The organism is Geodermatophilus sp. CPCC 205761 (genome assembly GCF_051383655.1).
GTDB lineage: Bacteria > Actinomycetota > Actinomycetes > Mycobacteriales > Geodermatophilaceae > Geodermatophilus.
On sequence record NZ_JALPKQ010000019.1, the window covers coordinates 1 to 90,310 of the forward strand.

Sequence of the window (90,310 nt, forward strand, 5' to 3'; positions counted from 1 at the left end):
GTCGACGCCGAGCTGGCCGCGGCCCGCGCGCTCGCCGACCGGCACGCCCGCCGCGACCGCGCCCGCCAGGACCTCGACCGGCTCACCGCGCAGGAGGCCCAGCTCGTCCCGCTGCGCGCCCGCGCCGACGCCGGCCGTCGCGCCGAGGTGCTGCGCGACGTCCTGGAGACCGCGGGGCGCACGGCGCTGGCCGCCGAGCAGGCGGCCGCCGCGCTGGCCGACGCTCGTGCCGCCTGGGCCGAGGTCGGCGAGCACGCCGACGCCGACACGGTGCGGGCCCGGGAGCTCCGTGACTCGGCCGCCGCCGCCCGCGCCCTCGTGCCCGAGGCCGACCGGGCGGGCACGCTGGCCCGTGACCTGGCCGCACTCCAGGGGGACGTCGAGGCGCTCACCACCCGGTGTGCCCAGGGCGCCCGGGCCGCGGAGGGGTGGCCGGAACGGGTCGCCACCGCGCAGGCCCGCCTGGACGCGGCGCTGGCCGCCGCGGCGACGGTGCCGGGTCTCACCGCCGCCGAGGAGGGCGCCCGCGCGGCCCTGGACGCCGCCACGCGCGCCGAGCAGGTGGCCGCGCGGGTCGCGTCAGCGCGGACGGCCGCCGAACAGGCCCGCCTCGGGTGGCTCGAGGCCCGCGAGCAGCTGGTCGAGCTGCGTGCTGCCCGGCTCGACGGGATGGCCGCCGAGCTCGCCGCCGGGCTGGCCGACGGGACCGACTGCCCGGTCTGCGGCTCAGCCGCGCACCCGCGGCCCGCCGTCCCCACCGGCCGGGCCGTCTCCGCCGACGACGAGGAGCGCGCCCGGGCGGCGGCCGACGCCGCCGAGGCCCGCGCCTCCTCCGCCCGGCAGGCCGTGGACGAGCGGGAGCGCGAGCTCGCCGTCCTCCGTGCCCGCGCCGGTGACCTGCCGCCGGAGCAGCTGGCCGCCCGGGCCGCCGGGACGCGGGCCGAGCTGACCGCGGCGACGCGGCTGGCCGGCTCGGCCGCCGCCGCCCGCCGCGAGCTGGCCGGGGTCGAGACCGGCCGGGATGCGGCGCTGGCCGCGCTGGCGTCAGACCGCGAGCAGCTGCAGCGGCGCACCGCGGAACGGGCGGCGCGGGAGGAGGCGCTGCGCGAGCTCGCCGCGCGGCTCGACGCCGCCCGCGGCGCGGACGCCGACCTGCCCGCGCGGGTCCGGCGGCTGACCACCGCCGCGGAGCGCTGCGAGGCGGTCGTCGCGACGGAGGCCGAGGAGCTGCGGGCCCGTGCCGCCGCCGACACCGCCCGCGTCGCCGCCGAGCGGCGGGCCGCCGCCGCGGCGTTCGACGACGTGCTGGACGCGGCCGGGGCCCTGCTGGAGCCGGGGCAGCTCGCCGCGGTGGAACGCCGGCTGGCCGAGCACGACTCCGCCCGGTCGGTCGTCGTCGCCACCCTCGCCGCCCCCGAGCTCACCGACCTGCCCGACCGGCCGGACGTCGCGGTGCTGGAGCGGCGCTGCGCCGAGCTCACCGCCCGCCGCGAGGAGGCGGTGACCGCGCTCGACCAGGCCCGTCGGTGCGGCCGCGCGCTGGACGGCCTGGCCGGCGACGTGGTCGCCGCGGAGGTGGAGCTGTCCGAGCGGCGGGCCCGGGCCGAGCAGGTCGCCGGCCTCGCCGACCTGGTCAACGGGCGCGGGGCCAACACGCTGCGGATGCGGCTGCAGTCCTTCGTGCTGGCCGCCCGGCTCGAGCAGGTCGCCGAGGTGGCCAGCCGGCGGCTGCAGGAGATGTCGGGCAGCCGCTACACGTTCCTGCACAGCGACGCCCAGGGCCGGCACGGCGCCCGGGGCGGGCTCGGGCTGGACGTCTTCGACGAGTACACCGGCGCCCGCCGGCCCACCAAGACGCTGTCGGGCGGCGAGAGCTTCATGGCCTCGCTCGCCCTCGCCCTCGGGTTGGCCGACGTGGTCACGTCCGAGGCCGGTGGCGTGCAGATGGACACGCTGTTCGTCGACGAGGGGTTCGGCACCCTCGACGCGCAGGCCCTGGACGCGGTGATGAACGTGCTCGACGAGCTGCGCCGGGGCGGGCGGACGGTCGGGGTGATCAGCCACCTCGAGGAGCTGCGCACCCGCATCCCCACCCGGCTGGAGGTCGTCGCCGGGCGGCAGGGGTCACGCCTGGCCGGCTGACCCGCAACAAAGTGACGGAACCGTCACACCGCGTGTCGGGCCGGTTCCGCAAGTGCGCTTGGCTAGCCTGCACTCACTGAGCGTCACCCTTCTGGTGCGGCACGGCTGCCGCGGGCCCAGCGGGGCGCACCCGGGCGCGTCAGCGCTCAGTACGTCCACGAGTCGAGGTCACACAGATGAAGCAGCGGTCCCGCCGCGTCCTGATCGGCCTGGTTGTCCTGGTGGCCGTCGCTGGCGCCGCGTTCGTCGTCTCCCGTAGCGGGCAGGACGTCGACGTCGAGACCACGGCCGTCCTGCCGACCATCCCCGCGGAAACCGGGGCGGACGGGTCCACGACCGGCGCGTCGCCGGCCACCGCCACGGCAGCCGGCGAGGAGGACGAGGAGCCCGATCCAGCCGCTGAGTCGCCGGCGCTCGACACCGAGCGCCCGACCGAGGCCGACCTCGTCGTCACCTACAGCGGGTTCGACGTCGCCACCGGTGCGGTGCTGGTCGGCGCGTACGTCGCCGGTCTCCTCGAGGACGGCGGTGAGTGCGGCCTGACGCTCTCCGACGGGACGACCGAGCGGACGGCGACGGTCGAGGCCGTGCCCGACGCGCGGACGACCAGCTGCGGCGAGCTCACGCTTCCCGAGATGAGGCCGGGCTCCTGGAGCGGTGAGGTGACGTACACCGCGGCCGACGGCGACACGCTGTCCCGCGACGTCGAGGTCGAGGTCCCCTGATGCGGACCACCAGGGCGGTCCGGCTGCTGGCGGCGGTGGTCTGTGTCCTGGCGACCGCCGCGACCCTCGTCGTCCAGACCTCCAGCACCCCGGCTCAGGCGGCCGACCTGAGCGCCTTCCGGGCGGGCAACATCGTCTCCGACGCGGTGTACTTCAACCCCTCGACGATGACGCCGGACCAGATCCAGGCCTTCCTGGTGCAGAAGGGGGCCAACTGCACCGCCGGCGACCTCTGCATGAAGAACTACCGCGTGTCGACCTTCACGCGGACCGGTACCAACTGCGCGACGTATCCGGGAGGGGAGAACGAGCGCGCGGCCGATGTCATCTGGAAGGTCGCCCAGGTCTGCGGCATCAACCCGCAGGTCCTGCTCGTCACCCTGCAGAAGGAGCAGGGTCTGGTCACCGCGACCAGCCCGACGGCGAGCAAGTACCGGATCGCCATGGGCTACGGCTGCCCCGACACGGCGGCCTGCGACGCGCAGTACTACGGGTTCTTCAACCAGGTCTACATGGCCGCCTGGCAGTTCCGGCGCTACTCCACCCTGCCGCGCAACTACGGCTACAAGGCGGGGATGAACAACACCATCCTCTGGCACCCGAACAGCGCCTGCGGCTCCACGCAGGTGTACATCGAGAACCAGGCGACGGCGAACCTCTACAACTACACGCCCTACCAGCCGAACGCTGCCGCGCTGGCGGCCGGCTACGGCTTGGGCAACAGCTGCTCCTCGTACGGCAACCGGAACTTCTTCAGCTACTTCAGCGACTGGTTCGGGTCCACCCAGTTCATCGTGACCGGGACGATCCGCGACTGGTACTGGTCCAACGACGGGCCGGCTGTCCTCGGTGCTCCTGTGGTCAACGAGCTGACGATCAACGGCGGCTGGGTTCAGCACTTCCAGCGCGGGTCGATCTGGGCCAGCGGCGCCGGCACCTTCGCGACGGTCAACGGCATCAACTCGGAGTACTGGGAGAACGGCGCCCGCGACGGCGTCCTCGGGTTCCCGGTCGGCCCGGAGCGGGCGATCAACGGCGGCTGGTCGCAGCAGTTCGAGCGCGGCGTCGTCTACGTCAGTGCGGCCGGTTCGTTCGCGACGGTCAACGGAATCAACACCCGCTACCAGGAGCTCGGAGGCCGGGACGGCGTCCTCGGCTTCCCGGTCGGCCCGGAGCTGACCCTGGCAGGCGGCTGGTCGCAGCGGTTCGAGCGCGGTGTCATCTACGTCAGTGCGGCCGGTTCGTTCGCGACCGTCAACGGCATCAACGGCGCGTACCAGCAGCTCGGTGGGCCGGGCGGCGCGCTGGGCTACCCGACGAGCCCCGAGATGACCTTCCCCGGTGGGTGGGGGCAGAACTTCGAGCGTGGGGCGGTGTACGTGACCGCCGACGGCTCCTTCGTCACGCTCAACGCGATCAACGCCACCTACCAGCGAATCGGGGGACCGACGGTCCTCGGCTTCCCGAAGGGCGCCGAGCGGGGCGTTGCCGGCGGGTGGACGCAGCAGTTCGGCGTCGGCTCCATCTACGTCAGCGCGGCGGGGTCGTTCGCCACCGTCAACGCGATCGACGCCAGGTACCAGCAGCTGGGTGGCGCGAACAGTGCGCTGGGCTTCCCGGCATCCGGGGAGCGCTCCTACCCGGGCGGCTGGGGACAGGGGTTCGAGCGCGGTTCGCTGTTCCTCAGCGCCGAGGGGACCTTCCCGACGTACAACGCGATCAACGCGCGGTACGTGGAGCTGGGTGGGCCGAGGAGTGCCCTCGGGTTCCCGGTCGGCGTGGAGCGGACTGTCGCCGGGGGCTGGTCGCAGCAGTTCCAGCAGGGCGTCCTCTACGTCAGCGCGGCGGGTGCCTGGCCCACGATCAACGGGATCCACGCCGCCTACCAGGACCTCGGGGGTCCCGCGGGGCTCCTCGGTTTCCCCGCCGGTCCCGAGATGGCCGTGGCCGGTGGCTGGGCCCAGCAGTTCCAGAACGGGACGCTGTTCATCAGTGCCGCCGGCGCCTACCCGACCGTCAACGGGATGGACGCGAAGTACCGTTCGATGGGCGGGGCCACGAGCCCGCTCGGGTTCCCGACGGGGCTCGAGCGCTCCCTGCCCGGCGGCTGGTCCCAGGCGTTCCAGAAGGGCAGCATCTACATCAGCACGGCTGGGTCCTTCGCCGTCCTCACGGCGGCCGACGAGGCCTACCGCGGGCTCGGGGGACCCCGGAGCGAGCTGGGCTTCCCGACCGGCGAGGCAACTACCGTGGCCGAGGGCAGCCGGACGACGTTCCAGCACGGGACGATCACCTGCCCGACGACCGGCAGCGGCAGCTGCACCGTGACGAGGAACTGACAGGCACGGGACCGTCCGACCGGACGCCCCGGACACCGGCCGGCACGCACCGCGTGCCGGCCGGTGGGCTGCGGGGAACGCGCCTCGAGTGGGAGACATGCAGAAGGTCATCGCGAACAAGTGGCTGGTGAGCGCCGGCGTCACCGTGGCGTGGTGCCTGCTCGTCCTCCCGTTCACCGAGTCCGTCGCCTTCGAGCTCGGCGCGGTCGACGACGTGACCGCCGTTCCGGCATGGGTGTTGAAGGGCGTCTTCGCGGTTGCGCTGTTCGCCCTCGTCGCGCTGGTCGTCGACCTCCTGGCCCGGCTGCGGGCGGGCGACGACCGGACGCGCGCGGGGCTGGTGATGGGCGGGGCCTACCTCGTCGTCCTGGTGGTGGTCGCGGCGCTCGTCTACCCAGGGCACTGGACGTTCGACGAGTTCCACGTGCTCCACGCCGCGCAGACCTTCGCCCCGTACTACTGGCAGCACTACCTCACGGTCGTGTTCCACACGCTCTGCCTGTACCTCGTGCCGACCGGTGTGGGGATCGTTCTGGTGCAGATGCTGCTGGCCGCTGCCGTCGTGGGCTATCTCGCCTCGGGCATCCGGACGGTGCTGGACAACCGGCGCCTGGCCTGGCTCGTCGTCGTCCCGTTCCTCTTCCTGCCGGTCCTGTTCGAGGTGTACCACCCGCTGCGGATGACCGCGTACAGCCTCGTGGCGCTGCTGGCTCTCGGGAAGGTGCTGCTCCTGGCGCTGGCGCCGGACCTGCGCGGCGACCGGTACCGCGAGTTCGTCGGCTACAGCGTGCTGGTCACCCTCATGGCGTTCTGGCGCACCGAGGGCATCTTCTACCTGGTCCTCCTCCCCGTCGTCGCCGCGAGGCTGGGCCTGCTGCGCGAGCTCTGGCGGAGGAACGGTCGGGCCGTGGTGGCCACCCTGGCCGGGCTGGCGGTCGTGGCCTGCGGGTTCGTCCTGACCCAGGCCACGTCCCGGCCGGAGTACCAGCTCACCGCGCTGTACAACCCGCTGTCGGTGATGGTGGCCGACGGGGACCTCACCGGTGGGGACGTCGACGCAGACCTCGCCCTGATCGACACCGTCATGGACGTCGATCACCTGCGGCAGTACTCCGACTACTCGGACATCCCTGGCTACTGGGCACCCGGGGCGCTGCGCCCGGACTACGCCGACCACCTCGACGACTTCTACCGCGGTGTGGTCAGCCTCGTGCTGCACAACCCGGAGGACTTCCTCGAGGCCCGGTGGAAGACGTTCGTCGCGACGAACAACGTCGACCCGGCGCGGCCCTACGTCCCGACGGGGCTGCTGTTCACCGACGCGCCGGGGAACGAGATGCTCACCACCTTCGAGCGGGAGAACATCGGCGCGCAGCCGTGGGACGACGAGGTGCGGCACACCACGATGCGCGCCCTCCTGGTCATGCAGTCCGACGGCACCGGAACGGCCCTGCGGCCCTGGGTGTGGACGGTGATCCCCACGCTCGTCGGACTGGTCGCCATGACCGTCGTCGGCCTGGCCCGGCGGCGCTGGACGTGGGGTCTGCTGTCGCTCGCCCTCCTGGTGCACGCCGGCATCGTGTTCGGGTCCGCTCCGGCCTACTACTTCATGTACTACCTGCCGGTGTACGTCGTGGGGAACTTCCTCCTCGCCGTCGCGCTGGTGCGCTGGCTGGACCGCCGGCTGTCCGCCCGCCGGGCGCCGGTCGCCGCGGACTCCGCCGCCGCATGAGTCCTCGGGTGTCCGGCAGGCCCGGTGATCGAGGTCTGCGTGGGTGCTGTGACCGGTGGTGCGCGAGCGGGTGTGAACTCAGCCCGAGGACGCAACGGAGCCGTATCTCCCTGTAACGTTGGACGCACGCACTGCAAGGGCCGCCGAGGATCCGTGGCCCAGGCCGCCGTCTGGGACGGCAGGGCAACTCACACTCGACGGAAGTGACGTTCATGGTGCTCATCGACAGCCGGGCTCCCGGCCGCAGCGTCGTCCCGCCGGTGCCCTCCACGGGGCCTCGTGCGGACGTCGCGCGGAGTGGAACCGAGGCCGCGACGCCGTCCCGTGGCCTGCCGCGGGTGATCCCGCAGCTGACCGGTATCCGGGCGTTCGCGGCGCTGTGGGTGGCGTGCTTCCACTTCCGCCCGTACCTGCTCGAGAGCTTCCCGCAGAGCTGGCCACTGACTCCGCTGTTCAACGTCGGCCACCTCGGCGTCGACCTGTTCTTCATCCTCAGCGGCTTCATCCTCACCTTCACGCACCTGGACCGGATGGCCTCGGGCTGGCAGCCGCGCAAGGTGCTGGGTTTCCTGTGGCTGCGGCTGTCGCGGGTGTGGCCGGTCACCGTGGCCATGCTGTTCGTGTACGGCGCCTACCGGATCGCCCAGACGTGGGTCACGGGGGACGGTGCCTATGCGGCGTCCCTGGACGTGCGCCGGCTGCTCATGCACGTGCTCCTCATCCAGTCGTGGGGGAGCGAGCACCACGACTGGAACCCCATCGACTGGTCGATCAGCGCCGAGTGGATGGCTTACCTGGTCTTCGGCGTGCTGGTCCTCTTCCTCGCCAAGGCGCAGTCGACGCTGCGCACCCGGGCCCTCGTCCTCCTCGCCGGTGCCGCGCTCGTGCCGATGGTGATCGTGGGCCTGTCGCTGGAGGACGGCTCGGACCTCGCCTGGAACGGCGATCAGATGATCCCGGGCATCGTGGCGCTGCGGGTGCTCAGCGAGTTCTTCGCCGGTGCGTTGGTGGCCCTCGTCGTCCAGCGGCTGGCCCGCAGTGGTCGCCAGGTCCCCCTGCTGCTCCGACCGGCCGTCCTGGTGGCCGGGATCGTGGCCGTCATCTACCTGCTCCAGAAGTTCGACCCCGTGTGGCGGCCGCGCTTCGGGCAGGAGTGGGGTCACAACGGGCACTCGCTCTGGGGGTCGACCGAGTCCGTCGTCGTGATCCCGCTGTTCGCCTTGCTGATCGGCTCGCTGGCCCTCAGCTCGGGCGGTGTCTCGAAGCTGCTGTCGAGCCGGGCGCTGGTGTGGGGAGGGCAGATCTCCTTCGCCTTCTACCTCGTCCACTGGTTCTTCCTGGACCTGATGCTCTTCGTCATCGGGCAGACCGACGTGGCCGACGACGTCAGCTCCCTCGCCCGGCGCGGGCTCGTCGCGGCGGCTCTCCTGCTGTCGGTGCTCGGCGGCTGGGCGCTGTTCCGCTTCGTCGAGGAGCCCATGCGCAAGGGCATGCGCCGGATGCTGCCCCGCTCCCTCGAGGTCTGAGGCCGGCTCAGTCCCGCGCGGCGGCGTCCCGCGGCACGGCCGGGGCGGCGCCGGCGGTGGGCAGGGCACCCGCGGAGGTGTCGACGGCCGGGAACACCCACCAGCGGTAGGACGTGAACCGGATCACCGTCCCGACGGCGATCGACCCCACGTTGGCCGCCTGCAGAACCAGGCTGCTCTCCTGGCCGAGCGGGTACCGGACGACGGCGATGACGGCGAGCCCCAGACCCAGCGTGAGGGCGTTGACCAGGCCGAAGCGCAGGTACTCCCGACCCAGTCCCGTCCGGGCCCGATGGCTGAACGACCAGAAGCGGTGCCCGAGGAACGCGACGGTCAGGGCGACCAGCGTCGACACGAGCTTGGCGGTGACGGGGGCGACGCCGCCGGTGTAGAGGACCTGGAACAGGCCGACGTCGATGCCGAAGCACAGCAGCCCCACGGTGCCGAAGGCGCTCAGCTCCCGGAGGAGGAGCCGCCACGGGCCCTGCAGTCGGCCGCGGAGGGGCGCGTCGGCGGGCACGAGGCGAGTCTATGAGGGGCGCCGGTGGCCCGGGTCCGTCGGCGCGGGGACACTGGAACGGTGCACCACCCGCGCCGAACCGCTCCGTTCGGGGCCGTTCTGGTGGCGGTCGTGGTGGCGGTCCCGCTGTCCGCCGGCTGCCAGGCCCCGGACGGACGGGCCGACGCGAGCCGGGCGTCGGTCTCGACGGCCGCAGCCGGCGCCCCCGCACCGTCATCCCGGGCCGAGCTCCGCAGTTTCGTGGCGGTGGGGGACTCGATCACCGCCGGCGGGGTGCCCATCCTCGGTCCGGGGACGGGTGGCGACCTGTCGTGGATCAGCGCGGCTCGCGGGCCGCTGCTGGAGTTCCGCGGCGGCTGGGCGATCGGCGGAGCCACCACGGCCGACATGCGGGCGGCTGCCACGCCCATGGACGCCGACGTCCTCGTGCTGATGGGGGGCACGAACGACGTGCTCCTCGGCCGCCGCTGGGAGCAGGTCCAGGGCGACCTGCGCGCCGTGGCCGCCATCGTGGGCGCTCGGGCCGTACTGCTCTCCGCCGTCCCGCCGAGCGACGCCCTGCCCGAGGCGACGACCGGGTTCAACGACCGGCTGCGGACGCTGGCCGCCGAGCGGGGGTGGCAGTTCGTCGACCCGTGGACCGGGGTCACTCAGGAGGGCGCCTACCGACCCGGAGCCAGTCTGGACGGCGTCCACCCCACACAACGCGCCGCTGACGAGGCGGGGGCGGTCATCCGGGAGGTGCTGCTGGACGGCGGCGTCGGGTGAGAGGGCGCCACCGGCTAACCTCGCGTCCCGATGGACACCCCACTCGACCCGCGCACCGGGCTCCCCGTCGTCGCCATGGTCGGTGGCGGGCAGTTGGCCCGGATGACCCACCAGGCCGCGATCGCCCTCGGCCAGTCGCTCCGGGTGCTGTCCACCGGCCCGGACGAGTCCGCGGCGCTCGTGGCCGCCGACGTCCGGCTCGGCGACCACCGCGACCTCGACGCGCTGCTCGCCGTCGCCGACGGCGCCACCGTCGTCACCTTCGACCACGAGCACGTCCCCATCGAGCACCTGCACGCGCTGGAGGCCGCCGGCCACCGGGTCGCGCCCGGCCCCGAGGCCCTCGTCCACGCGCAGGACAAGCTGGTGCTGCGGCGGGCGCTCGCCGCCAGTGGCGAGCCGCAGCCGGCCTGGGCCGAGGTGGCCAGCACCGCCGACGTCGAGCGGTTCGCCGCCGCGCACGGCTGGCCGGTGGTCCTCAAGACCCCCCGCGGCGGGTACGACGGCAAGGGCGTCTTCCTGGTGGACGACGCCGCCGAGGCCGCCGCCCTGGTGGACCGGCACGGCACGCTGCTGGCCGAGGAGCGGGTGCCGCTGGTCCGGGAGCTGGCCGCGGTCGTCGCGCGCTCGCCGTTCGGGCAGGTGGCCGTCTGGCCGGTCGTCGAGACCGTGCAGCGGGACGGCGTCTGCCACGAGGTGCTCGCCCCGGCGCCCGGGCTGGACGGGGAGACCGCGACCGCCGCGCAGGAGCTCGCCGTCCGGATCGCCGCCCAGGTCGGCGTGGTCGGGGTGCTCGCCGTCGAGCTGTTCCAGACCGCTGACGCCGTCCTGGTCAACGAGCTGGCCATGCGCCCGCACAACTCCGGCCACTGGACCATCGAGGGCGCGCGCACCAGCCAGTTCGAGCAGCACCTGCGCGCCGTCCTCGACTATCCGCTGGGTGCCACGGCGATGACCGCGCCGGTCGTGGTGATGGCCAACGTCCTCGGCGGGCGGGCCGCCGAGGAGGGCTGGAGCGGCCCCGGGCTCGACGAGCGGGTGCACCACCTCATGGCGCACTGGCCCGACGTGAAGCTGCACTGGTACGGCAAGGGCCAGCGCCCGGGCCGCAAGCTCGGCCACGTGACGGCGCTGGGCGACGACCTCGACCGGGTCCGCGCCCGGGCGGTGGCGGCGGCCCGCTACCTGGCCGACGGCGAGACCGACCCGGCGTTCGCCTTCGCGACCGAGCACTGAGGAGCCCCGTGGACAACCCGCTGGTCGGCATCGTCATGGGCAGCGACTCCGACTGGCCGATGATGGAGCCCGCGGCCCAGGCGCTGGCCGGGTTCGGCGTCCCCCACGAGGTGAACGTCGTCTCCGCGCACCGCACGCCGCGCCGGATGCTCGACTACGCCGAGTCCGCTGCCGGCCGCGGCCTGCGGGTGGTCATCGCCGGCGCCGGGGGAGCGGCCCACCTGCCGGGGATGGTCGCGGCGGCGACCCCGCTGCCGGTGATCGGCGTCCCCCGCCCGCTGGACCGGCTCGACGGGCTGGACAGCCTGCTGTCGATCGTGCAGATGCCGGCCGGGGTGCCGGTGGCGACGGTGTCCATCGGCGGCGGCCGCAACGCCGGGCTGCTCGCCGTCCGCATCCTCGCCGCGGCCGACCCCGCGCTGCGGGCCGCGGTCGAGCGCTTCCAGGCCGAGCTGGCCGAGTCGGTGGTCGCGCGGGACGCCGCCCTGCAGGAGCGACTCGCCTCCTCCTGAGGAGCCGGGAGCATCGTCATCCGGGGCGCGCCGTCCTATTCTCTACCCGTGGGTAACAATGCTGGGCTGTACGCCCTGACCGAGGAGCACGACGCGATCCGGGCCGCGGTCCGGGAGATCGCCGAGCGGGAGATCGCCCCGTTCGCCGCCGAGGTGGACGCCGAGTCCCGGTACCCGGTGGAGGCGCACAAGGCGCTGACCGCGGCCGGGTTCCACGCCACCCACATCCCCGAGGCCTACGGCGGCGAGGGCGCGGACCCGATCGCGACGTGCATCGTGATCGAGGAGGTCGCCCGCGTCGACGCGTCGGCCTCGCTGATCCCGGCGGTGAACAAGCTGGGCTCGATGCCGATCATCCTCTCGGCGTCGGAGGACCTGAAGCACCGGGTGCTGCCCTCGATCGCCGCCGGCGAGGCGATGATCAGCTACGGGCTCTCCGAGCGGGAGGCCGGCTCCGACGCCGCCGCGATGCGCACCCGCGCCCGCCGCGACGGCGACAGCTGGGTGCTCAACGGCACCAAGGCCTGGATCACCAACTCCGGTGTCTCGACCTGGTACACGGTCATGGCCGTCACCGACCCGGAGCAGGGCGCCAACGGGATCTCCGCGTTCGTGGTGCACGCCGAGGACCCGGGCTTCGCCGTCGGCCCCAAGGAACGCAAGATGGGCATCAAGGGCTCGCCGACCTGCGAGCTGTACCTCACCGACTGCACCATCCCGGCCGACCGGATCATCGGGGAGCCCGGCACCGGCTTCAAGACCGCGCTGACGACGCTGGACTTCACCCGCCCGACCATCGGCGCGCAGGCCGTCGGCATCGCCCAGGGCGCGCTGGACGCGGCCGTGGAGTACACCCGCGAGCGCCGGCAGTTCGGCCGGGCGGTCAGCGACTTCCAGGGCGTGCAGTTCATGCTCGCCGACATGGCCATGCAGATCGAGGCCGCCCGCCACCTGGTCTACGTCGCCGCCGCCCGCGGCGAGAACGGCGGTCCGGACCTGGGCCGGCTGTGCGCCGCGGCCAAGGCCTTCGCCTCCGACGTCGCCATGAAGGTCACCACCGACGCCGTCCAGCTCTTCGGCGGCGCCGGCTACACCTCCGACTTCCCGGTCGAGCGGATGATGCGCGACGCCAAGATCACCCAGATCTACGAGGGCACCAACCAGATCCAGCGGATGGTGATCGCACGGAGTCTCCTACGGTAGGAGGCCGAGCCGCGTTTTCGCAGGTCGGAGCACCTGGGTGCTGCGACTCGACCCGCGAGAACGGCTACCCGCGAGGGGCAGTGGGTTGCGATGCTGCTCGTCCCGAGCCCTCGGGCGCGGGCGGCGGCCTCGGTCGGCGCGCTGCAGATGGTGCGCAGCAGCGCGGCGACCTTCTTGCGGTCGTTGTCGTTGACCCAGCGCACCGAGGCCCGGACCAGATGCACGATGCAGGTCTGCACCACCGTCTCGACGCGGGCCCGTGGTGCCGGTGACCGAGGACATCGCCCTCAGCAACGGCGCAGTCAACGTCAGCGCGACCTACCTCTACGCCGACCCGGCCGGGTCCTCGAAGCTGGCACAGATGGCCGACCCAGGCGTCGTGGGGAAGGTGATCCGCACTTGTCTGAACGCCGCCACGCGGTGACGTCGGTCGGGCGCTACAGAGCAGGACGTCAGTGGCCGCGACTGGCGTACGGGGCTCCGGCGAGTTGGGCCAGCACGTCATCGACGAGCACCCAGGGGTCGGCTTCGCTCGCCGCAGCCCGGATCGCCGGCGCCCGGTCGCCGAGGCGCTGCAAGGTGGCGTCCACCGCGGCGTCGTGCAGGTCCCGGGTCACCGGGCGGGCGGGCAGCCCGACCCGCTCACGAAGCGCATCCGCGGCGGCCGCCGCCCGGGCCGCGGTCTCCCAGCGCTGCTGCTGCGACGCCAGCGCCGCCGTGGTGTCCAGGGCGGTGGCCAGCCCCTCCAGGTTCCGCGCCCGACGCAGATGCTCGATCTGCGAGCGCAACCGGGACAGGGACTCCTCCAGGTCGCCGGCGAGCAGGTCGAGGGTGGCCAGGTGCCCGACGGCCTGGGCGAGCAGGACGTCGTGCCCCATCTCCGTGGCCACCCCGGCGGCCTCCTCGAGGTCCGCGCGCGCCCCGGCGGTGTTGCCGGTGAGCGCCCGCCACACGCCGCGGTGCAGGGTGGCGTGGCCCAGCAGCCAGGCGTTGTCCTCCCGGCGAGCGGTGTCCAGCGCGCTGTCCAGATCGTCGGCGACGCCGGCGGTCTCCCCGAGGGACAGGCGCAGCGCCCCGCGCAGCAGCCGCACGGCGGCCGCGAGCAGGGCGGTCTCCCGGTCCACGGTGTCGGCGGCCAGGGTCAGGGCCCGCTCCGCGGAGGCGAGCGCGGCGGCGTGGTCACCGGTCTGCGTCTGCGCGTAGCACAGGGCCAGGTGGTGCAGGAACGCCTGCTCCCGCGCGCCGGGATCTTCCTCTCTGGAGTCCGCGGCAGCGTCGACGGCGGCCGGCACCACGTCGCGCAGTTCGCCGACCCGGCCGGTGTAGATCAGCCACGGCCACAGCCGGCGGGCCAGGGCGGCCAGCACGCCGATGTCGCCGCGGGTCGCGACCCAGCGCGCGGCCGCGAGCAGGTTGTCGGCCTCCCGGGTCAGCAGCGGCCAGGACCCAGGCGCGTCGTTGTGAGCGATGATGTCGGCAGGCTCGATGAGGTCGGCGTAGAAGAGCGCGTGGCGGTCACTGAGGCGCTCGGCCTCGTTGCGTTCGTTGAGCAGGTCGGTGGCGTAGGCGCGGACGACGTGCAGCATGCCCACCCGCGGTTCGTCGGCGGCGTCGGCGAACAGCAGGTTCTTCTCCAGCAGCGAGGAGACGCCGTCGAGCACGTCCGAGACGGTGTCGTCGCCGCAGACGGCGTCGACCGCCCCCAGGGTCGCGCCGCCGGCGAACACGCTCAGCCGCGCGAACAGCGCCTGCTCGGCCGGGGTGAGCAGCTGGCAGCTCCAGTCCAGGGTCGCTCGCAGGGTGCGCTGCCGGGCGGGCAGGTCGCCCGCGGCGCCGCCGGCGAGCACGTCGAGCCGCTGGGCAAGCCGGCCGGCCAGCGCGGTCGGCGGGAACAGCCGCGAGCGGGCCGCGGCCAGCTCGATGGCCAGCGGCAGGCCGTCGAGCAGCCGCACGATCGCCGTGACCGCAGCGCGGTTGTCCTCGGTGAGCGCGAACCCGGGCCGGACGTCGGCCGCCCGCTGCACGAACAAGCTCACTGCCGGCACGTCGTCGACCGCCCCGTCGCCGGTCACCTGGTCGTCGTTCGGCACGGGCAGCGGCGGCAGGGGGTACTCGTGGTCGCCGCGCAGCCGCAGCGTCTGCCGGCTGGTCACCAGCAGCGCGAGCCTCGGGCAGCGGCCGAGCAGGCCTGTCAGGTCCGGGCCCGCGGCGCGCAGGTGCTCCATGTTGTCGGCGACCACCAGCAGCTGTCGGCCGGTCAGCTCGTCGACGAGGCGGTCCAGCAGCGGGCGGGTGCCGGCCTCGGGCAGGCGCAGGGCGGCCGCGAGGGCCGGCAACACGAGCTCGGGGCCGGGGACGTCCTCGAGCGGCACGAACGCGACCCCGTCGGCGAAGCGTCCGGCCACCGCGCGGGCCACCTCCAGCGCCAGGCGGGTCTTGCCGACCCCGCCCGGCCCGGTGACCGTCACGAGCCTCACGTCCTGGCCGAGCAGCTCGGCGACGGCGGCGATGTCGGCGTCGCGGCCGACTGTCGCGGTCAGGGGCACCGGCGCGGGGACCGGCCGGGCCAGCTCACGGCTGGAGAAGGTGGCGGCGCCCGGGGACTGGGCCATGAACCGCTCGCTGAGCAGCGCGGCGAGGTCGTCCTCGACGAGCGCGGCGAGCTCGGTGGAATCGGTGAACTGCCGGTAGGAGGCGCTGCCCTGCGCGCTGACCGCGTCGAGCATGGCTTGCAGCCGCGGCTCGATCGCCGCGGCCGGGCGCTTGAGGTAGAGCAGCCGGGGCATGCCCTCACTGAGCCGGAACTCGTCCTCCAGCCCGGAGATCGCCTCGCCGGGCGCGACCCAGCCGTAGCGCTGGTGGTAGATGCCGAGGAAGACGTGGGACTGCCGCAGGTAGGCGCGGTACAGCTCGCGCGGCGGGTGCGGGCGGGCGCCGAGCTCGAACATCACCGGCGCCAGGTGCAGCCGTTCGATCGCCGCCCGCACGACGCGGCGCTCCTCAGCGAGCTCGCCGAGTGTGGAGCTGACGAAGACCCGGATCCGCTGGTCCGGCGTCCGGATGGTCTCCGCCGGCTGCGTCCCGGTCGTGGTCATCGCCGGGCTCCGGTCAGCGCCGCGCGGGCACGCGGTCGGCGTCGTCGAGGACGGCGTCGGGCCGTGCCGTGCCCGCCGCGAAGGCAAGGTCGAACGCGGCGTCGCCGACCACGGTGCGGGCCAGGTGCTCGGCGCGTTCAGCGTCGGCGCACTCCAGCCGGGACGCCGGCCGGTGCCGGCGCTGCCGCCACGACACGGCCGCGCCGAGCAACCGGGCCGCGGCCTCGGCATCGCCGCGCGCGGCGGCCACGCAGGCCAGCCCCTCCAGCGCGGCGGCGTGCCCGGGCGCGGTCTGCCACGCCCTGCGGTGGAAGAACTCGGCGCTGTCGAGGTCACCGTCGGCCTCGGCGACGTGGCCGAGGCCGACCAGGGCGGCGGCGGTCCACTCCGGCTCGGTCAGCCCGGCCAGCAGCTGCTGCGCGACGGTGAGGCGCTCCCGGGCCGCGGCCGGGTCGCCGCGCTCGCGGGCCAGCAGTGCCTCGCCGACCGCGGCCCGCGGGTTGCCGTCGGCGCCGAGCTGGTGAGCGACCGCGTGTGACTCGGCGAACAGCTGCTCGGCCCGGTCGGCGTCGCCGAGCAGCAGCGTGACGTGCCCGGCGCCGGCCAGGGCGTACTGGACGGTGTTCGCCGGACCAACGTCGCGGACGCTGGCGAGTGCCCCCTCGTACATCTCCAGGGCCTCCTCGAGCCGGCCGGCGCGGTGCAGGGCCATGCCGAGGTGGAACTGGATGGCCGACACCCCCCATTGGTCCCCGAGCGTGCGGAAGGCGAGCAGTGCCCGGTGCCCGACGGCGGTGGCCGCGGTGAGATCGCCGCTGCCGGCGTGCAGCTCCAGTCGGACGAAGTCGGCCAGCGCGGTGCACCAGGCGTCGTCGGCCTCCGCGAACCGGCGCTCCGCCTGCGCCAGCAGCGCGAAGGCCTCGGCCGGCTCGTCACCGCCGATTGCCTCGACGGCGAGCAGGGTGTCCGACAGCGCGGCGCGGAACCCGTCCCCGAGCTCGGCGAACAGCGCCCGGCTCTGCGTCGCCGCGGCGGCACAGTCCGCATTCGGGTGCACGATGCACGCCCCGGGTCGGGCCGCGACGGCCAGCGCCTGCAGCGCCCGAGCTCGCGCCGCCGGGGAGCCGCCGGGTGCGGCTTCGAGCATGGCGGCGACGCGCCGGCCGCCGTCGGGGTGGGTCGCGAAGTACCAGTACCAGCCGAGGGAGCCGACCAGCTGCAACCCGGCGTCCGGCTCGGTGTCCGCGTGCGCGGTGCACCAGGCCAGCGCGGCGTCGACGTCGTCGCGCTCGGCGGCCAGCCGCGGCAGCCAGCGGGCCTGCCCGTCACCACGCAGCTCGGCCTCGGCCCGCTCGGCCAGGTCGGTGAGGTGGCCGACGTGCGCCCGGCATACCGCGTCGGCCTCGCCGGACTCGGCCAGCCGCTCGGCGGCGTACTCGCGGACGGTCTCCAGTAGGTGGTAGCGGGGCCCGGCGTCCCGGAGGGAGGTGGCGCGGTCGACCACCACCAAAGACCGGTCGACCAGCCGGCCGAGCAGGTCCACCGCCACCGCCGGTCCCAGCGGCTCGCCGCCGGCGACGGCCTGCACCGCCTCGAGGGTCCAGCCGCCGCGGAAGACCGACAGCCGCCGCAACAGCACCCGCTCGGGGTCGCTGAGCAGCTGGTGGCTCCAGTCGACGGTGGCCCGCAGGGTGCGCTGGCGTGCCTCCGCGGTGCGCGCGCCGGTGGTGAGCAGGGTGAAGCGGTCGCCCATGCGCCGGGCCAGTTCCTCGACGGGGAGGGCGGCCACCCGGGCGGCGGCCAGCTCCAGCGCCAGCGGGATGCCGTCGAGGTGCCGGCAGACCTCGGTGACAGCCGCCGCGTTGTCCTCGGAGAGGGCGAGGTCCGGCAGCGCGGCGCGCGCCCGGTCGAGGAAGAGCTGCACTGCGGCGCTGGCCGCCACATCCCCGAGCTCCAACTCACCGCCGGGCACCGGCAGTGGGTCGACGGCGCACTGGACCTCACCGCGGGCCGCCAGCGGCTCGCGGCTGGTGGCCAGCAGCCGGACGTCGGGACAGGACTCCAGCAGCCGCTCGGCCAGCACCGCGCAGGCGTCGGCGAGGTGCTCGCAGTTGTCCAGCACCAGCAGCACAGCGCGGTCGCGGAGGTGACCGAGCAGCTGGTCGTCCGCGGTCGCGGTGGCCACGTCCCGGATGTCCAGCGCCGCGAGGGCGGCCGCGGGCACCTGCCCGGGGTCGGTGACCCCGGCCAGCCGGACGAACGCGACGCCGTCGGCGAAGCGCTCCGCGGCAGCGCGGGCGGCCTCCAGCGCGAGGCTGGTCTTGCCGACCCCGCCGGGACCGGTGACGGTGACCAGCCGCGCCGCCCGCAGCAGCTCACCCACCCGCTCCAGGTCCCCCTCGCGGCCCAGGAACGACGTCAGCCGCGTCGGCAACCGGTCCCGGGGCGGTGCCGGCGCCTGCGGTGGTGGGGGAGCGGGCACCGCAGGGGGCGGGGTGACCGGTGACCGCGCGGGAGCCCGCAGGTCGGGACGCTGCTGCAGGATCGCCTCCTGCAGCTCGCGCAGCTCCGCGCCGGGCTCCAGGCCGAGTTCGGCGTCGAGGACGGCGCGGGCCCGCCCGTAGGCCGCGAGCGCGTCGGCCTGCCGGCCGGCGCGGTAGAGCGCGAGCATCAGCCGGGCGTGCAGCCGCTCGCGCAGCGGGTGCGCGGCGGTGAGCTCCGCAAGCTCGCCGAGCACGTCGGTGTGCCGGCCCGCGGCGAGCTGCAGGTCGACCAGCTCCTCGCGGGCGGCCAGGTGGAGCTCGGTCAGACGGGCCGCCTCGCCGCAGGCCCAGGCGGCGTCGGGGAACTCGGCCAGCGCCGGGCCGCGCCATGCCGCCAGGGCTGTCCGGTACCGGTGGGCGGCCGCGGCGGGATCGGTGGCGGCCTCGGCGCGGGCGGCGGTCGCCTGGTCGCTGAAGCGCAGCGCGTCGACCCGGTCCCGGTCGAGGTCGAGCAGGTAGCCCGCTGGGCGTGTCACGACGACCGCGCTCGGCGCCCCGGCGGCGGCCAGCGCGCGGCGCAGCTTGGATACGCGCACCTGAAGCGCATTGCCCGGGTTGGCCGGCAGCGCCTCGCCCCACAGCGCATCGACCAGGACCGGGACGGGGACCACCCGCCCGGCCGACAGCGCCAGCAGCGCCAGCAGCTCCCGCTCACCACCACCGGGCAGCGATCGAGCTTGCCCGTCGACGACCACCTCGACCGAGCCCAGGACGCGGATCTCCATGCGCCGCCCCTCCCGGAACGAGTCCGTCTGGCCGAGGCGCCGATTCTCGCCCTCGTACCGAAGCCGAGACAACGAGCCGGCGGACGCGGCGCGGTCAGCGGACCGACAGCAGATGGACAGCGCACGCCGCCAGGGTGAAGCCATCCCACCCGCCGAGGGAGACGCCATGTTCACCGTCCACGTGCCGGCGATGACCGCACGCCAGGACGTCCGAGCGATCAGCGCCTCGATCAGCGACGTCCCCGGTGTGCAGACCCTCCAGGCCGACCTGGCCACCCGCACCGTTCAGGTGACCGGCCCGGTCGATCCCACCGCTGTCACCGCGGCCGTCATCGCCGCCGGCTTCGCCATCGCCGCGGCCACCGACGGCTCCCCGCCTCCAGGCATCCCCAGAACAGGAGGACGTCCCGTGGACACCTTCTTCTCCACCGACACCACCGGCCTGCCCGAGGCCACCCGTCAGCAGAGCCTGGACATCGCCGACGGGGATGAGCTGCAGCTCCGGCTCGGCCCGGTCGCCAAGCAGCTGGCAGGGACGACGGTGCGGATGCTCGCCTACAACGGCTCGATCCCCGGCCCGACGCTGCGCGTGCGTCAGGGCTCGCAGATCGTCGTGCACGTCACCAACGACACCGACCTGGAGACCACCGTGCACTGGCACGGCCTGCGCCTGGAGAACCGGTACGACGGCGTGCCGGGGCAGACTCAGACGCCGATCCCGCCCGGCGGCGACTTCTCCTACCGCCTGCCCTTCGTCGACCCGGGGCTGTTCTGGTACCACCCGCACGTCCGCGAGGACTACACGCAGGAGATGGGCCTCTACGGCACAGTCCTGGTCGATCCTGCCGAGCCCGACTACTGGCCGCCCGCGCACCGCGACGTCGTCCTCACCCTCGACGACGTGCTGCTCGAGGACGGCGTGATCGCCCCGTTCAGCCGAACGGAGACCGACTACGCGGCGATGGGCCGCTACGGCAACCTGCTGCTCGTCGCCGGCGAGACCGACCTGACGCTGACCGCGCGCACCGGCGAGGTGCTGCGGCTGTGGCTGGTCAACACCGCCAACAGCCGCGTCTTCCGGGTCGCCCTGCCCGGCGCGCGGATGAAGCTGATCGGTGGCGACAACGGCCGGGTCGAGCAGGAGCAGTTCGTCGACTACGTGACCCTCGCCCCGTCCGAGCGGGCCGTGGTCGACGTGCTCGTGGACCGCGCCGGTCGGTACGCCCTCGAGCACCGCACGCCCGACCGCATCTACCGCCTCGCCTCGATCAGCGTGACCGAGGAGGCCGCCGCGCCGCCACTGGCCGAGGTGTTCGGGCGGCTGCGCTCAGCCCCGGAGCTCACCGCCGAACGTCGGCAGCTCGACCGGTGGCTGGCGGCACCGCCGGACAAGGTCATCGCCGTCGTCGCCGAGATGGACATGGGCGACATGGGCATGGGCGACATGGACATGGGGGGCATGGGCGAGATGGACATGGGCGGCATGGACATGGGCCATGACGGGGACATGGGCCACGAGATGCCGAAGGGCCACGACATGCCAGGCGTGCCGGACGACGCCGGCGACGGCATCGAGTGGGAAGACCACATGGTCGAGATGAACCGCGCCATGACCTCGGCCAACATGCACTGGAGGCTGCTGGACCGCACCGCCGGCCGTGACGCGCCGCCGGACGACTGGCGGTTCACCGTCGGCGACCGGGTCAAGCTGCGGGTGGTCAACGAGGCGGACTCCGACCACCCGATGCACCACCCGTTCCACATCCACGGAGCTGGGCGCTTCCTCGTCCTCGCGCGCGACGGGACGCCGGAGCCCAACCTGGTGTGGAAGGACACCGTGCTCATCCCCACCGGGCAGACCGTCGACCTGCTCTTCGACGTCACCCACCCGGGGCGCTGGATGGCGCACTGCCACATCGCCGAGCACATGCACAGCGGGATGATGTTCACCTTCACCGTCACGCCGGCGGCGACGTCATGACCACCCGGACCCGGCGGCGGGAGAAGCAGATGCTGGCATTCGCCGTGTACCCGGGCCTGACGCCGTTGGACCTGATCGGCCCGCTGACCGTGCTGCGCAACCTGACCGGCACGAGGTACCGCACCGTCGTCGTCGCCGAGCGCACCGACCGGCTGGCCACCGACACCGCGCTACGGGTCGTCCCGGCCGCCTCGTTCACCGAGGTGCCCGCGCCGTTCGCGGTCATCGTGCCCGGCGGCGGGCCGGCGACGGTCGCGGCGATGGCCGACGAGGCGCTCGTCGGCTACGTCCGCACCGCGGCGGCGACCGCGCAGCTGGTCGGCGCCACCGGCAACGGGGCACTCATCCTCGGGGCCGCCGGCCTGCTCACCGGACGGCGGGCGGCGGCCCACTGGGCCTACGCCGAGCACCTCGAGCGCTCCGGCGCCACCTGGGCGCGGGAACCCTGGGTGGAGGACGGCCGGCTCCTCACGGCCGCCGGCGGCGCAGCCGGCATCGACGCGATGCTGGCCCTGCTCGCCCGGCTGAAGAGCCGCTCGTCCGCGCAGCTGGCGCAGCTGTTCATGGAGTACGACCCCGAGCCGCCGCTCGGGCCGCTCGGCCGGGACCGCGGTGATCCCGACCTGGCCGTGCGGCTGCGCACTCCGCGGCCTCGCGCCGCCCGCGCCGAAGACCACGCAGAGCCGAGGTGAGCGACATGACCGCCGCCGACACCGATACCAAGACCATCGCCGTCGTGCTCTACCCGGGGCTCACCGCCCTGGACCTGGTCGGCCCGCTGCAGGTGCTCACCGAGCTCGAGCGGTTCGCGCCGCGGTACCGCACCGTGGTCGTCGGCGCCCACACCGACCCGATGGCGACCGACCTCCCGCTCCAGCTGGCCGCCGACCGCAGCTTCGCCGAGGTTCCGCACCCCGACGTGCTCGTCGTGCCCGGCGGCCGGAACGGCACCCTCCGCGCGATGAGCGATCCCGGCGTGCGGACCTACGTGCGCACCGCTGCCGCCTCGGCCGACGTCGTCGGGTCGGTGTGCACCGGCTCGCTCGTCCTCGGCGCCGTCGGCCTGCTCCGGGGCCGCCAGGCAACCACCAACTGGTTCTTCGCCGGAGTGCTCAAGCCGCTGGGCGCCACCTACCACCGGCAGCGGTGGATCGAGGACGGCAACGTGACCATGTCCGCCGGGGTGTCGGCCGGCATCGACTGGGCGTTGCACCTCGTCGCCCGGCTCACCGACGAGGCCACCGCCCGCCGCGTCCAGCTGGCCCTGGACTACGACCCGCAGCCGCCGTTCGGCGGCATCGACTGGGCTCACATCCCACCGCTGCCGCGCACCATGCGCGCCGCGATCGGCCTGCTCGCGCCGGTGATCGCCGCGAAGCCGAAGCGCCTGGCCCGGACCGGCGCCTGACCCGGCCGCAACCTCCCGGCCCGCGGGTCACCGACGGCGCAAGCAGACGGACAGTGAGGCGACAGCCGGTCGGGCGAGCCTGGGGACGTTGCACCACCGCCAGGCCCGCCCGGCCGGAGAGAAGCCAGCGATGAGCCCCACCGACACCGCGCCCCGCACCGGGACGACGCCGTCCAACGGCGCTCCTCTCGCGGCAACTCCACCCACCGGCCTTCCCCCTGCGCTCGGCGGCACCCGCGGCCTCATCGACGGTGGCCTGCCCCCGCTGGTCTTCGTCGCTGTCAACGCCGTCGCCGGCGCGCAGACCACGCGGCCGATGGCCCTGACCGCGGCGATCGGCGCGGCGGCCGCCACCGGCCTGGGCATCGTTGCGCTGCGGCTGTTGCGCAGGGAGCCGCTGCGCCAGGCTCTCGGCGGGCTGGCCGGCCTCACCGTCGCGGTGCTGTTCGCCGCCACCTCGGGTGAGGCGCGCGGGTTCTTCCTGCCCGGCATCCTCGTCGACGCCGCCTACGGGGCCGTCTTCGCCGGCTCCGCACTGATCGGCTATCCGCTGGTCGGCACCCTCTACGGCCTGCTGTACCGGCGTCACGACTGGCGCGACGATCCGCGCCTGCGCCGGCTGTTCGTGCTGGCCACCTTCGGCTGGTCCGCAGTGTTCGCGGTCCGCGCCGGCGTGCAGGCGTTCCTGTACCGGGAGGACCTCCCCGGGCTGCTCGCCGTCGGCAAGCTGCTGCTCGGCTGGCCGCTGACCCTCGCCGCCGTGGCGCTCACCCTCGCAGCCGTCCGTCGCGCCACCCGTCGCGCCGCGGCCGCAGCACATGAACGGCCGTAGCCGCGACGGCGGCACGGGCTGTCCCGCGGCGTCGTCGACGGGCCCACGGTCCCGAGGGTGCCGGGTCGGTCCGACCGAGGAGGACTCCAGGAGGTGAGCGGGAGTTGCCCGCCTGGCCGCCATCGTCGGCGGCCCCGTGAGGGCCTGATCAGCACGGGAGCCACCCGAGCCGAGGTGCGCACCGGCGCATGCACGCGCGGGCTCGGCGGACTTCGTCAGCCCGGCCGGACGAACGGCGCGGCTCGCTGGACGGATCCGTCCACCGCTTGCGGAATGTACCCACCGGGGGTACGACTGGTACCAAATACCACTAGGGGGTATGTGACCGCGAGAGGAGAGGTGCCGTGACGAGCACCGAGTACACAGTCCGAGGAATGACCTGTGGGCACTGCGCCAGCGCGGTCACCGAGGAGGTCGCCAAGATCCCCGGCGTCACCGACGTCGACGTCGACGTGGCCGGCGGCCGCGTCACCGTCCGCAGCACCGGACCCGTGCCCGACGCGGTGGCTGCCGCCGTCGACGAGGCGGGCTACGAGGTCGTCACCGGCTGACCGGCATCCCCGGCGGGGCGCCGGCCGCCCGGTGCCCCGCCTCCCGATCCGTCCCACCTCACGAGGAGACCGACAGACATGGCCGGCTACAGCCACGACAAGGACGAGCACCTCAAGCGGCTGCGCCGTATCGAGGGCCAGATCCGCGGCCTGCAGCGCATGGTCGAGGACGACAAGTACTGCATCGACATCCTGACCCAGGTGTCGGCGGCGACGCGCGCCCTGCAGTCGTTCTCCCTCGGCCTGCTCGACGAGCACCTGGCCGGCTGCGTGGTCGACGCCGCGCAGAAGGGCGGCCCGGCGGCCGACGCGAAGGTCCGCGAGGCCTCCGAGGCGATCGCCCGCCTCGTCCGCTCCTGACCACGGAGGACCTCCTGTGAACACCCTCGCCAAGCTCGGCGCCTACACGCTCGGGCTGGTCGCCGTCTTCGGCGCGGCCGCCGGCCTCGGTTCGGTGGTCGGCCCCGTCGACGCGGCCGCCGCAGACACCGCCAGCCACGACACCGCTCCCCACGGCGAGACGCCTGCGGAGTCCCCGATGGACACCGGCGCACAGGCATCCGCCGCCGGCACCCACCTGCCCGGTGGCCTGCAGGTCTCCGAGAACGGCTACACCTTCGACGCCGCCGGCTCGCTGCCGGCCGGCGCGGCCACCCTGGTGTCCTTCCAGATCCTCGGCCCCGACGGGCAGCCGGTGACCGCCTACGACACCGCGCACGACGAAGACCTGCACCTGATCGCGGTCCGCCGGGACCTCACCGGCTACCAGCACGTCCACCCCGAGCTGGCGCCCGACGGCACCTGGTCGATCCCGCTGGACCTGACCGCCGGTGAGTGGCGGCTGTTCGCCGACTTCGACCCCGCCGGCCCTGCCGAGCCGCTCGTCCTGGGCACCGACGTCGCCGTCGCCGGCGACTACACCCCGCAGCCGCTGCCCGAGCCCGCGCCCACGGCCGAGGTCGACGGGTACACCGTCACCCTCGACGGCGAGCTGGCCCCCGGTCAGGAGTCCCAGCTGACCCTGTCGGTCAGCCGCGATGGGCAGCCGGTCACCGACCTGCAGCCCTACCTGGCTGCCTACGGGCACCTCGTCGCCCTGCGCGACGGCGACATCGCCTACCTGCACGTGCACCCGGCCGGCGAGCCTGGCGACGGCACCACCGCGCCCGGCCCGGACATCACCTTCTACGCCACCGCCCCCTCGGCAGGGGAGTACCGGCTGTTCCTGGACTTCCAGCACGGCGACGTGGTGCGCACCGCCGAGTTCACCGTCCGCGCCGGCGACACCGTCGCGCCCGCCACCGGCACCGGCGGCCACGTCGACGACGGCCACGGCCACGGCTGAACCGACGCACTCCGCCGATCCCGCCCGAGCGGTTCAAGAGGAAGAAGACCATGAGTTCCGCCACTGAGCGCACGCGCCCGCCGGCAACGGCCGGGGAGAACCACGTCGAGCTGGCGATCGGCGGGATGACCTGCGCCTCGTGCGCGGCGCGCATCGAGAAGAAGCTCAACCGGCTCGATGGCGTCTCGGCCACGGTCAACTACGCCACCGAGCAGGCGAAGGTCAGCTTCACCGGCGACGTCACGCCCGCCGACCTCATTTCGACGGTGGAGAAGACCGGCTACACCGCCGCCCTGCCGGAGCCGCCGCGGCTCCGTCCCGAGGACGGGCGGCCTGCGACGTCGGAGGCCGACGACCACGTTCGCAGCCTGCGGCAGCGGCTGATCGTCTCCGCGGTCCTGACCGTCCCGGTCATCGCGATGGCGATGGTCCCGGCGCTGCAGTTCACCTCCTGGCAGTGGCTGTCGCTCACCCTGGCCGCTCCCGTGGTGGTCTGGGGTGCGTGGCCGTTCCACCGGGCGGCGTGGACCAACCTGCGCCACGGCACGTCCACGATGGACACGCTCGTCTCGATGGGCACCCTCGCCGCGCTGGCCTGGTCGCTGTACGCGCTGTTCTGGGGGACCGCCGGTGAGCCGGGCATGACGCACCCGTTCGAGCTGACCATCGCCCGCACCGACGGGTCGGGGAACATCTACCTCGAGGCCGCCGCCGGGGTGACCACGTTCATCCTGGCCGGGCGCTACTTCGAGGCCCGCTCCAAGCGCCGCGCCGGCGCGGCGCTGCGCGCGCTGCTCGAGCTGGGCGCGAAGGAGGTATCGGTGCTGCGCGGCGGGCGCGAGCAGCGGATCCCCGTCGACCAGCTGGCCGTCGGCGACCTGTTCGTGGTCCGCCCCGGCGAGAAGATCGCCACCGACGGCGTCATCACCGAGGGCTCCTCGGCCGTGGACGCCTCGATGCTCACCGGCGAATCCGTGCCGGTCGAGGGCGGACCGGGCGACGCCGTCGTCGGGGCCACCGTCAACGCCGGCGGCCGGCTCGTCGTCCGCGCCACCCGCGTCGGCGCCGACACCCAGCTCGCACAGATGGCCCGGCTGGTCGAGGACGCCCAGAACGGCAAGGCCGAGGTGCAGCGCCTCGCCGACCGCGTCTCGGGCATCTTCGTCCCGATCGTCATCGCGCTGGCCGTCGGCACCCTCGGCTTCTGGCTGGGCACCGGCGGAGGACTGGCCGCCGCCTTCACCGCCGCGGTCGCCGTCCTGATCATCGCCTGCCCCTGCGCGCTGGGCCTGGCCACGCCGACCGCGCTGATGGTCGGCACCGGCCGCGGCGCTCAGCTCGGCATCCTGATCAAGGGCCCGGAGGTGCTGGAGAGCACCCGCCGCGTGGACACCGTCGTCCTGGACAAGACCGGCACCGTCACCACCGGCCGGATGACTCTGCTCGACGTCGTCGTCGCCCCCGGCGAGGACCCCGAGCAGCTGCTGCGACTGGCCGGCGCGCTGGAGCACGCCTCCGAGCACCCGATCGCCCGCGCTGTCGCGACCGGCGCCACCGAGCGGGTCGGCGCCCTGCCGCCCGTCGAGGGCTTCACCAACGTCGAGGGCCTCGGCGTGCAGGGCGTCGTCGACGGGCACGCGGTGCTCGTCGGCCGCACCCAGCTCCTCGAGGAGTGGTCGCTCCGCCTGACGCCGGAGCTCGAGCAGGCGAAGTCCGCTGCCGAGGGTGAGGGCCGGACCGCCGTTGCCGTCGGCTGGGACGGCGCCGCGCGCGGCGTCCTGGTGGTCGCCGACGCGGTCAAGGGCACCTCCGCCGAGGCCGTCCGCGAGCTTCGGGACCTGGGCCTGACCCGGTGCTGCTGACCGGCGACAACGCCACCGTCGCCCGCTCGGTCGCCACCGCCGTCGGCATCGACGAGGTCATCGCCGAGGTGCTGCCCGCCGACAAGGTCGACGTCGTCCGCCGCCTGCAGGACCAGGGCAAGGTCGTGGCGATGGTCGGCGACGGCGTCAACGACGCCGCCGCCCTCGTCCAGGCCGACCTGGGCCTGGCGATGGGCACCGGCACCGACGTCGCGATCGAGGCGTCCGACCTCACCCTGGTCCGTGGCGACCTGCGGGCCGCCGCCGACGCCATCCGGCTGTCCCGCAAGACGCTGGCCACCATCAAGGGCAACCTCTTCTGGGCCTTCGCCTACAACGTCGCCGCGCTGCCGCTGGCCGCCGCCGGGCTGCTCAACCCCATGCTCGCCGGGGCGGCGATGGCGTTCTCCTCGGTGTTCGTCGTCTCCAACAGCCTGCGACTCCGGCGCTTCCGCAGCGCCAACGGCCCGGCGCCTGCCACCGAAGGGCCCGGCGGCGCCAATGCCGTCAGTTCACCTCCGGCGACCGCCGTCGCGCACTGACCGCCTGCATCGACACAGCTGTCCCACACACCGAAAGGCCGAATCGACCACCCAGGCCGGAGGAGGAGAGGGTCATGGCAACGCAGCAGACGACCGCCGTGCTGGAGGTCGCCGGTGTGCACTGGGCGTCGGAGAAGGCGACCGTGGAACGCATGCTCGGCCGCCGCCCCGGCGTGCTGGGCGTCGAGGCCAACCCCGTGGCCGCGACTGCGACGGTCACCTACGACCCCACGCGGACCTCGGTGGCCGACCTCGCCGGGTGGATCCGCGACTGCGGCTACCACTGCGCCGGGCAGTCGGTACCGCAACACGTATGCGACCCAGCGGTCGAGCCGCAACCGCGCGGCTTCGCCGCGCACAACGACGGCCACCAGCCGGACGTGGACGCCGGGGGAGCGACCCGCGAGCACGGCGGTCACGAGGCGAGCCACGGCGGTCACGCCGGCATGACCCCGCAAGAGGCGATGGGTCACGGCGGGCACCACGCCGGCATGTCGATGGACGACATGACCCGCGACATGCGCAACCGGTTCCTGGTCGCGGCGCTGCTGTCGATCCCGATCCTGCTGTGGTCGCCGATCGGCCGGGAGGTCCTCGGCTTCACTGCTGCCGCACCCTTCGGCCTGCGCGACGACGTCTTCTCGCTGATCCTCTCGCTGCCGGTGGTCTTCTACTCGGCCTGGATCTTCTTCGACGGCGCCTGGCGGGCGCTGCGTGCCAGGACGCTGGACATGATGGTGCTCGTCGCCGTCGCGGTGGGCGCCGGCTGGCTGTACAGCCTGGTCATCACCCTCACCGGGGGCGGCGAGGTCTTCTACGAGGCCGCCACCGTCCTCACCGCCTTCGTCCTGCTCGGCCACTGGTTCGAGATGCGCGCCCGCGGCGGCGCCAACGACGCCATCCGCACGCTGCTCGAGCTCGCGCCGCCGCGCGCGGTGGTGCTGCGCGACGGGCAGCCGATCGAGGTGCCCACCGCCGAGGTCGTCGTCGGCAACCTGATCCTGGTCCGCCCCGGCGCCAAGATCCCCGTCGACGGGACGGTGGAGGACGGGGAGTCCGAGGTCGACGAGTCGATGGTCACCGGCGAGAGCCTGCCGGTGCACAAGGCGCCCGGCGATCAGGTCATCGGCGCCTCGGTGAACACCACCGGCACGCTGCGGGTGCGCGCGACGAAGGTCGGCGCCGACACCGCGCTGGCTCAGATCGTGCAGATGGTGCAGGAGGCGCAGAACTCGAAGGCGCCCGGCCAGCGGCTGGCCGACCGTGCCGCGTTCTGGCTGGTGCTCGTCGCCCTCCTCGGCGGCGGCCTGACCCTGGGGGTGTGGCTACTGGCCGGCGCCTCCTTCGCCACGGCCATGCTGTTCGCGATCACCGTCGTGGTCATCACCTGCCCCGACGCGCTCGGCCTGGCCACGCCGACGGCGATCATGGTCGGAACCGGCCTGGGCGCCCGACGCGGCGTGCTGTTCAAGAACGCCACCGCACTGGAGACCGCCGCGCGGATCGACACGGTGGTGATGGACAAGACCGGCACCCTGACGAAGGGCGAGCCGGAGGTCACCGACGTCGTCGTCGACGGCATGGAGCCAGACGACGTCCTGGCGCTGGTCGCCGCCGTGGAACGCGAGTCCGAGCACCCCCTGGCCGCCGCCGTGGCCCGGCACGCCGACGACCTCGGTGCACCGGCGCTGGTCGCCACCGGGTTCCGCAACGTCCCCGGCCACGGCGCCTCCGCAGAGGTCGGCGGCCGCCCGGTGCTGGTCGGCAACGCCAAGCTGATGGCCGACGAGGGCGTCGACCTCGGCACGCTCAGCGTGCGCCGCGAGGAGCTGGCCGGCAGCGGCCGCACCGCGGTCCTCGTCGCCGTCGACGGCCGGGCCACCGGGGTGATCGCGCTGGCCGACGCCCCGCGGGCGACCTCGGCTGCGGCGGTGGCCGCACTGCACGAGGCCGGCGTGGAGGTGGTCATGCTCAGCGGCGACAACGAGGCCACCGCCCGACGCATCGCCGGCCAGCTGGGCATCGACACCGTGATCGCCGACGTCCTGCCCGGCGACAAGGCCGCGAAGATCACCGAGCTACAGCGGGCCGGCAAGCGGGTCGCGATGGTGGGCGACGGCGTGAACGACGCACCCGCACTCGCGTCCGCCGACCTTGGCATCGCAATCGGCGCGGGCACCGACGTCGCCATCGAGACCGCCGACGTCGTGCTCATGCGATCCGACCCGCTGGACGTGCCCGCCGCGCTGACCATCGGCCGCGGCACGCTGCGCAAGATGCGGCAGAACCTCGGCTGGGCGATCGGCTACAACGCCATCGCGCTGCCGATCGCGGCCGGGGTGTTCGAGCCGGCGTTCGGCCTGGTGCTGCGGCCCGAGATCGCCGCGCTGTCGATGTCCGGGTCGTCGTTCCTCGTCGCGGTCAACGCGCTGCTGCTCAAGCGGCTGCGGCTACCCGCCGCGGCCGAGACGCCCGCGGCCGAGACGGCCACGGTCCCGGCGCCGGAGCCGGTGTCCCGCTGACGGTGCGACAGCGGCCACGAAGCTCCGCGACGGACGCTGCGGAGGCATCGTGCCGCTGTGCCTCGTCTCGCTGCTCACCGGCATCGTCCAGTCGGTGGGCACCCCGTGGGGCCTGCTCCGCCACTGGTGGGTCCTGGTCGAGCTGGGGCTCACTGTGGTGGCCACCGCGCTGCTCCTCCTGCACACCCAGCCGATCGGGCACCTCGGTGCCGTCGCCGCCGCCGGTGGTGGGTTCGGTGCCGACCTGAACGGGATGCGGCAAGCCGAGGGGCCGGCTGCTCACGCAGCCGACCCCCTCCTGCGGTGTGGGCTACTCGCCCGTCCGCGAACCGGGGAGGCGGCGGGTCGCCCTCGCGGATGTGCGAGTCGTCCCCCCGGGGCTTGTGGACGTACGTGTCCGTGGTCGTGCTCAGCTTCGCGTGTCCGAGCCACGCCTGGACGCGGGTGGGGTTGATCCCGTAGCCGCCGTCCGACTCCGGTGCGAGCGACCAGGACGCCCACCCGTGCCGGAGCCAGTGGCAGCCCCTCCACTGCCACCCGCACCGCTCGCGGGCCGGCGCCTGGTCAGCTTCCGCTTCCTGGACAGGCCCCGGCCCTTCCGCTTCGGGCCGGTCGGGCCGGTCGGGCCAGTGGGGCCGGCTGGCGGCCGGGACGCCCCGCCGTCCGCGACCCAGCGCCGGATGACGTCGGGGCTCCAGCGCGGCTTGCTGCCGACCATCCGCGGCGGCGGGAACGTCTCGTCCTCGCGCCGGATGTCGCGGACGTGCCGCTCGCTGACGTCGAGGTAGTGGGCGATGTGCATGCGTCCCCAGGACGTGTCGTCCGGGGGTCTCGTGGTGTTGTGTGACACGGCGTGACGGCCTGGTGAGAACGGGCAGGTCAGCGGGGGAGTGGGGGGCTGAGGTCCTGGACCACCCCAGATCTACGAGGGCACCAACCAGATCCAGCGGATGGTGATCGCCCGGAGCCTGCTGAGGTAGGGCGCCGACCGGCGGCCCGGCTCCCCGAGCGCCGGAGACCGGGGCCCGTCAGGTGAGCCAGCCACTGGGGCCGGGCGTGCGACGACGCCACACGTGCTTGAGCTCGCGGTACTCCGCCAGCCCCGTGGGCCCCAGCTCCCTGCCCACCCGGACTGCCCGCGGCCGCCCCACTCCGCTCCGGGGACGTACGGGTGGTAGTCGTTGATCCACACCGTGCCGCAGCGCAGCGCGGCGGCGACCCGCTCGGCGAACCTCCTCGCGAACGACGGCCATGTCCCGCCGGCACCCGGTGAGCACCGTGGGCCGGTAGAAGAAGCCGTTCCGCAGCGCCGGCTCGTCGGGACGGCGCCCGCCGGCGGCCAGGACGGCGCCCTCGGCCAGCGCCCCGGCGACCATCCGCTCGGTCCGCGCGCGCTGCGCCGCCGAGATCAGCGGGCCCGACTGCGTGCGGTCGTCCCGCCCGTCGCCGAGCCGGATGGCCGCTGCGCCGGCGACCAGCCCCGCGACCACCGCGTCGTGCACGTCGGCGTGCACGACCAGCCGGGAGCCCGCCGAACAGACCTGGCCGGCGTGCAGGAACGCGCCGTGCAGGGCGTTGTCGACCACCACGTCCACGTCCACGTCGGGGAAGACGACGTTTGGGTTCTTGCCGCCCAGCTCGCAGTGCACCCGCGTGACGGTGTCCGCGGCCGCGCGCAGGACCCCGCGGCCGGTGGCGGTGCCGTCGGTGAAGCTGACCAGGTCGACGTCGGGGTGCGCGACCAGCGCGGCCCCGGCCGCCCCGTCCCCGAGCATCAGGCCGACGACGCCCGAGGGCAGCCCGGCCTCGGCGAGCAGCGCCACCAGGTGGGCGGTGGTCAACGGGGTGAGCTCGCTCAGCTTGACCACGGCGGTGCAGCCGGCGGCGAGCGCGCGCCAGCTTCCAGGAGATCGCCAGCAGCGGGTAGTTCCACGGCCGTGATCAGCGCGCAGACCCCCGCGCGCTCGGCCTCGGAGCGGTGGTCGTGCGGGCGGTGACGCAGCTCGACGTCGCCTCGGGCGTCGAGGGTGGCCTCGCCGTCGTCCTGCTCGCGATCTTCCTCGACCGGCTCACGGCCGCGTTCGGTCACCGGACGGCGCTGTCGCGGGTGCTGCGGGCACGGAGGGGCCGGACCCCTCCTCGCGCCGAGACCGGGTCGTCGGCTCCGCGGTCCGAGGCGCGGGAACCGGCCGTCGTGCACGCGTCCCCCTGACGACGGGCCACCGCCCGGGTCACGCATGGCACCATGCGCCCGGAGGCCACCGGTGCCGCCGGCGACGGGTGCCTGCCGACGGCACGTGAGACCGGGTCGTCAGGGGAGGTGGTCATGGCCGGCCCGCTGATCGAGACCAAGCTGCACGTCCCGCGGCGGCGGCGCCGCGCGGTGGCGCGTCCGCGGCTGGTCGAGCGGCTCGACCGTGCGGAGGAGGCGTCGCTCACCCTGGTGTCGGCGCCGGCGGGGTTCGGGAAGACGACGGTGCTCACGGAGTGGCTGGCCGCCCTCCCCCCGGGGGAGCGGTCGGTCGCCTGGCTCTCGCTGGACCAGCGCGACAACGACCCGGCCCTCTTCTGGAGCTACCTGATCGCCGCGCTGCGGGCCGCGGCGGACGACGTCGGCGCCGCGGCGCTGGCGCTCCTGCAGTCGCCGCAGCCGTCCCTGGAGGCGGTCCTCGCGACGCTGGTGAACGACCTGTCCGCCCTCGCCCGGGACGTCGTGCTGGTGCTCGACGACTACCACGTCATCGAGGCGCGCGAGGTGCACGACGGGATGGCGTTCCTCGTGGAGCACCTCCCGCCGCAGGTCCACCTGGTGATCGCCGGCCGCGCCGACCCTGCGCTGCCGCTGGCGCGGTGGCGCGGGCGCGGTGAGCTCCTCGAGGTCCGCGCCGCCGACCTGCGCTTCACGGCGGAGGAGGCCGCGGCCTACCTCGGCGCCGCGATGGGACTGGCGCTGACCGCGGACGACGTCGCTGCGCTGGAGGACCGCACCGAGGGGTGGATCGCCGCGCTGCAGCTGGCGGCGCTGTCGATGCAGGGCCGCGACGACGTTCCGGCGTTCATCGCGGGCTTCGCCGGTGACGACCGCTACGTCGTCGACTACCTGGTCGAGGAGGTCCTGGAGCGCCAGCCCGAGCAGGTGCGCGGCTTCCTGCTGCAGACCTCCGTGCTGGGCCGGCTGACCGGCCCACTGTGCGACGCGGTCACCGGCCGGGACGGCGGCCAGGCGATGCTGGAGGCTCTCGACCGGGACAACCTGTTCCTCGTCCCGCTCGACGACCGGCGCCGGTGGTACCGCTACCACCACCTGTTCGCCGACGTCCTGCAGGTGCACCTGCACGCCGAGCAGCCCGACGCCGTGCCGGACCTGCACCGGCGGGCCTGCGACTGGTACGAGCGCACCGGCGACCTGGCCGAGGCGGTCCACCACGCGCTGGCCGGCCGGGACGTCGCCCGAGCGGCGGACCTGGTCGAGCTGGGGCTGCCCGCGCTGCAGCAGGGCCGGCAGGAGGCCACGATGCGCCGCTGGCTGGAGGCCCTCCCGGACGAGGTGATCCGGGCCCGCCCCGTGCTCAGCGTCGCGTACGCCGGGGCACTGATGGTGCGGGGCGAGGTCGAGGGCGTCGAGGCACGCCTGCGCGACGCCGAGCGCCGGCTCGACCCGACCGGGGCGCCGGCCGCGGACATGGTGGTGGTGGACGCCGACGCCTTCGGCCGGCTGCCCACGGCGATCGCCATGTACCGCGCCGGGCTGGCCCTGCTGGCCGGCGACCTGGCCGGCACCGTCACGCACGCCCGGCGGGCGATCGACCTCGCCGGTGCCGACGACCATCTGGGCCGCGGCGGGGCGGCCGGCCTGCTGGGCCTGGCCCACTGGGCCGGCGGGGACCTGGACGCCGGGCACCGGTCGTACGCCGCGGCCGCGGCGGACCTCGAGCTGGCCGGGCACCGGTCCGACGGGACCGGCTGCGCCATCGCGCTGGCCGACATCCGGATCACCCAGGGCCGGCTCCGCGACGCGATGAGCACCTACGAGCGGGCGCTGCGGCTGGTGACCCCCGGCACCGGCCCGGTCCTCCGCGGAGCCGCGGACATGCACGTGGGCATCGCGGGGGTGCTCCTGGAGCGCGGGGACCTCGAGGCCGCCGGCCGGCACCTGGCCACGAGCAGGGACCTGGGCGAGCAGGCCGGCCTGCCGCAGAACCCCTACCGCTGGCGGGTCGTCTCGGCCCGCCTGCGCGAGGCCGAGGGCGACCCCGACGGCGCGCTCGCGCTCCTCGACGAGGCGCAGCGCCGGTACGTCGGTGACTACTTCCCCGACGTGCGGCCGATCGCCGCGCTCCGGGCGCGCGTGCACGCACGGCAGGGCAGGTGGGCCGACGCGCTGGCCTGGGCGGAGGAGCGCGGGGTGTCGACCGATGACGACCTGCACTACCTGCGGGAGTTCGAGCACACCACCCTGGCCCGGGTGCTGGTGGCCGGGTACGCGGCCGGGGAGGGTTCGATCTCCGGGGCCCTGCAGCTGCTGGAGCGCCTCCTCTCCGCGAGCGAGCAGGGCGGGCGAACCGGCACCGTCATCGACGTGCTGGTGGTGCAGGCGCTCGCGGAGCAGGCCCGGGGGCACCTGCCGGCCGCGCTCGCCGCGCTGCGCCGCGCGCTGACCCTGGCCGAACCGGAGGGTCACGTCCGGCTGCTGCTGGACGAGGGCGCAGCCCTGGCGCCCCTGCTGCGGGCGGTCGCCGTGGAGGGCGGCGCCGCCGCGGGCTCCGCCCGGCGGCTGCTGGCGGCACTGGGGACGGGAGGGGAGGGCGCGCCGGCGCCGGTGGGCCTGGTCGAGCCGCTGAGCGCTCGTGAGCTCGAGGTGCTCCGGCTGCTCGGCACCGACCTCGATGGCCCCGACATCGCCCGCCGGCTGTTCGTGTCCGTGAACACCGTCCGGACCCACACCAAGAACATCTACGCCAAGCTGGGCGTGAACAACCGCCGCGCGGCGGTCCGCCGGGGCGAGGAACTGGACCTGCTGGCCCGGCCGCACCGCCGGCCCGCGCGCGCCGACCAGTAGCACGTCGGCCTCCCGGTCGCGGATCACCCTCCCGGATCACCAGACGTGGTGATCCGCTCTCACCACCCTCCTCCCTACGTTTCGTCCCGCACCGACGAACGCCGGGACGCCGGTGCGAGGACGACACCGGACAGGGGGACTCGATGACGACGCAGACCACCGGCGGCCCCTCCGACCCGAGCCGCTACGAGATCCGTCTCGGGGGCCACCTCGAGGCCCGCTGGGCCGTCTGGTTCGACGGGATGAGCCTCAGCCGCGCCGGTGACGGCAGCACCGTCCTCACCGGTCCGGTGGTCGACCAGGCGGCACTGCACGGCCTGCTGCGCAGGGTCCGCGACCTGGGCCTGCCGCTGCTCGCCGTCACCCGACTCGGCCCGGACCAGCCGTCCACCTCCACTCCCGCACGACCCGGAAGGACCGCGACATGACCACCACCGCCCACACCCCCGGAGCGACCCGCCCGTCGCCCGACTCGCTGCGCCGGACCTCCCGAGCCGCCGGCATCCTGTACCTGCTCACGTTCGTGTCGATGCCCACCCTGATGGTGTTCCAGCCGGTGCGGGACGGCGCCGGCTTCGTGCTGGGCGCCGGCAGCGACACCGGCGTGCTGTGGGGCGCCTTCTCCGAGGTGGTCGTCGCCCTCGCCGGCATCGGTACGGCCGTCGTCTTCTTCCCGGTGGCGAGGCGGGTCAGCCAGACGGCCGCCATCGGGTTCGTCACCGCCCGCGTGGTGGAGGGCGCGCTCATCATCGTCGGCGTCGTCAGCGTGCTCACGCTCGTCACCCTGCGCAACGACGTCGCCGGCGGCGCCGACGCGGATCCCGCGTCCCTGGCCACCGTCGGCTCCACCCTGACCGCGACCTACGACTGGACGTTCCTGCTCAGCCAGAGCCTCATGCCGGTCTTCAACGCGCTGTGCCTGGGCTACGTCCTGTACCGGTCCGGCCTCGTGCCACGCATCCTGCCCACCCTGGGGCTGATCGGCGCCCCGCTGCTGCTCGCCGCCGACATCGCGATCTTCTTCGGCGTCGCCGACCGGCTGGGCCCGATCGCCGTCGCCGCGCTCCCGATCGCGATCTGGGAGTTCTCGCTGGGCGTCTACCTCACCGTCAAGGGCTTCCGGCCCGCCGCCGTCGCCGCCCTCCCGTCCGAGCAGGCCGTGCGATGAGGGCCGCGGTCTACTCCCGGTTCGGTGGCCCGGAGAACGTCCGGGTCGAGCAGCTGCCGCGCCCGCCGGTGCGCCCGGACGACGTGCTCGTCCGGGTGTGCGCGAGCACCGTCAGCGCTGCGGACCACCGGGCCCGCAGCCGCGAGGTGCCGCGCGGGCTGGGGCTGCTCGCGGCGGCCGGCATCGGGGCCTTCCGGCCAAAGCGCCGCGTGCTGGGCATGGACCTCGCCGGCGTCGTCGAGGCGGTCGGCGCCGGCGTCACCCGGTTCCGGCCCGGCGACGAGGTCGTCGCGATGCCCGGCGCGGAGTTCGGCGGCCACGCCGAGTTCGCCCGGGTGCGGCAGGACGGCGCCATCGCCCTCAAGCCCCGGACCATGACGTTCGAGGACGCCGTGGCGCTGGTCTTCGGCGGTCTCACCGCCCGCGGCTTCCTGGACCAGGTCGACCTCGCGCCGGGTGCGAGGGTGCTGGTCAACGGGGCGTCGGGCGCGGTCGGGACGGCGGCGGTGCAGCTCGCGACGCACGCCGGGGCACACGTCACCGGCGTCTGCAGCGGCGGCAACCGCGACCTGGTGACCTCGCTGGGCGCCGACCGGGTGATCGACCACACGACCGACGACTTCGCCGCCGGGCCGGCCCGCTACGACGTGATCGTCGACTGCGTCGGCAACGCGCCGTTCGAGCGGGTCGGGCACCTGCTCGACCCGGGCGGCGCGCTGCTGCTCGTCATCGCCGATCTGCCGGGGATCCTGCGGGCACCGTGGCGCAGCCGTACGACGGGGAAGCGCGTCATCGCCACCGTCGGGAAGCCCACCGCCGAGGACCTGGCGTTCCTGGTCGACCTCGCCGAGGCCGGCTCCTACCGGGCGGTCCGCGACCGCACCTACGACCTGGCCGACATCGCCGAGGCGCACCGCTACGTCGACACGGGTCGCAAGCGGGGCAACGTCGTCGTCCGCATCGCCGCCGGCGGGCCCGCGAGGAGCACGCCGGCTCAGGGCAGCCCGGCGGCCTCGCCGAACACGGACTCGTAGGCGTCGAGGACCGTCGAGAACGCGTACCGCTCCCGGGCGCGGGCCGAACCGCGGGCCCGGTCCGGGGGCGCCGCGGCCAGCTGCGCCAGCGCGGCGGTCAGCGCCGCGACGTCCCGCGGGGGGACGACGACCCCGAAACCGGTCTCCTGCACCGGCGTCCGGACCCCCGGCAGGTCGCTGGCCAGCACCGGCACCCCGCTCATCATCGCCTCCACCTGCACGATGCCGAACGCCTCGAACGCGTTCACCGACGGCAGCGCGAAGACGTCCAGCGAGGCGTAGAGGTCGGGGATCTGCTCCTCGGGGAGGAAGCCGAGCAGCCGGATCCGCGGGTCCTCGCCGGCCAGCCGGCGCACCTCGTCCACCACCGAGCCGCCGACCACCCCGGCGAAGTCGCCGCCGACGAGCAGCCGGAGGGTGGGGTCGGGCAGCGCGCGCACGGCGCGGACCAGGTACTGCAGGCCCTTCTCCTCGACGATCCGGCCGAGGAACCCGATGTGCGGGCCGTCGCCGTCCCGGAACCGGGGGACCCCGCCCGTGCGCGGCCGGCACGGCGGGGGGATGACGGCGGTGCGGTCGGACATCGCCGGCCACAGCCGGCTGTGCCGGGCGTAGTCGTCGCTGGACACCACCACCCGGTGCGACCGCCGCAGGGCGCGCCGGCTGGCGGCGTCGACGCCGGCGGTCTGCACCCGGTTGACCAGCCCCGGCGGCAGGCTCACGTCGCAGTGGTAGGTGGTCACCAGCGGGGTGCGGACGCCGGTGAGCAGGCCGGCCTCCGGCATGGGCAGGTGCAGGTTGACCACCGAGGCCGATGCGGCCGCGGCCCGCGTCCGCCGGACCAGGGCCGGGGAGATCACCCCCTTGCCCACCCGGGCCAGGACCGGGGCCCGCTCGACCTCCACGCCGTCGAGCACCTCGTGCTCGGGCAGCGACGGGTCGTGCCGGCTGGTCACCACGCGCACCCGGTGGCCGCGGGCGGCGAGCCCGACCGCCACGTCTCGGGCCACGTTGGTCAGGCCGCTGACGTAGGGCGCGTAGTAGTCGAGCGACACCAGGACGTCGAGCCGGGTCACGGGGTCCCTCCTCCGGTTCGGGCGGCCGCCGGCGCCGGCTGCGGCCGGTGGTGGAACAGGGCGACGGTGCACCAGGCCAGCGCCGCCGCCGTCCCGACGGCGAACGCCCACGCCCCGCGCGCCGAGGCGCCGGGGACGAGCGCGGCGACCCCGGCGGCCACCACCAGCCCGCTGGCCCAGGCGAGGGCGCTGTCGCGGTGCCGCCCGGCGGCCACCACGGCCTGGCTGCAGACCAGCAGGCCCAGGTGCAGCACGCTGCCGACCGCGAGGACGGCGACGACGTCGGCCGCCACCGCGTAGCGCTCGCCGAACACGAGGGCGACCGCGGGCGGTCCGGCCAGCGCGCCGACCACTCCGGCGACCGCGGCCAGCGCGGCCGTCCCGGCGAGCAACCCGCCCAGCATCCGCCGCCGTGGGCCCGGCTCGGGGCGGGCGGCGACGTCGGTGAGCGTCGGCAGGAGCGCGCTCTGCAGCGGCACGGCGACGAACAGCGGCAGCCGCACCAGGGTGAAGGCGGCCACGAACGCGGCGGCCGCGGCCGCCTCCCCGGGCCCGGCGGTGCCGGTGACCAGCACCGGCGCGGCGTTGAGCAGCGCCTGGGCGCAGAGGGTGCCGATCGCGAGGTGGCCGACGGCGGGCAGCCCGAGGCGCTCGGCGCGGGCCCCGGGAGGCGGCGCGGGTCGGGGCCGGAGGGCCAGCCAGCCGAGCAGCGGCAGGTGTGCCAGGACGAGCGCGGCGACCAGGGTCCAGCCGAACGCCGTCGCGTCGGCCGGTCCCACCAGTGCCGCGACGGCGGCCGCGCCGGCCACCCGCGCGGCCGCGTCGGTGAGCAGGACGGTGCCGTGGGTGCCGTACCGCCCGTTGCCCAGCAGCAGCCCGCGCAGCAGGAACTGCCCGGCGGAGACGACGCAGACCGCACCGAGGGCCAGCAGGAGACCGCGGTGCCCGCCCAGCGCCGGCAGCAGCAGCGGGCCGGCGAGCAGGACCGCTGCCAGGCTGGCCCCGGTGAGCACGGCGCAGGCCGTGCCCGCCCCGGCCGGGAGTCCGCCCCCGCCCGCACGGTGCACCAGCCGGGTCACCTCGAGCTCGAGCGGGAGGAAGACGCCGAAGCCGACGACCAGCGCCAGCGACCAGTAGGCGCCGAACCACCCGTACTCGTCGGCGGGCAGGCTGCGCGCGACGAGCGCGAGGTAGCCGTAGGTGAGCACACCGGAGACGACGACGCTGAGCGCGACCCAGCTCAGCGCGGGCGCCAGCCTCCGGCGCTCGGTGGCGCTCAGTGCGCGGCTCCCGGCGAGGGCTCGCCGGGAGCGGTCCGCAGTCGCACGCAGGGACCGTATCGGGCGACGGCCGCGTGACGGGTTCCGCCCCGACCGTGTTGACTGACGCCCGGCCAGGACGGTCGGCGGTGGAGGGGGACTGGGTTGGACGTCGTCGACCGGGTGCCCGCCGGTCCCGACGTCACCGACCGCCCGTCGGCGTCCCGTGGCGGCCGGGTGCGGCGGGTCCTCCCGCTGCTGCTGGCGCTGGTCGCCATCGCCTGCTCGGTGGCGCTGCCGCTCGCGCCGGTCGAGATGAGCGTGCCCACGGTCAGCTGGCCGCAGGACCCGGCGCGGCCGGCGTCCACGATGCTCGAGCTGACCAACCAGCAGCCGCTGGCCGTCGACGTCTCCTTCAGCTGCGCGGCGGTGCGGGCGGCCGCGGCGACCCCCGACGGGGTCCTCGTCTCCACGCTGGAGCCCGGGCACCCGGCGGCCCGCACCGACGGCCTGCTCGTCACCGCCCGCGACGGCCGGCTGGCCGTCCTCGACCGCGGCCAGGAGCTCCTCGACGAGCCGGTCGCCGCCGGCGACTGCGCGTACCGGGTCACCGGGGACGCCGGCGGCCTGGTCCTCGAGCGCGACGGCCGTGAGGTCGCCGCCGCGGCGGGCGGGGCGGACGCGCTGCCCGACGTCGACGTCCTCGCCACGAGCCTGACCGCGCTGCCCTCGGACGGCGACCTGCGCGTCGAGCTGACCGTCGACAACCAGTTCAACACCACGCCGACGCGGCTCAAGCAGGTGCTGGTTGCGCTCGCGCTGCTCGCCGCCGCCGGTTCGCTGGTCGCGCTGTGGCGGGCCGACCGCCGGCGCGCGCCCGTGCGCCCGGACACCTCCCGGTCCGGCGGCGGGAAGCCGGCGCCGGCGGCCCGCGTGCTGTCCGCGGCGGTCGACGTCGTCGTCGTCGCGACGGCGGTGCTCTGGCTCTTCCTCGCGCCGCTGTCGGACGACGACGGCTACTACGCCGCGATGGCCCGCAACGCCGAGCAGGAGGGGTTCGTCGGCAACTACTACCAGCTGCTCAACCAGTCCTTCACGCCGTTCACCTGGTTCTACCGGTTCCTCGGCTGGTGGCAGGAACTCGGCGACAGCCCGGCGCTGCTGCGGGTGCCCGCGCTGGTCTGCGGCCTGGCCACCTGGGTGCTGCTGCGCCGGCTCACGACCCGCCCGGGCGCGCTGCCCGCCGCGGTCGCCGGCGCGCGGTGGGGCGGCGCGGTGACCGTCGTCGTCCTCGCCACGGTCTTCCTGGCCTGGTGGCTGCCCTACGGCATGGGGGTCCGGCCCGAGGCGGTCGTCGGCGTGCTCGCCCTCGCTGTCCTGGCCGGGATCCTCGCCGGCCTGCGGCGCCGGCGGCTGCTGCCGGTCGCGCTCGCCGTCGGGGCCGCGGGCCTGGCGGTGGCCGGCCACCCGACGGGCTTCGTCGCGCTGGCCCCGCTGGTGGCCGCCCTGCCGCGGCTGGCGCGGCTGGTGCGGGAGGACGCCGCCGGCTCGGGGGTGGCGGCGCGGGTGGCGCTGCTGCTGGCACCCGGGGCGTTCGCGGCGGTGGCCGCCTTCGCCGACGGGTCGCTGTACGACTTCCGGCGCGGTCAGGAGATCTTCCTGTCCATCCAGGAGCAGAACTCCTGGTACGACGAGTGGCAGCGCTACGGCTTCCTGCTCAACGAGATCCCGATGGGGTCCTACGCCCGCCGCGCGGCGGTGCTGGCCGGGATCGCGGCGCTGCTGTGGTTCCTCGTCCTGTCGGTCGCCGCCCGGGCCTCCGGGCTGCGGATCCCGGCGACGCTGCTGCTGGCCGGGCAGTCGCTGGCCGCGGCGCTGCTGCTGCTCTGGCTCACCCCGAGCAAGTGGACCCACCACTTCGGCGCCCTGTCCGGCCTGGGACCGCTCTTCCTCGCCCTCTTCCTCGTGTCGGCCCCGGTGCTGGTCCGCCGCCTGCTCCGGGAGACGGCGGCCTCCCCGGTGACGCCGGTGCTCGCGGTGGGCTCCGCGGTCGTGGTGGCCGCACTGGCCCTGCACGGGCCCAACAGCTGGCCCTACACGTGGCTGCCCGGGATGCCGCACCCCGGGGAACCGCCGTTCGTCGGGCCGGTCGTCCTGGGCAGCCTGGCCACCTGGACGGCGGTCGCCGTCGTCGTGCTGCTGGCCGTCCGGCTGGTGGGGCGGAGACGGCGCACCGGGTGGGGGTGGCCGGTCGCGGTGCCGGTGCTCGTCCTGGTGTTCCTGGCCGTCTCGGTCGGGCACCTGCTCGGCAGCTTCGCCGTGGCCACCCTGCGGACGCTCGACGGCCTGCCCTGGTCGCCCTGGGCGGACTCGCTGACCGACCCGTCGGCCGAGGGTTGCGGCGCCGCCGGCGGGATCGACGTCCTCGACGTGTCCGCTGCCCGGCCGCTGGAGCCGGACGCGGCGGCACCGGAGGCGCCCGGGCCCGGGGACTTCGTCCCGGGCGGCGGCTGGTTCGCGCCCGGCCCGCCGCCGGCCGCGCCGGGGACCGGGGTGGCCCGGTACGCGTGGGGCAGCCTGCCGGACGGCGGGGGAGAGGACGCGACCGGCGAGCAGGTGACGCCGTGGTTCGCCGTCCCGGCCACGGGCGACGACGAGGCGCTGGCCGTGCTCGCCGCCGGGCGGCTGACCGTGGGCAACGAGCTGCGCGTGGAGTACGCCCGCGCGGACGGCGAGGTCGTGGCCACCCAGGAGCTCACCGACCGCCAGGACGCGCCGCGCTGGCGCACCTTCGTGCTCGACGCCGGGCCGGCGGGCGACGCCGCGCTCCTCCGCCTGGTGGCCGAGGACCGCAGCGGCGGGACCGGCGGGTGGCTGGCGTTCACCGGGCCCTCGGTGCTGCCACGGGTGCCGCTGTCGGCGTACCTCCCCGAGGACGCCGCGGTCGCCGTCGCCTGGCAGTTCGCCTTCGCCTTCCCGTGCCAGCGCCAGCCGGTGGTCCGGTACGGGATCACCGAGCCCGCGGAGTACGGGGTGCTCTGGCGCTTCGGGGCCGACGGCGACGGTCTGGCCGACAACACCTGGGCGGTCGCCCGCGGCGGGCTGTTCGCGCCCGTGCAGCGCACCTCGTCGGTCACCGAGCTCGACACCGTCATCCGCGGCCACCCGGAGATCCGCGACGTGCAGGTCTACCGGTTCGGCGTGCCCCACCCCGAGCGCGGCTACGACCTGTCACCCACCCGTGTGGTCGTGCCCGGCTGGACGGGTGCCCCGGCTCCCTGATCGCAGGGGTTGTCTCCCGGGGCCGGTTACCGTGGACTACACATCAGTTCGGCCGGCCGGCCGGAGGAGCCGGGGGCCACCCCTGCGTGCGGCATGAGCCCGGAGGAGGTGGGATGGACGTCGAGGACGAACGGCGCAACGCCACGGTGCGGGCGGTGTTCGCCGACAACGTCGTGGCCGACCTGCCCACGGTGACCGCCGCGGAGCCCGCGGAGCCGGGCACCGTCCCGCCCGCCGTGGAGCCTGCGGAGCCGGGGACCGCCGCGCCGGCCGCCGGTGCGCGGCGGGGCGGCGCCGGCGCCGTGGCCCTCGGCGTCCTGCGCACCATGCGACCGCGGCAGTGGACGAAGAACGTGCTGGTCCTCGCCGTCCCCCTGGCCGCCGGCACGCTGTTCCAGCCGTCGGTGCTGCGCGCCACCGCGCTCGCGTTCGTGGTGTTCTGCCTGGCCGCCAGCGGCATCTACCTGCTCAACGACGTCCGTGACGTCGAGCAGGACCGCCGGCACCCGCGCAAGCGGTTCCGCCCGGTGGCCTCCGGGGCGGTGCCGGTCCCGGTGGCGGTGGTCGCCGGGGTGGTGCTGCTCGTCGTCGCCCTGACCGGCGCGGCCCTTCTCACCCGCTGGCAGCTGGCCGGGGTGCTGGCCTGCTACGTCGCCATCTCGGTGGCCTACAGCTTCTGGCTCAAGGACCAGCCGGTCGTCGACCTGGCCGCCGTGGCGTCGGGCTTCGTGCTGCGCGGCGTGGCCGGCGGCGCGGCCGCGGGGATCGCGGTCTCGCAGTGGTTCATCCTCGTGTCCGCCTTCGGCGCGCTGTTCATGGTGGCGGGGAAGCGCTACGCGGAGCTGGTGGCCCTGGGGGAGCAGGGGGAGACCCGGCGGGCGCTGCGCGAGTACTCGGCGAGCTACCTGCGCTTCGTCTGGAGTCTCTCGGCCGGCGTGGCGTGCACGACCTACAGCTTCTGGGCCTTCGAGATGCGGGCCGACGACGGCATCGCCTGGACCACCATCTCGATCGCCCCCTTCGTGCTCGCCCTGCTGCGCTACGCGGTCGACGTCGACCGGGGCGACGCCGGGGCACCCGAGGACATCGTGCTGCGCGACAAGGTGCTGCTCGTCCTCGGCCTGGTCTGGGGCCTGTGCGTGGGCGCCAGCGTGCTCAGCACCTGACGTCCGGGCCGGCGCCGTCGAGCAGCCGGGACACCGCCGCCAGCCGGGCGTCGCCGGCCATCGCCGCCAGCCACGCCGACCAGCCCGGCCGGGACCGCATCGCCTCCAGCGCGGCCCGGGCGGCCGCCCGGTCGCCGCGTGCCGGGGCGGCGGGGGCGGCGTAGAGGTCGCGGGCACCCTCCGGCGCGAACAGGGCGAGGTGCTCGTAGTCCCGCTCGTCGTAGGCGCGCTGCAGGTTGCGCAGCATCCGGAGCTGGGCGACCGGGTCGGCGGAGTCGTCCACCCGCAGGTCCACCCGGACCCCGTCGTCCTCCTCGGTGGCCGGCGTCCCGCCGACCACCAGGAGCGCGGCGGACTGCCGGCCGCGCAGGTCGCCGCCGGCGTCCTGCCCGGCGGCGAGCGCGGCGAGCAACCGGTCGGCGAGGTCCCCGGTCGTGGCGTCCCAGGCCCGCACCATGGCCGGCAGCACGTCGGTGGAGGCCAGCATGTTGCCCTGGACGCTCATCCCGTCGCCGACGAGGTGCCCGCTCACCGGGAACGAGCCGCGCCCGGTGTCGGCGGCCACGGCGCCGCCGGTGTCCAGGACGGCGATCTGCCGGTCCACGTCCTCGGCGGCGTGCGCGGCGGCCCGGACCAGCTCGGCCGGGGTCGCCCCCTCCTCGAGTCCCTGGAGCAGGGAGGGCCCCAGCCCGCGCCGGCTGCGCGCCTGGACGGCGACCACGCCCACGCCCGGCCGCGCGGTTGGCACGGCACGGCCCACGGCCAGGATGCAGGAGGAGACCGCGATGCCGAGGTGCCCCGTGGCCGGGTCGCGGGCGAGAACCGAGAAGGTCACGGGAGCTCCTCGCCGGCGCGCGATGGGTCGTGGCCGGCCGGGCGGCCACGTCTCAGGAGGGACGGCCCAGCTCGCGGACGCCGTCGATCGTGCGTCCGAGCGTAGCCGTGACCCGCTCGGCGGACGCCCGGCCCGGCAGCCGGCCCGGGTCGGCGGAGCGGACCAGCACGATCGAGGCGCCGGCGGCCAGCGGGGCCAGGAGCCACGCCACCGGGCCGGCCTCGGCGGCGACGACGTCGTCGACCAGCACCCGGTCGCCTTCGGCGATCCCCAGCCGGTCGGCCAGCTCCGCCGCGGTGCCGGCCAGCCCGCCGAGGGTCAGCTCCAGCCCGCCCACCAGGAGGCCGGGCGCGCCCGGGTCGGGCGGCTGCCAGGCGGTGAAGACGTCGCCGTGCGCCCGGACCTCCAGGGCGAAGTCCCGCGCCGGGCCGGCGTAGCCGGCCATGCCCATCCCCAGCGGGTGCAGGGAGAGGCCCAGCAGCTCGGGGAGGTCCTGCTCCTCCAGCGGCGCCAGCCGGTCCTGGGCGGCGAGGACGACGTCGACGCCGTCGAGCCGGCCGTCGTCCTCCGCCGCGGTGTCGAGGACGGTCGCGCCGCAGCTCCACACCGCCAGCAGCACCGCGGCGGTCTGCCAGTGCACCGGGAGCGCCACTGCGACCGTGCTGCCCGCCGTGACGTCGAACTCGTCCTGGAGCAGGTTGGCGGTCTTGGCGACCCAGTTGGCCAGCGTGGTGGCCGAGAGCTCCACCCGGTCGCCGGTCCCGTCGTCGTAGAAGGTGACCAGCGGCGCTGCGGCATCCCGCCGCAGCGTGGCCGCGAGCAGGTCCCCGGGGGTGGCGGGTCGGTTGTGGTCCATGGGGAGAGGGTGGCACCGGATCGTCCGGACCCCCCGTCGGCACCACGGTTCTGCGGTTACAGTCGATGACCGAAGCCCACCCATGCGTGCCGCCGCGCGCGACCATGCCCGACGACGACCCGAGGCGGTCGTCGCGTGCGGACGCCGAGCGCCGCCCGCATCGGAGAAGAGACCGCAGACCTGTGACCAGCCACCTCCACGAGCCGGTACTCGCCGACTCCCCGCCGTTCCCCGGCGCCGCCCAGGTGCAGCCGACCGGCCGGCGGGTGCTGCGGTGAGCCCGCGAACGCGGTCGACGCTGCACCAGCTCGTCCGGTTCCTCCTGGGCTCGTGCCTGGGCCTGCTCGTCGACCTGACGCTGTTCCAGACGTCGGTGTGGCTGGGCGCTGCCCCGTGGCTGGCCAACATCGTCAGTGCCGGGTGCGCCGTCGTCGTCGTGTACCTCTTCGTCACCAAGTACGCGTTCCGCACCGGCCGCACGCGTTCGTCCTTCCTGCTGTTCGTCGGCTGGTACGTCACCTCGATCCTGCTCTTCTCCGTGCTCATCGAGGTGCTCCACGGCGGCACCGGCTGGTCGCCGTTCCTCTGCAAGCTGCTCTCGTTGCCGGCCTCCTTCGGGGCGAACTTCCTCGCCAGCAAGCTGCTGTTCCGGGGCTCGAAGGGCGCGTCCGCGACCTCCGTGGACGCCGCGCCCGTGCGGGACCGCGCCGATGTCTGAACAACCGACCACTGGGGGGCCTGGAGCCATGGCACCGACCGCCGGGACCGTTCGCGCACTGCTGTTCGACCTCGACGGCACCCTCGTCGACACGCGTGAGGCCAACTACGAGGCCTACCGCGCCGCCTTCGCCGCCTCCGGGCACGACCTGACGCCGGAGCAGTTCGCCACCACGTGGGGCCGTGACTCCCGGGACTTCATCCCCGACCTGCTGCCGGGCGTCGACCGCACGGCCGTGGACACCATCCGCGCGGCCAAGAGCACGCTCTACGCGGATCTGCTCGACCGCACCACCGCCAACGCAGCGCTGATCGCCTTCCTCCGGCTGGCCGCCCCGACCCACCGCACCGCGCTGGTGAGCACGGCCAAGTCCGCCAACGGTGAGCAGATCCTGCGGGCTCACGGCCTGCGGGAGCTGTTCGACGTGGTGGTCTGGGGCGACGACGTGTCGCGCAGCAAGCCCGACCCCGAGGGCTACCTCAAGGCGCTGTCACTGCTCGGCGTCGAGGCGGCGGAGGGGCTGGCTTTCGAAGACTCCGCGACCGGCCGCGACGCGGCGCTGGCCGCCGGGCTCGCGGTGCTCGAGGTGCCGCACTTCTGATGGTCCATCGCTACTCCCGGGGCCGTCTCGTCCTCATCGGGCTCGCCCTCGCGTCCCTGGCCGTGTTCGTGGCCTCCACGTGGCCCTCGCTCGTGGCGGGCGCCGCCCGCCTGGCCGACGGACTCTCCGGCGGCGACTGGGCGGTGCTCGGCGTCGCCTGCGTCGTCCAGCTGGGTGGGCACGTGCTGCGCGCGGCCCGCACGAAGGTCCCGATCGACAACGTCCGCCGCGGCAGCCTGGCCGGCCAGTTCCGGCACCTGTCGATCGGCTACCTGTTCAGCCTCGTGTGGCCGCTGCGGCTCGGCGAGGTCGTCCGCGCCTTCCTCATCGCCAGGACGCTGCGGATCAGCTTCCTGTACACCCTCCTGGCCGTCGTCCTCGAGCGGCTGCTGGACGTCGTCCTGGTCGCCGGCGCTCTGCTCGTCGTGGCGGCGCTCGCCGACATCCCGCTGGGCGGGGTGCTCTCGGTGGCCCTGGTCGCGCTGCTGGTCTCCGCGGCCGCGATCACCGCGTTCGCGCTGCTGGTCCGCGAGAACGCGCTGCTGATGCGGCTGGCGTGGCGCGGCACCGCCCTGCTCAACACCAAGCTGGAGAACCGCGCCCGGTTCAAGCTGTGGTCGGTCATCTTCGGGTTCCAGCGCTTCTTCCGGCAGCGCCGCCAGCTGGTCCGGTACGTCGGCCTCGCGCTCGCCTCGTGGGTCTGCTACGCCGGCGCGGCCCTGCTGGTCGCCCTCGCCGTCTTCCCGTCGCTGGGCTGGCGGGACGGGGCCGCGGCGACCGCCGCTCCGTCGGCCGTCAGCAGCCCGGCTCTCGGCAACGGCGCCCCGGGCGCGTACACCGAGGGCGTGGCCGGCTTCCTCGGGGACGGGCGCGGCCTGGACGGCGAAGCGGTGCTCCTCTTCGCCACGGCCACCTGGGCGGTGGTCACCGTCCCCGTCCTGGTCGTCGCCGTCGTCGCCCTGTTCGTGAACTGGGCCCGGCGCACCAGCGCCCCGCTGACCGGTGCCGAGCTGAGCCCGGCCGACCGGTACGTCAACAAGCTCGGCCGCGACCAGGACATCTCCGGCGCGATGACCCACTTCCTGGACGCGTACTTCCAGGGCCAGCACCTCAGCCAGGTGCTGCACCGGCTCGAGGTGAACGGAAACGTCAGCCTGGTCCGCTTCTTCAAGGGCGGCTCGAACGCCGTCACCATCCTCGCCACCTCCGGCGGGGAGACCTTCGTGAAGAAGATGGTGCCGCCGGAGTACGCGCACCGGCTGAAGAACCAGCACGACTGGCTGGCCGAGCGCGCAGACCACGCCCGGCTGGTCACGGTGCTGCGCGAGCAGCACGCCGAGGACCACTACGCCATCGACCTCGAGTACCGGCCGAACTCGGTCCCGTTGTTCGACTACGTGCACGGCAACCCCTTCTCCCAGGGGGCGGCGATGCTGGCCGAGGTGTGGCAGTACATGTACGACGAGGTGTACGCGCTCGGGCCGCTGGAGGAGCACACCGAACTGCTCGAGGACTACGTCGCCGAGCGGCTGGTGCTGCGCGTCCGGGCGGCCGCCGACTCCGACCCCGACCTGGCGGAGGCCATGAAGGCCGACCGCATCTTCGTGAACGGTCGTGAGGTCGACAACTTCGACCGGGTGATCGACCGCATCCGTGCCCACGAGGAGGCCTGGCGCGACCTGGCCACCTACCGGACCTCCACCAACATCCACGGCGACCTGACCGTGGACAACGTGCTGGTCGATCTGGACACCCGGCGGGTCCTCGTGATCGATCCGTCGGACGACAACCAGGTCCGGGGTCCGGTCATCGACTTCGCTCGGCACATGCAGTCCCTGCTGTACGGCTACGAGTTCCTCAACGAGGACGAGGCGCCGGTCCGGCTCGGCAACCGCGACGGGATGCCCGAGATCGTGTACCGGGACCACCGCTCGGCCCGCTACGCCGAGCTCGCCGACTACATCAGCGCCCAGGTGATGACGCGGCACCTCACACCCGCCGAGCAACGGGCGGTGCTCTTCCACATCGGGCTCTTCTACGGCCGGATGCTCACGCACCGGATCGTCATCAACCCGGCGACCGCCCTGAAGTACTACGGGGTGTGCGTCCTGGCGCTCAACCGGTTCCTCGACCAGTACGAGCTGCCCGTCCGGGACGAGCAGCCCGACATCTTCAGCAGCGAGCCCCTCGAGTCCGAGGTGCCCGCCGAGCCCGCGATGAGAGGCCAGGTACTGACCCCGTGGACGCCGTGATCGCCATCCCGGCCTACAACTGCGCACCGCAGATCGGCCGGGTGCTCGACGAGATCAGCCCCGAGGTGGCCCACCGGCTCCGTGAGATCTGGGTGATCGACAACCGCAGCACCGACGACACGCTCGAGCGGGCGCTGGAGTACAAGCGCAGTGGCCGGCTGCCGAACCTCCGGGTGTTCCTCAACCGGCAGAACAACAGCCTCGGCGGCACGCACAAGGTCGCCTTCGAGCACGCCCGTGCGGCGGGGCACACCCACGTCGTGATCCTGCACGGCGACAACCAGGCCAAGAGCGACGAGGTCGCGCTGCTGCTGGACCACGCCGAGGCGCACCCGGAGACGCAGACCGTCCTCGGCTCGCGGTTCAGCCGCCGCTCGCGGCTGCACGGCTACGACGCCAAGCGGGTCTGGGGAAACCGGGTGCTCAACGCCGTGTACAGCGCGGTGGCCCTGCGCCCCCTGCAGGATCTCGGCTCCGGCCTGAACCTCTTCGCACTGCGCGACCTCGACCCGGCGACCTACCTCGGCTTCGCCGACAAGCTGACGTTCAACTACGAGCTGATCCTCGACCTGGTGCGGCGGAAGGTGCGTTTCACCTTCGTCCCGATCACCTGGCGCGAGGAGGACCAGGTGTCCAACGCGCGCAACTGGAACATCTTCCGGACGGCGCTGCGCAACCTGGCGCTGTGGCGGCTGGGCCGGCGAACGTCCGAGCCGCCGGCCGAGCCGCGGGACTACGAGTGGGACGAGGTGCAGTGATGACCACCCTGCAGGTGCTCATGCCGATGGGCGGACTCGGGACACGGTTCCGCAAGGTCGGCGTCACCACTCCCAAGCCCCTCATCGAGGTGCAGGGCGTGCCGATGTTCCAGCGCGCGCTGCGCTCCTTCGAGCCGTGGGCGGGGGAGAAGAGCGTCACCGTCGTGGTCCGGGAGGACGACGACCGCGAGTTCGGCTTGGCCCAGCGGGTCCTGGCGGTCGAGTCCTCGGCGTCCATCGTCCTGCTCGACCACGACACCCGCGGCGCGGTCGAGACGTGCCTGGAGGCACGCAGCCGGCTCGACCCCGATCAGCCGCTGGTCATCATGGACTGCGACATCGCCTTCGACAGCCCCGGTTACTTCCGTGCTCTCCAGACGGCGGTCGAGGGGCAGGACGTCGACGGCCTCCTCCTCTCCTTCGCCTCCACCGAGCCGCGGTACAGCTTCGCCGAGGTCGGGCCCGACGGTCTCGTCGTCCGGACCGCGGAGAAGCAGGCCATCTCCTCCGACGCGCTGATGGGCGTCTACTCCTTCCCCCGCGCCCAGGTCTTCCTCGACGCGGCGGACCGCCTCATGGACAAGCAGATCGGGGCGGCGATGCCCGAGTACTACGTGTCGCTGGTCTTCAACGAGCTCATCGCGTCGGGGCACCGGGTGGGCCTCGTGCGGGGGGACTTCTACTGTTTCGGGACGCCGGAGGAGCTGGCCGCCTTCGAGGCAACCGGCGCCCCCGTGTGAGGCCACCGGTCACGCACTCCTGAGATCCGCCGAGGGTCAGTAGATGCAGGTCGTGTCGGCCGCGGTGCGGGCGTCCTCGCCCTCCACCGGCTCGGACGGTGCCGGCGGCGTGACGGCCTGGCCGACGCCGTTGAAGTCCGTACCCAGGACCAGCTGCACGGTGCCCGAGGTGGCGTCCTCGCTGGCCTCGGCGACGGCGCCGGGGATCGCACCGGCGAGCGTGGTGGCCAGCGCCTCGTCGCCCGCGGCGTACCGGACGATGGTCTGCTCGTAGTCCGAGGAGTCGGCGTTGCCGGTGCTCGCGACGACGAACCCGCCGGCCTCCAGGTCGGTGGCCGCGTCGGCGGCCAGCCCGGAGATCCCGGAGCCGTTGAGGACGTCGACGGAGACCTCGGCCGGCGCGACCGTCGCGGGCGCCTCGGGGGTCTGCTCCGCCGGGGCCTCGGGCTCGGCCGAGAGCTGGGCGAAGAAGTCGTGCAGGACGTCCTCGTCCTCCAGCCGGATGATCGACCGGTCCTGCTCGTCACGGTCGGTGCCGACGTAGGGGATGGTCTGGAACTCGATGCTGCCGGCGGTCACCGACTGCATCTGCTCGGCCAGCTGGAACAGGTCCAGGCCCTGGTCGACGGTGAGCGACTGGGAGGCGGCCTGGACCAGCTCGCGCTGCTTGCCCAGGTCGAGCAGGACCTCGTCGGAGAGCATCTTGCGCAGCACGCCGGCGATGAAGACCTGCTGCCGGACGATGCGGTCGAAGTCGCCGCGGGGCAGACCGTGGCGCTGGCGGACGAACTTGAGCGCGTCCGCGCCGCTGATCGTCTGCTGGCCGGCCGGGAACACCGCACCGGACCAGCGCGAGTCGTCGACGGGCTCGCACAGGTTGACCTCGACGCCGCCGACGACGGAGCTGAGGTTGAAGAAGCCGAGCAGGTCCACCTCGGCGTAGTGGTCGATCTGCAGGCCGGTCAGCTGGCTGATCGTCTGCACGAGCAGCTGCGCCCCGCCGGCCTGCCGCTGGTCGACCGGCGCCTCCTCGGAGGTGTCGGCGTACCCGTAGGCGTAGGCGGCGTTGAGCTTTTCCCAGCCGTGGCCGGGGATCTCCACGTAGGAGTCGCGCGGGAAGGAGACGAACGACGCGCGGGACCCGTCGGCCGGGATGTGCACCAGGATCATCGTGTCGGTGTTGATGCCGGAGTCCTCACCGGCCTGCAGCTCGGCGAGCTGCTCGGGGGTGAGGTCGGCCCGGCTGTCGTTGCCGACGAGGAGCAGGTTCATGGCCTCGGGCGCCGCGCCGGTCTCGTCGTTGCCCGAGGCCGGGATGGCGTCGGTGCGGTTGACGGTGGCCTCGGCGACCTGGCCCAGGTACCAGCCCCAGCCGGACCCGGCGAGCAGGACGGCGGAGAGCAGGCCGGCCACCGTCCGCGCGACGATCGCCCCGCGGCGTCCGCGGCGTCCGCGGCGCCCCGGCGTCGCCTCGCGGGCCGCGTCACCGCGCTCGGCCGGGCGCTCCTCGGCGCGGCCGGCGGAGGAGCGGGCACGGGACGGACGCCCGGCGCGCGGGTCGAGCCGCGGCGGGAGCGGGCGACCAGCAGGGCCCTGCTCGGAGCGGTCTCGGCTCACGGGTGTCCTCACTTCGGGGAGCGGCGGCGCCGGCGGACTCTGGGAGCGGCTCCAGCTGTAGGACCGGTCCGGCTGGTGCCGGCGGGAGTGTGGCCGGAGGGCGCCGACGCAGGTCGGCGACAGCCAGGGTAGCCACGCGGACGGTCGCCCGACCGGGTCCGACACGGGACCGTCCCGTCTCACCGGGAACGACCGTCGCCCCTCTTCCCACCGTGCGCAGACGTCACACCTCGTGAGGATGACCTGGACACCCGGTCACGGCAGGATCGGGGCCATGCGCGTCTTTGTCACCGGTGGAGCGGGCTTCATCGGGTCCCACTACGTCCGGACCCTGCTCGGCGGTGGCTACCCGGGCTACGAGGACGCGGAGGTGACCGTCTTCGACAAGCTCACCTACGCCGGCAACCTCGCGAACCTGGCCCCGGTGGCCGACAGCTCCCGGTACCGCTTCGTCCGGGGTGACATCTGCAGCGCCGCCGACCTCGACGCCGCGCTCCCGGGACACGACGTGGTGGTCAACTTCGCCGCCGAGTCGCACGTCGACCGCTCCATCTCCGGCGCGTCGGAGTTCGTGCTCACCAACGTGCTCGGCGCCCAGCAGGTCTTCGAGGCCGCGCTGCGGCACGGCGTCCGCCGGGTCGTGCACGTCTCCACCGACGAGGTGTACGGCTCGATCGACGAGGGGTCCTGGACCGAGGACCACTTCCTCGAGCCGAACTCGCCCTACTCGGCGGCCAAGGCCGGCGGCGACCTCGTCGCCCGCGCGTATGCGCGGACGTACGGCCTCGACATCTCGATCACCCGGTGCAGCAACAACTACGGGCCGTACCACTTCCCGGAGAAGGTCATCCCGCTGTTCGTCACCAACCTGCTCGACGGGGAGCGGGTGCCGCTGTACGGCCAGGGCACCAACGTCCGCGACTGGCTGTACGTCGACGACCACTGCCGCGGGATCCAGCTGGTGCTCGAGAAGGGCCGGCCGGGCGAGTTCTACAACATCGGTGGCGGCCGGGAGCTGTCCAACCGGGAGCTCACCGAGAAGCTGCTCGAGGCCACCGGCCGCGACTGGAGCTACGTGGAGCACATCGTCGACCCCCGCGGCGGCGGCCACGACCTGCGCTACTCCGTCGACTACTCGAAGACCGCGGCCCTGGGCTACGCGCCGCGGATGACCTTCGAGGAGGGCCTCGCGCTCACCGTGCAGTGGTACCGGGACAACCGGGCCTGGTGGGAGCCGCTGAAGGCGGCGGCCGCCACCGCCCGGGCATGACCGGCACCGCCTGGCTGGTCACCGGCGCCCGCGGGCAGCTCGGCGGGGACCTGCTCGCGGTCCTGGCCGGGCGCCCGGGGGATGCCGTCACCGCGCTCGGCCGCGCCGACGTCGACCTGACCGACGAGGCGGGGGTGCGTGCCGTGCTGCGCGACTGGCTGGCCGGCGCCCGCGGCCGGGGGCTGCGGCCGGTCGTCCTCAACGCGGCCGCCCACACCGCCGTCGACGCCGCCGAGACCGACGAGGAGACGGCGCTGCTGGTCAACGGCCGGGCGCCGGGCTGGCTGGCCGAGGAGCTGGCGGGCGCCGGGCGGCTGGTGCACGTCTCCACCGACTACGTCTTCGACGGCACCGCGCGCGAGCCCTACCCCGTGGACGCGCCCACCGCGCCGCGGTCGGCGTACGGGCGCACCAAGGTCGCGGGGGAGCGGGCGGTCGCGGCGGCCGGCGGGGACGCCGTCGTCGTCCGCACCTCGTGGGTCTACGGCGCGCACGGCGGCAACTTCGTCCGCACGATGGCCGGGCGCGCCGCCGCCGGCGCGCCGGTGTCGGTCGTCGACGACCAGGTCGGCTCACCCACCTGGTCCGCCGGGCTGGCGGCCGGGCTGGTCGACCTCGGCGCCCGCCCGGACGCGGTGCCGCCGGTCCTCCACCGCACCGACGCCGGCGCGGTCAGCTGGTTCGGGCTTGCCCGCGCCGTCTACGAGGAGCTCGGCGCCGACCCCCGCCTGGTCAGCCCGACCACGACGGCGGCCTTCCCGCGCCCGGCGCCCCGCCCGGCGTACTCCGTCCTCGACGGCAGTGCCTGGCTCGCCGCGGGGCTGCCCGCCCCGCTGCCGTGGCGGACGGCGCTGCGGGCGGCGCTGGCCGACCCGGCCCTGCGGTCCGGTCCGGCCGGCTGATCGGCCCTCTGGAGCCCCTCCGGGGGTGCTGCTCGTGGGGCGGACCGGGCCCGTGGGACTGGTTGGTCACACGTGAGACGGACCCGTCCCGCGTGCCCCGCTCCTGCGCCGCCGCGAGACCGGCGGCGGGTACCGTCCCCCGCGTGCGTTCGGCCCGTACCACCCCCACGTCCATGGCGAAGACCCTCTCGGATCTCCAGATCGGATGGCGTCACCGCGAGCTCTGGGGCCACCTGGGCTGGCAGGACATCCGGCAGCGCTACCGCCGCTCCCTGCTCGGCCCGATCTGGATCACCCTCAGCATGGCGGTCACCGCGGTCGCCCTGGGCATCCTCTACGCGGGGCTGTTCAACAACCCGCTGGAGGAGCAGCTCCCGTACATCCTCGTGGGCTTCATCGTCTGGGGCTTCATCGCCGGGTGCATCAACGAGGGCTCGGAGGTGTTCATCGCCAACGAGGGCCTGATCAAGCACCTGCCCTCGCCGATCAGCGTGCACGTCTACCGGCTGGTGTGGCGGCAGGTGCTGTTCTTCCTGCACAACCTGATCGTCTACGCCGTCATGCTCGTGATCTTCCCGCAGCCGCTGAAGTGGACCGCCCTCGCCGCGATCCCGGCGTTCGTGCTGCTCGTGGTCAACGGCGCGTGGGTGGCCCTGCTGGCGGGCATCGTCAGCACGCGGTTCCGCGACCTGACGCCGATCACGCAGAGCATCGTCCAGCTGATGTTCTTCCTCACGCCGATCGTGTGGATCTACGACGACTTCCTCAACAGCCCGAACCCCGCCGTCGCCGAGCGGGCGCGGTTGGCCGAGTTCAACCCCTTCCTCCACTTCATCGAGATCATCCGGGCGCCCTTGCTCGGGGCCGACCAGCAGGTGCGACACTGGGTGGTCGTCCTGGTGATCACCGTCGTCGGCTGGACCCTGGCCCTCGTCGTCATGCGCCGCTACCGGGCACGCGTGGCCTACTGGGTCTGACGCCCCGCCCGAGCAGCCGACAGAAAGGCACGGTTCGTGGTCAGCATCACGACGCGGGATGCGTCGGTCGACTTCCCCATCTTCGACGCCAAGAGCAGGTCCCTGAAGAAGACCGTGCTCGGCCTCGTCGGCGGCAACATCTCCAGCGACACCAAGGTGCCGATCATCCAGGCCCTGCGCGACATCACGGTGGATCTCGACCACGGCGCCCGCGTGGGCCTGGTCGGGCACAACGGCGCCGGCAAGTCCACCCTGCTGCGGCTGCTGGCCGGCATCTACGAGCCGACCCGCGGGTCCGCCGAGGTGCAGGGCAAGGTGGCGCCGGTGTTCGACCTCGGTGTGGGCATGGACCCGGAGATCTCCGGCTACGAGAACATCCTCATCCGGGGCCTCTTCCTCGGCATGACCCGCAAGCAGATGGAGGAGCGGGTCGACGACATCGCCGAGTTCACCGAACTCGGGGACTTCCTCTCCATGCCGTTGCGCACGTACTCGACCGGCATGCGCGTGCGCCTGGCCCTGGGCGTCGTGACGAGCATCGACCCGGAGATCCTGCTGCTGGACGAGGGCATCGGCGCGGTGGACGCCGCCTTCCTGGAGAAGGCACGCGACCGGCTCAGCGACCTGGTCGACCGTGCCGGCCTCCTCGTCTTCGCCTCCCACTCCGATGAGTTCCTGCGGCAGCTGTGCACCAGTGCGATCTGGATGGAGCACGGCCGGGTGAAGCAGCAGGGCTCGCTGAAGGAGATCCTGCTCGCCTACAAGGGTCCCGACGCGTGGGTGGACGAGGGGCACGGCGCGGCGTGACCGCCGCTCGCCCCACCGGCGGCGACCTGGTCGTCGCCGTCATCGTCACGCGGCACCGGACCGAGCTGCTGCGGCAGAGTCTGCAGGCCGTCGTCGGACAGACCCGCGCCGTCGGTGCGATCGTCGTGGTCGACAACGGGGCCGACCACGCCACCGAGGCGGTCGTCCGCGACTGCCCCCTCCGAACGGTCTACGTGCCGTCGGAGACCAACCTGGGCGGCGCCGGCGGGTTCGCGCTGGGCCTGCTGACCGCGTTGTCGCTCGGCGCGGACTGGGTGTGGTGCGCCGACGACGACGGCCGTCCGGGTGGCCCCGACGTGCTGGCCACGCTCGTGGAGGAGGCCCTGCGCCGGGGCCTCGCCGAGATCTCACCGGCCGTCGTCGACGAGGCCGATCCCCGGCGGCTGGCCTTCCCGCTCCGTCGTGGCCTGCGCTGGAGGGGCTCCGTCGACGACTTCGGGACCGACGAGTTCCTGCCCTCGTACGCGTCGCTGTTCAACGGGGCACTCTTCCGCGCAGAGGCGTTCCGCGCGGTCGGCGTCCCCGATCTGCGGCTGTTCATCCGTGGTGACGAGACGGAGATCCACCGGCGGCTGCGCCGGTCCGGCCTGCGGTTCGGCACCACCCTGCGGGCGACCTACGTGCACCCGCAGGGGGGCGACGAGTTCCTCCCCATCCTCGGCGGGCGCCTGTCCGCCCAGTACCCCAGCGACGAGGCCAAGCGCTACTTCACCTACCGCAACCGCGGGTACCTCATGGCACAGCCCGGCATGCGCTGGCTGTTCCCTTTGGAGCTCGTCCGCTTCGGCTGGTTCTTCCTCAGCCGGCGGGACCTCCGGGGGCTGCGGGACTGGCTGGCACTCACCCGGGACGGCCGGCGCGAGCGTTTCGCGATGCCCGGGGACCGCAGATGACCCACGAGAGGGGACCCATGATCGAGCGGGCCAAGGTCGCCGTGCGCGGCAAGCTGATCAACGCCGTCCGCGAGGCCGCCCGGGACGCGGTCGGCGAGTCGCGGCCGGAGGAGACCCGGGCGCTCGTCCAGTCGGTGCTCGACGCGGCCGAAGCCGGTCGTCGGGACGCGGAGAAGCGGGCCGAGGAGGTCACGCGGCAGCTGGAGGAGCTGAAGGCGGAAGTGCTGCGGCTGCAGGCCGCGGTCGCCGGCTTCGAGCACCGCCACCGCCGCGACATCGGCTTCGCCGGTGACGTCCTGGCGTTGCAGGAGACGACGCGCTTCATCCTCGACGAGATGCCCGAACTGCCGCGGTACCCGGCCCCCCACGACACGCTGCGGCACGGCCTGGACCTGGTGGGGGAGACCCCGGGCATGGCCCTCGAGTTCGGGGTCGGCCAGGGCACGACCCTGCGGATCATCGCCGAACGGTGCACCGGCCGGAAGGTCGTCGGCTTCGACGTCTTCAGCGGCCTGCCGGAGACGTGGCGCAGCGACTTCCCGGCCGGGACGTTCAAGCAGGAGTCCCTGCCCGAGGTGCCCGGCGCCGAGCTCGTGGTCGGTCTCTTCGAGGACACCCTGCCGAGCTTCGTCGAGGAGAACGACGGGCCGGTGGCCTTCCTCCACCTGGACGCCGACCTGTACTCCTCGACGCGCACCGTGCTCGACGCGCTGGGCCGCCGGCTGCGGCCGGGGTCGGTCGTCGTGTTCGACGAGTACTTCAACTACCCGGGCTGGCAGGGCCACGAGCACAAGGCCTGGATGGAGTTCGTCGAGCAGACCGGCGTCACCTACCGCTGGGAGGCCTACAGCCTCGACCACGAGCAGCTGGTGGCCACGGTGCTGACCACGCCCTGGGACAGCTGACGGTATACCCCGAGACGACGAGAGCCGCCGGCCCCCCAGGGGCCGGCGGCTCTCGTCGTCTCGGAGATCGTCAGAGGACGGTGCGGGGGAAGGCCGGCTTCGGGTCGAAGCGGACGCCCTCGATGAACTTGCGCGCCAGTCGGCGGCGCAGCCGCCACGGCACCTTCCCGCCCTTGAGCCCGGTGTACAGGCGCTGGGCGAAGCGAAGGGCCGCGAACGGGTCCTCGTGGTGCCAGCGGAAGGACGCCTCGTTGCGGACGCCGTACTCGAACTTCCACATGTTGCCCTCGCTGACGTCACCGAAGTTCACGCCCCGGTTCACGCCGAGATCGTGGGTGACCGTGCTGCGGAGCACCTGGACGCCGGGGCCGGCGGCGGTGAGCCGCCGGGTGTACTCCTGGTCGTCGAACCAGATGAAGTACTCCGCGAGCGGCAGGCCGAACTGGGTGATCGCCCACCGCGGGAACATGACGGAGACGAACGAGCAGGAGTTGACCAGGACGGTGTTCTCGCCCCGGACCAGCAGCTTGCCCCAGTCCCACGTGGGCTCGGGGTTGTTCATCTCGCAGATGTCGCCGTTGGTCCACCGGACGACGGAGCAGGCGAACGGCAGGCGCATGCCCATGTTCGCCTCGGCGGAGGCGTGGCCGTCGAGGAGCACGCGCAGCGCGTCGGTGTCGGCGTAGCAGTCGTCGTCCATGATCCAGACGAAGTCGGCGCCGCGCTCGTAGGCCACCGACATGCCGTGGGCGAACCCGCCTGCGCCACCGGTGTTGGTGGTCAGCCGCTCGATGCGCACGGTGGGCCGGTCCTCGTAGGCGGCGAGCACCTCCGCCGTGGAGTCCGTGGAGGCGTTGTCCACGATGATGACCTGCTCGGCCGGGCGGTCCTGGGCGAGGACCTGCTCGATCACCTTGCCCAGCTTGTCGGCGCGGTTGTAGGTCACGATGACCGCGGCCACGTTCGTCGTGGTCAAGAGGCCCACCTTTCATAGAGCTCCCGGGTCCAGTCCCGGGCGCGGGGAAGAGCTGCGAACGCGTCGACCCGGGCCCGCTGCTCGGCCAGCAATCGGGTCGTGAAGGCGTCGTCCTCGCAGATGGAGACCAGCGTGCGCTCGGCGGCACGCAGGAAGGGCACGGTCGCGCGGGGGAGGAGCAGCTCGGGGTGCACGACGGAGGCCTGGGAGCCGACGTCGCTGCTCACCACGAGGACGTCGTGCGCGTCGGCCTCGAAGGAGGTCAGCGTCACGCCCTCGTTGTCCGAGCTGATGACGAGGACGTCGGCCTCGTCCAGCGTGTCGGAGACCGCCCGGTCGGCTCCACGCAGCTCGAGCGTCCCGGCCAGCCCGAAACGAGCTCGATCGGACCCGACGTCGGCGGCGAGCTCGCCGTCCCCGTGCATGACGAACCGCACGCGGTCCCCGAGACGGTCCCGGAGCCGGGCGGCCAGGCGCAGGAACAGGTAGGGGCGCTTCTGCTGGGTGAACCGGCCGACGAAGGCGACGGTCATGGGATCGCCGGGCTTTCGGCTGGGCGCGGGTGCTGCCCGCCCAGCCGAGGGGTCGACGGTGAGGTCGGCGAGGGTCGCCAGGCTGATCTTCTCGCGGGGCAGACCCTGCCGGTCGACCAGGTAGTCCCGCAGTTGCGGGGAGATGACGTGGTGGGCGTCCATCACGTTGGACATCCGCAGGGCGATGTCCACGAAGCCGCCGGTGCGCCACTCCAGGACGTGCAGCGAGTCGATCAACTCGGTGCCGGGGTACTGGGCCCGGATCCAGGGCAGCCGCTGGTAGAGCCAGGTGCAGTGGTGGATGTGCACGCCACGGATGTCGAAGCGCCCGAACAGCTGGCTCAGCAGCCCGGACTCCTGGGTGCCCTGCATCGGGTGGGTGAGCGGGATGACCAGCGCGTCGTCGAAGACCGAGCGCACGATGTCGGGGTGGCCCGACGGGCGGTCGCTGAGCACGACCGGCAGCAGGCCGGCCTGCCGGGCCATCCCGATGGTCTCGGCGGCCCACCTCTCCGCACCGCCCAGCTCCAGCCAGTGCAGGCCGAAGAGCACCGCCTTGGTGGACCCGCGCGAGGAACCGACGTTCGTGTTGTGCAGCCTGCCCACGCGCGGGATGGGCCGGGAGAGCCGTCGGTTCTCCAGGCGGTCGGTGCGCAGCTGGCGAACGGCGTCGAAGGCCACCGGGGCGCGCCGGCGGACCGCGTCCCGGGCGGCGTACAGGCGGCCAGGGGGGTGCTCGATCCTCATGAGCGTCTCGGGCGGCCCGCCGAGGTCGAGCACCACGTCGACGACGCCGGTCGTCGACACGGGCTGACCGCTGGCCTGCGCCTCGATGGTCCCGACGACGGTCCGGTCGTCGCCCCACTCGATCGTGGACGTGCGCTGGTCGGTCAACGAGGGGAAGTGGGGTCCCTCCGTCCGGAGGACAGTGGCCCGGATCCGCTCGCCCGGCCGGGCCAGGCAGTGGAATGCCAGCGCCCCGTCCAGGAGTCGGGCCTCTCGGAGGGAGAGTCCCGTGAACCAGTCCGGCTCGTGGAGGATCTCGAACACCCGGTGAGCGCCGGTCTGGTCGTGCGGGTCGGTCACCGGTGGTCCTCCGGGACGGAGCGTCCGCCAGGGGCGAGAGCGGTCGTCGTGGGCATTCAGTCCTCCAGGCGGCCGTCGAGCGAGCCACCCTGGTCGAAGAAGGGGCGGATGCGGTTGTCGAACATGCTGAGGGCCGAGCCGATGGCCATGTGCATGTCGAGGTACTTGTACGTACCCAGCCGACCGCCGAAGAGCACCCGCTTCTCCGCGGCCTCCTTCGTGGCCAGCTCGCGGTAGCGCTCCAGCTTGGCGCGGTCCTCGGGGGTGTTGATCGGGTAGTACGGCTCGTCGCCGGACTCGGCGGAGCGGGAGTACTCGCGGACGACGACGGTCTTGTCGGCGGGGTAGGCGCGCTCGGGGTGGAAGTGCCGGAACTCGTGGATCCGGGTGAAGGGCACGTCCTCGTCGGCGTAGTTCATGACCGAGGTCCCCTGGAAGTCGCCGATCGGCAGGACCTCGGTCTCGAAGTCCAGCGTCCGCCAGCCGAGCTCGCCGGCCTCGTAGTCGAAGTACTTGTCGATCGGACCGGTGAACACGGTCGGCACGTCGGCCGGCAGCTCGTCGCGGACGTCGAAGTAGTCCGTGGACAGCCGCACCTCGATGTTGGGGTGGTCGGCCATCTTCTGCAGCCAGGCGGTGTAGCCGTCCTTCGGCAGACCCTCGTAGGTGTCGTTGAAGTACCGGTTGTCGAAGGTGTAGCGGACCGGGAGCCGGGCGATGACCGCGGCGGGCAGCTCGGTCGGATCGGTCTGCCACTGCTTCTTCGTGTACCCGCGGATGAACGCCTCGTAGAGCGGGCGGCCGATCAGCGAGATCGCCTTCTCCTCGAGGTTCTTGGCCTCGGAGGTGTCGAACTCGGCGGCCTGCTCGGCAACGAGGGCGCGGGCCTCCTCGGGGGAGAAGCTCTTGCCGAAGTACTGGCAGATCGTGGCCAGGTTCATCGGCAGCGAGTAGGTCTGGCCCTGGTAGATGCTGAAGACCCGGTGCTGGTAGTTCGTGAACTCGGTGAACTGGTTCACGTACTCCCAGACGCGCTCGTTCGAGGTGTGGAACAGGTGCGCGCCGTACACGTGCACCTCGATCCCGGTCTCGGGCTCGGGTGCGGAGTAGGCGTTGCCACCGATGTGGTCGCGGCGGTCGAGCACGAGCACCCGCTTGTCCAGCTGGCTGGCCACGCGCTCGGCGACCGTGAGGCCGAAGAAGCCGGAGCCGACGACGACGAGGTCAGGACTGGCTGAAGTCACGCCTTGCGACTGTACCGGCGGGGGAGAGACCGACCCGGCTCATCCGGGGGAATCGGACTCACGGTGGGACGAAACCGTCCCCCTCGTCCCAAGCGTCACAAGGGTCTCCTCGCCGACCCCGCCGGAGGCCCGCGGGCGGCGCTGCGCGCCGTCCACCTCGTAGGGTCGTCCGGCGTGAGCGACCCATCCCCAGGCCCGCTGCGCGTCGTCGCGGTGACGTACTCGCCCGGCGATGCCCTCGTCGGCTTCGTCGACTCGCTGGCGCAGGCGACGGCGCGGCCGGTCGAGGTCGTCCTGGCCGACAACGGGTCCACCGACGGCGCTCCGGAGCGGGCGGCGGCACAGCACCCGCACGTCCGGCTGCTGCGCACCGGCGGCAACATCGGCTACGGCGCCGCGGTCAACGCCGGGCTGGCCGGGGTCACCGAGGGGTACGCCGTCGTCGCCAACCCCGACGTGCGGTTCGACCCCGGGTCGATCGACGAGCTGCTGGCCGTCGCTGCCCGGTGGCCGCGCGCGGCCACCGTCGGCCCGGCGATCCGCACCCCCGAGGGCGAGCTCTACCCGTCGGCCCGCGACCTGCCCCGGTTGTCCACCGGCGCCGGGCACGCCCTGCTCGGCTGGGTGTGGCCCGGCAACCCGTGGACGGCCCGGTACCGGCGGGAGCGGGAGGCCCCGCGGGAGCGCCCGGCCGGTTGGCTGTCGGGCTCCTGCCTGCTGGTCGACGTCGCCGCGTTCTGGTCGGTCGGCGGCTTCGACCCCGGTTACTTCATGTACTTCGAGGACGTCGACCTCGCCGAGCGGCTGAGCCGGCGGGGCTGGTTGCACGTCTACGCGCCGACGGCGGTGGTCACCCACGAGGGGGGCCACGCCACCCGCCGCGAGCCGCACCGCATGCAGCGGGTGCATCACACCAGCGCGCTGCGCTACCTGTCCGGCCGATACCCGCTCCGCCGGCACACGCCGCTGCGGCTGGCCCTCCGCGGCGGGCTCGCTGCCCGGATGCTCGTGTCCTACGTCAGCGGCCGGGTGGCCGCGGGTGCGCGCTTCCAGCGCCGGGCCGAGGGCCTGGGCCGGGGCGCCCGCCGCGCCCAGGCCCGACGGAGGTCAGCGCCTGGCGGCGGAACGGAAGTGGCGGGCGGCCGCGGAACGCGGACGGGTGCCTCCGGTCCCGTCGTCCACCTCGGCCACGACGTTCCACATCGCCGACCAGGCCCGGGGTGACGTGAGGTCCTGCAGGGCCGCCCGGTACTCCCGCTGCAACGCCGGGAACGACCGGTGGAGGCGGCGGTGCAGCCGGACCGAGCGCCACAGCAGACGGAGGAAGAGCCGCCGGTCGCGGTAGCGCATCGTCACCCCGCGACCGTCGGCCGTGGCGACCGTGGCGCTGTCCAGGCGCGACAGGAGGAACCACTGGGCGTCCTGGGCGCTGACGTTCATCTGCGGTCGCTCGCGGGCCTCGGGATCGGGCTGCCGCATGTTGTGGACCAGGCCCTTGACCAAGGTGATCGCGATCGCCGGCCGCCGCACCGGTGGCGTGAGCAGCGGCTCGGCGCGCAGTGCCCCGAGCTGCGCGGGCGCGACGTCGGCGGAGGAGGACAGCACCGTCCCGTCGGGGAAGTCCTTCAGCTGGCGCAGCACGCTCGGGAGCGCCGTCGGCAGGTTCTGGAACAGCCGGCTCGGACCCGCGAGGAAGTCCTCGTAGGCGCGGTGGTGCAGCGCCGTGTTGCCGTACTGCATCATGATCAGGAACTTCAGGTCGAATTTGAACGTGTCCCGCAGCAGGGTGCCGCCGCGCTCGTGGGGGGAGTGCAGCGCCGCCGCGATGAGCCGGTTGCGGACGTGGAAGTACGCCTGCCACCCGCTGGTGTCGTCCTTGTCCGACCACGACAGGTGCCACACGGCCATGCCCGGCAGGGTGACCGTGGGGATCCCGTTCTCACCGGCCCGGAGTCCGTACTCGGCGTCGTCCCACTTGATGAACAGCGGCAGGGCCAACCCGACCTGATCGAGCGCCTCGCGGGGGATGAGGCACATCCACCACCCCGTGTAGTCGACGTCGATGCGCCGGTGCAGGTCCGGGGACTCGCGCAGGCTCTCCTGGCTGAAGTCGTGCCCGTAGGTGGTGTGCGGAGCCGCGCGCCAGAAGAACTTGTCCCGGTCGACGACCTCGCCGACCGCGTGCAGCACCGACCGATCCTGCAGGGCCAGCATCTGGCCGCCCACCAGCGTCGGCCACTTGGTGTAGCGCGCGAAAGCGCAGGCCCGCGCGATGCTGTCCGGCTCCAGCTGGACGTCGTCGTCGAGCAGCAGCACGTGCGTGAGCCCGGTCGAGGCGAGCGTCTCGGACATCACGCGGGCGAAGCCGCCGCTCCCGCCGAGGTTGGGCTGCTCGAAGATCTGCAGGCGTCCGCCGAGGGCGGAGTCCACCTCGGCGTGACGCGGAGCCCGCCGCACCTTTCGATCCCCCTGGTCGGCCACGAAGACCCGCTCCACCTGGCCCAGGACGAACGGGTCGGCGGCCAGGGTGGCCAGCGCCGCGAGGCAGTCCTCGGGGCGGTTGTAGGTGCACACCCCGACCGCGGGACGGACCTCGTTGCGGGGTGACTCGGGCGTGGTCCACGCGGCCCGGTGGACGGTCACCGGGTCCTTGCCCGCGGTGACGTCGAACCAGTACCAGCCGCCGTCCTCGAAGGGGGTGAGGTCCAGGTCGAACGAGAGCGTCCGCTCATCCCCGCCGGTGGTCAGGCCGGTGACGTGGACGATGCTGCCGTCGGCCTTGGAGCGGTAGACGTCGATGCGCCCGCGTCCGGTCACGAGGAGTTCGAGGACGACGGTCGACAACGTCGTCCACCGGCGCCAGTAGCCGGCCGGGAAGGCGTTGAAGTAGGTGGCGAACGAGACCTCGTGGCCCGCGGGGACGACGGCCGCACTGCGGTCGAGGTCGTCCACACGTTCCCCGGCCCGCTCGTCCAGGTACAGCGAGCGGACCTTGACCGGGTCGCTGGGCCGCGGCATCAGCACGCGCTGCAGCACGGTGACGCTGCGGCCCGGGGACTGCTCGTCGAGGCTCGCCTCTCGCGCGGTCTCGGGGTTCGACACGTCCACGGACCCGGCGGCGTCGGTTGCGGTGGCCGTCGCCCCGGTCGCAGGCGGGGAGGCCGAGTCGTTTGCCATGCGCCGAACGTAGGCAGCCTTCTTCCTCATCGCCCTCTCCCACCCCGCCTCCCCTGGGGTGGGCCCTCGTGCCCCTGCCCTCGTGACGCGCGTCGTCACACCGTGCCCGAGCGCGCTGGCGGAGCGCAATCAGGTTCACCCGCTGGGGCGTTCAACCCGGCCTCACCGGCAGAGCAGGATGGGATCGACGGGCGGCCGGCGCCCGGAGAGGGGTGGCTCTGTGCGGCACGCGGTGATCATGGCCGGCGGCTCGGGAACGCGGCTGTGGCCGCTGTCCCGCGGCGGTCGGCCCAAGCAGCTGCTCGACGTCGTCAGCGACGGTGCGGGCGGGGCGGCCCACAGCCTCCTGGCCGAGGCCTTCGCCCGGCTGGAGGCGGTGCTGCCCCCGGAGCAGATCTGGGTGTGCACCGCGGCCCGCTACGGCGACCAGGTGCGCTCGGCCCTGCCGCGGTTGCGCGCCGACCGGCTGGTGCTCGAACCGGTCGCGCGGGACACCGCCAACGCCGTCGGCCTGGCCGCCGCGCTGGTGGCCGACGTCGACCCCGACGCCGAGCTCGCCGTCGTGAGCGCCGACCACGTCATCCGCCCGGTCGAGCGGTTCGCCGTCGCGCTGACCACGGCCTACGACGCCCTCGCGGCCCGCCCCCGGTCGCTGGTCACGCTGGGCATCCGGCCCACGGCCCCGGCGACCGGGTTCGGCTACGTCCAGCGCGGCGCGGCCACCGAGGTGCCCGGCGTGGCGGAGGCGGCGTCCTTCCGGGAGAAGCCCGACCGCGCCACCGCCGAGCAGTACCTCGCCTCGGGTGAGTACCTGTGGAACTCGGGCATGTTCGTCTGGCGGGCCCGGACCGTCCTCGACGCGCTGGCCGACCACCTCCCGGCGTCGGCCGAGGGGCTGGCGCGGATCGTCGCCGCCCCGGCCGGCCCGCAGCGCGACGCCGTCCTGGCCGAGGTCTTCCCGACGCTGCCGAAGATCAGCGTCGACTACGCCGTCCTCGAGCCGGCGGCCGGCGAGCCGGGCCGGGTGCTCGTGGCCGACCTGGACGTCGACTGGCTGGACGTCGGCTCGTGGCCGGCGCTCGCAGCCACCCTGGAGACGGTGGGGGAGAACGCCGTGCGCGGCCTGGCGGTGACGCTCGACAGCGCGGGCAACATCGTCTTCAGCGACGACCCCGAGCACCTCGTCGCCCTCGTCGGTGTGCGCGACAGCGTCGTCGTGCACACCCGGGACGTGACGATGGTCTGCCCGGTCGGCGAGGCCGAGCGGGTCAAGCAGCTGCTCGGCGCGGTGGAGGAGCAGCACGGGCCGCGGTTCAGCTGAGCCGCGTCGCTAGCCTGCGGGTCATGAAGGACTTCGACGTCGCCGCTGTCGTCTCCGGTGGGGCCTCCGGGCTGGGCGAGGCCACGGTGCGCGCCCTGACCGCGCGGGGCGCGGCCGTGACCATCCTCGACCTGCAGGAGGAGAAGGGCGCGCAGCTCGCCGCCGAGCTGGGCGGGCACACCACCTTCGTCCGCACCGACGTCACCGACCCGGCGTCGGTGGAGGCGGCGGTCGCCGAAGCCACCGGCAAGGACCGGCCGCTGCGGATCGCGGTCAACTGCGCCGGGATCGGCTGGGCCCAGCGCACCGTGGGCAAGGGCAACGTGCCGCACGAGTTCGACCCGTTCGTCCGCACCGTGATGGTCAACCTGGTCGGCACCTTCAACGTCCTCCGGCTGGCCGCCGCCGCGATGGCCGCCACCGAGCCCGGCGAGGACGGCGAGCGCGGCGTCGTGGTGAACACCGCCTCGATCGCCGCCTACGACGGCCAGATCGGGCAGATCGCCTACTCGGCGTCCAAGGGCGGCATCGTCGGGATGACCCTGCCGGCGGCCCGCGACCTCTCCGGCGTGGGCGTGCGCGTGTGCACCATCGCACCCGGCCTGGTGGACACGCCGCTGCTGGGCACCCTGCCCGAGGAGGCCCGCCAGAGCCTGTCGGCGGGCATACCCTTCCCCAAGCGCCTCGGGCGCCCGGCGGACTTCGCCGAGCTGGCCCTGGACATCGTCGAGCACGGCTACCTGAACGGCGAGGTCATCCGGATGGACGGCGCGCTCCGGATGGCCCCTCGCTGACCCCGCCCCGCCGCCCCCGGGTGGCCGGGTCCTCTTCCCCGGGGAGCACCTCCTGAGCACCACCCTCCTCGACGCCCCGGCGTTCACCGACGTCTGGCGGCCGCACTGGCCGCTGGACGTCCGCCGGGCCCTCTTCCCGCACCAGCGCAGCAGCGGCGACCCCACCCTGCGGCACACCGACGACGGCACCTGGCGCGCGGTCAGCACGCCCGAGGGGCCCGCGACCGCGCACCTCGCGGTCCGGGCCGGGGAGGTCCGGATCACCGCGTGGGGGCCGGGCGCCGAGTGGGCCGGGGCCCGGGTGCCCGGCTGGCTGGGCGCCGACGACCGGCCGGAGGAGTTCGAGCCGGGCGACCACCCGCTGCTCGCCCGGCTGCACCGCACCACGCCGTGGCTGCGCCTGGGCCGCACGGGCCGCACCTGGGACGCGCTCGTACCCGCCGTCCTCGAGCAGAAGGTCACCGTGATCGAGGCGCACCGCGTGTGGCGGGCACTGCTGCGGCTGGCCGGAGACCCGGCGCCGGGGCCGGCGCCGGAGGGCATGCGGGTGATCCCCTCGCCGCGGCGGGTGCTGGACGTGACCGACTGGGAGTGGCACCGCTGCGGCCTCGACGGCGCGCGCCGCCGCGCCCTCCGGGCGGTCGCCGGCGTCGCGTCACGGCTGGAACCGGCCGACGACCGGACCTGCGCCGAGCTGCGCCGGCGCCTGCAGGTGGTGCCCGGCATCGGGGTCTGGACGGCGGCCGAGGTGGTGCAGCGGGTGTTCGGTTGCCCGGACACCGTCAGCTACGGCGACTACCACCTGAAGAACCAGGTGGGCTTCGCGCTGACCGGCGCCGCGCGGACCGACGACGACACGATGATGGCGCTGCTCGAGCCCTGGCGCGGGCAGCGGCAGCGGGTGGTGCGGCTGCTGCTGGCCGGGGGCGTCGCGCGGGCGCCGCGGTTCGGCCCGCGGAACGCGCCGACCAACCACCGCCGGATCTAGGGGCCCGCTTCAGGCCAGCGGGGCGTCGAGCAGGCGGAGCAGGTAGTCGCCGTATCCGCTCTTGCCCAGGGGCTCGGCGGCCCGGCGCAGCCCGTCGTCGTCCAGCCAGCCCTGCCGCCAGGCGACCTCCTCGATGCAGCCGATCTTGAGGCCCTGCCGCTCCTCGACGACGGAGACGAACTCGGTGGCCTGCCGCAGCGAGGTGAACGTCCCGGTGTCCAGCCAGGCCGTGCCGCGGTCGAGCACCGTCACCCGCAGCCGGCCCTGCCGCAGGTAGTGCTCGTTGACCGCGGTGATCTCCAGCTCGCCCCGGGCGCTGGGCGTGATGCCGCGCGCGACGTCGACCACGCCGGACTCGTAGAAGTAGAGCCCCGGCACCGCGTACGGGCTCTTGGGGTGCGCGGGCTTCTCCTCGATCGAGAGCACCCGGCGATCGGCGTCGAACTCGACGACGCCGTAGTCCTGCGGGTTGGCCACGTGGTAGGCGAACACGTGCCCGCCGTCGGGGTCCGGCTGCCGGGCCAGCGCGGTGCCCAGGCCGGCGCCGTAGAAGATGTTGTCGCCGAGCACGAGGGCCACCGAGGCGTCCCCGATGAAGTCGGCGGCGATGAGGAAGGCCTGCGCGAGCCCCTCGGGACGGGGCTGGACGGCGTACTCGATCCGCATGCCCAGCCGGGTGCCGTCGCCGAGCAGCGAGCGGAAGGCCTCCTGGTCGCCCGGGGTGGTGATGACCAGCACCTCGCGCACCCCGGCCATCATCAGCGTGGAGAGCGGGTAGTAGACCATCGGCTTGTCGTAGACGGGCATCAGCTGCTTGCTGACCGCCTGGGTGATCGGGAAGAGGCGGCTGCCGGTGCCCCCGGCCAGGATGATCCCGCGCATGATCGGCGACGCTACCGAGGCGGCGGCGGTCAGGACGACGGCGAGCCGAGCCACAACCTCCCGACGAGGGAGGAACCGCCGGGCGTGCCGACCGGCTCCCAGCGCGTCGTCCAGCCCTCGGCGTGCAGCTGGACGACGACCGCGCCGATCACGGCGCCGAGGTTGAGCGCGGCCGTCGTGGTGGCCCGCTCCGGCAGGTGGACGTCGACCACCCCGTCGTCCTCGCCGCCGTACCGCACGACCACCGGGAACTCCGGCAGCGCGGTGGCCGCCACGAGGAACGCGTCGGCGACGGCGTCGAGCTCGCCCGGGCGCGGCACCAGGTCGGCGGCCGGCGCCCGCGAGCCGACCAGGTCGCGGCTGCCGTAGGGGAAGAGGTCGCCGGGGCCCAGCCGGACCAGCGGCCGGGTGCCGGTGTCCTCGGCCGGCGGGTCGAACCGCAGCCCCCGGACGACCGCCACCGGGATCCCGCCCAGCTTGCCCTTGACCAGGTCCGCGGCCGCGGCCAGTTCGTCGACGACGGCCACCTGGGTGGTCTCCAGCCGGTTGCCGTGCGCGTCGACGTCCCCGCGGTGGTCGGTGAGCGCGGCGATGCCGGCCGAGCCGACCGCGACGTCGGTGAGCCCCTCCCGCCAGGTGCGGCCGAAGGTGTCACTGACGACGACCGCGACCTGCACGCCGAGCAGGTCCCGCAGCCGTGCCCGCAGCGTCCGGGCCGAGGCGTCGGCGTCCTCCGGCAGCAGCACGAGGGCGTCCCCGGGCACGTTGGAGGCGTCGATGCCGGCCGCGGCGACCACCCAGCCCTGCCGCGTCTCGACGATCTTCAGCGGTCCCCGCCGCGCCACCACCCGCACCGTCTCGGCGTCGATGGCGCGCTGGCGGGCGGCCTCGCGGTCGGCGCCCGGCTCGACCCGCACCAGGCGCCCCTCCACCTTCGACACCACCTTGGAGGTGACGACGACGACGTCGCCGTCGGCCAGCCACGGCGCGGCCGCGGCGACCGCGGCGGCCAGATCGTCCCCCGGCGCGAACTCCGGCAACCCGGGCACCGGGTGGACCGAGATCCCCTCGGGCAGCTCAGGCACCTGCGGCGTCCAGCGCGGCCCGGGCCATGGCGGCCGTCGTCTCGGGGTCGGTCATGAGCAGCGGCACCGCGCGGACGTCGACGCCGGGCACGTCGGCCGCGTCCCCGGTGTGCACCAGCCAGGCGTCGAGCAGCCCGCCGGCCGAGCGGGCCCCGTAGTGGCGGGCCACCCCCTCGGCGCTGACCTCGACCCCGACCACCGGCAGGCAGCGGTCGGCCATCCCGCGCACGACCGCCCCGGAGACGATGGGGGAGATCCCGACCACCCGGCCCGGCGTGGCCAGCAGCGCCGCGCGCAGGCCGGGGACGCCGAGCACCGTGCCGATCGACACGACCGGGTTGGACGGGGCCAGCAGCACCGCGTCGGCCGCGGCGAGGGCCTCGGCCACGCCCGGCGCGGGGCGGGCGTCGTCCACGCCGACCTGGACGAACGCCGAGGCCTCCAGCGCGGCCCGGTGCCGCACCCACCACTCCTGGAAGTGGATGGCCTGCTGCCGGCCGGTGTCCGGGTCGGTCACCACGACGTGGGTCTCTACCCGCTGGTCGCTCATCGGCAGCAGCTCGACCCCCGGCTGCCAACGGTCGGCGAGGGCCGCGGTCACCTGGGACAGCGGGTAGCCCGCGTCGAGCATCCGGGTGCGCACCAGGTGGGTGGCGAGGTCGCGGTCGCCCAGGCCGAACCAGGTCGGCTCGGCTCCGTAGGCGGCCAGCTCCTCCTTGACCGTCCAGGTCTCGCCGGTCCGCCCCCAGCCGCGCTCGGGGTCGATGCCGCCGCCGAGGGTGTACATGACGGTGTCGAGGTCCGGGCAGATCCGCAGGCCGTGCATCGTGACGTCGTCGCCGGTGTTGACGACGGCGGTGATCCGGGCGGAGGGCACCGCGGCCCGGACCCCGGCCAGGAAACGGGCTCCGCCGACCCCTCCGGCGAGCACGACGATCTGCACGAAACTCATCGTGCCCGATGGGCAGTTGTCGACTGTTCGCCGGGCGTGTCGAGGGGTGCCACGAGATCTGACGAACAGGGTGTGACGGATGGGGCTGGTGTGGCGAGCCGCTTACACCGAGCGAAGTTGACGCCTCGGCAACGACACGCGTGTAATTCCCGCGGTGTCAGCGAGTGCCGAGCGGCCCGGGAACGTCCCGTGGAACGCACATCGGGACGACAGCGAGAGGGGACGCATCGTCATGGGAGAGGTCTCGTTCTTGAGCGACTACGTGGGTGGCGCCGAGCGGAGCACGGAGCGGGGCCCCGTCTTCAGTGGCCTGTGGACCGCCGGTCTGGAGGCCGACGCGCAGTCGTGGCAGGAGCGGGCGCTGTGCGCCGAGACCGACCCCGAGGCGTTCTTCCCCGAGAAGGGCGGCTCCACCCGCGAGGCCAAGAAGATCTGCACGGGCTGCGAGGTCAAGGCCGAGTGCCTGGAGTACGCGCTGGCCAACGACGAGCGCTTCGGCATCTGGGGCGGGCTCTCCGAGCGTGAGCGCCGCCGGCTGCGCCGCCGCGCGGTCTGAGGGACCCGTCCTCCCGCGCGACGCTCGACAGGCCCGGTCACGAGTCCTTCCGTGACACCGGCTCCGGGCTCCACCACAGCCCCCGACGGATCCCCGTCGGGGGCTGTGGTGGCATTCGGGACATGTCGACCGGGGACGACGGGGTGCGGGTGGTGGCCGGCCGCGCCGAGGTGGTCCGGGAGCTGCGCGCCGCGGGCCCGCTGCTCGCCGCGGTCCGCGCCCCGGTCCCGGCCCGGCCGCCCTGGCTGACCGCCGCGCTCAACGTCGACGCCGCCGGCCGGTGGCCGCGCCCCCGCCCGGTCGCGGTCGTCGTCGACCGGGGCGTCACCGGGCCGGCCGGGCTGGCCGCCCTCGCCCTGCGCGGCGCGGGCCCCCGGGTGACGGTCGCCCTGCTCGGCGACGGCCTGCCGGTCCCGCCGGGTACCCCGCCGGCCCGGCTGCCGGTGCGCGACGACGCGGCCGCCGCCCGCCTGGCGGCCGGCGTCCTGGAGCTGCTCGACTCGCTGCGGCGGCCGTGGACGCTGCGGCTCACCGGCCTGCCCATGGGGGACCCCACGCTGCGCGCGCTGGGCCGGCTGCGGCCCGAGGCCGCCTTCGCCAACGCCCGCAGCGCCCGCCTGGTCGACGTGCTCGACGCGGCCGGCGAGGTGGTCCGCAGCACGGCGGCCCGTGATCTCGAACGGTGGCTGCCCGGGCTGCTGGCCCGGGCTGCTGGCCCGGGAACCGGACCCGCGGGGGCGGGCCTTCCTCCGGGCCGCGGCCCGGCTGCACGCGGCGATCGGTCAGCTGGAGCTGGCCGTGGTGGCCGACGGCGACCGGCTGCGGGCGGGGCTGCTCACGCTCGCCGACGACGCCGGCCGGCACCCCTGGTGGGGCTGGTCCGACGCCGGTGGACTGGGCCGTGAGATGGGTGCCCCGGTGGTGACGCTGACGCTGCGCGGGGGGCCGGGGGAGCGGCTCAGCCGGCGTACCGGATCGCGTTGAGTGCGTCGTCGTCGAGGGTCCCGACCCGGTCGGTGCCCAGGAACAGCGTCCCCTCGGCGGTCGCCCGCCCCTCGCGGACCCGTGCGGCGGGCGCGGCGGTCACCGTCAGCTCGTAGACCCGGCCGGTGTAGGTCGGTGCGGTGCCGATCGGCCGGACGTAGGTGGGGAAGCGGCCGGTGAGCCGCAGCTCCTCGCCGTCCCGCGTCACGGCGAGGGCCGGTGCGGGGAGGTCGGCGTGCTCGGTGGTCGAGCGGGCGCACCCGGCGTCCTCGGGGTCGGCGGGAGCCTGGTCGGTCATGCAGTTCCACGTCGGCAGCCGGACGTGCGCCAGCGCCGACGACCCGTCGCCGGTCGTGCTGACGCTCACGGACGGATAGGCGACGGTGACTCCGACGGCGTGTCGCTCGACGACGATCCCGCCGAAGGCGAGGCGCGCGGAGGCGCCGTCCGGATCCAGGGGCACCGACCAGCTGGCCAGCACCCCGGCGCCGCCCTCGCCGGGCAGGGGGTCGGCCGGGACGCCGGGCAGCTCCGGTGGTGGCGGGGTCGTCGGCACCGCGGCGCCGGGAGGACCGGCGGGGGAGGACGCCGGGGCGCTCGTCCCCGGGGCGTCGGCGTCCGTGCCGTCCGCGTCGTCCCCGCCGGCCGCGACCACGGCCAGCGCGCCGACGAGCAGCAGCGCCGTGGCGGCCATCGCCGCCACGACCCGGCCGGCGCCCGGGTCCGGGGTCCCGGGGACCGGCGCCTCCTCGGCAGGCGCGGGCTCGACCGGCGGGGGCGGGGAGGGGGCCCGGGTGCCCGGCGGTGCGTCGAGGAAGCCGGGCAGGTCGTCGTCCGTCCACCGGGGAGCCGGTGGCCGCGGCGCCGGCGGGGGGAGCTCGTCGGCGGCCTCGGAGCGGCCCCGGCCGTGTGCCAGCCACACCCCGGCCAGGCCGGCCAGCGCCAGCAGCGCCAGGCCCAGCACGATCCAGGGCACGGCGGCCGGCGCGGAGGAGTCCATCGCCGGGAAGCATCCCAGCCGTCCGGGCGCGCCCCCGGCAGGTGCGCGGATGGCGTCGGCGATCCCCTGCGACGGTCCCGGTGGGCTGGGACCATTCCCGCGATGAGCACCAGCGGCGGGGCGACGGCGGCAGAGGGCGCGGTGCGGGAGCGGGTGAGCGCGCTGCTCACCGAACTGGGGGTGGAGCAGCCGCTGACGGGGGTCACCGACCTCAGCGCGACCCTGGGCGTGGTGGAGGGGGTCCTGGCCGACCGGGTGGTCGACCTCGCGGTCACCGAGAGCGGCAGGCGCCGGCTGCGCGCCGAGCTGCGCGGGCGGCGGTGGGCGGAGGAGCGGCAGATCGGCGTCCCGGACGTGCTGGCCGCCGCCGACGACGGCCGGTGGCTGCTGTCCCGGCGCATCCACCCGCTCCCACCCGGCGGGCCGCGGTGGACCGAGGCGGCCGTCGACGCCGCCGTGCGCATCGCCCCGCTGCCCGCGCCCCCGGGCAGCCCGTGGCAGCCGCCGGTCCGGCCGGCGCTGCGCCGGGCCCGGGCGTCGGTGGGCGACACCGGCCGGCTGCTGCGCGGCGGGGTGCGGATCGGTGAGCTGCGGGCGGTCCGGGCCGCGGCCGCCCAGCTGCCGCTGTCGGAGGTGACCCACGGCGACCTCCGGGCCGCCAACGCCGTCCTCGACGACGGCGGCCGGCTGGTGGTCCTGGAGTGGACGGGGGTCCGGCCCGGCCCCCGGCACCGCGACCTGCTGACCCTCTGGGCGACGACCGCCGACGAGGAGGACCGCGCCCAGATCGCCCGCGTGGTGCTGGACCGCACCGCCGGCTGGGAGGAGCCCGACGTGGGTCTGCTGTGGCACGCGGTCGCCCTCGAGCAGCTGGTCGAGCGGCTCACCCGGCCCGGCCGCGGCGACGGCCTGGACCTCGCGTTCGGCCGGGCGCGGCTGGCCGACGCCCGGGGCATCGCCGCCGAGCTGGGCAGCCCGGTCGCCGTCCCGGAACGCTGAGAGGGCTGTCGAGGAAAAGGAAGCTCTTCCCGCGTCAGCGGGCCCCAGACGTGGGCATGGCTTCCTTTTCCTCGCGGGGCCCTAACCGGTGGGGTCGATCTCCTCCGGGTCCCGGCCCAGCAGCACCGCCACCTGGTCGACGACGACGTCGCGCACCAGGTCGGCGAGGTCGTCGCGGTCGTGCGCGCGCAGCTCCAGCGGCCGCCGGTAGACGATGATCCGCGGCGGCACCTCGCGGCCGCCCTCCCGGTGGGCGGGCAGGACCCGGGCCAGCGGCACGCTGCCGTCGTCGAGCACGTCGGCGTCGAGCACCACCTCGTCGGGGCTGGTGTGCTCGACCCAGGGCACGTCCTCCACGGCGAACTCGACGCCGGCCAGCTCCTTCTCCCAGCGGCGCTCGAGGTCCTCCACCGCGTCGAGGACGAGGTCGTCGAACTGCTCGCCGCGACTGCGCGCCAGCGGCAGCCCCTCGGGGACCAGCCGTCCGCGCAGGCCACGACCGTGCCGGTCACGGCGGGAACGGGCGGGTCGGGTCATGGTGGGTGCGAGCGTACGGCCGGGGACGCGGCGGCCGCCGGTCCTGGTGCGACGGTCCCCGGGGCGACCGCCCGGCGGTGCCCGCGGGACCGTCGTGGAGGATGGGGCGGCTGCTGTCGCGGGGACCGAGAAACCCGGTGTGCCTGATGCCATGGACCGGGGTACGCGTCTACTGTGCGTTGCGTGAGGAACCGGTGGTGAGGCAGTCACGTCGCTGCTCGCGCAGCGGCTGCGCGCAACCAGCGGCAGCGACCTTGACCTACGTGTACGCGGAGTCGACCGCTGTCGTCGGCCCGTTGGCGACGTTCTCGGAGCCGCACAGCTACGACCTCTGCGAGTTCCACGCCGAGCGGCTGACCGTGCCGCGCGGCTGGGAGGTCGTCCGGCACGAGATCGACCTCGAGGACTCCGGCCCGACCGGCGACGACCTGCTCGCCCTGGCCGACGCCGTCCGCGAGGCGGCCCGGCCCGAGCCCCCGCGCCCGCCGGCCGACGACGGCAGCGGCACGCGCCGCGGTCACCTACGGGTCCTGCCCGACATCCCCTGAACACCGACCCCGTCCTCCCTCACCGCTCGCACGCTCGCGGCGAGCCTCTGGACGGGGCCACCCGGTCGGGGGTGGCCGGCACCGCGTCGCTGTGCCGGAGGTGCGGGCCCGCCGTTAGGGTCGGCGGCGCGTCGGTGACCGGTGGGGTCACCGACGGGAGCACCCGAAGGTGAGCGCGTGTCGGATCTCTCGTCGATCATCAAGGCCTACGACGTCCGCGGTGTCGTCCCCGACCAGTGGGACGAGGACGTCGCCCGGCGGATCGGTGCCGCGTTCGCGGAGTTCGTCCACCAGGAGAGCGGCGCGACCGCCGTCGTGACCGCGCACGACATGCGCGACTCCTCCGTGCCGCTGTCCCGGGCCTTCGCCGAGGGCGTCCTGTCCCGCGGCGTCGACGTCGTGGAGGCGGGGCTCGGCTCGACCGACCTGCTCTACTTCGCCTCCGGCTCGCTGGACGTCCCCGGGGCGATGTTCACCGCCAGCCACAACCCGGCGCAGTACAACGGCATCAAGCTGTGCCGGGCCGGCGCCGCCCCCGTGGGGCAGGACTCCGGCCTGGCCACCATCCGCGAGTGGGCGGAGCGGGACGGCTACGACCGCGAGCCCGAGCGGGTCGCCTCCATCGCGCAGCGCGACCTGCTCTCGGCCTACGCCGCCCACCTGCGCTCGCTGGTCGACCTGTCCGGCATCCGGCCGCTGCGCGTGGTCGTCGACGCGGGCAACGGGATGGGCGGGCACACCGTCCCGGTCGTCCTCGACGGCCTGCCGCTGGAGATCGTGCCGATGTACTTCGAGCTCGACGGCTCCTTCCCCAACCACGAGGCCAACCCCCTGGACCCGGCGAACCTGGTCGACCTGCAGGAGGCGATGCGCCGCGAGCGCGCGGACATCGGCCTGGCCTTCGACGGGGACGCCGACCGGGTGTTCGTCGTCGACGAGAACGGCGACCCGGTCAGCCCCTCGGCGATCACCGCGCTGGTCGCCGTCCGGGAGCTGGCCAAGGGCCGGGGGACGACGATCATCCACAACCTGATCACCTCGCGCGCGGTGCCGGAGATCGTCCGGGAGCACGGCGGGGAGCCGGTGCGGACCCGCGTCGGGCACTCGTTCATCAAGGCCGAGATGGCCCGCACCGACGCCGTCTTCGGCGGGGAGCACTCCGCGCACTACTACTTCCGCGACTTCTGGCGGGCCGACACCGGCATGCTCGCCGCCATGCACGTGCTCGCCGCGCTCGGCGAGCAGGGCCGGCCGCTGTCCGAGCTGACCGCCGCCTACAGCCGCTACGCCGCGTCGGGGGAGATCAACTCGACCGTGGAGGACGCGCCGGGGCGGGCGAAGGCGGTCCGTGAGGTCTTCGAGGGCGAGGGCGGCACCGTCGACGAGCTCGACGGCCTCACCGTGCAGCTGCCCGACGGGTCGTGGTTCAACCTGCGGGCCAGCAACACCGAGCCCCTGCTGCGGCTCAACGTCGAGGCCCCGGACGGCGACCGCATGGCCGCGCTCCGGGACCGTGTGCTGGAGGTGGTGCGCGCATGACCGGGACCCCCGGCGCCCCGGCCGCCGGTCCGCTCGGCCTGGACCCGGCGCTGTTGGCGATCCTCGCCTGCCCCGACACCCACCACAGCCCGCTGACGGTCGACGAGGAGGCCGGCGAGCTGCTGTGCACTACCTGCGACCGGGCCTTCCCGGTGCGCGACGGCATCCCGGTCCTGCTGCTCGACGAGGCCCGGCACCGCGGTGCCGGCGGGTGACCGGTACGGACGCGACCACCAGGGAGTCGACGCGATGACCTCACCAGAGCTGGCCGAGGAGGTCCTCGACGACCTCGAGCTGCTGCGGGCCCGCGATCCCCGGGGCCTGCTGCCGGCCGTCGCCGGCGCCGGTGCGCAGGTCCGGGAGACCTCCCGGCTCACCGAGGAGGCCGGCCTCGAGCGGGTCACCGCCGGCGGCCGGCCGCGGGGGCTGGTCATCGTCGGCCGGCGCGAGGGGGCGGTGGCCGCGTCGGTGCTGCGGGCGCTGCTCGGGCCGGCCAGCCCGGTGACGGTGGACGTCGTCCCGGGGCCGGACCTCCCGGTGTGGACCGGCCCGAGCGACATCGCCGTGGTCGCCACCCGGACCGGCGCCGGCCGGTACGCGGTGACGCCGGCCTACGAGGCGGCCCGCCGCGGCGTGACGCTGGTGGGCATCGGTGCGGAGGACGCCCCGCTGCGCGCGGCCTGCTCGACCGCCCGCGCGCCCTACGTCCCCCTGCCCCGCTCGCGGGTGCGGCACACCACGCTGTGGTCGCTGCTCACGCCCCTGCTCCAGCTGGCCGTCGGCCTGGAGCTGGTCTCCGAGGCCACCGCCGACCTCGAGGCGGTCGCCGCGGCTCTCGACGAGGTCGCCACCGAGTGCGGTCCGGCGCAGGAGTCCTTCGTCAACCCGGCCAAGACACTGGCCCTCGAGCTGCTGGACGCGCTGCCGGTGATCGCCGCCGAGGGGCCGCTGGCCGGCACCGCCGCCACCCGGATCGCCGACCAGCTCGCCACCCTGGCCGGGCTGCCGGCGACGACCTTCCGGATGCCGGACCAGCGGGTCGCCGCCTGCGCGGTGCTGCGCGGGCCGCTGACCCTGGGGGGCGGCGCCGACGACTTCTTCCGGGACCGGGCTGAGGGCGGCGACCGGCGGTTGCGCCTGCTCACCGTGCGCGACCTCGACGCCGGCGACCTCGACGACGCGGGGGAGCGGGAGCCCCGGTCGGCGCGGGAGGGCCTGACCGATGCGCTGCACACCGCGACGGCGTCCAACGTCCCCGTGAGTGGACTGGCCGAGCACGGGGAACCGGAGCGGTACGGCCGGCTGCCCCGGCTGGCCCGTCAACTGGCCGTGGCCGACTTCGCCGCCGTGTACCTGGCCCTGGCACTGGACGCCGAGAGGGTCGCCCGCCCATGAGCACCGACACGAGCAGGTCCAGCCCGCCCGGTGGGCACGAGACGGCGCACGACGACGCTGGCGGAGGCCACGGGGGCGGCCACGGCGGCACCAAGGCGATCATCGCCGCGCTGGCGGCCAACCTCGGCATCGCGGCCGCGAAGTTCATCGCCTGGATCGTCACCGGCGCCTCCTCCATGCTGGCCGAGGCGATCCACTCGGTCGCCGACTCCGGCAACCAGGTGCTGCTCCTGGTGGGCGGCAAGCGGGCGCAGCGTGCGGCCACGCCGCAGCACCCGTTCGGGTTCGGCCGCGACCGCTACATCTACGCGTTCATCGTCGCGATCGTGCTGTTCAGCGTCGGTGGGCTGTTCGCCATCTACGAGGGCGTGCACAAGCTCCAGCACCCCGAGGAGCTGACCTCCCCCGCGTGGGCCATCGGCGTCCTCGTGGTGGCCATCGGCCTGGAGAGCTTCTCCCTGCGGACGGCGGTCAAGGAGACCTCCGCGGTCAAGCCGCCGCAGCAGAGCTACTGGCAGTTCATCCGCACCGCCCGCTCGCCGGAGCTCCCGGTGGTGCTCCTCGAGGACACCGGCGCCCTCGCCGGCCTGGTGCTGGCGCTGCTCGGGGTCGGGCTGGCCGCCGTCACCGGCAACGGCGTCTTCGACGGCATCGGCACCGTGGCCATCGGCGTCCTGCTGGTGGGGATCGCGGTGGTCCTGGCGATCGAGACCAAGAGCCTCCTGCTCGGCGAGTCGGCGACCCCCGAGCACCAGCAGCGGATCGTCGCCGCCCTGGAGTCGCAGGGGGCGGGGATCTCGGTCATCCACATGCGGACGCTGCACCTGGGCCCGGAGGAGCTGCTCGTGGCCGCCAAGATCGCGGTGCGGGACTGCGAGACGGGGGAGACGATCGCGCGCTCCATCGACGAGGCCGAGGAGCGGATCCGCGCCGCCGTGCCGATCGCCCGGGTCATCTACCTGGAGCCGGACCTGCGCCGGCCGGGGACGACGGCCGGGTCGGGGGCGTCGGCCGTACCGCGAGCGTGAGCCGGCTGTCGTCCCGGCCGGGCGCCGGCCGGAGCACAGTGGGGGCATGAGCCGCACGCACCTCGGCCCGGCCCGCCGTCGCGCCGACCGGGCGCGGCTGGCCGACGAGGTGGTCGACGTGCTGGTCGTCGGCGGGGGAGTGACCGGTGCCGGCACGGCCCTGGACGCCGCAAGCCGGGGCCTGTCGGTCGCCCTCCTCGAGGCCCGCGACTGGGCCTCCGGCACCTCCAGCCGCTCCAGCCGGCTGATCCACGGCGGGCTGCGCTACCTCGAGCAGCTGGCCTTCCCGCTGGTCCGGGAGGCGCTGCACGAGCGCTCCCGGCTGGTGAACACCATCGCCCCGCACCTGGTCCGCCCGCTGCCGTTCCTGCTGCCGCTGACCGCGCCCGGCTGGCAGCGCGCCTACTACGGCGCGGGGGTGGCGCTCTACGACGTCCTCGGTGCCGCCCTCGACGCCGACCGCGGGGTGCCCGCCCACCGGCACCTGTCCCGGCGGGCCACGCTCGCGGCCTTCCCGGCGCTGCGCCCCGACGCGGTCGTCGGCGCGATCCGCTACTGGGACGCCCAGGTCGACGACGCCCGGCACACCCTCGCCGTCGTCCGGACGGCGGCCGGCTACGGGGCGCGGGTGCTCTCCAGCGCCCGGGTGACCGGGCTGCTCCGCGACGGCGACGGCGACCGGGCCCCGGTCGTCGGCGTGCGCGTGGCCGACCTCACCGACGGCTCCTCGTTCTCGGTGCGGGCCCGCAGCGTGGTGGCGGCCACCGGCGTCTGGAGCGACGACGTCGGCGCGATGCTGGGCGGGTCGGCGCCCAGCCTGCGGGTCCGCGCGTCCAAGGGCGTGCACCTCGTCGTGCCGCGGGAGGCGATCGACGTCGGCGACGTCGCCGCGCGGCCGGGGCTGATCCTGCGGACGGCCACCAGCGTGCTGTTCGTCATCCCGTGGGGCGACCAGTGGATCGTGGGCACCACCGACACCCCGTGGAAGCTCGACCGCGACCACCCCGCGGCCAGCAGCGCCGACATCGGCTACCTGCTCGACCAGGCCAACCGGGTGCTCGCCCGGCCGCTGACGGCCGACCAGGTCGTCGGCGTCTACGCGGGGCTGCGGCCGCTGCTCGAGGGGGAGGCCGACCAGACCAGCCGGCTGTCCCGGGAGCACGCCGTCGTCGCGCCGGTGCCCGGCCTGGTCCTGGTGGCCGGGGGCAAGTACACGACCTACCGGGTCATGGCGGCCGACGCCGTCGACGCGGCCACCGCCGCGCTGCCGGGCGTGCCGCCCTCGCGCACCGCGCACCTGCCCCTGGTCGGGGCGCACCGCTGGCAGGCCGTGCGCGGCACCGCCCCGGAGCTGGCCGCGGCCACCGGGCTGCCGGAGGACGCCGTCGAGCGGCTGCTGCACCGGCACGGGGACCGCGTCGGCGACGTGCTCGACCTCGTCCGCGCCGACCCCGACCTGGGCCGGCCGCTGCCCGGGGCGCCGGCGCACCTGGCCGCCGAGGTGGTGCACGCCGTCACCGTCGAGGGGGCGCTGCACGTCGACGACGTCCTGACCCGCCGGACGCGGGTGTCGATCACCACGCCGCACCGCGGCACCGAGTCGGCCCGGGCGGTCGCCGAGCTGATGGCCGGACCGCTGAGGTGGGACGCGGAGCGGGTCGACCGGGAGGTGGCCCACTACCAGGCGCGGGTGGAGGCGGAGCGGGAGTCGCAGCGGATGCCCGACGACCGCACCGCCGACGCCGCCCGGCTGGGCGCCCCGGACGTGCGCGCGGCGGTGTGAGCGCGGATGACCCTTTCGGGGGATGGAGCCCGCAGCGGTGACGTCCGTAATAACTGGTGTGCTCTCCCCTTCAGTAGCCTCGTCCGTGATGTGGCAGCTCACCAGTGCAGTCCGGTTCTACCCGTGGGGCAGCCGGACGGTCATCCCCGAGCTGCTGGGGCAGCCCAGCCCGGCTGACCGCCCGCACGCGGAGCTGTGGATGGGAGCGCACCCCGACGAGCCCAGCCTCCTCACCGACGGCCGCTCGCTGGACAAGGCGATCGCCGAGGAGCCCGAGCGGCTGCTCGGCTCGCCGGTGGTCGAGCGCTTCGGCGCCCGGCTGCCGTTCCTCCTGAAGGTGCTGGCCGCCGACGCGCCGCTGTCCCTGCAGGCGCACCCCACCATGGCCCAGGCCGCCGCCGGCTACGCGGCCGAGGAGGCGGCCGGCGTCCCCCAGGACGACCCGACGCGGACCTTCAAGGACCCGTGGCACAAGCCCGAGCTGCTGGTGGCGCTGACCACCTTCGAGGCGCTGTGCGGTTTCCGGCCGGTGGAGGAGTCGCTGCACTGCCTGGCCAAGCTGCAGGTGCCCGAGCTCAAGCCGACGATCGCCGCGCTCGCCCGCCGGGGCCTGCGGGCGGCCATCCCGCAGCTGCTCGCCCTCTCCGGCCGGCGTCGCACCGCGCTGGTGGAGGCGGTCGCCGAGGCCGCGGCCGGCTTCGTGGCCGCGCACGACCCGGAGTTCATCAACACCTACCGCTGGGCAGCGACGCTCGCCGAGGCCTACCCCGGCGACGCCGGCGTCGTGATCTCGCTGCTGTGCAACCACCTCAAGCTGGCACCCGGGGAGGCGGTGTTCCTGCCCGCCGGAAACCTGCACGCCTACCTCAGCGGGGCCGGCGTCGAGGTCATGGCCAGCTCGGACAACGTGCTGCGCGGCGGCCTGACCGGCAAGCACGTCGACCTCGCCGCGCTCATCGAGGTGCTCGACTTCAGCGACGGCCGCGTCCCGGTGCTCCACCCGGTGCTCGGCCCCGGCGGGCTGCGCTACCCCGTGCCGGTCGAGGACTTCGACCTCACCCGGGTCGCCCTGGACAGCCAGTCGGGCACGCTCACCACGCGCGGGCCCCAGGTCCTGCTGTGCACCGAGGGCCGGGCGGTCCTCGTGGCCGCCGACGGCGAGCTGGTGCTGGAGAAGGGCCAGTCGGCGTTCGTGCCGGCGGGGGAGCCGGTCAGCGCGCGCGGCCCGGCAGTCCTGTACCGGACCACCACCAACCTGGGCTGAGCGACCGGGCGCCACCCCGGCCGGACCGGGCGTGGCGCCACCGGAGGGCCGCGATCGCGGCCTAACGTCGGGGGGTCGTGACCTCCCGCCCCCGCTCCGCCCTGCGCCGGCTCGCCGCCGGTGTGGTCGCGCTCGCCCTGGCCGGGAGCGTCACGGGCTGCGAGCCGTTCCTCGACACCGGCAGCGACGCCGGCCCGGTCCCCGTCTCCGGTGCGCAGGCGGGCTCCGCCCTGGCCGCGCTGGAGGAGCTGGCGGTCAAGGGACGCGCGCCCCGCACCGGCTACGACCGGGACCGCTTCGGCGCCGGCTGGGTGGACACCGACCGGAACGGGTGCGACACCCGCAACGACGTCCTGGCGCGGGACCTGACCGGCGAGACGTTCCGGCCGGGCACCCGGAACTGCGTCGTCCTCAGCGGCACCCTCGCCGACCCGTACTCCGGGCGCACCATCGAGTTCCGCCGCGGCGAGGGCACCAGCGAGCAGGTGCAGATCGACCACGTCGTGGCCCTGTCGGACGCCTGGCAGAAGGGCGCCCAGGGCTGGGACGCGGCCCGCCGCACCGAGTTCGCCAACGACCCGCTCAACCTGCTCGCCGTCGACGGGCCGCTCAACCAGCAGAAGTCCGACGGCGACGCGGCCACCTGGCTGCCGCCGAGCCGGGGGTACCGCTGCGCCTACGTGGCCCGGCAGGTGGCGGTGAAGGCCACCTACGGGCTCTGGGTCACCCAGGGCGAGCACGACGCGATCGCCGACGTCCTCGCCGGGTGCCCCGGCGAGCCGCTCCCCGAGGCGCCGGTTGCGGCGCCGGCGGCGGTGTCCTACGCCGGCTGCGCCGCGGTCCGGGCGGCCGGGGCCGCGCCGCTCCGGCGCGGCGAGCCGGGCTGGCAGGACGCCTTCGACGGTGACGGCGACGGCCTGGCCTGCGAGTAGCCGGGGCACGGCGGGGACGACGTACCCTGGACGACGGCACGAGCCCCGCCGAAGCCTCGGCATGCTCGCTCGCCCGGGGCGCACCGGGACCACAGCGACCGACCGATGCCCGCCCACCCGGGGCCGGGCCGATCACTGGAGCGACATGACCGCCAGCACTGGCACCCCTGTCCTGACCGACGGCGACTTCAAGGTCGCCGACCTCTCCCTCGCCGGCTTCGGCCGCAAGGAGATCCGCCTCGCCGAGCACGAGATGCCCGGGCTGATGGCGCTGCGCGCCGAGTACGGCGACGCCCAGCCGCTGGCCGGCGCCCGGATCGCCGGCTCCCTGCACATGACCGTCCAGACCGCCGTCCTGATCGAGACGCTGACCGCGCTCGGCGCCGACGTCCGCTGGGTGAGCTGCAACATCTTCTCCACCCAGGACCACGCCGCCGCGGCGATCGTCGTCGGCGACGGCACCCCGGAGCAGCCCTCCGGCGTCCCGGTGTTCGCCTGGAAGGGCGAGACGCTGGAGGACTACTGGTGGTGCACCCAGCGGCTGTTCGAGTTCCGCGACGGGAACGGCGACGTCGTCGGCCCGAACATGCTGCTCGACGACGGCGGTGACGCCACGCTGCTGGTGCACCTGGGCACCCGCTTCGAGGCCGAGGGCGCCGTCCCCGACACCACCGACGCCGACTCCGAGGAGTACGGCGTCATCCTCGACGTCCTGCGCGGCACCCTCGCCACCGACGGGCAGTACTGGACCGGCATCGGCCAGGGCATCCGCGGCGTGACCGAGGAGACCACCACCGGCGTCATGCGGCTCTACGAGCTCGCCCGCGACGGCCGGCTGCTGTTCCCGGCGATCAACGTCAACGACTCGGTGACCAAGAGCAAGTTCGACAACCTCTACGGCTGCCGGCACTCGCTCATCGACGGGATCAACCGGGCCACCGACGTGATGATCGGCGGCAAGGTGGCCGTGGTCTGCGGCTACGGCGACGTCGGCAAGGGCTGCGCGGAGTCGCTGCGCGGCCAGGGCGCCCGGGTGATCGTCACCGAGATCGACCCGATCTGCGCGCTGCAGGCGGCGATGCACGGCTACGAGGTGACCACGCTGGAGGCGGTCATCGGCAAGGCCGACATCATCATCACCGCGACCGGCAACAAGGACATCATCACCGCCGACCTGCTGTCGCAGACCAAGCACCAGGCGATCGTGGGCAACATCGGCCACTTCGACAACGAGATCGACATCGCCGGTCTGGCCCGCACCCCGGGCATCGAGCGGACCACGATCAAGCCGCAGGTCGACGAGTGGCGGTTCGCCGACGGCCACACGATCATCGTGCTCTCCGAGGGCCGGCTGCTGAACCTCGGCAACGCCACCGGGCACCCCAGCTTCGTGATGAGCGCGTCGTTCTCCAACCAGGTGCTCGCCCAGATCGAGCTGTGGAACAACCGGGCCGCCTACGAGGGGCAGACCCCGGGCGTCACCGTGCTGCCGAAGAAGCTCGACGAGCACGTGGCCCGGCTGCACCTGGACGCGCTCGGCGTGCAGCTCACCGAGCTGACCAAGGTGCAGGCCGACTACATCGGGGTGGCCGTGGAGGGCCCGTTCAAGTCGGACCACTACCGCTACTGAGCGACGCGCACCGCTTTCGGGTGACACACGGAGGGCACCCGTCCGGCGCATCGCCGGGCGGGTGCCCTCCTTTTCGCACGCAGCAGCGCAGAATGGGCGTCGTGCCACCCACCGCTGCCCAGAACGGCTCCAGCCGCGGCCGTGTCCTCGTCGTCGACGACGACGCCGCCCTCGCCGAGATGCTCGGCATCGTGCTCCGGCGCGAGGGCTACGAGCCGGCCTTCGTGTCCGACGGCAACCGCGCGGTGGGCGTGTTCCAGCAGACCCGCCCCGACATCGTGCTGCTCGACCTCATGCTGCCCGGTCGCAACGGGCTGCAGATCTGCCAGGACATCCGCACCCAGTCGACGGTGCCGATCGTCATGCTCACCGCCAAGGGCGACACGATCGACGTCGTCCAGGGCCTGGAGGCCGGCGCCGACGACTACGTGACCAAGCCGTTCAAGCCGGTCGAGCTGGTCGCCCGGGTCCGCGCTCAGCTGCGCCGCGGGGAGACCGGCCAGGCGGAGAACCTCAGCATCGGTGACGTGCAGATCGACGTCCCGGCGCACCAGGTCACGCGGGACGGCGTCCCGATCGCGCTGACCCCGCTGGAGTTCGACCTGCTGGTCGCGCTGGCCCGCAAGCCGCGCCAGGTGTTCACCCGCGAGCTGCTGCTCGAGCAGGTGTGGGGCTACCGGCACGCCGCCGACACCCGGCTGGTGAACGTCCACGTGCAGCGGCTCCGCGCCAAGATCGAGCGGGACCCGGAGCGGCCGGAGATCGTGCTCACCGTGCGCGGGGTCGGCTACAAGGCGGGCCCGCCGTGATGGGCCGCCCGCGGCCGTGAGCACCACCCGGCCGGCGCCGGCCGATCCGGCCCAGGCGCCGCCTGGCGAGCCGTCGTCCTCCGCGGGGACGGTGGGCCCACCCCCGGCCGCGCCCCACCCCGGGCTCCCGGGGGAGCTGCGGCGGCTGCGCCGTGGGCTGCGGCGCCGGACCATCCGCGCCCGCCGGCTGTCGCGCCGGCTGGGCCGGCAGGCGCTGCACGCATGGCGGTCGTCGCTGCACGTGCGCATCGGCGCGATCACGATGGTCGTCGCCGGCACGGTCGTGGTCATCGTGAGCATGGTGCTGTTCAGCCAGATCCGGGACCAGCTGCTGTCGGTGAAGCGGCAGGCCGCCGTCGACCAGGCCCAGGCCGGCGTGCTGTACGCGCAGAACGAGGTGGCCGGCATCGCCACGGGGGACGCCCCGAGCGTCCGGTCGACGCTGGACCGCACCGTCAAGAGCCTCATGGACCGCCGCGGCGAGGCCGGTGACTTCGACGTCGTCATGGTCTACCGCAGCGGCGACACCGACCGCCCCGCGCCGAGCCGCCGGTACGTGTACCCGGCCATCCCCGCCGAGCTGCGCGCCGACGTCGCCTCCGGCGGCCAGTTCTCGCAGTACGCGATGGTCCCCGACGCCGCCGGCGAGCCCCGCCCGACGCTGCTGATCGGCGCGCCCGTGCCCACCGACGCCGCGGCCACGGAGCGGATCGAGCTGTACTACGCGTTCCCCCTCGTCCAGGAGGAGGAGAGCCTGTCGCTGATCCGCAGCACCGTCGTCATCAGCGGCATCGCCCTCACCCTGTTCGTCGTCGGCATCGGGGTGCTGGTCACCCGGCTGGTCGTCGACCCGGTCCGCCGGGCGGCCGGCACCGCGCAGCGGCTGGCCGAGGGGCAGCTCGAGGAGCGGATGACGGTGCGCGGCGAGGACGACCTCGCCCGGCTGGCCACCAGCTTCAACGCGATGGCCGACAGCCTGCAACGGCAGATCACCCAGCTGGAGGGGCTCTCCCAGCTCCAGCAGCGGTTCACCTCCGACGTGTCGCACGAGCTGCGCACGCCGCTGACCACCGTGCAGATGGCCGCGGAGATCCTCTACGAGTCCCGCGCCGACTTCCCGGCGCACGTGGCGCGCTCGGCGGAGCTGCTGCAGACCGAGCTCGACCGGTTCGAGGTGCTGCTCACCGACCTGCTGGAGATCAGCCGCTACGACGCCGGGGCCGCCGTCCTCGAGTGGGAGCCCACCGACCTCGGCGCCCTCGTGGGCCGGGTGGCCGCCGGGATGTCCGCGCTGGCCGAGCGGCACGGCTGCGAGCTGAGCGTGAGCGGTCCCGACGAGGAGGTCATCGCCGAGGTCGACGCCCGCCGGGTGGAGCGGATCCTGCGCAACCTGGTCGGGAACGCGATCGAGCACGGAGCCGGCCGGCCCGTGGAGATCACCTGGGCGGCCAACCGGACGGCGGCCGCGGTGACCGTGCGCGACCACGGCGTGGGGCTCAGCTCCGCCGAGGCCCAGCACGTGTTCGACCGGTTCTGGCGGGCCGACCCGTCCCGGGTGCGGACGGTCGGCGGCAGCGGCCTGGGCCTGTCGATCAGCCTCGAGGACGCCCGGCTGCACGGCGGGTGGCTGCAGGTGTGGGGCCAGCCCGGCGCGGGCGCCCAGTTCCGGCTGACCGTGCCGCTGACCGCGGGGACGGACCTGACCAGCTCCCCGCTGCCGCTGCGGCCGGCGGTCGGCCGCCGCGCCGGGGTCCAGCGGTGAGGCGCCGCCGCGGGACGGCGGCGGGCCTGCTCGCCGGCCTGCTGACGCTGGCGACGGCGTGCTCGACGGTCCCGACCAGTTCGGCGACGATGCAGATCACCCAGGCGCCGACCCGCTCGGACGCCCCGGTCGGCATCGAGCCGCTGTCCCCGGTGGCGGAGGCCACGCCCGACGAGATCGTGCGCGGCTTCCTCGACGCCGCGGCCAGCACCGTGCGCGGACACCCGGTGGCCCGCGAGCACCTGACGCCGGACGCCACGCGGACGTGGTCGGACGAGTCGGGCATCACCGTCCTCGGCCCGGACTACGCCACGGTGACCACCGACGCCGGCACGGTGGCGGTGACCGCGGAGCTGGTGGGCACGATCGACCAGCGGGGCGTGTTCACCGTGTCCGGCCAGGGCGTCTACGCCCGCGACTTCACCCTCCAGGAGGTCGAGGGGGAGTGGCGGATCACCAACCCGCCGGACGGGCTGACCATCCTCGAGCCGGACTTCGAGCGGCTCTACCAGCGCCGCGACCTCTACTTCCTCGACCCCACGGGGCGGCGGGTGGTGCCCGACCCGCGGTACCTGATCAGCGGCGAGGCGCAGCCGACCGTGCTGGTGGAGCGGATGCTCGACGGGCCGTCGGCCCAGCTGCAGGCCGGCGTCCGGAACTCCCTCGCCGGCGCGGCGCTGCGCCGGGCCGTGTCGGTCTCCGCCCAGACGGTGACCGTCGACCTCACCGGGCTGGCCGAGGCGCCGGAGTCGCAGCTCAGCGAGCTGTCCGCGCAGCTGGTGTGGACCCTCGAGCAGCTGCCCGCCCGGACGGTGGAGATCCTGGTGGACGGCGAGCCGTTGCCCCTCGACGGCGTCCCCCAGCGGCAGTCGGTCGACACGTGGACGAGGTTCGACCCCGACACCGTGCCGGTGGGCGCGGTCGGCCACTACGTCGACGCCGGCGCGCTGCGGATGGTGCCGGCCGACCCGGCGCCGGGGCCGGCCGGGGCCGGCGCCTACGGCCTCACCGGCGCCGCGATCGCCACCGACGAGCGCACCGGCGAGCCCACCCAGATGGTGGGGACGACCGACCGCGACGGCCCGGCCGTCCTGCTGTCCGGTCCGTACGGCGGCGACCTCGTCCCGGTGCTGTCCGGGAGCAGCCTCACCGCACCCACGGTCGCCGCGACCCGGGAGGAGTTCTGGGTGGTGCGCGACGGCGGCGCGGTGGTCCGGGTGCCGGCCGGTGGCACCCCGCAGCCGGTCACCGTCCCCACGCTGGCCGGCCTGGGGCGCGCCACGGTGCTGCAGCTGTCGCCGGACGGCGTCCGGGCCGCCGTCGTGGTGGAGAACGGGCAGCGGGAGAGCCTCCTCGTCGGGACGGTGGTGCGCTCCGAGGACGGCCCGGTGGCGCTGCGCGACCTGCGGGACGTGGCGCCGTCGCTGTCCCAGGTCGCCGACGTGGCGTGGCGGACGGCGGGCAGCCTGCTGCTGCTGGCCGGGGACGCGGAGGAGGGCCGGATCGAGCCCTACGTGGTGGGCGTGGACGGCTGGGGCCTGGACTCCGTGCCGACCGCCGGGCTGCCCAGCCAGCCGACCAGTGTCGCGGCGGCCCCCGGACAGCCGCCGCTGGTGAGCGCGGGGGGCACGATCTGGCAGTGGCAGCTGGCCGGCGGCACCTGGGTCACGCTGGTCCGCGGCGCCCAGCCGCTGCCGGGGACCGAGCCGGTCTACCCGCTCTGACGCCGTCGTCCACAGATCCGCGGCGGGCCTGGGCGCCCGGTGCCCCGGGGACGAGGCTGGCCGGGTGGACGGCGGGGTGCTCGACGCGCTGGCCGACCTGCTCCTGCCGCGCACCTGCGCCGGCTGCGAGCTGCCCGGTGCGCTGCTGTGCCGCCGCTGCGCGGGGCTGCTGACGCTGCCGCACCTGGCCCAGCCGCGGCGCTTCCCGCCCGGCTTCCCGCCGACGGTGGCGGCCGGCGCCTACGCGGGACCGGTCCGCCCGACCGTGAACGCCTTCAAGGAACGCGGCCGCGCGGAGCTGGCGCGGCCGCTGGGCGCCGCGCTGGCCCTGGCGGTCGCGGGAGTGCTCGCCGGGCTGGCCCGCGCTCCCGGGCCGGTGCGGCTGGTGCCGGTGCCCAGCGGCCGGGCGGCGCTGCGGGCGCGCGGCCGCGACCACGTCCGGGAGCTGACCGGCCGGGCGGTGGCCGAGCTGCGGGC

General features: G+C 74.4%; 76 protein-coding genes and 2 pseudogenes. 58 read left to right on the top strand and 20 right to left on the bottom strand.

Annotation, left to right across the window (positions count from 1 at the left end; genetic code table 11):
- From MY526_RS13400 to MY526_RS13420, 5 genes are all read left to right on the top strand, one after another.
- On the top strand, positions 1 to 2,142 hold a 2,142-nt coding region (locus MY526_RS13400; protein ID WP_436704068.1), incomplete at its 5' end, for an SbcC/MukB-like Walker B domain-containing protein.
- A gap of 176 nt (positions 2,143 to 2,318) precedes the next feature.
- The gene (locus tag MY526_RS13405) at positions 2,319 to 2,867 is read left to right on the top strand and encodes a hypothetical protein (RefSeq protein WP_436692622.1); all 549 of its coding nucleotides are present in this window, start codon (positions 2,319 to 2,321) and stop codon (positions 2,865 to 2,867) included.
- Positions 2,867 to 5,206 carry an LGFP repeat-containing protein gene (locus tag MY526_RS13410; RefSeq protein ID WP_436704069.1) on the top strand — a complete coding sequence of 780 codons (2,340 nt, stop codon included), beginning with the start codon at positions 2,867 to 2,869 and terminating at the stop codon, positions 5,204 to 5,206. The genes MY526_RS13405 and MY526_RS13410 overlap by 1 nt, the downstream gene beginning before the upstream one ends.
- A gap of 97 nt (positions 5,207 to 5,303) precedes the next feature.
- Complete coding sequence (locus MY526_RS13415; protein ID WP_436704070.1) at positions 5,304 to 6,938, top strand: hypothetical protein; 1,635 nt, start codon at positions 5,304 to 5,306, stop codon at positions 6,936 to 6,938.
- A 212-nt stretch (positions 6,939 to 7,150) separates the two neighbouring features.
- On the top strand, positions 7,151 to 8,464 hold the full coding sequence (locus MY526_RS13420) for an acyltransferase family protein (RefSeq protein WP_436692693.1): 1,314 nt from the start codon (positions 7,151 to 7,153) through the stop codon (positions 8,462 to 8,464).
- A 7-nt stretch (positions 8,465 to 8,471) separates the two neighbouring features.
- Here MY526_RS13420 and MY526_RS13425 read toward each other — a convergent pair whose 3' ends face one another.
- Positions 8,472 to 8,984, bottom strand: coding sequence for a GtrA family protein (locus tag MY526_RS13425; RefSeq protein WP_436692625.1), 513 nt, complete (start codon positions 8,982 to 8,984; stop codon positions 8,472 to 8,474).
- Between the two features lie 246 nt (positions 8,985 to 9,230).
- On the opposite strand from MY526_RS13425, the gene MY526_RS13430 reads away from it, so the two are divergent.
- Genes MY526_RS13430 through MY526_RS13445 form a run of 4 tightly spaced genes read left to right on the top strand, consistent with a single transcriptional unit; the run spans position 9,231 to position 12,703 of the window.
- Entirely contained in the window at positions 9,231 to 9,752 is a 522-nt protein-coding gene (locus MY526_RS13430) for an SGNH/GDSL hydrolase family protein (protein WP_436704071.1), read from the top strand.
- A 30-nt stretch (positions 9,753 to 9,782) separates the two neighbouring features.
- Positions 9,783 to 10,988 (top strand): 5-(carboxyamino)imidazole ribonucleotide synthase, encoded by a 1,206-nt coding sequence (locus MY526_RS13435; protein WP_436692627.1) that lies wholly within the window; start codon positions 9,783 to 9,785, stop codon positions 10,986 to 10,988.
- Positions 10,989 to 10,996: 8 nt separating this feature from the next.
- Entirely contained in the window at positions 10,997 to 11,500 is a 504-nt protein-coding gene (gene purE / locus MY526_RS13440; RefSeq protein WP_436704072.1) for a 5-(carboxyamino)imidazole ribonucleotide mutase, read from the top strand.
- A 48-nt stretch (positions 11,501 to 11,548) separates the two neighbouring features.
- Complete coding sequence (locus MY526_RS13445) at positions 11,549 to 12,703, top strand: acyl-CoA dehydrogenase family protein (protein ID WP_436692629.1); 1,155 nt, start codon at positions 11,549 to 11,551, stop codon at positions 12,701 to 12,703.
- On the opposite strand, the gene MY526_RS13450 is transcribed toward MY526_RS13445, so the two are convergent.
- Entirely contained in the window at positions 12,646 to 12,945 is a 300-nt protein-coding gene (locus tag MY526_RS13450; protein ID WP_436704073.1) for a transposase, read from the bottom strand. The two genes, MY526_RS13445 and MY526_RS13450, sit on opposite strands and share 58 nt — an antisense overlap.
- Before the next feature lie 26 nt (positions 12,946 to 12,971).
- Between MY526_RS13450 and MY526_RS13455 the strand changes: the two genes are divergently transcribed.
- Complete coding sequence (locus MY526_RS13455) at positions 12,972 to 13,127, top strand: hypothetical protein (protein WP_436704074.1); 156 nt, start codon at positions 12,972 to 12,974, stop codon at positions 13,125 to 13,127.
- 28 nt (positions 13,128 to 13,155) lie between these two features.
- Here MY526_RS13455 and MY526_RS13460 read toward each other — a convergent pair whose 3' ends face one another.
- Both MY526_RS13460 and MY526_RS13465 read right to left on the bottom strand, forming a co-directional pair.
- Positions 13,156 to 15,798 (bottom strand): ATP-binding protein, encoded by a 2,643-nt coding sequence (locus tag MY526_RS13460; protein ID WP_436704075.1) that lies wholly within the window; start codon positions 15,796 to 15,798, stop codon positions 13,156 to 13,158.
- A 13-nt stretch (positions 15,799 to 15,811) separates the two neighbouring features.
- Positions 15,812 to 19,066, bottom strand: coding sequence for an AfsR/SARP family transcriptional regulator (locus tag MY526_RS13465; protein ID WP_436692631.1), 3,255 nt, complete (start codon positions 19,064 to 19,066; stop codon positions 15,812 to 15,814).
- Positions 19,067 to 19,232: 166 nt separating this feature from the next.
- Between MY526_RS13465 and MY526_RS13470 the strand changes: the two genes are divergently transcribed.
- From MY526_RS13470 to MY526_RS13515, 10 genes are all read left to right on the top strand, one after another.
- On the top strand, positions 19,233 to 21,047 hold the full coding sequence (locus MY526_RS13470) for a multicopper oxidase domain-containing protein (RefSeq protein ID WP_436704076.1): 1,815 nt from the start codon (positions 19,233 to 19,235) through the stop codon (positions 21,045 to 21,047).
- Positions 21,044 to 21,739: a DJ-1/PfpI family protein gene (locus MY526_RS13475; protein ID WP_436692633.1), complete on the top strand. Its 696-nt coding sequence runs from the start codon at positions 21,044 to 21,046 to the stop codon at positions 21,737 to 21,739. The genes MY526_RS13470 and MY526_RS13475 overlap by 4 nt, the downstream gene beginning before the upstream one ends.
- Positions 21,740 to 21,744: 5 nt before the next feature.
- The gene (locus MY526_RS13480) at positions 21,745 to 22,455 is read left to right on the top strand and encodes a DJ-1/PfpI family protein (RefSeq protein ID WP_436692634.1); all 711 of its coding nucleotides are present in this window, start codon (positions 21,745 to 21,747) and stop codon (positions 22,453 to 22,455) included.
- Positions 22,456 to 22,585: 130 nt separating this feature from the next.
- A complete protein-coding gene (locus MY526_RS13485) occupies positions 22,586 to 23,287 on the top strand; it encodes a DUF3159 domain-containing protein (RefSeq protein ID WP_436692635.1) in 702 nt (233 codons plus the stop codon).
- Between the two features lie 344 nt (positions 23,288 to 23,631).
- Positions 23,632 to 23,838 (top strand): heavy-metal-associated domain-containing protein, encoded by a 207-nt coding sequence (locus tag MY526_RS13490; RefSeq protein WP_436704077.1) that lies wholly within the window; start codon positions 23,632 to 23,634, stop codon positions 23,836 to 23,838.
- A gap of 78 nt (positions 23,839 to 23,916) precedes the next feature.
- Positions 23,917 to 24,198, top strand: coding sequence for a metal-sensitive transcriptional regulator (locus MY526_RS13495; protein WP_436692637.1), 282 nt, complete (start codon positions 23,917 to 23,919; stop codon positions 24,196 to 24,198).
- Between the two features lie 16 nt (positions 24,199 to 24,214).
- Positions 24,215 to 25,183, top strand: a complete 969-nt coding sequence (locus tag MY526_RS13500; protein ID WP_436704078.1) for a hypothetical protein — start codon at positions 24,215 to 24,217, stop codon at positions 25,181 to 25,183.
- A 50-nt stretch (positions 25,184 to 25,233) separates the two neighbouring features.
- Positions 25,234 to 27,045, top strand: a complete 1,812-nt coding sequence (locus MY526_RS13505; RefSeq protein ID WP_436704079.1) for a heavy metal translocating P-type ATPase — start codon at positions 25,234 to 25,236, stop codon at positions 27,043 to 27,045.
- Positions 27,036 to 27,587, top strand: coding sequence for an HAD-IC family P-type ATPase (locus MY526_RS13510; protein WP_436704080.1), 552 nt, complete (start codon positions 27,036 to 27,038; stop codon positions 27,585 to 27,587). Before MY526_RS13505 ends, MY526_RS13510 begins: the two co-directional genes overlap by 10 nt.
- 74 nt (positions 27,588 to 27,661) lie before the next feature.
- Positions 27,662 to 30,109, top strand: a complete 2,448-nt coding sequence (locus MY526_RS13515; protein WP_436692640.1) for a heavy metal translocating P-type ATPase — start codon at positions 27,662 to 27,664, stop codon at positions 30,107 to 30,109.
- A 922-nt stretch (positions 30,110 to 31,031) separates the two neighbouring features.
- Here the strand turns inward: MY526_RS13515 and MY526_RS13520 are convergent.
- Both MY526_RS13520 and MY526_RS13525 read right to left on the bottom strand, forming a co-directional pair.
- Positions 31,032 to 31,301, bottom strand: a complete 270-nt coding sequence (locus tag MY526_RS13520) for a hypothetical protein (protein WP_436692641.1) — start codon at positions 31,299 to 31,301, stop codon at positions 31,032 to 31,034.
- A gap of 97 nt (positions 31,302 to 31,398) precedes the next feature.
- Positions 31,399 to 31,977, bottom strand: a pseudogene (locus tag MY526_RS13525) (aldehyde dehydrogenase family protein); the annotation flags it as partial.
- Positions 31,978 to 32,102: 125 nt separating this feature from the next.
- Between MY526_RS13525 and MY526_RS13530 the strand changes: the two are divergent.
- From MY526_RS13530 to MY526_RS13550, 5 genes are all read left to right on the top strand, one after another.
- Positions 32,103 to 32,321: a hypothetical protein gene (locus MY526_RS13530; protein WP_436692642.1), complete on the top strand. Its 219-nt coding sequence runs from the start codon at positions 32,103 to 32,105 to the stop codon at positions 32,319 to 32,321.
- A gap of 114 nt (positions 32,322 to 32,435) precedes the next feature.
- Positions 32,436 to 35,168 (top strand): LuxR C-terminal-related transcriptional regulator, encoded by a 2,733-nt coding sequence (locus MY526_RS13535; protein WP_436692643.1) that lies wholly within the window; start codon positions 32,436 to 32,438, stop codon positions 35,166 to 35,168.
- 143 nt (positions 35,169 to 35,311) lie between these two features.
- On the top strand, positions 35,312 to 35,596 hold the full coding sequence (locus tag MY526_RS13540) for a hypothetical protein (protein WP_436692644.1): 285 nt from the start codon (positions 35,312 to 35,314) through the stop codon (positions 35,594 to 35,596).
- Positions 35,593 to 36,336, top strand: coding sequence for a DUF4386 domain-containing protein (locus MY526_RS13545; protein WP_436692645.1), 744 nt, complete (start codon positions 35,593 to 35,595; stop codon positions 36,334 to 36,336). The genes MY526_RS13540 and MY526_RS13545 overlap by 4 nt, the downstream gene beginning before the upstream one ends.
- Entirely contained in the window at positions 36,333 to 37,370 is a 1,038-nt protein-coding gene (locus tag MY526_RS13550; RefSeq protein WP_436704081.1) for an NAD(P)-dependent alcohol dehydrogenase, read from the top strand. Before MY526_RS13545 ends, MY526_RS13550 begins: the two co-directional genes overlap by 4 nt.
- Here the strand turns inward: MY526_RS13550 and MY526_RS13555 are convergent.
- Together MY526_RS13555 and MY526_RS13560 are read right to left on the bottom strand one after the other, a co-directional pair.
- On the bottom strand, positions 37,331 to 38,446 hold the full coding sequence (locus MY526_RS13555) for a glycosyltransferase family 4 protein (protein ID WP_436704082.1): 1,116 nt from the start codon (positions 38,444 to 38,446) through the stop codon (positions 37,331 to 37,333). The genes MY526_RS13550 and MY526_RS13555 overlap by 40 nt on opposite strands.
- A complete protein-coding gene (locus MY526_RS13560; protein WP_436704083.1) occupies positions 38,443 to 39,654 on the bottom strand; it encodes a hypothetical protein in 1,212 nt (403 codons plus the stop codon). Before MY526_RS13560 ends, MY526_RS13555 begins: the two co-directional genes overlap by 4 nt.
- 216 nt (positions 39,655 to 39,870) lie before the next feature.
- Here MY526_RS13560 and MY526_RS13565 point away from each other — a divergent pair, with 216 nt between their 5' ends.
- Complete coding sequence (locus tag MY526_RS13565) at positions 39,871 to 42,987, top strand: arabinosyltransferase domain-containing protein (protein WP_436704084.1); 3,117 nt, start codon at positions 39,871 to 39,873, stop codon at positions 42,985 to 42,987.
- Between the two features lie 113 nt (positions 42,988 to 43,100).
- On the top strand, positions 43,101 to 44,153 hold the full coding sequence (locus MY526_RS13570) for a decaprenyl-phosphate phosphoribosyltransferase (protein ID WP_436692650.1): 1,053 nt from the start codon (positions 43,101 to 43,103) through the stop codon (positions 44,151 to 44,153).
- Here MY526_RS13570 and MY526_RS13575 read toward each other — a convergent pair.
- Positions 44,143 to 44,988 carry a DUF1028 domain-containing protein gene (locus MY526_RS13575; protein WP_436704085.1) on the bottom strand — a complete coding sequence of 282 codons (846 nt, stop codon included), beginning with the start codon at positions 44,986 to 44,988 and terminating at the stop codon, positions 44,143 to 44,145. The genes MY526_RS13570 and MY526_RS13575 overlap by 11 nt on opposite strands.
- A gap of 52 nt (positions 44,989 to 45,040) precedes the next feature.
- Positions 45,041 to 45,844 carry a TIGR03089 family protein gene (locus tag MY526_RS13580; RefSeq protein ID WP_436704086.1) on the bottom strand — a complete coding sequence of 268 codons (804 nt, stop codon included), beginning with the start codon at positions 45,842 to 45,844 and terminating at the stop codon, positions 45,041 to 45,043.
- A gap of 274 nt (positions 45,845 to 46,118) precedes the next feature.
- On the opposite strand from MY526_RS13580, the gene MY526_RS13585 reads away from it, so the two are divergent.
- Genes MY526_RS13585 through MY526_RS13605 form a run of 5 tightly spaced genes read left to right on the top strand, consistent with a single transcriptional unit; the run spans position 46,119 to position 50,913 of the window.
- The gene (locus MY526_RS13585; RefSeq protein WP_436692653.1) at positions 46,119 to 46,562 is read left to right on the top strand and encodes a GtrA family protein; all 444 of its coding nucleotides are present in this window, start codon (positions 46,119 to 46,121) and stop codon (positions 46,560 to 46,562) included.
- Between the two features lie 28 nt (positions 46,563 to 46,590).
- On the top strand, positions 46,591 to 47,163 hold the full coding sequence (locus MY526_RS13590) for an HAD family hydrolase (protein ID WP_436692654.1): 573 nt from the start codon (positions 46,591 to 46,593) through the stop codon (positions 47,161 to 47,163).
- Positions 47,163 to 49,415, top strand: coding sequence for a lysylphosphatidylglycerol synthase domain-containing protein (locus tag MY526_RS13595; RefSeq protein WP_436704087.1), 2,253 nt, complete (start codon positions 47,163 to 47,165; stop codon positions 49,413 to 49,415). The genes MY526_RS13590 and MY526_RS13595 overlap by 1 nt, the downstream gene beginning before the upstream one ends.
- The gene (locus MY526_RS13600; protein ID WP_436704088.1) at positions 49,403 to 50,173 is read left to right on the top strand and encodes a glycosyltransferase family 2 protein; all 771 of its coding nucleotides are present in this window, start codon (positions 49,403 to 49,405) and stop codon (positions 50,171 to 50,173) included. The genes MY526_RS13595 and MY526_RS13600 overlap by 13 nt, the downstream gene beginning before the upstream one ends.
- Complete coding sequence (locus MY526_RS13605; protein ID WP_436692657.1) at positions 50,173 to 50,913, top strand: glycosyltransferase family 2 protein; 741 nt, start codon at positions 50,173 to 50,175, stop codon at positions 50,911 to 50,913. The genes MY526_RS13600 and MY526_RS13605 overlap by 1 nt, the downstream gene beginning before the upstream one ends.
- Positions 50,914 to 50,949: 36 nt before the next feature.
- On the opposite strand, the gene MY526_RS13610 is transcribed toward MY526_RS13605, so the two are convergent.
- Positions 50,950 to 52,530 carry an LCP family protein gene (locus MY526_RS13610; RefSeq protein WP_436692658.1) on the bottom strand — a complete coding sequence of 527 codons (1,581 nt, stop codon included), beginning with the start codon at positions 52,528 to 52,530 and terminating at the stop codon, positions 50,950 to 50,952.
- A 274-nt stretch (positions 52,531 to 52,804) separates the two neighbouring features.
- Between MY526_RS13610 and rfbB the strand changes: the two genes are divergently transcribed.
- The 6 genes from rfbB to MY526_RS13640 all read left to right on the top strand — a co-directional run bounded on the left by rfbB (position 52,805) and on the right by MY526_RS13640 (position 58,305).
- A complete protein-coding gene (rfbB, locus tag MY526_RS13615; RefSeq protein ID WP_436704089.1) occupies positions 52,805 to 53,800 on the top strand; it encodes a dTDP-glucose 4,6-dehydratase in 996 nt (331 codons plus the stop codon).
- On the top strand, positions 53,797 to 54,702 hold the full coding sequence (rfbD, locus tag MY526_RS13620; protein ID WP_436704090.1) for a dTDP-4-dehydrorhamnose reductase: 906 nt from the start codon (positions 53,797 to 53,799) through the stop codon (positions 54,700 to 54,702). Before rfbB ends, rfbD begins: the two co-directional genes overlap by 4 nt.
- A gap of 173 nt (positions 54,703 to 54,875) precedes the next feature.
- Complete coding sequence (wzm, locus tag MY526_RS13625; protein WP_436704091.1) at positions 54,876 to 55,679, top strand: galactan export ABC transporter permease subunit Wzm/RfbD; 804 nt, start codon at positions 54,876 to 54,878, stop codon at positions 55,677 to 55,679.
- A 36-nt stretch (positions 55,680 to 55,715) separates the two neighbouring features.
- Positions 55,716 to 56,486: a galactan export ABC transporter ATP-binding subunit Wzt/RfbE gene (gene wzt, locus MY526_RS13630; protein ID WP_436692662.1), complete on the top strand. Its 771-nt coding sequence runs from the start codon at positions 55,716 to 55,718 to the stop codon at positions 56,484 to 56,486.
- Positions 56,483 to 57,400, top strand: coding sequence for a galactofuranosyltransferase GlfT1 (gene glfT1 / locus MY526_RS13635; protein WP_436692663.1), 918 nt, complete (start codon positions 56,483 to 56,485; stop codon positions 57,398 to 57,400). Before wzt ends, glfT1 begins: the two co-directional genes overlap by 4 nt.
- Complete coding sequence (locus MY526_RS13640; protein ID WP_436692664.1) at positions 57,397 to 58,305, top strand: class I SAM-dependent methyltransferase; 909 nt, start codon at positions 57,397 to 57,399, stop codon at positions 58,303 to 58,305. Before glfT1 ends, MY526_RS13640 begins: the two co-directional genes overlap by 4 nt.
- A gap of 70 nt (positions 58,306 to 58,375) precedes the next feature.
- Here MY526_RS13640 and MY526_RS13645 read toward each other — a convergent pair whose 3' ends face one another.
- The 3 genes from MY526_RS13645 to glf are packed head-to-tail and all read right to left on the bottom strand — an operon-like array spanning position 58,376 to position 62,144.
- On the bottom strand, positions 58,376 to 59,281 hold the full coding sequence (locus MY526_RS13645) for a glycosyltransferase family 2 protein (protein WP_436692665.1): 906 nt from the start codon (positions 59,279 to 59,281) through the stop codon (positions 58,376 to 58,378).
- Positions 59,278 to 60,900 (bottom strand): glycosyltransferase, encoded by a 1,623-nt coding sequence (locus MY526_RS13650; RefSeq protein WP_436692666.1) that lies wholly within the window; start codon positions 60,898 to 60,900, stop codon positions 59,278 to 59,280. The genes MY526_RS13645 and MY526_RS13650 overlap by 4 nt, the downstream gene beginning before the upstream one ends.
- A 56-nt stretch (positions 60,901 to 60,956) precedes the next feature.
- Positions 60,957 to 62,144 (bottom strand): UDP-galactopyranose mutase, encoded by a 1,188-nt coding sequence (glf, locus tag MY526_RS13655; protein WP_436704092.1) that lies wholly within the window; start codon positions 62,142 to 62,144, stop codon positions 60,957 to 60,959.
- Positions 62,145 to 62,318: 174 nt separating this feature from the next.
- Here glf and MY526_RS13660 point away from each other — a divergent pair, with 174 nt between their 5' ends.
- Positions 62,319 to 63,368, top strand: a complete 1,050-nt coding sequence (locus MY526_RS13660; protein WP_436704093.1) for a glycosyltransferase family 2 protein — start codon at positions 62,319 to 62,321, stop codon at positions 63,366 to 63,368.
- Here MY526_RS13660 and MY526_RS13665 read toward each other — a convergent pair.
- Positions 63,252 to 65,321 carry a glycosyltransferase gene (locus tag MY526_RS13665; protein ID WP_436692669.1) on the bottom strand — a complete coding sequence of 690 codons (2,070 nt, stop codon included), beginning with the start codon at positions 65,319 to 65,321 and terminating at the stop codon, positions 63,252 to 63,254. The two genes, MY526_RS13660 and MY526_RS13665, sit on opposite strands and share 117 nt — an antisense overlap.
- Positions 65,322 to 65,541: 220 nt before the next feature.
- Between MY526_RS13665 and MY526_RS13670 the strand changes: the two genes are divergently transcribed.
- From MY526_RS13670 to MY526_RS13680, 3 genes are all read left to right on the top strand, one after another.
- Positions 65,542 to 66,642, top strand: a complete 1,101-nt coding sequence (locus MY526_RS13670) for a mannose-1-phosphate guanylyltransferase (protein WP_436692670.1) — start codon at positions 65,542 to 65,544, stop codon at positions 66,640 to 66,642.
- Between the two features lie 23 nt (positions 66,643 to 66,665).
- Positions 66,666 to 67,436 (top strand): SDR family NAD(P)-dependent oxidoreductase, encoded by a 771-nt coding sequence (locus MY526_RS13675; RefSeq protein ID WP_436692671.1) that lies wholly within the window; start codon positions 66,666 to 66,668, stop codon positions 67,434 to 67,436.
- A gap of 301 nt (positions 67,437 to 67,737) precedes the next feature.
- Complete coding sequence (locus MY526_RS13680; protein WP_436692672.1) at positions 67,738 to 68,424, top strand: DNA-3-methyladenine glycosylase family protein; 687 nt, start codon at positions 67,738 to 67,740, stop codon at positions 68,422 to 68,424.
- 9 nt (positions 68,425 to 68,433) lie between these two features.
- On the opposite strand, the gene rfbA is transcribed toward MY526_RS13680, so the two are convergent.
- The 3 genes from rfbA to cofD are packed head-to-tail and all read right to left on the bottom strand — an operon-like array spanning position 68,434 to position 71,334.
- Positions 68,434 to 69,306 carry a glucose-1-phosphate thymidylyltransferase RfbA gene (rfbA, locus tag MY526_RS13685; RefSeq protein ID WP_436692673.1) on the bottom strand — a complete coding sequence of 291 codons (873 nt, stop codon included), beginning with the start codon at positions 69,304 to 69,306 and terminating at the stop codon, positions 68,434 to 68,436.
- Between the two features lie 29 nt (positions 69,307 to 69,335).
- On the bottom strand, positions 69,336 to 70,391 hold the full coding sequence (locus tag MY526_RS13690; protein ID WP_436692674.1) for a coenzyme F420-0:L-glutamate ligase: 1,056 nt from the start codon (positions 70,389 to 70,391) through the stop codon (positions 69,336 to 69,338).
- The gene (gene cofD, locus MY526_RS13695) at positions 70,384 to 71,334 is read right to left on the bottom strand and encodes a 2-phospho-L-lactate transferase (protein ID WP_436704094.1); all 951 of its coding nucleotides are present in this window, start codon (positions 71,332 to 71,334) and stop codon (positions 70,384 to 70,386) included. Before cofD ends, MY526_RS13690 begins: the two co-directional genes overlap by 8 nt.
- Before the next feature lie 241 nt (positions 71,335 to 71,575).
- Here cofD and MY526_RS13700 point away from each other — a divergent pair, with 241 nt between their 5' ends.
- Both MY526_RS13700 and MY526_RS13705 read left to right on the top strand, forming a co-directional pair.
- Positions 71,576 to 71,899 (top strand): WhiB family transcriptional regulator, encoded by a 324-nt coding sequence (locus MY526_RS13700; RefSeq protein ID WP_436692676.1) that lies wholly within the window; start codon positions 71,576 to 71,578, stop codon positions 71,897 to 71,899.
- Between the two features lie 669 nt (positions 71,900 to 72,568).
- Positions 72,569 to 72,883, top strand: a complete 315-nt coding sequence (locus MY526_RS13705; RefSeq protein WP_436704095.1) for a GNAT family N-acetyltransferase — start codon at positions 72,569 to 72,571, stop codon at positions 72,881 to 72,883.
- Here MY526_RS13705 and MY526_RS13710 read toward each other — a convergent pair.
- Entirely contained in the window at positions 72,858 to 73,883 is a 1,026-nt protein-coding gene (locus MY526_RS13710) for a hypothetical protein (RefSeq protein WP_436692678.1), read from the bottom strand. The genes MY526_RS13705 and MY526_RS13710 overlap by 26 nt on opposite strands.
- 102 nt (positions 73,884 to 73,985) lie before the next feature.
- On the opposite strand from MY526_RS13710, the gene MY526_RS13715 reads away from it, so the two are divergent.
- Positions 73,986 to 74,882 carry a phosphotransferase gene (locus tag MY526_RS13715; protein WP_436692679.1) on the top strand — a complete coding sequence of 299 codons (897 nt, stop codon included), beginning with the start codon at positions 73,986 to 73,988 and terminating at the stop codon, positions 74,880 to 74,882.
- Positions 74,883 to 74,963: 81 nt separating this feature from the next.
- Here MY526_RS13715 and MY526_RS13720 read toward each other — a convergent pair whose 3' ends face one another.
- Positions 74,964 to 75,419: a metallopeptidase family protein gene (locus tag MY526_RS13720; RefSeq protein WP_436692680.1), complete on the bottom strand. Its 456-nt coding sequence runs from the start codon at positions 75,417 to 75,419 to the stop codon at positions 74,964 to 74,966.
- Between the two features lie 146 nt (positions 75,420 to 75,565).
- Here MY526_RS13720 and MY526_RS13725 point away from each other — a divergent pair, with 146 nt between their 5' ends.
- The 13 genes and pseudogenes from MY526_RS13725 to MY526_RS13785 all read left to right on the top strand — a co-directional run.
- The gene (locus MY526_RS13725; protein ID WP_436692681.1) at positions 75,566 to 75,967 is read left to right on the top strand and encodes a DUF3499 domain-containing protein; all 402 of its coding nucleotides are present in this window, start codon (positions 75,566 to 75,568) and stop codon (positions 75,965 to 75,967) included.
- A gap of 177 nt (positions 75,968 to 76,144) precedes the next feature.
- Complete coding sequence (locus tag MY526_RS13730) at positions 76,145 to 77,506, top strand: phosphomannomutase/phosphoglucomutase (protein ID WP_436692682.1); 1,362 nt, start codon at positions 76,145 to 76,147, stop codon at positions 77,504 to 77,506.
- On the top strand, positions 77,503 to 77,721 hold the full coding sequence (locus MY526_RS13735) for a Trm112 family protein (RefSeq protein WP_436692683.1): 219 nt from the start codon (positions 77,503 to 77,505) through the stop codon (positions 77,719 to 77,721). Before MY526_RS13730 ends, MY526_RS13735 begins: the two co-directional genes overlap by 4 nt.
- Before the next feature lie 34 nt (positions 77,722 to 77,755).
- A complete protein-coding gene (locus MY526_RS13740) occupies positions 77,756 to 78,901 on the top strand; it encodes an SIS domain-containing protein (protein ID WP_436692684.1) in 1,146 nt (381 codons plus the stop codon).
- A complete protein-coding gene (locus tag MY526_RS13745; protein ID WP_436692685.1) occupies positions 78,898 to 79,929 on the top strand; it encodes a cation diffusion facilitator family transporter in 1,032 nt (343 codons plus the stop codon). Before MY526_RS13740 ends, MY526_RS13745 begins: the two co-directional genes overlap by 4 nt.
- 46 nt (positions 79,930 to 79,975) lie before the next feature.
- Positions 79,976 to 81,712: a glycerol-3-phosphate dehydrogenase/oxidase gene (locus tag MY526_RS13750; protein WP_436692686.1), complete on the top strand. Its 1,737-nt coding sequence runs from the start codon at positions 79,976 to 79,978 to the stop codon at positions 81,710 to 81,712.
- 88 nt (positions 81,713 to 81,800) lie between these two features.
- Entirely contained in the window at positions 81,801 to 82,976 is a 1,176-nt protein-coding gene (manA, locus tag MY526_RS13755) for a mannose-6-phosphate isomerase, class I (RefSeq protein WP_436692687.1), read from the top strand.
- 77 nt (positions 82,977 to 83,053) lie between these two features.
- Positions 83,054 to 83,908 carry a GmrSD restriction endonuclease domain-containing protein gene (locus MY526_RS13760; protein ID WP_436704096.1) on the top strand — a complete coding sequence of 285 codons (855 nt, stop codon included), beginning with the start codon at positions 83,054 to 83,056 and terminating at the stop codon, positions 83,906 to 83,908.
- A 145-nt stretch (positions 83,909 to 84,053) separates the two neighbouring features.
- Positions 84,054 to 85,538 carry an adenosylhomocysteinase gene (gene ahcY, locus MY526_RS13765; protein WP_436692689.1) on the top strand — a complete coding sequence of 495 codons (1,485 nt, stop codon included), beginning with the start codon at positions 84,054 to 84,056 and terminating at the stop codon, positions 85,536 to 85,538.
- 92 nt (positions 85,539 to 85,630) lie between these two features.
- Positions 85,631 to 86,347: an MtrAB system response regulator MtrA gene (gene mtrA, locus MY526_RS13770; RefSeq protein WP_436692690.1), complete on the top strand. Its 717-nt coding sequence runs from the start codon at positions 85,631 to 85,633 to the stop codon at positions 86,345 to 86,347.
- A 16-nt stretch (positions 86,348 to 86,363) separates the two neighbouring features.
- Positions 86,364 to 88,109 (top strand): MtrAB system histidine kinase MtrB, encoded by a 1,746-nt coding sequence (mtrB, locus tag MY526_RS13775; protein ID WP_436704097.1) that lies wholly within the window; start codon positions 86,364 to 86,366, stop codon positions 88,107 to 88,109.
- Positions 88,106 to 89,833 (top strand): LpqB family beta-propeller domain-containing protein, encoded by a 1,728-nt coding sequence (locus tag MY526_RS13780; RefSeq protein ID WP_436692692.1) that lies wholly within the window; start codon positions 88,106 to 88,108, stop codon positions 89,831 to 89,833. The genes mtrB and MY526_RS13780 overlap by 4 nt, the downstream gene beginning before the upstream one ends.
- A 64-nt stretch (positions 89,834 to 89,897) precedes the next feature.
- Positions 89,898 to 90,310: pseudogene (locus MY526_RS13785) on the top strand (ComF family protein); the annotation flags it as partial.

What these genes read in the sequence shown, in the direction of transcription:
- MY526_RS13405 (WP_436692622.1), top strand. Translation starts at nt 2,319, where the DNA reads ATGAAGCAGCGGTCCCGCCGCGTCCTGATCGGCCTGGTTGTCCTGGTG.
- MY526_RS13410 (WP_436704069.1), top strand. Translation starts at nt 2,867, where the DNA reads ATGCGGACCACCAGGGCGGTCCGGCTGCTGGCGGCGGTGGTCTGTGTC.
- MY526_RS13415 (WP_436704070.1), top strand. Translation starts at nt 5,304, where the DNA reads ATGCAGAAGGTCATCGCGAACAAGTGGCTGGTGAGCGCCGGCGTCACC.
- MY526_RS13420 (WP_436692693.1), top strand. Translation starts at nt 7,151, where the DNA reads ATGGTGCTCATCGACAGCCGGGCTCCCGGCCGCAGCGTCGTCCCGCCG.
- MY526_RS13435 (WP_436692627.1), top strand. Translation starts at nt 9,783, where the DNA reads ATGGACACCCCACTCGACCCGCGCACCGGGCTCCCCGTCGTCGCCATG.
- MY526_RS13460 (WP_436704075.1), bottom strand. Translation starts at nt 15,798, where the DNA reads ATGACCACGACCGGGACGCAGCCGGCGGAGACCATCCGGACGCCGGAC.
- MY526_RS13465 (WP_436692631.1), bottom strand. Translation starts at nt 19,066, where the DNA reads ATGGAGATCCGCGTCCTGGGCTCGGTCGAGGTGGTCGTCGACGGGCAA.
- MY526_RS13470 (WP_436704076.1), top strand. Translation starts at nt 19,233, where the DNA reads ATGTTCACCGTCCACGTGCCGGCGATGACCGCACGCCAGGACGTCCGA.
- MY526_RS13475 (WP_436692633.1), top strand. Translation starts at nt 21,044, where the DNA reads ATGACCACCCGGACCCGGCGGCGGGAGAAGCAGATGCTGGCATTCGCC.
- MY526_RS13480 (WP_436692634.1), top strand. Translation starts at nt 21,745, where the DNA reads ATGACCGCCGCCGACACCGATACCAAGACCATCGCCGTCGTGCTCTAC.
- MY526_RS13485 (WP_436692635.1), top strand. Translation starts at nt 22,586, where the DNA reads ATGAGCCCCACCGACACCGCGCCCCGCACCGGGACGACGCCGTCCAAC.
- MY526_RS13495 (WP_436692637.1), top strand. Translation starts at nt 23,917, where the DNA reads ATGGCCGGCTACAGCCACGACAAGGACGAGCACCTCAAGCGGCTGCGC.
- MY526_RS13505 (WP_436704079.1), top strand. Translation starts at nt 25,234, where the DNA reads ATGAGTTCCGCCACTGAGCGCACGCGCCCGCCGGCAACGGCCGGGGAG.
- MY526_RS13515 (WP_436692640.1), top strand. Translation starts at nt 27,662, where the DNA reads ATGGCAACGCAGCAGACGACCGCCGTGCTGGAGGTCGCCGGTGTGCAC.
- MY526_RS13535 (WP_436692643.1), top strand. Translation starts at nt 32,436, where the DNA reads ATGGCCGGCCCGCTGATCGAGACCAAGCTGCACGTCCCGCGGCGGCGG.
- MY526_RS13540 (WP_436692644.1), top strand. Translation starts at nt 35,312, where the DNA reads ATGACGACGCAGACCACCGGCGGCCCCTCCGACCCGAGCCGCTACGAG.
- MY526_RS13545 (WP_436692645.1), top strand. Translation starts at nt 35,593, where the DNA reads ATGACCACCACCGCCCACACCCCCGGAGCGACCCGCCCGTCGCCCGAC.
- MY526_RS13550 (WP_436704081.1), top strand. Translation starts at nt 36,333, where the DNA reads ATGAGGGCCGCGGTCTACTCCCGGTTCGGTGGCCCGGAGAACGTCCGG.
- MY526_RS13570 (WP_436692650.1), top strand. Translation starts at nt 43,101, where the DNA reads ATGGACGTCGAGGACGAACGGCGCAACGCCACGGTGCGGGCGGTGTTC.
- MY526_RS13580 (WP_436704086.1), bottom strand. Translation starts at nt 45,844, where the DNA reads ATGGACCACAACCGACCCGCCACCCCCGGGGACCTGCTCGCGGCCACG.
- MY526_RS13590 (WP_436692654.1), top strand. Translation starts at nt 46,591, where the DNA reads ATGGCACCGACCGCCGGGACCGTTCGCGCACTGCTGTTCGACCTCGAC.
- MY526_RS13595 (WP_436704087.1), top strand. Translation starts at nt 47,163, where the DNA reads ATGGTCCATCGCTACTCCCGGGGCCGTCTCGTCCTCATCGGGCTCGCC.
- MY526_RS13605 (WP_436692657.1), top strand. Translation starts at nt 50,173, where the DNA reads ATGACCACCCTGCAGGTGCTCATGCCGATGGGCGGACTCGGGACACGG.
- rfbB (WP_436704089.1), top strand. Translation starts at nt 52,805, where the DNA reads ATGCGCGTCTTTGTCACCGGTGGAGCGGGCTTCATCGGGTCCCACTAC.
- rfbD (WP_436704090.1), top strand. Translation starts at nt 53,797, where the DNA reads ATGACCGGCACCGCCTGGCTGGTCACCGGCGCCCGCGGGCAGCTCGGC.
- wzm (WP_436704091.1), top strand. Translation starts at nt 54,876, where the DNA reads ATGGCGAAGACCCTCTCGGATCTCCAGATCGGATGGCGTCACCGCGAG.
- MY526_RS13640 (WP_436692664.1), top strand. Translation starts at nt 57,397, where the DNA reads ATGACCCACGAGAGGGGACCCATGATCGAGCGGGCCAAGGTCGCCGTG.
- MY526_RS13665 (WP_436692669.1), bottom strand. Translation starts at nt 65,321, where the DNA reads ATGGCAAACGACTCGGCCTCCCCGCCTGCGACCGGGGCGACGGCCACC.
- MY526_RS13675 (WP_436692671.1), top strand. Translation starts at nt 66,666, where the DNA reads ATGAAGGACTTCGACGTCGCCGCTGTCGTCTCCGGTGGGGCCTCCGGG.
- rfbA (WP_436692673.1), bottom strand. Translation starts at nt 69,306, where the DNA reads ATGCGCGGGATCATCCTGGCCGGGGGCACCGGCAGCCGCCTCTTCCCG.
- MY526_RS13700 (WP_436692676.1), top strand. Translation starts at nt 71,576, where the DNA reads ATGGGAGAGGTCTCGTTCTTGAGCGACTACGTGGGTGGCGCCGAGCGG.
- MY526_RS13710 (WP_436692678.1), bottom strand. Translation starts at nt 73,883, where the DNA reads ATGGACTCCTCCGCGCCGGCCGCCGTGCCCTGGATCGTGCTGGGCCTG.
- MY526_RS13715 (WP_436692679.1), top strand. Translation starts at nt 73,986, where the DNA reads ATGAGCACCAGCGGCGGGGCGACGGCGGCAGAGGGCGCGGTGCGGGAG.
- MY526_RS13720 (WP_436692680.1), bottom strand. Translation starts at nt 75,419, where the DNA reads ATGACCCGACCCGCCCGTTCCCGCCGTGACCGGCACGGTCGTGGCCTG.
- MY526_RS13725 (WP_436692681.1), top strand. Translation starts at nt 75,566, where the DNA reads ATGCCATGGACCGGGGTACGCGTCTACTGTGCGTTGCGTGAGGAACCG.
- MY526_RS13735 (WP_436692683.1), top strand. Translation starts at nt 77,503, where the DNA reads ATGACCGGGACCCCCGGCGCCCCGGCCGCCGGTCCGCTCGGCCTGGAC.
- MY526_RS13740 (WP_436692684.1), top strand. Translation starts at nt 77,756, where the DNA reads ATGACCTCACCAGAGCTGGCCGAGGAGGTCCTCGACGACCTCGAGCTG.
- MY526_RS13745 (WP_436692685.1), top strand. Translation starts at nt 78,898, where the DNA reads ATGAGCACCGACACGAGCAGGTCCAGCCCGCCCGGTGGGCACGAGACG.
- MY526_RS13750 (WP_436692686.1), top strand. Translation starts at nt 79,976, where the DNA reads ATGAGCCGCACGCACCTCGGCCCGGCCCGCCGTCGCGCCGACCGGGCG.
- manA (WP_436692687.1), top strand. Translation starts at nt 81,801, where the DNA reads ATGTGGCAGCTCACCAGTGCAGTCCGGTTCTACCCGTGGGGCAGCCGG.
- ahcY (WP_436692689.1), top strand. Translation starts at nt 84,054, where the DNA reads ATGACCGCCAGCACTGGCACCCCTGTCCTGACCGACGGCGACTTCAAG.
- mtrA (WP_436692690.1), top strand. Translation starts at nt 85,631, where the DNA reads ATGGGCGTCGTGCCACCCACCGCTGCCCAGAACGGCTCCAGCCGCGGC.